This window comes from Seinonella peptonophila, assembly GCF_900129355.1.
Classification (GTDB): Bacteria; Bacillota; Bacilli; order Thermoactinomycetales; family Thermoactinomycetaceae; genus Seinonella; species Seinonella peptonophila.
This window is the reverse complement of sequence record NZ_FQVL01000002.1, coordinates 57,672-173,014: the sequence shown is the minus strand read 5'-3', so window position 1 is coordinate 173,014 and position 115,343 is coordinate 57,672. Positions and strand designations below refer to the sequence as shown.

Genomic DNA, 115,343 nt, shown 5'->3' with positions numbered 1-115,343 from the left:
ACCAGTTGGTCATCATTTGGAGCAACAAATGTATAGTTCACTCATTGTGGATGAATTACTCTATGCACAAATACAGGCATTAAGTAGTCAAGAGAACATTCGTGTAATGATCCAAAATGATCACCTGACCATTGCAAGAGAAGAATTTCAATTACGTCAACTCCAATTTCCGGCACACTTACATCTCAAAACAAATTTCCCGCAGCAACAATTAACATACCAGGAACAAGGACACACAAAAGGAGGAACGATCTATCTCTATCGTGGAAGTAACTGTATCGCTGAAATACGAATCCAAGTAGCTTCTGGAACACCAAAGGTGATAAGCAACGATTGAAAGAGGTTATTTATCCAGAATACACGAGGCTAAGGGATGATAAACCGAACCTGAACGGAACTTAGAATTGAAGCCATGCATCCAGCTATTGAAGTAGTAATTAATCAGATGTGATTTGAAAGGTGAGGGGTTCTGGTGATTCCATTAGGAAGTTATATTTAGTTTTTTTATAAAGAAAAAGGTGTTTCTTTTTGAATACAATAACGAAAAACCTACATACATCTTCATAATAGATATATACAAGAGGGGCTAAAATCAATACATGCGACCTATTCATAAAATTCTATACGTCTATTTGCGAAGATGATATTATTTTTTATAGTGCTTCACAAGATATTCCAATCGCAACAAGGCGATGGGCCCATTTTTGGGTGCGACAGAAACGAAGGGAGGATGCATGTCCATCATCAGTAATGACGAGCCAAAACAGGAGCCGCCGGAACTTCCAAATCCCAAATGGATCAGGTGCGGTGTCTGTGGCTATGTGCATAATCCGCCACCTTGCTCCTAATGCTGTGTTCTGAGTATTCGAGGGGACGCCTTTTCGGTGTCCCCTCCGCCCATTATTTAAAAAGGCATAGTATTTGGCATCTTGAAAAACCCGAAATTAGGGGATGATTAGCTCAAAGTTTATAATGATGATCGTAAGGTTACAGTGAGTTAATGTTGAATGAAAATTAAAAGTGATTAATTTAATGCAATTATGTGATTTAATGTAGATGACAACGATATGTCCATGTTAGTGAAGCCCGATAGACCTAAGTGGACACAACAAAGCCACCCGTTACCTGGAGGAAAGTGTGCGTATCACCGGATATGTTCTGATTGCTATCACCATGGGTGTCTGGATGGAAATTGTACATGTACTCATTGCGAAAAACTGTCCGACCCCAATCATCCTGATTCTGGTCGTACCCACAATCCTACTTGGGCTCGGCTGTTTCCTCGTCGGCGGGTACGATAGGAAGTAGCGCGGGATCTGCAACGCAGACAGAGAAGCCCGTGTCATACCTACTCGTACGTAAGAGTATGGGAGGCACGGTTCTTCTGCGTGTAATTAAATATGACCTCGGGAGACGTCATTCAACAGTCGTGTTTTATGTCCGATCCATTAAATTTATCCCGCAAGTGTGAATTTTGTATGAATAATCCGAGTCGATATATTTTGCTATCTGATTTTCCTCGATTTTCCTTATGTTTTTTGGTAAAATACTTCCAATTCCTCTCCTTAGCATTACGTTCTATATGATACGAAATCACCTTTTTTGGGAGTGTTTTTAGAGAATGATCTGTCTATTAATTTAATGGAATATTCTGTCACTTATATAGGCTCTCTACATTGCCACTAAATAGCACGTTCGATTATTTCTATTGGATTGCCATTAGTCTTGTAACCATAGGAATGACTCACAACTTGAGAATATTCCTCCATCCATCTCCAATTTTGATTAGTGGACATTGCGGATTGTACTTTCATCACAAGAGAATTTATATTTTCATTTTGAAGTTTGTTGGTTTGCAAAATTGGACCTCAGTGTCCAATTTTATCTCGTAAGGAGTACCAAAGGTGGTGTTTCAATGAATCAAGAAGGTTATACATTAGTCGAAGTGCTAGTTGCTTTTTTTGTATTAGGGATTCTTGTCAGCTTTTCGCTTCCGATACTGAGCCATGTCAAGCAAGTAACACATGAACAATCGCTGAATAAGGAAGCTGTTTTTTTATTACAAGAATATATTGAGCGACTTCGTTCTGCTTGCCCTCGACAAAACAAAGAACTTCAATTTGATCGTATAAAAAATCATACTCACTATCGTATTTTATGGAATTGTGTACAAAGAGAAGCACGACTATGGGAATGGAAGGTGGAAATCATCTGGAATCAGATTAATGGAGGGCAGCAAAAACAAATTTTGATCGGGAATTGGTTTCAATGATGAAAGAAGGAAATCAAGGTTTTACCTATCTTGAGTTTGTGTTATCAATCGGACTGACCACGCTGTTAATCCCTATTTTATTTATGCTATTGTTTATTTTTTGTAAGGAAGCACAACAAGAATCAATCACACAGCGGCAACAAATGCAGGGTGATCGATTTCGTATGCAAATACAACAAGAGATTCCATTTGGAAGTTTATTTTCATCCGCTAGAAATGAGTGTCAATTTATGAATGACCAAGGTATTTTCGTGCGGTATATGCTAAAAAAGGACCAATTGATTCGTCAAGTGTACCAAAACTCAAGTGGTTGGAGAGGACATATGGTAATGTTACCAACGATTCAAAAGCTATCCCTTCGATGTGATGATCAAGAATTTCGGCTAAAAGTAACGCTAGTTGGTTTGAAAGAACCGCTCTCGATCTTGTTACAGACAGATTCAAAAAGGGATGATTAGTATGCATCAAAATCAAACCGGTTATGTTTTACCATTTGTAATGATTATATGTACACTTCTTTCTTTTTGTTGTTACCTTGCACTGTCTCAAACGATTCGCTTTCGTCAATCATCAATATTACAAACTGAGTTTGCTACTGTCCGTTACGCAGCAGAGTCAGGAATCTATATCATGCAATCACAGCTTCTAAAGAATCATGCTGTGAAAAGACTTGTTATGCAACAGAATGGAAAACAAATTATCGCCCAGGTCATGAATGGTACTCATTCATTAATGATTTATTCACATGCGTTAGGAAAATGGCGAGTCCAGTATACTATACAGGGGGAGCTTGACCCCCAAACACTTCGATTAAAACGATGGATCAAACAAAAATCCCCTAGATAGGGGATGGCAAATTGTAGACAAAGTAATCAAGTTCTCTTTTTCTAGAGTCATGGTTACGCATTTCGCCTCCAGTTCAGGCTACAAAGGTGTATTCAAGGCGCCACGAATGCTCGCTCTGGGCGGTATCAACTCGGCTATGCCTCAGACAGTACTACCGCCTATTCTTCGCTACACAGTCGCGGCTTTGTAGCGCCTGAAAGTCGGCTACATTGCGAACCATTTCCTCATGGGAATGATACATCTACTTTGTCTAATTCGCTTTCTCAACTTAGGGTTTTTCGTCAGTCTGAAATCCCCAGATAGGGGATGGATAGGGAATTCGCCTAATGCTTTAATCTTTGCAGAAATGTTTTCGTTCGATCATGCTGAGGGTTACGGAATAGTTGGTCAGGGCTACCTGATTCAATAATCAATCCATCGTCCATAAAGATAACTCGATCCCCTACTTCTTGTGCAAAGCTCATCTCATGGGTGACCAGGACCATTGTCATTCCTTCTTCAGCTAGTTCACGAATAACATTGAGAACTTCACCCACTAATTCAGGATCAAGCGCGGAAGTTGCTTCGTCAAAAAGCATTGCTTCAGGCTCCATTGCCAAAGACCGAGCAATGGCAATCCGTTGCTGCTGTCCGCCCGAGAGCTGGCTTGGGTAGTGATTCATCCGATCAGCCAATCCAACTTTTTCAAGGTATCGTGTTGCGATTTGTCGGGCTTCTGTGGTTGACTTCTGCCTTACCTTGGTCAACGCTGCCATCACATTTTCAAGTGCAGTCATTGTTGGAAAGAGATTAAAACGTTGAAAGACCATGCCAATATTGGTTCGAAGTTTTGCGACATGATTTTCATTATATTTTTTGCCAGGTTCGACAAAATACTCACCGTTAATCTTTACCGTACCGGCGGTAGGTAGTTCTAAGTAGTTTAAACATCGAAGTAATGTTGATTTACCCGAACCAGAGGGGCCGATGATCACGACCTTTTCTCCTTTTTCAATCGTAAGCGTGATCCCTTTCAATATTTCATTCTGACCAAATGATTTATGTAGTTTTTCAACTTCAATCATTGGATTAGACATGGCGATTTAACCTCCTTTCAAGAATACGCACTCCTTGACCAAGCGGAATACTTAAAATGAGATAAGCGAGAGCCGCTAATGTATAAGACTCAATGGTTAAGAAAGTTTGTGAAGCATATGATTGTGTTGTTAAAATAATTTCTTGTAGCGTAATAAATGCTACTAGAGATGTATCTTTGATCATCATAATAAAGTAGTTAGCAAGAGTTGGTAAACTGATACGAAAAGACTGGGGAATGACAATATTCCACATGGCTTGGCGATTGGTATATCCTAGAGCAAGAGCTGCTTCCGTTTGGCCTTTATCGATCGCAGCAATCGAGGAACGGATCACTTCGGACATATAACAGCCATAGTTGATACCTAAACCTATTACCCCAGCGGTAAAAGCGCTGATTGTGAGTTGGTAGTCAGGAATCCAAATTCGCATGATCAATTTTATCAGCTCGGGTAAAACGTAATATACATACAACAGTTGAACAAGCAATGGTGTCCCACGGACGATTTCAAGAAATACAATGAGTATGCGATCTAAAAATCGGCTTTGAGATAATCTACCCAGTGCGATTAACATCGCAATAACCAAAGCTAGTGCAAACCCAGCTAGTGTGAGCGAGGCGACGACACCAAGAGCTTTGAGCAATTGAGGGGTCAATTCTTGAAAAGCGGTTGGAAAGTGTAAATTCAAATCAATCACCTCGAAAGAAGATCAGGAACCTAAATTAGGTTCCTGTAAGCATCTATTTTTTTCCAGCGACAAAATTCTGTTCGTTTAGACCGTATTTTTTCAATACTTTTAGGATGAAGCCTTCTTTCTTCAACTTTGCTAATTCATCGTTCACCGCATTTAATAGCTCTTTATCATCTTTACGCACGGCGGCAGCGATGTTCCCACTGAAATAAGGTGTATATGGAGAGACCAATTTTAATGTCAATGAAGGATCTTTACGAATGCTATAGACCGAAGTAGCACTATCTGTAATACATGCATCGATTTTATTTGTATTTACTGAGAGCAAAAGCTCAGCTTGTGAATTATAAATTTTAACATCTTTTACTTTTCCTTCCTTTTGTAGTTTTTGCGCGTACTCAAGGAAGGTAGTTCCTTTTTGTCCACCAACAACTTTTCCTTTTAGATCTTCAATTCCTTTGATTGGTGAATCTTTCCGAACAATGAGTGCATCGCCTTCTTTATACCAAATATCGGTAAATTGAGCGATCCGTTCCCGTTCTGGTTTTACATACATAGCATCAGCAACGATATCGACGTTTTTATTGTTTAGTTCAACTAATAGGTTTTCAAATTTAACTTCTTTCATTTCCACTCTTTTGATCCCTAAGCGTTTCGCAATTTCAGTAATGATTTCAGCATCGATTCCAGTAAATTTCTTGGTATCCTTATCGATATAAGCAAATGGTGTATCGTTTGAAGAAGCGACGACCAGTACGCCTTTCTTTTTCGCTTGTTCTAAGGTGTTCGCAGCCTTTTCTGTTCCACCAGTGCTACAACCAATGAGAATCGAGAAAGCAAGTAAAATGGTTAATAGGGCAGGGAGAATTTTTTTCATGATTACTGCTCCTTTTCATTTTTATGTTACTGATCAAGATTTCCAGTTAAACGGATGTTAGCTGAACGTAAGTGACCAATTAATCCTTCTCGCTTTGATTGGCGTACACTGTGAGGAGCCAATCTTTCGATTCCTGCTTGTTCAATCCATTGGTATGTGACTACTTTTAGGAATGTCCCCACCCAAACACCACCTGTATACTTTGCGGCTTCCTGTGTGGGGAGAATATGGTTTGTACCACATACTTTATCAGCATAAACAACTGACGCATTCTCGCCTAAAAATAATGAGCCATAGTTGGTAAATTGAGCTAGAGCTTCATAAGCATCTTTAATTTGGACATGTAAATGCTCAGGTGCTAAATCATTTGTTACTTGAATGGCTTCTTCCAAGGTCTCTGTCACAATTACCTGACCTCTTCTTTCCCAAGAAGCTCTCGCAACTTCTGCTGTAGGAAGCGTTTTCAATTGATGTTCTATCTCATTCATTACTGCATGGGCTACATCAGCACTTGTTGTAACTAGGATCGCTCGTGCATCAACATCATGTTCAGCCTGAGCTAATAAATCTGTTGCAACAAACTGAGGCTTTGCTTCTTCATCAGCAACAACCAAGACCTCACTTGGCCCAGCTAATAAATCGATTCCTACATCACCTTGCACTTGTTTTTTCGCTTCTGTTACAAATCGATTTCCTGGTCCAGCGATTTTGTTTACAGGCTGAATACTCTCTGTTCCATAGGCAAGTGCTGCGATAGCTTGCGCACCACCAACAGCAAAAATCTCATCTGCTCCGGAAAGATGTGCAGCATATAAAACAGCAGGGTGAACATGACCTTCTTTTGTTGGTGGCGTACAGACGCGAATTTGAGATACACCGGCAACTTTTGCAGGAATAATTGACATTTGTGCAGATGAGAGCAAGGGATATCGTCCACCTGGAACATATGAACCAACCGCTTCGATCGGAATCACACGTTGTCCAAGATGAACACCAGGAATCATTTCTTGTTCAAATTCGGTTAATCGTTCTTTTTGTGCAACTGCAAATGCCCGAATTCTTTCGATAGAAAACTGAATATCGTCGATCAAGGTTTGCGGTAACTGTTTACCGGCTGTTTGAATCTCGTCTTCAGTAACTTTTGTTTGTTGCAAAGTGACTCCGTCAAATTTTTGGGCAAATTGTAGGAGTGCAGCATCTCCTTTTTGACGGACTTGGTCAATAATAGAGGCGACCGTCTGTTCTAACTCCGATTTAGAGGATTTTGAGACGTTCATCTCTTTTTTTAAGTATTGAACCAATATGAATACCCCCTTTGATTCGATAGAAAGGTCGATGTGAGCGAAATACCGAAGTTGACAGTCTACCTATATCTTTAGCAAGTATCGTGCCAAAAATAATGGGGATATTCATTTATTAAATAAAACCTGCTAATCATTAGTAAAAAGAAGAAAAATAGATAGCAAATGTATAGTGATATGATTCAAAAATGACTCATTTCTCATTCATATTTGCATCGATGAGTCAAATTTGATTCGAGATACCATATTTGAGACATTTGCGGCTAATCGAACTTTGGCTTGTTTGAAGTAATGCAGCCACTTTTCTGGTGGACTTATATTTTTGGATATAGGTTTTAATAATTTTCTTTTCGACGGATTCCAATACTTCCCTTAGATTTAATCCATCTTCTTCCATCAATTGGTCAAGTTCTAGTGTCTTTTCATTTTGCTCAGGTAGGCTGATATCGGATGAATTTAGCGTAATTAAATTTCCTTCTGAAGTAACAGCTAGACGCTCAATTGTATTTTGCAGTTCGCGGACATTACCTGGCCAGTGATAGGTTAAAAGGTATTCCATTGCATTTGATGAAAGTACCTTATTCATTTCATATTGTTGATTGACTTGTGATAACAGCGTATAGATTAATTCAATCAAATCATCTCGACGATCACGAAGCGAAGGAATGCGAATAGGGACAACAGATAGACGGTAGTAGAGGTCTTGGCGAAATTGCTTTTGTTGTACCATCCTTTCAAGATCACGATTCGTTGCAGCGATAATCCTGACATCAACTGTTTTACGTTCACGACCACCAATTCTTAGAAAGGATTTATCTTGAATCACTTGTAGTATTTTGGTCTGTAATTCAAGAGGTAATTCACCAATTTCATCCAGAAAAAGCGTTCCTAAATGAGCAGATTCCAGTAAACCTTGTTGCCCAGCCCGCAGGGCACCAGTAAAAGAGCCTGGCTCATAACCAAATAGCTCTGATTCAAATAGATTAGGTGGAATAGCACCACAATTAATTTCTACAAAAGCATGTTTATGACGACGGCTATTTTGATGAATCCATCGAGCAATTTCTGTTTTTCCTACACCAGATTCACCGAGTAAGAGTACGGTGGAGTCCACTTTAGCGATTCGTTCTAACATCTGGAAAACTTTTTTCATGGCAATGCTTTTTACCACCAGTTTTCCATAAGTCTTCTTCTCATAGCGTAATTTTTCTAATTCAAAATGAGAATGATCAATCATTTCTTCTAGATTTCGGATCTGTGCCTGAAGTGAAACAATATCTGTAATGTCAAGAGAGTTAGAAATAACGCGGATCAGATTTCCTGATTCATCGAAAACCGGTGTTGAAGTAACATGCAATTTGATTCCGGTTGAGGTTGACTGAATCATTGTTACTTGTTTCTTTTCTTTTAATACTTTGAGAGTCGACGAAGGGTTAAAAAGACCTTGCTCGACTAATTCTGTGACATGTTTTCCAACCATATCTGTTTCATGAAGCCCATAATGCTTTTGGCAAACAGGATTTACTCTAACACAGTAACCTTCTCCATCTGTTACAAAAATCTCATCATGAGAAAGTTGAAAAATCATATCTAACTCTTTCATCTGCTCTTTTAGTTGCTTTAATTCATCCATCACCCCGCCTCCTTTTTTATATTATATCAAATATAAAAAAGTCAGGTGATAATAAGGGTGATTTGTCTTTGGTTTTATCCTATTTATCGGATGTATATTTAAAATATTATTTTTATATCATTGTATTTTTAAAGAATTTGAAGTGGGCCCGAGATGGCATGAGCGTTAAAGAATTTGTTGACAATTATTGAAACGATTTACTGTCTCTTTTAGAATGAACAATAAGTATGAGAGCGAATGTGTTATTTTGAACAGAAGAAACATTTTTGTAGTGTAAAATGGAAAATCGATCTGAGGTAAAATTGATGAGTGATAGGAAACACTTGATTTTGGTTGGAATGATGGGGACAGGGAAGTCTACAATTGGTCGGCAAATTGCAAAGCAATTGCATCTTCCCTTTGTAGATATGGATGAGGAATTAGAGAAAATGTTTCAACTAACGGTTGCTGAATATTTTGAACGATTTGGTGAACAAGCATTTCGAGATGCAGAAACGGATTTATTAAAGCGGCTTCTTCATGAGCCGACCAAAGTGATCTCAACAGGCGGCGGAGTTGTATTGCGACGAGAGAATCGACAATTAATGGAAAAGTACGGATTGATCATTGGGCTTTCCGCTTCTCCTGAAGTACTTTATCAGAGGTTAAAACAGGATCGTAGTCGTCCGTTGCTGCAAGGAAGCCTTAAAAAACGATTGGTTCAGCTAAATGCTGAAAGAAAGAAATACTACACATGCGCCGAGCTACAGATTGATACAGGTTTATATGATATGGCCACGATCATTCAGCAAATAACCGATCATTGGAATAAAGGTTTGTATGGAACATCAAACTCCCGGTCAAGATAGAAAAGAGGTGGGAGTTATGAATTTCAAAGATTGGATTAGCTATATCATGCATCGGTTTGCTAATTATATTGAAACACCAAGGGTTGAACGAAAGGAGCTAAAACTTCAACGAAAAGAAAAATGGTCACATCGTTGGTTTGGATTAGTTCCATTTTCTATGAAAATGTATGTGAATAAACAACGTCATCGGATTAACAAAAAGATTAGAAGATGAGTATGACTTATTTCAGGCTGATGAAAACCCAATTGATGAAAAGAAGAGGTTCATACAATTGGATAGAAGAAGAAATCGTGGAGTCAATATTTCGCTACGGGCGGAAAAATGCTCCTTCACCCGCATTTTACTAGGCGCTATAAAGCCGCGTCTGTGATGCGAATAATAGGCGGTAGTACTGTCTGAGGTAAAGTCGAGTTGATACCGCCCTGAGCGAGCAGACGAGGCGCCTAGAAGACATCAACGCATCCTGAAATGGAGGCGAAGCGTGAAATATCGACGGAACCTTTACTTTGTCTACAAGCTGAGATGAGTATGACTCATCTTTTTTCTGTTTTTTTGCTGTGGGTATTGGAGGATCGTGTTATACTTTGAGTTGATAGAGTTCATCTTGTAGATAGAGAAAAATTGAACATGATGAGCATCTGATTCTTACGAAGGGGCGAATGATTGCATGTTTCATCGTACGGAAACAAGACCCGTCAAAGTAGGCAATGTTCAGATTGGTGGAAATGACCAAATTGTCATTCAAAGTATGACAACAACCAAAACGCATGATGTGGAAGCTACAGTAGCTGAGATTAACCGATTAGCAGAGGCTGGATGCCAAATCGTTCGAGTCGCTTGTCCGGATATGCGAGCAGCTGAAGCAATTCCTAACATTAAAAAACAGATTTCGATCCCGCTCGTCGCTGACATTCATTTTGATTACAAGTTAGCATTAAAAGCGATTGAGGGTGGTATTGATAAAATACGAATCAACCCTGGTAATATAGGTAGACGTGAGAAAGTCGAGGCGGTTGTACGAGCAGCGAAAGAGCGTGAGATACCGATTCGAATTGGTGTGAATGCTGGATCACTTGAAAAAAGAATTTTAGACAAGTATGGGTATCCAACAGCGGATGGTATGGTGGAAAGTGCGCTCTATCATATTGGCATTCTAGAAGATCTTGATTTTCACGACATTATTGTTTCACTCAAAGCATCAGATGTCCGCTTAGCGATTGAAGCTTATACAAAAGCAGCAGCAGCATTTCGCTATCCACTTCATTTAGGCATTACTGAATCAGGAACCCTATTTTCAGGTACTGTTAAGAGTGCAGCAGGTTTAGGAGCGATTGTTTCACAAGGGATTGGTTCTACACTGCGTGTATCGTTGAGTGCTGATCCAGTTGAAGAAGTGAAAGTTGCTCGAGAATTGCTCAAGTCATTTGGACTAGCAGCAAACGCAGCTACATTGATTTCATGTCCAACTTGTGGACGAATTGAAATCGATTTGATTAGCATTGCGAACGAAGTAGAAGAGTATATTTCTAAGATACAAGCTCCTATTAAAGTATCTGTACTCGGTTGTGCAGTAAATGGACCTGGGGAAGCGAAGGAAGCTGATATCGGTATTGCAGGAGCAAGAGGAGAAGGACTACTCTTCCGTCACGGTAAGATCATTCGGAAAATACCAGAAAAAGAGATGGTTGCCGAACTGAAAAAAGAAATTGATAAACTTGCAGAAGAACATAAGCGTAAACAAGAATCGCAACCGGTTACAAAATAAACAAAACATAACATAACATTGTGACTACAAACTAAGACCACTCATAATCGAGTGATCTTAGGCTGAAGAAAAACCTATATTCTGGTTAAATCAAATAAAAACAAAGCTTGTTAAAAGGAGGAGATGGTTTGCAATGTAGCCAACTTTCAAGCGCTACAAAGCTGCAACTATGAAGCGAAGAATAGGCGGTAGTACTGTCTGAGGCATTGCCGAGTTGATATCGCCCTGAGCGAGTAGTTGCGGCGTCTTGAATACATCTGTGTAGCTTGAACTGGGGGCGAAATGCAAATCTTGACTCCTAGATACAAGTTGAGACCACTCACTATCGAGTGGTCTTTTTACTGGTGAGCTGCTCGACAAAACGAGGTAGCTGAAAAAGGGCATGGTATAACTTTGGATGATAGTAACGTGTGTCAGTTAAAGTAGGCAATTCGTCCGTTTGCTTCTTGAGAGGGTCATATTTTTTAGAACCAAGCGTAAACGTCCATGAACCACTCGGATAAGTTGGCACATGACCAAGATAAAGCCGTGTCACTGGAAAAAGATGATCCATACGCTGAAAGACATCATGAATTAATTGTTGATTTACCCAAGGGGATTCAGTCTGTGCAACGACTAACCCATCTTCGGTCAATGCCTCAGCGACTGATTGGTAAAACGGTGATTCAAATAGCTTCTCGCCAGGGCCGACAGGTTCTGTTGAATCAATAATAATCACATCAAATTGATCTTTATGTAGACGTACATAATCGATACCATCACCGATCTGTATCGTCACCTTGGGATCTTGAAAACCCACTGCGATTTGCGGGAAAAAACGTTTAGCTGCTTCTACTACTGCTCCATCGATCTCAGCTAATACCGCCCTTTCTACAGTAGGATAACGCAATACTTCACGAATAACTCCACCATCGCCTCCGCCAACTACCAAGACTTGCTTAGGATTGGGATGAGTACTCATAGCAATATGGGTTAATAACTCATGATAGGCAAATTCATCTTGATCAGTTGTCATGACCATACCATCGAGTACCATCATTCTGCCAAATTGTTCTGTTTCAAAGATATCTAGTTGTTGATAGGGTGTTTTTTCAGAATAAAGTGTTTTGGTTACACGACAGCTCCATTGTAATGCTGGTGTTTGACGTTCTGTAAACCATAGTTCCATACTCATTATTCTAGGCTCCTATTTTTTGATGATTTAACTAATAGATAACGCGAATTGTTGTAACTTCTGGATCTAATGTTCCTTGAACAGGAAGACCTGCTTCCAAATTTTCTTTTATATAAAGTATATGTTCTCGGGTAATTCGTTCCCCAGGAAGTAAGATTGGAATACCTGGTGGATAAATCGTGATGGATTCTGCACTCACATAATGGATTGATTGTTCAAGTGGAAGTGAGCGTACCTGAGTGTGATAAAATGCTTCACGAGGGCTCATCACCAATTCAGGTAAATCAGGAATCGTAATATGTTGGACTCTGTTTTGACTTTGTTGATAAAAGTGACTTGATAAGTCGCGTAAAGCAAATAAGAGCTGATTAATAGATTCTTGATCATCACCAATTGAAATAATACATAAAATATTATGAAGATCACTTAATTCTACTTCAATCCTATGTTTTTGACGTAACCAAATTTCAGCCTCGTGACCAGTGATCTCCATTTGCTCTAGATGAATAATCAATTTTGTAGGATCAACTTGATGAACGGAATGATATTCATATAGTTGCTCATCTGGACAATAAAGCCCAGGGATCTGATTAATCTCATCCCTCGCGTACTTTGCTAGTTGAAGTGTTTGGTCAATCGATTGTCGACCATAAAGGGCTAGATATCTTCGCTGTGTATCTAATGATGCTAATAATAAATAGGAAGTTGATGTAGTGGTCATCATGTTAAAAATCGATTGGACATGTTGAGGATTGACACGCGTTTGTTTGAGATTGAGTAATGAGCTTTGTGTTAATGATCCACCCAGTTTATGCAAACTAGTTGCTGCAAGGTCAGCGCCTGCTTCCATTGCAGATATAGGTAGATCTTTGTGAAATGAGAAAAGCGCGCCATGTGCCTCATCAACCAAGACTGGTATATGATATTGTTGCGCCATCTTTACTACTTCTACAATGTTGCAAACGACTCCATAGTAAGTGGGATGGATTAATAAGATAGCCTTTGCATCTGGGTGTTGCTTTAGCGTCTGTTCCACTTGTTCAGTTGTAATATTATGTGAAATCAATAATTCTTTATCAATTTCAGCTTGGATAAATATGGGGATGGCATCGGCTAATATCAGCGCAGAAAGCACAGATTTATGAATATTCCTTGGAACAATGATTTTATCACCAGGTTTACAAATGGATAATATCATTGTCATAATCGCTGTACTCGTTCCTTGTACAGAGAAAAAAGTGTGATCCGCATGAAATAAATGTGCTGCTAACTCTTGAGCCTCTTGTATTGTAGCTTGTGGGTGATGTAAATCATCTAGTGGTGAAATATTGATCAAATCGATTTGGAAAGCGGCGGAACCAATAAATGCTCGGAATTCGGGATCAACACCCTTCCCTTTTTTATGACCTGGAATATGAAATGGTACGGGTTGTTTTTTTGCATGATTGAGTAAGGTAGTAAAAAGAGGTGTATTTGCTTGTTGATTAGACATGAGATAGCCCCTTTATCAGTGTCTAGCTAGTACTAATCTTTACTTTAGCTCTTTGGAATATGAACGGTTTAAAAAATATAGTTAAATAATTAATCATTAGTTTAACATGATTTTTTAATAAAATTGAACAAAAAATCATATTTAATTGTAAAAGTTGGTCGATTTAATAGTCTGAACATTCGATTAAATAATGACAAGACACAATACTTAGGAAAATTCGCTTTGCATTTCAATGATCTCCAAAATAATAACATAAAATAATTCAAAATGAAGAGTCTTTTATGTGAAAAATAGAGGTCAAATATTGATATGCATATCGTTACTTTTATGAAAATTGATTATAATATTTATGTGATTAGGAATTGAAATGAAGGAGAGAACGGAATGAGTCGACCGATTATTGGTATTACAGTTTCTGTTGAGGTAAATCAGAAAGTTGGCATGACAGAGCAAAAAGTCCTTTTTGTCAGTCAGGAGCATGCAGATGGTGTGATCCAAGCGGAAGGGGTTCCACTTTATTTTCCATTTACAACTGATCCAAAATTAATTCAGGAGTATGTGGAACAAGTAGATGGCTTAATTCTGACTGGAGGATGGGATATTGATCCTCAATTATACGGCGAAGACCCCCTGCCTAATCTAGGTGATATCTCACCAGAGCGAGATCGAGCAGAAATGGCGTTGACAAAAGCATTTTTACAAGCTGGGAAACCCATTTTGGGTATTTGTCGCGGCCATCAATTATTAGGTGTTGCTTTAGGCTGCACACTCTATCAAGATATTGGTTCACAGTTACCAACAGCAAATGAACATTTCCCAAAAATTCCTCGCAATCATGAAATGCACGCCATTCAGATTGAGGAGGATTCCAAGCTATACCAAATTCTTGGACAAAAACAAATAGGTGTAAATAGTATGCATCATCAAGCGATCCGAGACTATCCATCAGATATTTCTATTGTGGCTCGAGCGCGAGATGGTGTGATCGAAGCATTTGAAAGCAAGCAATATCATAATGTACTGGGTGTACAATGGCATCCAGAGTGTATGATAGAAGAAACGATTCATGCACAAAAAATTTTCCAATGGATTGTAGAAGAATCAAAAAAAGAGTTAGTAAAGCAACTATAGTTCACAGAATTCATAAGATAATGTACCAAAATAAGTTTATCTATAAATTAGACCACTTTATCAAAAGTGGTTTTTTTGGTGTTAATAAATGTAAATTTCCTCTCTTTTGGATATTTTATAAATATATAAGTTGATACATTTTTAAAATGATGGTAATCTTTTTCTAAATGAATTAATTTGCCTTAATTGGTTTTATTAGAAGTCATTTTTTGTCATTGTTTATCTTATACAAAATAGAGGTGAGCAAGGCAGATGAAATTAAGAGAAAATAGTGATTACCTTGCAAATCAAGAAAAGAGAGAGTCAAATACTCGTTACTATCCTCGACATATGCCGATTGTGCTAAAAGAAGGAAACGGAATAAAGATAAAAGATGTTAATGGAAATGAATATTATGACTGTTTATCGGGTGCCGGCACACTCGCTTTAGGTCATAATCATCCTGTGGTAGTAGAAGCGATTCAAAAAGTACTCGATTCAAAGCTTCCGCTACATACGCTTGATTTTGCTACCCCAGTCAAAGATGACTTTATTGAGGAATTATTTGCCCATCTACCTGATAGATTCCGCTCAAGAGCAAAAATCTTGTTCTGCGGTCCTACTGGTGCGGATGCTGTTGAAGCTGCTCTCAAATTAGTAAAAACAGCAACTGGAAGACGGAGTCTCTTTTCGTTTCATGGAGGTTATCATGGAATGACACAAGGGGCACTTTCCTTGACAGGGAATTTACATGCTAAGCAACGTGTTTCTACATCAATGAACGATGTTCATTTTTTGCCTTATCCGTATTCATATCGTTGTTTTTTTGGACAAGGTGGATTAGCAGGTGCACAAACAGGCATTCATTATATTCAGCAAGTATTATCTGATCCTGAAAGCGGCATTGTCCCACCTGCTGGCATGATCCTAGAGCTAGTACAAGGCGAGGGCGGAGCGATTCCTGCGCCTGTTGAATGGATTCGATCCATTCGCTCGCTTACAAGGCAGCATAAAATTCCACTTATTGTTGATGAAATCCAAACTGGATTAGGAAGAACAGGGAAGTTCTTTGCATTTGAACATGCAGATATTGAACCAGATGTCCTCCTTCTTTCAAAAGCAGTGGGTGGTTCACTACCATTATCTGTGGTTGTCTATCATGAATCTTTAGATGTATGGACTCCTGGGGCGCATGATGGAACATTTCGTGGTAATCAATTGGCAATGGCTACAGGAGCTGCAACCATGCGCTTTATTGAAGAAAATCATATCGTGGCACATACAGAGAAAATGGGTCAGAAACTTCAAAGGCAACTTATGGATGTGCAAAAGGCAACGCGATCAATAGGTGAGGTACGTGGTAGAGGCTTAATGATTGGTGTTGAGATCGTGGATCAACAGCAGGAACCAGATCAATTGGGAACTTATCCAGCGCATCCTAGGTTAGCTAGGCAAATCCAAAAAGAGTGTTTTAAACGAGGGCTTATTTTGGAGCTTGGAGGTAGGAATGAATGTGTGGCTCGTTTCTTGCCACCATTGATTGTTACTGATGATGAGATTGACCTGATTACAGATCGTTTTGGACAAGCAGTCATTGCAGCAGAAAATAGTTATTTTTAAGGGGCTTAAAGCGAATATACAAGCAAAATAAGACTATATTACAAACCATTGGAAGCGCTTGCAAATCGAGGTCTAATATTCACTGAAACGGGTGGGAATAAAAAATATTGACCTCCTCATAGTGAAAAAAGATCTAGATGTAGTTTGTACTATTTTTGCTAGGAAGGAGATCAAGAAATGGAGCATTTAACATTTGGTAAACATGTTGCTGTGGATGTTTGGGGCGTTTCTTTTGATCTTTTAAATGATCGAGAAGGTTTGGAGCAATATCTGATCAAAGCAGTAGAATTAAGCGGAGCAACTGTACTTTCGTCACAAAGTCAACAATTTCAACCACAAGGAGTCTCTGTGTTAGTCATGTTGTCAGAAAGTCATATTTCCATTCATACCTATCCTGAAAAAGGTTTTGCTGCACTAGACTGTTATACTTGTGGGCATCTAGTAAAACCAGAAACAGCGATACAGTATCTTTTGGAGCGACTACAGCCTTCTCAAGTACATTCTAAAATGCTTCAAAGAGGTACGGGGAGTATAGAAGTAATTGGAGAGACAGTCAATCGTTGATTGTACTTTAAACACTCAAATTGAGGCCTTTTGCATTCTTTCTGAAAGATTCTCCCATATGTCCAGCTTGCTAAGTTGGGGTGAATTTCAGCTAGGTGAAAGCCTAGAGGGCCCGTTATTATAATATTTAAAGTTTTTATGTTTTATATCTCCCTGATTAACCATAAATGTTTCGTTATTGTCAATAAATTAGAATATAATGTTGAGAGAAGAGATCATTTTATCTTAGAGATAATCCCGAAGGGAGCAACATGACCTGTCGAGCAACATGCTCTGGCTGTGGAACGAGTGCTCCGGTTACAGAGCTGGAACGGGTCGGTAATAGCTATTACCACCCTTGGTGTAAGCCAACAAGAACAGGCCCATGATCGGTTTTACTAACACCCTTGCTGAGCAGTGCATGGCAAGGGTGTTAGCCGATTCTGTATAGATGAACTTTATTTACCTTCTTTGCCACCTTTCACATATTCCGCATTAAAGAGGAACAGGCGTAGCAATAAAACTATTGCGGGTACAAGTAAGAACAGACCAGCAATAAAGGCGGCAACTAATGCCCATCCCATTGAAGTGTGTGTTAATGCGTCCCGGATGTGTATATAAGGGTAGAGGAGATAGGGAAGATGTGAGATTCCATATCCAAAGAAAGCAAAAGCAAATTGAAACATCACAAGTAAAAAAGCGATACCAAATTTTTTTTGCTTCCAAATAAGATAGAGCGATCCAAGAAAACAGACCAAGGAAGCGGCAAACATCCACGCATAGTCTAGTGCTCGGGCAAAATGTGTTGGATTATGCATAGATAAGCCCCAGAAGACTAGTAAACTGGCAAGGATCGTCGGCATACTCCAAGCTAGTGCATAGGTGCGCAACTGCTGACGAGCTGGAAAATCATGAGCCCGATCTGCATAATAGGTAAGGAAACTTGCGCTGATATATAAAATACTTACAATCGCTAAAAAAACAACACTCCAGGAATACAGGCTACCAAAGAGTCGATCAGGATGAAAGAGGACTGTTCCTGCTTCTTTCGTGATAAATCCACCTTCGGATATTGTTAAACCTGTTGATAGTGATGCAGGGATAAAAAGTCCTGTCATCCCGTATAGAAACATATATATTTTATTTTTACGAACACCGTAGTTGGCAAAGGCATAAAACGACCCACGAATTGTTAAAAGAATTAACGCGATTGAGCCAGGAATTAATAACGCAGTTCCATAATAGTAAGCTGTATCGGGAAAGAAGCCGATAAAACCAACTATGAAGAAAATCAGAAAAACATTGGTTACTTCCCAAACTGGTGAAAGGTAGCGTTCAATAATTCGATTTACAACATGCTCTTTTCTAGTCAACATACTGTAATAAGAAAAGAAGCCTGCTCCAAAATCAATTGAGGCTATAATGAGATAACCATAAGCAAATAGCCATAGAACGGTAATTCCAATATAAGCCAGATTCATGAGTTTACCACCTCCACGTCCGACTCCCACTTACGCTCGATCAGCTCTTTTTCAGGACCTTTCCCTTTAAAGAGTCGATAAAGAACAGTCGTACAGATCACAGCGAGCAAACAATAGAGAATCGTAAATAGGACGAAGATGAGTCCAACTTGATTAGAAGAGGTAGCTGCATGTTGTACCCGCATAATTCCCTGGATAATCCAAGGTTGTCTTCCTACTTCCGCTGTGATCCAACCAAGCTCGATTGCCACAAAACTAAGTGGACCAGCAAGCAGAATACCACGCATTAACCAAGGATGCCACTCGTTACCTCGTTTCCACCACCAAAGCAAGAGAAAGAGCGTGGCAATTGCGGCTAAGTAGAATCCAATCGTAACCTTCATGTCAAATGTATAGTGGATAAAAAGAGGTGGCCATTGATCTTTTGGTATATCTTGAAGCCCCGTTATTTTCCCTTCTGGTGAACCTAAGCCTAAAATACTGAGTCCATATGGAATTTTGAAGCTATATTTAACCTCATGTGTATCCTTGTCTAAAATTCCACCTACGATAAGCGGTGCTTCTTTCTTTGTTTCAAAATGCCATTCCATCGCAGCTAACTTGGCTGGTTGGTATTTAGCTAGAAATTTACCAGAGAAGTCGCCAGCGAGAATGGTTAATAAAGAGAGTGCGAATCCAGCAATCATGGTTAATTTTAATGCTTTCTTAAAATATTCATGATTGCGCCCTCGTAGAATGAAGTAGGCAGCAATGCTAGCCAGTAAAAAGCCTGAAGCTAAATAGGCTGATGAGACAACATGCGCTACTTTTGTTGGAGTAGCAGGGTTAAACATAGCAGCAATTGGGTCAATCGATGTAAATTTACCTGATGGTTTATCAATCGTAAAACCCGCAGGTGTATTCATAAAGGAATTTACCATTGTGATAAAAACTGCAGAAAAGGTAGAACCAATAATGATCGGAATGGAAGTAAGCCAGTGATAGATTGGCTTTTTAAAACGATCCCATGTATAAAGATATATTCCTAAAAAGATTGCTTCAAAGAAGAATGCAAAAGTCTCCATAAAAAGAGGCAAACTGATGACGTTACCTGCAAGCTGCATAAATTGAGGCCAGAGCAATGAGAGCATCACTCCGATACATGTACCCGTTACGACACCTACTGCCACTGTGATGACAAAACCCCGCGTCCAGCGGCGAGCCATTAAGAGGTAATGAGGGTCTTTCTTTAAGAGTCCCAGCCCTTCTGCAATGGAGATAAAAACAGGTACTCCGACACCTATCGTTGCAAAAATGATATGAAATGCAAGCGTTTCCGTTGTTAATAGGCGACTCCAAATTACTGAATCCATTAAGAGTCCCTCCTCTACTAGCAGTGATTATGATTAGCGTTGCCGAAAATTGATCTGTTCTAACCACTTTTTGGTGGTTTCACCTATAGTGTACTCGGGCCTCGATACTTTGTACAATGTTTCACGTACTATTATTTTTATTTTCATGAATTGCTTTGTTTTTCGCCTTATATTTGTTACAAATTGAACAAAAGATTGTCGTAATCATTTCTGATCTTATATCATCCCCAATCTTGGACAGACTATTGTTAGGAGGGAGATAATCATGAGAAGACACCGAATTCTACTAACAATGGTGATGATGATTAGTTTTTTATTGCTAAATTGGAAAGAGGCATCTGCTAACCACCCCCCGCAGACACTTGATTTGATCTTTCAGGATCAGCATTTTATTTTGCCTTTAAATAAGATTGGATTTGATGGGATAGATCCTACGACGATTGATCGCCAACGATTTTTTGAATGGATACAAGAGAATGTAGAACCAAAAATCAATCAATCAGCTCAATCTGCCTATTTTTTAGATGGGGAACTTCAACCCCATCAACTTGGAAGGAAAGTTGATCGAAAAAGGTTGGCAAATTGGCTAGATTTACCCCATTTTTATTTAGGTTCCCCTCAGTTATTACCTGTTATTGAATGGGAGCCAAAATTAACAACCGATCAATGTTTGCGTTTAAAGGAGAAAAAGATAGGAAGTTATACAACTAATTTTAATAAAAAAAATAAAAATCGCACTCATAACATATATTTATCTACAGAAGCAATAGATCACAAAATTCTTCTTCCAGGTGAGACATTTTCTTTTAATCGAGTAGTAGGGAAGCGTTCTAGAACGAGAGGGTATCGGCAAGCACGAGTGATTGTAAAAGGAGAGTATAGTGAGGGGATCGGTGGAGGGATTTGTCAGACTTCCTCTACTCTGTTTAACAGTGTGGATCAAGCAGGACTGCAAATTATAGAACGATATAGCCATAGTAAGCGAGTTACATACGTACCTAGGAAACGTGATGCAGCAGTATCATGGTATGGGCCTGATTTTTGTTTTCGTAATCAATTAAATGAACCCATCATTATTGTGACGAATATTTCAGATGGACAGTTAACAATTGAGCTATATGGCCCAGACTCAATTCAGACTAAACCTCGTTTTGTCCCTTCGCCCCCCTCATAGGGGAAGATATAGCGGACAATAATCTTGCCTATATTAATAGTGTTTTGTATAATAAGTCTTTGCTTATAGCTACATAATTGAGGAGGACTTGGATGAAGAATTACCTTCTGAGAGGTCTGTTGTTGGTGCTCCCGCTGTTGATTGTTGTGGGATGTTCCTCAGGAACTGCTAAGGAGCAAAAGCAAGATGGAAAATTGACAATTGTACAGAGTGACCAAGAGAAACCCCTAATCATTTCTCAACCAAAGGGTACGTTGGCCCAGATTTTACAGAAAAATGGTCAAAATGTAACGGTTTTGAAGAAGAAATATAAACCGAGTATTCCTTGGGATCAGGAAGTAAAAGCAGAAACTCCTGTTAAGCTTCAATGCAATTGTCAAGTGAACTTCGTTCTTAGTGGTAAAAAAGTCGGTACTTATCAAACGACCAAACAAACAGTTGGTGGCTTTCTGCAAGAAAAGAAAGTAAAACTCACCGCCTGGCATGAGTTATTAACACCTGTCAATCAAAGAATTACGGATGGAATGACAGTTACGGTGGACCAATATGAGCAGAAGGTGAAAAAAGAGATTTCAGAGTTGCCTTTTGAGAAAAAAGAAGAAAAGGATGATAACTTAGAAAAAGGCAAGAAAAAAGTAAAAACAAAAGGAAAAAAAGGAAAGAAAGTATTTGAAGTTGTTCTCAACTTAAAAAATGGTCAGCTTGTTTCAACAGGTGAAAAACGACTTGTTAAGCAAATTGAGCCAGAGCCCGAAGTGGTCTTATTGGGAACAAAAGAGAAAGAAAATGGCCCACCAGAAGGAGGGCAAACAATGACTGTCGAAGCGACCGCTTACACGCATACAGGGAACCCGACAGCTACAGGAGTTATGCCAAAACGAGGTACAATCGCTGTGGATACCAAAGTGATTCCCTTAGGGACTCGTTTATATATCCCAGGCTATGGTTACGGAGTTGCTCAGGATACAGGTGGAGCAATCAAGGGTCATATTATCGATCTTTTTATGGACTCCGAAGAAGAATGCCAATCATGGGGTAGGCGTACGGTGAAAATTAAAATTTTAGATTAACCTTCATTTCTGTTCATGGTTCATCGTTCAATCCTGCAATGATGAAAGGCATTGCAGTTTTTTTTTGAAAAAAACGGGAATATAAGAATTAGTTGTTTCTATTTGTATTGCAGACAATTTGTTTAAGATGAATTTGGGAATAAATGTTAATTAATTGATTTTTTTTCAAATTTTTCTTTGTATTAAACGATTATTTTCGTTATACTTGAGGCAAGGAAATGAGTTGAGGTGTCAAGAATGGCTGGACGCAATGATCCTTGCCCATGTGGTAGTCATAAGAAATATAAGAAATGTTGTGAACGTGTTATTGCCTTCTCTCAAGCAGAGCAAGTAAAGGCTCGCCGTGAGAGGGAATGGTTTATGCAAGGCAAATCAGAGTTAGTACACTGGTTTAAAAAGCATTGGTCTGATGAAAAGCATTGTAAGTGGTCATCACATTTTAAGGAGTTACTCCAGCTTGAACAGGACCAACCAATTCCCCAGCATTTTTATGTATCTTTTGCGTATTGGTTATTGTTTGACGCTTGTTGTATGGAAGGTGAACGCCCAGTAGATCGTTGGATACGATCTTTTCCGGTTCCTACAGAACAAGAGCGTCTGATTCATAGTTTTAAAGATTTATCTTTATCATGCTATGAAGTGATCGACATAAGGGAAGAGAGGATGCTTTTCCATAGGTTATTCGATGGTGTTAAGATTGAGATACATACTTGTCAACATTCTACATTTGAAAAAGGGGATCTCGTCTTTACCCGTCTGATTCGCTTTGGAAATCATTATCAATTTGTTGGCCCTTATACATCTTTTGTGCATGAGATGAGAGGGGAGATACTCGTGCAACTAGAGAAATTTAATCATCCCGATGAGGAGCACAAAGATTATACGACGCGAAACCATGTTTGGAGAGTTCTCGGCTATTCCATCCAACGAGCAAAAGAACTGGAAAGAATTGAAGAGCTAGTTGCGGCTTCAGAGGATGTGTTAGGGAGTGTAGATGACTCAGTGATCCTCGATGCGATGGAGCAGAAAGAAGCAAATCAAAAACCAGGGTTACCCTTAAAAATCATGCAACAACTTGAACAGTTTTTTGTAACCTGTGTATCTCCGCTACAAAAAAAGACACAGTCACTTTATGGTGATTCATTCGAATTATTATTTCGCTTTCTGTCTGATCGTTATGGACAATCTTTCGATTGGAAGCAGTTGGATCGAGATACATTAATCCATTTCTTTACGGTTTGGTATCTGGATCATGTTTCAACGACTCCTACCTCCAGTAAGATTTTTCTAAACACCATGAAAACCTTTTTCCGATGGTTAGCAGCTGAAAAGATCAGCGATATCTATCATCAATTTTTTCAACCCGTCTATCTTGCCTTGATTCGAACGTTACCGATTACTATTGAAGCTCGCAAGTGGTTGCGGATCAATGGAGTAACTTCAACACAACGTGGGCAAGGTCCCCCTGTCTTAACTGACCTCTATCAATTGGCTATCTCTTCCTCAGGACCAGTTTTGCTTGTTGGTAATAAATGGATTTCGGTTCGTCTAAGTGGTTTCCCTCCTATGTGGGAAGAGAATCGATTTTGGATTCGTGGAAGTATCCAAAAAGTAAATGCTGAATCAGTCTTTACGCATATTGAAAATGTATATCCGGCGGTGATGGTTGAAGAATCGAATTCTCCTCAACCGTTGCGCTATATTGAAAACAGTAATTAAAACTCCCCAAGCCATTCAACTGATTTAGGCATGGGGAGTTTTGGTTCATTTTATAAATCGGAAAAGATGAATGATTGATGAATACTCCACGATTTATTTTCTAATTGATACATAAGATGAAAGCGATCAATTATGCTGAATAAATCAAAAGTTTGCATGCGTAATCGTCCATAAACATCGTGAAGTTCTTCTTCACGCATCTTTTGACCGATTGTCACATGTGGAATAAACTCATATGGATGGTCAGTGTTTGGAAATATGTCATGAATCTTTTGATGAAGGTCATGTAGAGGTTTTTGTTCATCAATAGCTAGATAGATTGTTGATGTAACAGGGTGAAAGTGGCTTACCTTATTGATTTGAATGGTGAAGGGTTGACTTTCCTTTGCGATTTTACTGAGTTTTGGTACGATATGTGATAGATCTTCTTCGTCAGCTGTGAATTTTTCTTTTAAGGTAATGTGTGGTGGAATAAATGTATAGTGTGGGTCATATCGCTTCCGAAATGAGTTAGCAGTGTCCTGAACATCTTTACGTGGAAAAGCAACGATTCCAAAGTCCATACAAAAACCTCCTTGTAAAATAAGGGAATTGAGCGTATGCTCATTATAACATATGTAAAACGTGATCCGTCATGGGAGGCATGAGAAATGAAACGAGTGCATAGCAAAGAAGTAAAACATGCTGTTATGGAACGACTAAATAAACGAGGGGTCACTGTTGAAGCGATCGCTAAGATTGTACGGGAAATGCAAGCAGTATATAATCCAAATTTAAAATTTGAGACATGTATCGAAAGTGTTCATGCTGTACTAAATAAACGCGAAATGCAACATGCTGTGTTGGTAGGAACAGAGTTAGACATATTAGCTGAACAAGGGCTCTTATCTGAACCTTTACTATCGCTTGTCAAAGAAGACGAGGGGTTATTTGGTTGCGATGAAACTTTGGCTTTGGGATCAGTCTTTGGGTATGGAAGCATTGCAGTCACCAGTTTTGGCTATTTAGATAAAAATAAAATTGGATTGATTAAGGAATTAGACACAACGAAAAATGGACCTGTCAATACATTCTTAGATGACTTAGTTGCTAGTATCGCTGCCAATGCGGCAAGTCGTGTTGCACATCGTCTTCGTGATGAAGAGGAGCGTGAGAATCAATCAGTTCCCGCAGGAAGCTAATGTCCATTAGGTTGGATAAGAACCAGTGTCAGACGAGGGAGAAGAACAATACTACTCTTTCGATCTGGCTTTTTTTGCTTCAATTCATATCCGTCCCTAAATTCAATGCAAAAACCAACTTCATACAATTTTAATCAATACTATCATTTTTAATATGATATAATTGATATTGATTCAGATTATAAAATCGGTCAATCCAAAAGGAGATGGCTCTATATGTTTAAAAAAGTAGCAGCAGATGTATTAGGAATTGGAGATGTTGGTACGGTCATCAAACCTGAAGATTATGACAAAGTGGATGCAGATGATTATATTTTACATGAAGATGATGAGAAAATTTATTTCCTTATCAAATCGAAATCAGATGAATATTGCTTTACAAATTTAGCGTTTGTACATGTTGATGGATTAAGTGCGGCAAGTAAGAAACGTACATTACGCCGCTATAATTATGCAAACAATAAAATTAAAAATGTCTTATTAGAAACAGCTGGCACGGTAGATTTGGATGTTGAAATTAAATTTTCAATTGGGCAAAATTCTTATTCAATAGACGTACATAAAAAACACTTAGACGAGGTAAAAGATTTATATAAAGCATTGATCAAAATAGCAGAAACAAACCATGACAATGATGCATTGTTTGGGTATGCAAAACAAAGTCTTGACCTTGCTTCCAATACATTGAATCGAATTGGGTCTGAAAACAACTTGGTGGATCAATTTAAAGATTTAAATCAGTTTGCATTTAATTGGTTAGTTGCAGCTCGGAAAAAGTATGTTCCAAAAGATCTAGGGCATATATTTGAGAAGTATATTAATAATTAGTAGTCGGACTGTTACCGACGCCTCCGACTGCAGGGAGGCTTTTTTTGTAGTATTTGTGACCATTTTAGGGAAGACTTTTCATAATGATTATATATGTTAATGTCAGACAAAATGGGAAGGGTTAGATACGATGAAAGTAGCAGAACTATTTGTTCGCTGTTTGGAAAACGAGGGTGTTGAATATATTTTTGGTGTTCCTGGTGAAGAGACCTTAGATTTGATGGAAGCATTAAAGGATTCTAAAATCGAGTTTATTGTGACCCGTCACGAAACAGGTGCAGCTTTTATGGCAGGAATGATGGGGCGTTTAACAGGAAAGCCAGGCGTTTGTCTTTCTACGCTAGGCCCTGGTGCGACAAATATGTTGACAGGTGTAGCTGATGCAAATATGAATCGTGCACCTATCGTGGCCATAACCGCCCAAGCGGGGATGAATCGACAACATAAAGAATCACACCAGGCGTATGATTTGGTCTCTCTGTATCGCCCTGTAACCAAATGGAGTGCATCGATTCGGACTCCTGAGACAACAGGAGAAATTATTCATAAAGCATTTCAGCTTGCAACCACTGAAAAACCAGGCGCAACACATATTGAATTACCCGAAGATATTGCACGTTTGCCTGTCGATGGTCAACCCATCCAGTCATCGCATCCAAACAAATTACAAATAGAAGCAACTGATCAATCGATTCAGCATGCAGCAGAGTTGATCAATCATGCAAAACAGCCGATCATTCTTTGTGGAAATGGAGTTGCGCGTAACAAAGCGGAACAGCAAGTTCTACAATTAGCTGAGCATATTCAAACACCCGTTACAGAGACCTTTATGGGTAAAGGTACACTCCCATCTAATCATCCGCTTGCAATGCTAACAACTGGCTTCCCTGGAAAAGACTATATTCAGGTCGCATTTGCGAAAGCCGATTTGATTATTACAATCGGGTTCGATATGTTTGAATATCGACCTGATCGTTGGAATGCGCAGCGTACCCCGATTCTTCATATCGATTCGCTTGAAGCTGAAATCGATGCTCATTACCCAGTAAGAGGAGAAGTTGTAGGAGATCTACAGGAGAATATCAAGCGACTGATTCATGCATTAACACCTAGAGAGCAGATGGATGAATGGTACCAAGAACTGCGCACTCGAATGCGTGAAGAAATTATATCTATGGGCGAAGAGGAAGGTTACCCACTCAAACCACAACGGATTATGGCAGATTTAAAGTCAGTACTAGCGCATGAAGATTTAATTCTTTCAGATGTTGGAGCACATAAAATATGGATGGGACGCATGTATCCTGCCGATTTACCCAACACATGTTTAATATCTAATGGCTTAGCATCGATGGGTTATGCTCTTCCGAGTGCAATTGCAGCAAAAATGGTTCATCCTGAAAGAAATGTAGTGGCAGTAGTTGGGGACGGATCGTTTCTAATGACAGGGATGGAGCTGGAAACAGCGGTTCGACATCAATTACCCATTATTATTTTAATCTGGCGTGATGATGGCTATGGGTTAATTCAGTGGAAGCAACTCTCTCAATTCCAACATTCGGCATATATAAAATTTGGTAACCCTGATTTTGTCTCACTTGCTGAATCATTTGGAGCCTTAGGATATCGGGTCAATCAAACAAATGAGCTAGTTCCGATTCTTCAGAAAGCATTAACTGCTAAACAACCTGTAATTATTGATTGTCCTGTGGACTATACCGAGAATATGGATTTAACGAAACGATTACAAGCAATCGCACAGGAGTTGTAAATCATGAAAACATATGATCTATTACATTTTATTGATGGACAATGGACTGGGAATCAAGATGAGACAATTGAAGTAAAAGACCCAGCTACAGGAGAATTAGTTGGCCAAGTCGCGAGCGGTGGACATAAAGAAACAGCAGCGGCAATTGATGCAGCACATGAAGCATTGGAAAAATGGTCAGGTAAGACAGCCCAAGAACGGGCAACACTAATGCGAAAGTTTATTCAAGTCGTCCAAGAAAACCGTGATGAATTAGCAGAGTTGATGACTCGTGAGATGGGACGGCCTTTAACCGAATCACAAGGTGAAGTCGATTATGCTCTATCCTTTATTGAATGGTTTGCTGAAGAAGCTAGACGAATTTACGGACGAATTGTACCAGGGAAATCAGAAACACATCGCATCCAAGTGATCAAACAACCAGTTGGTGTGGTAGCTGCTGTAACACCTTGGAATTTTCCTGCATCCATGATTACACGAAAATTAGGACCTGCACTCGCTGCTGGATGTACTTTTATCGTAAAGCCAGCTGAGCAAACCCCATTATCAGCTCTAAAATTAGCAGAATGGGCGGTCGAAGCGGGTATCCCTAAAGGTGTCTTTAATGTCGTGAATTGCCGAAAGCCACAGGAATTTACGGAAACGATTATGCAAGATATGCGTGTGCGCAAAATTTCATTCACTGGTTCGACTGAGGTAGGTCGGATCATTATGCGACAAAGTGCAGAGCAGATAAAGAGGGTTTCCTTAGAATTAGGTGGTCATGCACCTTTTATCATTTGTGAAGATGCTGATCTTGATCGAGCCGTTACAGCTGCAATGGCAAGTAAATTTCGAAATTCTGGTCAAACCTGCGTTTGCGCAAATCGCTTTTATGTTCATGAGAAGATTTATGAGCCTTTTTTAGAAGCATTTGCAAAGAAAGTCGCCCAGTTAAAGATGGGTAACGGATTAGAGCCAGATACAGATGTAGGGCCGTTAGTTGATCATGAAAGTTATAAAAAGGTAGCTCGTCAGGTAGAAGATGCAGTAGCGAAGGGAGCCACGTGCTTGGTAGGGGGAAAGGGAACAGAGGCAAATGATCGTGATGTCTATTTCTTTGAACCGACTCTTCTTGCTGATATGAATGAAGAAATGTTGTTAATGAATGAGGAAACCTTTGGTCCAGTCGCTGGAGTGCAAAAGTTTCAGGATGATGATGAAGTGATACGATGGGCAAATCATTCACCGTTTGGATTGGCTGCCTATCTCTTTACGCAGAATGTGTCACGAGGATTGCGGATGGCAGAAAAGCTTGAATATGGAATTGTGGGATGGAATGATGGAGTGCCTTCCACAGCACAGGCGCCTTTTGGTGGTGTAAAGCAAAGTGGTATAGGTAGGGAAGGAGCATTGGAAGGAATCGAAGAGTATTTGGTAACAAAATATATTTCATTAAACCTTTAAGTAGTATCATAGGAGGATCACTATGACCTATACTCTGATCCTGCTTCTAGAGTTTTATCCATCTTGGCTTTCGCTAACTCGTGCTGAGCGAAGAGAGTATGCTGATGATATTTATCGGATTATTGACGATTATGATGGTCAAGTAAAGGTTCGTTTTTTTGATGCAGAAGCATTGCCAGGTAACCATTATACTGATTTTTGCATATGTGAGACAGAGGATTTACAAGCATATCATTTTATGTGGGAGAAAATTCGAGACAGCGCCGCGTATGCACATGGTTTCTTTAAGATTAAAGATGTAATTATGGGGATTGAAAATGCGTATCAGCTTTTCGAGGAGCAAGAACGTCAAAAGAATCAGTAAAGCGAAGAATGGGCGACAAGCCCATTCTTTTTCTATATCAAAAGAAATTTTAATCAGAATGTAAGCGCTTTAATATGTCAATGGAAGAAATTATCATTAGATTATTGTATAAAATCGATTTAAAATTAAATTATTTAAGCAACTCCATACATAGACAGCGATTTCAGATCACATATGCCAATGAAAAAAGTCAAGAAAAGTATTTGATTCGGTTTCTGGTAATTTTTATGCAATGACCGAGTTTCGAATCCGCGTTAGGATAGGCAATGTCAAAAAAACAGCCTAATCTTCATTATTTGAAGAACGGAGGAACCAAATTTTGGGGGTTAACTTACAATTTTGTAAGAGGGAACCTTTCTCCCTAGCCCGTCAGCTAACTCCGTCGGCTTGGAAGGAGAGAGTTTATGTACAAGCAGTTCAAGACATTGACTGCAGCATGTATGTTCACATTAAGTTTAGCTGCAATGACCGGATTTCAAACAGCAGCAGCAGAGGAGATCCAAGGATCAATTCAGGTGAAGAAGGGAGAAACTCTAGGTTCAATTGCCGCTCAATATGGTACCACCCCTGAGGTATGGAAGAAAGCAAATCACTTGGATGATGACCAAGTAGATGTCGGCCAGAAATTAAATATTGTTTTTCCTTATAAAGTTGTTGCAGGAGATCAGATTGAATATATTGCAAAGCGGTATAAAACTTCCGTGCAAGCGATCTCCGCTTTGAATGGTCTCACCGACAAAAATCTGCAAGAGAATCAAAATATTACTATTCCTGTGAAGACTCGTTTTGTGACTACCAATTCAGAAGAGCTTCAACAAGAAGCACAGCAAGAAAGACTAGCAAAAGCGAAGGAAAAAGCGGAAAAACAAGCAAAGTTAAAAAAGGTAGCCACAGCTCAGGAAGAGGACAAACAGACATCTGAAAAGGCAGAAACGAAGTCTGAGAGTGAGCAATCGAGTTCAAGTATCGCTGGCTATCAAATCAAACAAAAGATTGATATGAAAGCTACTGCATATGGAGTTGCCGGGAATGAACAATGGGGAACATTAACTGCAAGCGGTACACATGTACGTCCAGGAGTTGTTGCAGTTGACCCAAATGTAATTCCTTTGGGCAGCAAGGTTTATGTTACTGGATATGATTCACCCTATCTTCCTAAAGGTGGATTTGTAGGAATTGCGGAAGATACAGGTGGTGCGATTAAAGGGAATCGGATTGATATCTTTGTCGATAAACCAGAGAGTAAAGTGAGCCAATTTGGTATTCAAGGGGTTAAAGTATATATTCTAGAAAAATAGTATTTAGTCTAACCTCATCTCAGGAAGATGGGGTTTTTTATATGGAAGAGAGTGCTTTACTCTGTAGGGTGGTGCTTTTTAATTTCAGAGTATATAATATTATGATGTGTAAAATGACTAGAATCTAAGGAGTAGCAATTATATGCAACGGACCAAATCATCGAAGGAACTCGACCGATTCGCTTCTATGGTTGAATTAATTGCTTCTACAGGCGAAAAAACGATGAGCAGGAAAATGAAGGCATTAATGAAAAAAGCAGATCGCGAAGAATATGCGATCGCTTTTTGCGGTCACTTTTCTGCAGGTAAGTCTTCTATGATTAATAAATTATATGGAGAGTCATTATTACCCACGAGCCCTATCCCTACTAGCACAAACCTTGTGCAAATTCGTCAGGGATCTAATTTGGTTAAATGTTGGACACATAAAGGTTCAGTGCGTGTTTACTCAAATGTAGAAGATGAAGAATTTCAAGCTCTTTGTAAAGCTGGTGAAGAGATTGCCATGATTGAACTCTCGCGTCCAGATGCCCCATTACCCAAGCGAGTGGTTATTATGGATACACCAGGAATTGACTCTGCCAATGATGCAGATCAAATCGCGACAGAATCAATGCTCCATCTTGCAGATACGATTTTTTATGTCATGGACTATAACCATGTTGAAGCAGAAGTGAATATGCATTTCATTCGAGAATTAGGAAAACGAAGAAAACGCATTTTTCTGGTTGTAAACCAAATTGATAAACATCGTGATGAAGAAGGTACAATTGATCAATATCGAGATCGCATCATATCTACTTTTAATCAATGGGAACTTACATATGAGAAGCTCTTTTTCACTTCATTCAGATTGCCAGAGCAGGCGAAACAGAATGAATGGCTTCAATTGAAACAATTGATACATGAGCTCATGCAAACAGCTGATTATCAAACTGGATTGGAAAAAGAAGTAAAATTCACCTTAGAAGAGTATCAATCACGTAAGGAGGCTGAATGGGAGAAAGAGCAGGAAGCATTATCAGGATTTGCGGGAAAAGAACTAGATGAGCGCTATCAAACTGTTAGTAAAGAATGTAAGCAAACCCAACACGCCATTGTGCAGCTGGATACAACTTTAGAAAAAGAATTACAATTACAGTTTAACCACGCATATTTATCTCCATATGAATTACGTGAACAAGCTCAAAGTTATCTTGAATCATTACATCATTCTTTTAAAGTAGGTAGTTTTTTCGGTTCGAAGAAAAAAACAGTTCAAGAGCGGGAGAAACGATTATCAAGTTTTTTTCAGCTGAGTTGCCAAATTGTGGAGACACAATTAGACCTTCATCTTAAACAGTGGTTGATTCGCTTATTAGAACAACATCAGCTGGAAGGAAAATTTGATCCAAAGCAGATTTATGAATGGAATTTGCCAGTAACCAAAGCATTATTACAAGCACAAGTAAAAGCAGGGACAGATTTAACAGGTAATTATTTATTTACTTATATTGAAGATGTGATGCAAGCAGTAAAGTTACAATATCGGCAACGAATAACGCCAATCTTGAATGAAATTAAAAAACTTGTAGAAGTGCAGTTGAAAGAGAGACTGGAGCAACTGCAACAGCAGGAGCAAAGACTAAACGGACTATTGGAACAGAAAAAACAACTAGAGCAGAAACAACAAACTGATCGTGCAGTCATACGACGGCTACGGGGTATTTGGCAAGGAGAAGTTCCTCCAATTCATAAGCATAAAGTATCTATTTACTTACAAGAAGACGAAGTTCCTACAGTTAGCTTGTCTCCTCACCCTCTCCAGAAAAATGTTCAATCCATATATGCTGCTAAGCAGATTGATCCACATAAAACAAATATCGACCTTTTTGCCCGACTACCAGAGATTGAGAGCGGATTAAGACAAGTTCACAAAGCATTGATGAATGACAATGTGATGAGTAAGTGGTTTGCAAATAGCCTTGAACGATTACAGAATCGTAATTTCACAACGGCACTATTTGGGGCATTTAGTGCTGGTAAATCTTCATTTGCAAATGCATGTTTAGGAGAAGCAATTCTTCCCGTTTCTGCAAATCCTACTACGGCTGTTGTTCATCGCATTGAGCCCTGTGATGAGGATAAAACACATGAAACTTCACTGATTTATTGGAAGTCTGAATCCATGTTGCTGAGTGAACTACAAGAGATATTTCCTCTCTTTTCTATGAACAAACCCGATCAATTCGTTACAGCGTTGAAGCAGATCAAAAAAATTCTACAGCGGAAAAGTTGGAATGAACGTCAGCGAATGGTACAGCCATTTCTAGAAGCTCTTTTAAATGGATATTCAAAATACCAACCGCTATTAGGCACCACTACAACTATCACCAATCTAACAGATCTACAAAAAAACATTGCACATGAAAGTATTTCTTGCTGGATTGATCAAGTCAGAACATTTATTGATACACCTTTGACTCGTCAAGGTTTAACTCTTGTTGATACGCCCGGTGCTGATTCGATCCATGCACGTCATACGGAAGTAGCCTTTCAATATATGAAGCAAGCAGATGCCCTCTTTTTTGTTACTTACTATAATTATGCTTTTTCCCGGGTAGATCGTGAATTTTTAATTCAACTTGGTCGTGTAAAAGAAAGTTTTTCATTGGATAAAATGTTTTTTATCATTAATGCAATTGATTTAGCTCAATCTAAAGATGAACTGGATCAAGTGATTCGCTATGTCCGGGATCAATTAAGTCGATATGGTATCCAAAACCCGCGAATTTACCCGGTATCAAGTCATCAAGCTCTAAAGCCATCACAGCGAGATGAATCAGGAATGGATGCTTTTGAAAATGCTCTGCATGATTTTCTAAGCAGGGATTATCTAGCCGTGCAATTACAACAAATTTTAAATCAATATCGACAAGCAGAGCGGTTATTACAGAAAAGAGTAGAAGTGTTATCTGCTGCTCAGGAAGAGCGCATTGCACATAAAGCACAACACCAACAAAAACATGATCAAAGAATACAAGCGATTGGAACTTGGCAACAGTCAACTGAACTTCCTGCATTTGCCCAGGAGGTACGAGAGTTACTCTACTATGTAAAACAACGTTTATTCTATCGTTTTCATGATTTATATGCTGAACAAATTAACCCATCCAATATTTATGGAGCTACTCGCCAAGCGAAAGAACAACTTCAATCTGCGACTCATGAAGTGATTCGTTTGTTTCGACATGATTTGATGCAAGAAATAAGAGCTACTTCATTGCGTTTAGAACAATGGCTGATCCAAATAGGTGGTAAAGAGATTGAAGGACGCTTGCAGCAATTAAGAGAGTGGGATGATCAAGTTCCGATCACTCATAGTTGGGAACCTGAATGGAAGTCTCCAGAATGGGAAGTACCATTTCCTACATTAGAAGAGTCAGAACTCACTTTACTGTGGAAGCTATTTCGTGGAAGCCGCACTTTTTTTGAAGAGAATGAAAAAGAGATTTTTCGTCATGAGTTGCGAAAAAGATTAGAACCTCTAGTTGATCGTTTCTTAGAACGACAAACAGAGCGCCTGATCGATTATTACCATGATGAATGGGTTGTTCAGACAAATTTATATTGGGGTGAAGTGAAAAGACAGTGTATAGAATACCATCGGGATTGGCTGCAAACATGGCAAAACCCTATTGACCCATTACAGGAACGACAGGTAATTGAGCTGATCCATGATCAGGCGCAACGCTTATCAGGGATTCTATATAAGTCTAGTTCCTAAACTGTAAAAGCGTTCAGAAAGCGAGGTAGAGAATATTGGGTAATTTAGATAAAATGCAACAATTTGAATTTATGGATGGTGGATATTGGTTTACAGAGGACGAACGAATGGATTATGAAGGTGATTTTCATTTTAGGATGGGGTACCGTGTCAAAGATTTAATATATGCGGAGCAAACCCCCATTCAACTGATTACAATTTTAGACACATACACATTTGGTCGTACTCTATTTCTAGATGGTGGCATTCAAACAACAGAAAGAGATGGTTTTATCTATAATGAAATGATGGCACATGTTCCGTTGTCGATTCATCCACATCCAAGAAAAGTATGTGTAATTGGCGGTGGTGATGGTGGAGTGGTCTCAGAGGTAACAAAATATCCAGAGGTGGAACAAATCGATCATGTTGAAATTGATCCAAATGTGATTCAAGCATGTATTAAATATCTGCCAAGTATCGCATCTCGGATGGATGATTTACGAATTCGCTCGATTTATATGGATGCAAGTAAATATGTGCAAGAGAATCAAGAAAAATATGATGTAATGATTGTAGATGCTGCTGATCCAATGGGGCCGGCGAAGATACTGTTTACAGAGGGCTTTTTCCGCGATATTAAACGATCATTGCGGAATGATGGTTTAATGATCATTCAGAGCCATCCGCTCTATTTTCAACAAGAATTAACACACGAAGTGTTTCACCGTATTAGTCATCTCTTTCCGATTACAAAACTTTGTACAGCAACAGTTCCTTCATATCCTGGAGCTTTGCAGTCGTTTGTTGTAGGCTCTAATCAGTATGCAAACGTGAAAACGGATTTTAATAAGGATACAAAATACGTGAATCGAGATGTAATAGAAGCCTCTTTTGCGATACCGCAAAATTTTTCGGAATTTAAACCGATCATTAGAGGATAAATTGGCAATAATAATTTATGATATGAAATGAAAATGTGTATATAGGGTGAAGGATCAACCATGAAAAAAGCAGCATTGTTTTTGGTAGGTATTTTGTTCGTAGCTGTCATTATTTTTTTTCTACCTAATAACAAAGCTTGGTTAGATCATTATTTTGCTGGTGAAAAAAAAGAAATAACAAAGGTTCAGCAGAAGCAATCCTTACTACTTATGTCTACGCAACAAGTGAAGGATCAACCATATGTACCATTAGAAGATATACAAGATAAGTTGGGTGTAATTGGAAAAGCGGATTTAAAAAATGGAACTTGTGAACTTAGGTTTGGTCAGTCCGTGTTTAAGTTTTTGCGCGATGTGCCAGTTGTTGATCATAATGGAATATATACTCCTTTGCCACAATCAATGATCATTCAAAGATCGAATGTCTTATTACCTGTTTCATTTATTGAAAAAGTGATGGGTCAAAGGACTAGGATGAATCAACAGCAATCATTGGAGGTTTTGTCTAATCAAGTACTTACTGAAAAGCCCCGACCAATTCCAAAAATGAATACAAAACAATTAATCAAGTATTTATCTTTTTTGCATGTTCCAATCAAAGGGGCACATGTAAGTACACAGAATTCCTCTCTACCTGGTGCACCGAGGGCTTATCGTAAAGGTATTCATGAGGGAATTGATTGGTATGGTGGTGACACAACCGGAGTCGCAGTAACGAAGAAGACACCGATTTTATCTATGGCAGATGGGGTAGTTGTCCGAGCAGATCATTCTTATCATGAATGGTCAACAGCGGAGCGGCAACAATTTTTGAGTGAAGGAAAGAAAAATAATGGTCAAACGTCAGATTATATTCTAGATAAGCTGAGAGGTCGCTCTGTTTGGGTTCAATATGCAAATGGTGTCATGGCCAGATATGTTCATTTAAGTGGAATCTCCCCTTCTATACTTGTAGGAAAAAAAATAAAACAAGGTGAAGTGATAGGCTATGTTGGTAATTCTGGTACAAGCGATGGTGTGAAGGGGAATTCAAAAGGTCTACACTTACATCTTGATCTGTTTATTTATGGTGTTTGGTTTTGGGGGAATTATACAGTTAAAGAGCGTCGGATGATTTTAGAACAAGTTTTTAATCCCAATAAGTAAATAAAAAGACCCAACACATGATGCTATGCTTGCTTTCGTTGGGTCTTTTTTATTTTCGTTTGTTAAAGTACATGATTCTTTTATTAAAAAGGTGTAGTTTCCCACCCAATTCTTTTGCAAGATACCGGGATAATTCATTTCCTTTTGCTTGATCCCCTTGAGTACTGCGTTCTGAAAGTGTGATTTGTACCTGGCAAACGCCGTTTTCTTTTTTGCTCACACCCATCAATATCCCTTGATATAGATGAGGCTCTTTTCCTTTTAGAAATAAATATGGCGATGGTTCTGTTTTTTGCTGAACTTCATAGGGAAAGGCCGCCTGTTGGTAATCCCAACCCAACTGTTTTCCTGTATTGGCTGTCATTTCTTGATATTGTAAAAGTAACGCTTCAAGTTCTTTTAGGTCAAGTTCAATTTTCTTAGCCCCATCTACCAATTGGATAAATGCACTCTGACTCATCGTTTCCTCTTCCCCTAACTGAAAGTGGTTATATGAAGCATAAAGAACATATTAATCATATCATAGTAATGATTGTTTTTTCAAATGTCCAATTTATCGGAAAAATATTGGAATATTTAAATCAATTATGATACACTTTTTGTACATTTCTCAAAGGAATTTTGTGATTGAGCTATACTATTTCGTTATAATTGCTTTTATTTCTAATGATAATGATTACATCTATGATAGAAAATAGACTCTTTGAAGTTTAATTAGTTTTGACGGAGGGGTCTAATGCATAAAGCGGAATTGCTTGATGAACTTCGTTCCAGAATTGGAGTTGCTTCTGATCGATGTACAGGAAATATCGAAGAACTGTACGGGTTTGTTTGTGATTCTTTATATGAAGAGATGCCTTGTTACCAAAGTGTGAGTATTTATCAATTGAGCAAGACACATTTTATTCGACAGGTACACGCGGGCAATGAAACATTACCAGCCAACATTCCCTTTGGAGAAGGGCTATTTAGTATTGCTGCTGTACGAGGAAGTATGGTTCATGAATATATTCGACAACAATCTCAAGTTTTTGTTCCTTTTTATTTTGGACATCATCTGATTGGTCAATTGGTTGTCGTCAGCAAGTTGCAACAAATGATTGACGAAGAAGAAGTTTCACTATTTTGCGAACTCGCTTCATTATTCGAGACAAAAGTGAATGAATTTGGGGCACCACATGGTTAACAAGGATAAATGTAAAAGATTGTAAGTGCTGATGAAGTTTAACTCGATATTGATGGGGGTAATACCTTATAACTAAATAAAAATCTTCTAGAATAAAATGATGAGGAGGTCATTTTATGTCAAATATTGAAAGATTGTATGATGAAGCTGAAAATGCACAAGTTCGTTTTGTTGGCTTCGTCTCGGGTAACCAACGCTATGACTACGGAATTGTGTACACAAATCTCTTTTTTGGAAAGCCTTTAGTTGTTTGTATGCAAACTGGACGCTCCTCGTTATTTTCCCTGGAAGATGTGGATAATCTAGAGTATATTCAACAAGTTTTTAACTTGCGATCTCTAGAAGAAGCACAGCAACTCGCGCTGTTTTTTCGGCATAACCTTCCTGCACAATCGATAGAATCAGAAACAGAGATGTAAAGCAACAGCTAATTTGACAACCTAGACCACCATAAACAAAAGGCACTTCTGAATTCTTTTCAGGAGTGCCTTTTCATCGCTCAATTAGACTGATATGTGTGCTTTTCGGGCTTGAAAATCTACATCTTGATAGTAAGTATTCGCTACAAGTAAATTTGGACCTGTACAATGTGCCTTTGGACAATAACAATGATATTTCTTAGCTAAGGGGTGATCTAACCACAGATCAAAGATGGTGGTAAGTGAATCTGTTTTAATATTTCCTAATGGGGGAACATCAGCAAAATCGGTTACAATTACATCTCCAGTGAATGCATTGATATTTAAACGATTTCGCCCATCGGGATCTTGACGAACGGTGATATTAGGTTCATGAAATAATCGTAACCATAAATCTTGATCTGATTGATGATGACTACATGGATAAATCGGCAGAGTTCCAAATAAGATCCAGATAGCTGGATCACGATCATTTAGGAGATTTTCGATAGCAGCTTTGTATTCATCGACTGAGAGCAATTTCATACCTTTTGCAAAATCACTTGGATAAAGTGGATGTACTTCATGACGCTTACAACCCATTTCAGCTATCTCCTTATGCATATGTGGAAGATGTGGGGCAGTGAATGGGCTTAGAAATGTTTCTGCTGAGATGAAGACCCCGGCTTTTGATAAAACGATGGCATTATCCTTCAGCCGCTGAAATAATCGATTGGTTAAAGTGGCGCTAGGTTGATGATTTGCATTCGCAAAAGCCATCCGCTGAAAGTCTGCTTCATCACGATAGTTATATGAAATATGTAAGACATCAATATCTTCAATCCAATCTTCATATCGTGATAAAGGTAACGTTAGATTAGAATTAAGTTGCGTATAAATCCCTCGTTGCTTTGCATATTGCAAAAGTGGACGAATGGTGTTATCAACAACATGGCGGTTTACAATTGGTTCACCGCCTGTAATGCTCAAGGTTTGTAAATCCTCTACCTTTTCTAATTGGCGAATGAGCTGTTCAACAGGAAGGGAGACTCCTTCTTTTTCAACTAAAGCCTCTCCGACGGCACAATGTTCACACCGCAGGTTACACAGATTGGTAACTGTAAACTCAACACTTGTTAAGCGGTAACGACCTTCCTTACTACGGGTATACCAAGCATCCCAAGGGTCCCATTCAGGTGAGATGGGTTTTTTTCTTTCTGCGAATGATGTCATTTGTTAGCTCCTTTATATTCCAATCCAATATACCGATGAAGAGTATACAAAATATAAATAAACAACGTCAAATATTTATTTTTGGGAATTGAAATAAATGGATTGACAATAAAAAGTATGTCACATTATAATATAAGTGACATATAAATGAGGGTTAGGGGAGACTTTAGTAGGTCATGAACGGCGAAGAAGGGAGGTTAATAAATGGAAGTATTGGTGTGTCAGAATTGCGATCAGATTATTACTTACCTAGAGCAGGGGAAATCTGGAGTTCTTTATGGAAAATGTACACATTGCATTCAACATGATCAGAAGAAGGAAAAAGGAGTTATCCAAACGATGCTTACAAGTCAAGCAAAATAAAACCGCCATCTCCCATTGAGATTGGCGATTTTTTTAGCTTTGCACTGTTAGTAAATACAAGGGTTCTAAATGATCATAGGTATCGATGATATGAGTAAGTAGATCAGTAAGACCTAATTTAGCAGCGGTTTTGCGAGGAATAATGGTCCCGCAGAGAAACTCCGCTTTTTTTATTGTTTCTAATCGCTTTAGAATCGAATGAATGGTATCCTGATTAATCGTTGTAAGTTGTTCAATTTTAGATTGTGTATGGTCACCTGATAGGTAATAATGATTTGGCAGCTTCTCAATGAATTGGGTTTGGTTGAGGAGTTTTTGGGCAAAAGCTTGTTTATCAGGGTATTCATATATGAGCGCAAACCAAATAAAAAGATGTGATTCACATATTCCAAACTGGAAATGTGGATGTGACTTATAACCACGTTTTGAAGCTGACCAGGAAACCCAAGTCTCATTGGGGGGATTTTTTGTTCTTCTCGCATGTCTCGCGATATGGGTATAAAAAGGTCGCTCAAGTTTACTTGTGAGAAATGTTTCTACTTGCTCACTTATTTCCGTAAATTTAGGCTGGATCAAGGTTCGAATCGCTGCCATTCTTTGATCTAAATCGGCAATCGTAAAAAGTGCAAAATCTTGATCTTGAAAACCAACTACTTTACTCACGAATATCCCCTCTTAATACTTTGATAATACTATTCTACCATAATTAACCAATTGCTAAACATAAAGGCGTACAAAAGCCGTGCCAATAATCTATTAATATACGTAAGATAGAGAACAATATTCTTATAATTAGCGCATCATTCTCATGTGAAGAAGAAGGTTTATTTCCGTATATTGGAGGGCAAGATGGAGCCAAGCTATCGGTTTAACCAGCATTATAGTCACCTTAGGAAACCGTGCGTAAAGAGAAAAGGGGTGATCGCGTGGTTACTATGGAGGATGTGATTCGCGCTTATAAGTGTCGAGATCCTGAAGAAAGAATTCCAGTTTTAAGACTGGAACTAGATTATGAACTAGCATTATTGTATGAAGCGATGAGGAGTCAAAATTATATTCAAAAACAAAAATGTTTGCAGAGATTATGGGAGTTGCGTAGAGAGTTATTAATGTTAGAAGAATTATAAACAAAAGATCGTAAGCGCCTTCATTTTGAAGTTGCTTAAAATGAGTCAATCTGATGACAGTTCAGCAGATATGGATGGCTTTTCATTCATTTTGGTTATGATATGATTAAATCACGAAGCGCCCATTGCGGCGCTTTTGTCTGTGTTGGTTGAAAAGGAGGAAGTTTGATGAAGTTTGGTTGCCATATTAGTGTCGCCAAAGGCTTTTATAAAGCATGTCAACAAGCACAAAACTTAGGGGCTGAATCTTTTCAGGTCTTTACAAAGAACCCTCGCTCGCTCCGTCCAAAAAAACTGAACAAAGAGGATGCAAGAAAAGGAAGGGAATTTTGTCAGGCTCAAGGATTAACATTGGTTACACATACTCCATATATTTCAAACTTATCTACACCAAAAGATGATCTTCATCAAGTAACCATTCGTTCCATTCGTGAGGATTTACAGATTGCAGAGGCGTTTGGAGCTATTGGTGCAGTGGTTCATTGTGGTAAGCATATGGGAGAAGGAGAGCAAGCAGGAATCGAGCGGATGATTGAAACATTAAATCAAATCTTGTCTGAGAGTGATGTTGAAACAAAGTTACTACTAGAAAATACGGCAGGTCAAGGAACAGAATTAGGTCTTTCCATTCAGCAGCTCGCCATGATTCGAGATGCAACTGACTATAAGGAAAAGATTGGTTTCTGTTTTGATACATGTCATGGTTTTGCTGCTGGAATATGGACAGCGGAAAGTTTCCCTGAATTTGTTAAGTCCATGAAAAAGTGTGGCTATTATGATCATCTAGTGGCAATTCACTTTAATGATAGCAAAGCACCATTTAATAGTCGCAAAGATCGGCATCAAAAGATTGGTAAAGGTGAAATTGGATCGGAAGCTCTTCAATGTTTCTTACAGGAACCTTCTTTTGAACATCTGCCTATTATCCTAGAAACGCCTGTTGATGATGAGCGTGAATATGCTGCAGAAATTGAATATCTAAAACTACTACAAACTCGAGTAAATGATCGTTAAATGAAAGGAGAGAGGGAGAAGTGGAATGGATTAGCCAGTGGCTTGATCAGATGCCAAATTGGGTTGACTACCTTGTTATCTTAGTCTTAACCGGGATTGTCTATGAGACAACCTTTGCACGTTCACTACCATTATTAAAAAATATAGTTGTCTATATTTTTTTAGCATTGGGCTGCTATTTACTGTTAATCTTTCATATTTTGCGATTTCCAATCATTCCAGCATTGTTTATCACAATTCTATTGATTATCGTTACAAAATGGAGACTTGCTTATTCAAAACGAGGGAAAACGACAGAAAATGTTGACCCGTGATGTCGATTTCTGTTTGTCTGAGGGAAGGAGAAAAAGGGTATAAGAAGAAATGGAAAAGATGGAGCATTTTTAGTAAAGAAGGTGAATGATATCCAATTAACGAACGCTTTATTTAACTGGTTACAGATTCAGGTTGTCTGGAATGCAAGACCTACTGATCGATCTGCTAAGGATACGGTCTCTTTTTTCCAAGATTTACTCAGAGAGGACCATGAAATTGATCAATTAGAGTTAGAACTGGATAAAGAGAAAAGAGTCTATATCATTTCCTACCTGCAAAAAGGGGAGGCTCATCAACAATTATTTCCACAAGAGGAAGCAGAAAAACTGCTACAGGAAATCATTCGTGAGCCTCGTTATAATCAGTCGTTTGAGTGAAGTTCCTGGCGAGCAAGCGTTTCTTCGCTGATTCGATCATGACACTCAGTACATATCTGAATCCGATGTGGATGTTTATGCAGCTTCTTGGTTTGTAAACGGTCAGGTTCGAAAAAACGATCACAAAGAATACAGACTACTTTCATTCATTTTTCTTCCTTTGCTTATTCGTTCTTTCCAATATACAAAATTTACATGCCTTAGTCTACACGGGATGGGACAGTCTTAGACGGTTGAGGTGCAATTCGCCCTGCAATATCTGCTAATTCTTCCATCATACCTTTTATCGGATGCCCCTTGGCAACATCACGGCTTAACTCCCGAATTCTTTGCACAAGGTCTGTATCTGCGGTTACTAACGCGTTTGATCCATTGGGGTCTTTTTTAAGTGCTTGTGCAACCGTATATTTTACTGTCCCAACCCTTGCTCGATCTAGATCAGCATCTACATCAAGTCCCACTAAAGTATATCGACCCAGTGAAATAGCAGTAGCATTATTTACATGAGGTTGTTTAGTCGCAATCTGAACTAAGCGATTTGCGACAACCTGAGGTGAATGTGACCGATGAGCGGATGGATGTGTTTGTTTTACTCGTTGATCATAAGAAACTCGCTGAGGGGTTGCACTTTTATGGTTTGGTGAAGGCAAGGCATTTTTTTGCTGACATCCCATTAATAATAAAAGAGAACCTAATGTTGCAATCACATATTTGAGCATGGTTATACGTCCTTTCTACTGAAATCATTATTTATTACTCTCTCCAAGATTAAAAATGTTAACAGACCAAGATTTGTAAATTTAGGTTTATATGATATAGATAGGAGTACCTTTTGTGAATATTGAAACTTTTACGCTTGGGCCTTTGGGGACTCATACATATTTGCTTACAGATGAACAGCGAAAAGAAGCTATCGTACTTGATCCAGGATATGATCCTGTTTCGTTATTACAAAAGATTGAAGAATATAGCTGTCAAGTTCAAGCTATTGTGCTTACCCATGCTCATTTTGATCATATTGGTGGTTTAAACCAACTTCGTGAATATACAAAAGCTAAGGTTTATCTTCATCAGCAAGAAGCATCATGGCTCGCTGATCCTTCAAAGAATGGTTCCGCACAATTACCTTTAGAATTTATGGTTACATGTGAATCTGCTGATATTTTGTTAAAAGGTAATGAAAAGATACGTTGGATTGGTCGGGAATTTCAAATCCTTCATACTCCTGGCCATTCTCCAGGCAGCATTAGTCTCTATCATGAACCATACCTTTTCTCAGGAGATGCGATTTTTCGACAATCAATTGGTCGTACTGACTTATATCAAGGGAATTACGATCAATTGATTACTTCTATTCATCGAAAATTGCTCACTCTTCCATCAGAGACAACCATTTTTCCTGGACATGGATCTAAAACGAATATTGATTTTGAACGGAAATATAATCCTTTTCTTAGCGATTGATGAACGCAAATGTTCACATGTTGTAAAATTTTCCTTGATTTCATCTGATATCATGGGTTAATGAGGGGGAAGGTTAAATGAATTGGCGGAATGGGATTATTTTGGCTCTACTTCTTGCCTTTGTGGGGATTACCGTTTGGTATGCTTGGCCTGGGAAAAATAACCCGACTTCAAAAACAACAGCATCTTGTATCAAAGAATCGGCTAATCAGTCTCGCCCTGAAAAAGGGTTTTGTGCGCCTAATTTTAAGTTGACCGATTTCAAAGGAGATACAATGGAGCTGTATCAAAATAAAGGAAAGCCGACATTTGTGAATTTTTGGGCTTCTTGGTGCGAGCCTTGTCAAGCAGAGTTACCCTATATGCAGTCCGCTTATGATAAATATAAAAATCGAATTAATTTTGCCATGGTGAATGCTACAATGACGGAAGCAGGGGAAGAAGAAGTATTTGATTTTGTTAAAACAAAACATTATACCTTTCCTGTTTACCTCGATAAAGAAAAGACAAATATCGCTTTAGGCAAATATCGTGTACCAGGCATACCTGTCACGATCATTGTAAATCCTGATGGCAGAATTCAGGAAAAAATAGTGGGTTCTGTTTCAAAGAAACAGCTAGATCACTTAATTGATCAGATGTTAGATCAATAAAAGGGAAAGGAGGAGGTGAATATGGAGAACGTTTCATGGTGGTTAGCCTTTGGGGCGGGAATTCTCTCTTTTATATCACCATGTAGTCTGCCGCTTTACCCATCCTATCTTTCATACATCACAGGTGTTTCTGTAGCCCAGTTACGAGATCAATCTACCCAGAGTAGTGAAATCAGGCGCCTCACAATTATGCATACTTTATTTTTCATTTTGGGATTTTCAATTATTTTTTACGCGCTTGGTTTTACAGTAAGTTGGATTGGTCAGTTTTTTAGTGATTATAAAGAGTTGCTACGTATGTTGGGTGGCATTTTGATCATTGTAATGGGACTTTTTCTTACTGGTTTATTTCAGCCTACATGGATGATGAAAGAAAAGCGATTTGCACTCCATAAAAAAAAAGTTAGCTATTTATCATCTTTCTTAGTTGGTGTGGGTTTTTCAGCGGGATGGACTCCTTGTTTAGGTCCAATTTTAGCATCTGTGCTAGGTTTGGCTCTAACACAACCATCTCTTGCCTTTTTATATATCACACTCTATACGTTGGGTTTCGCCATACCATTCTTTTTAATGGCATTATTCATTGGTCAGATGCAGTGGTTACTGAAATATACAGGATATGTAATGAAAATCGGCGGAGGTTTTTTGATTCTTTTTGGCATTCTACTCTATACAGATCAATTGACAAAAATGATTGCGTGGTTTGCTCGTTTAACAGGAGGATTTACTGGATTTTAGTAGGAGAGGATTTTGATGTCGAAACAAACACGTCGATGGGTACGTCTCATTTTATTAATCATTATGTTAGCGCTTGTTGGTTTTACCTTGTACCAGGCAATTGTACAGAAAGATCAAGGGAAACCAGAGCTTGGTCAGCAAGCCCCAGACTTTGCACTCACTTCATTAGATGGTAAGCAAGTGAAATTATCTGATCTACATGGTAAAGCAGTGATGATTAATTTTTGGGGAAGTTGGTGTGAGCCATGTAGGACTGAAATGCCCGCAATCCAATCTATGTATGAAAAATATCGTAAACTTGGATTTGTCGTAATCGGCATTAATATCGCTGAGACAGATGTTGCAGCAGCTCAATTTGTGAAACAGTACCAGTTAAATTTTCCAATCTGGATGGATCGCAATCGAGAAGTTGTAAGATTGTATAGGATTGGTCCTATACCTAGTTCCATTTTTATAGATCGAAGTGGTAAGATTATTGATTCCAAAGATGGGCCATTGGTTCCATCTGAACTTGAGAAACAGATTCGCCCATTAGTCTTTGAGAAATGAGGTTACATATGATTGATTCCCATCTTGTACAACAAATCGCATGGGAAATAAAGCGATCAAATGAACAGGTTATCTCGTTTTATCGTTTGATGGAGTTAGCGCTCTATCATCCACAATATGGATACTATCATCGTCGGCAACCCAAAGTGGGTAAAGCAGGCGATTTTTTTACCAGTGTTAGTGTAGGGGCACCTTTTGCTTATGGAGTTGCAGAACAAGTATATAGAAGATTACCAAATCAGTCTGTGGCGTTGGTTGAATGGGGTGCGGGAGATGGTACCTTGATGAAACAAGTGCTGCATTTTCTTGAAAGAAGAAAAGTTCCTATTGATCAACTTACTGTCTTTTTGCTGGAAACAAGTGATTATCATCAGGATTTAGCGAGGCAGCAACTTGTTGATACACCTTACCCTACACGATATATACGTCAATTGAATGAAATACCTGTAAGTGATTATGCGATCATCTATAGTAATGAATTGCTTGATGCTTTCCCCGTTCGCCGATATCGACTGAAAAGAGGTATTCTAGAAGAGTGTTATGTTGCTCTGAATTCCCAAGGAGAATTTGAAGAAAAATATTTACCTGTTAAGGGACATATGCGTGCTCAGATGGAAGAAAATGGATGGCTTCCGGTTGAAGAGGGTGTTTGTTTTGAGTACTCACCACAAATCAAACCTTGGCTGTTAGAAATAGAACATTGGTTACATCAAGGCTATGTAATGACCATCGATTATGGAGGTACCATTAAACAAATACAGGAAAAACAAGTAGGTACGATTCGATATTATTATCAACATAAGCAGATCAAAGAACCATATGAACATCTCGGTGAGATCGATATGACGAGTGACGTTCCGTTTGATTACTTACTTAGAGAGGGACAAAACTTGGGATGGCAAACTGACTTTTATGGTTCACAGGCTAGGTTCCTAATTGATGCAGGAATTCTAGATATGTTATCAGAGGGAGCAGTTAATGATCCGTTTTCCGTTGAAGCAAAACAAAGGAGAATGATCACACAACTTATCCATCCTGAAGCAATGGGTGAACGCTTTCAGGTGTTAATTCAAAAAAAATCAGCGAGGGATATTTAAGCCCTCGCTGATTTATTTAAAAGTGGCAAAGACGACCATGCCACAGAAAGACAGGAACATATAGCTACCAAATAAATACATATATGTTTTTTCTGTAAAACGTAGATAACCTAAAACAACAAAGATTAATGCTTGTGCCAAAAAGAGAAACATAGGTATGTACATATGTCCAGCTAAGAACATTAAAGCGATCACAAAGGCCCAGAAGCCGAGTACTCGAAACATACGATCCACGTCTGCCACTCCTTTCATCTTAAAATTTCGATCCCCTATGAACGGTCATGATTACAGACTCATTATACAGTTTGACTATTCTTGGAGCAAGATATGCATAATGGATGTCAAAATGCAGACACTTCTTATGCAGTGAAACCAAGCGCTAAGTATACTCTACCTTTCTTTTGTCAATACAGGATGGTAACTCAATAAACCAAAAACTGAGTGATTTGGCATCTTTAGATGAATGATTAATAAGAAGACTATGTTTTATATCAAGTGCATAAACATAGAAAGAATATATCGAACTTACTCATCTCATATCCGCATCAAAGTGAAAAGAAGGAGGTGAATCCCTGCACTAAAGAGACTTCTTTAGTAGCAGGAGCTAGATGACAGCAAAACGGCAAGATGCTTGGACAGAAGAAAATGATCGCATTTTAGCAGAGATCACATTGCGTCATATTCGAGAGGGAGGAACACAACTTTCAGCATTTGAAGAGGTTGCCCATCGTTTAGGGCGTACCCCAGCAGCATGTGGTTTTCGATGGAACAGTGCAGTACGCAAACAATATGGAACTCAGATTCAAGGAGCAAAACAAGAGCGGCAAAATAGAAATCGCAATCGTGTGTCTACCTCTACATATATGCCATCATCTACAAATGAATCGTTTGAAGGTACCGCTGATCCAGTTTATTCATTAGATAACATTATTCGTTATCTTCGACATTATAAGGGTGAGCTCAGTCAGTTGCGTAAAACGCAAAAACAATTGGAAAGAGAGCTAGAGCAGAGCGAGCAAACGATACAACGTCTTGAAATGGAAAATGTTGAAATGAGATCAAGGATGAACCATATGCAGACAGATTATCGACTTGTGAATGATGATTATCAAGCGTTGATGCAGATCATGGATCGTGCGCGTAAGCTAGCGCAACAAAGACCTACATTTCAAGAGAACCCTAAAAAATAGTAAAGAGCCCTGCTCATAGGGCTCTATTTTAATCCTTTAATTGAACGCCAGGCGGTAACCAAACATAAGGACTTTCGCCACGATCACGTACTGGATTGTATCGAACAGGCTGAAATCCCATTTGACGCCAAAAAGGATCAGATCGCCGCCTTGCATTGGTTTTAATCGGCAGCCCTAGTTTTTTTGCATAGCTTACCAAAGCAGAGCCGAGTCCTTGATTTCGATATTGCGGAAGTACTTCTAGTTTCCAGCATTCATAGTAATCCTGTGCTGGAGAAAAATATACATCATATTTTGCATCTACTCGATATAAACTAATTCGAGCGATCAATTGATCATCCTGATAGATTCCGTAAAAGGGAGAGTTACTATTATTTTCAATGATATTGGATTGTAAGTCTTCTAACATGGATAGTTCAGGAAGTCCATACTCGCTAAATTTTTGAAATTCCTCTAGCGTTTTATAATTGATACGGAGTGGTTCGACCTTCGGATGTGGCATAAATTGTATCCCCCAATCGTTCAACGATTCATTTTATTTATTATAACGTAGCCAAAATACTTTTGTTTAAAAAGCCCAAAAAATCCCGTTCATTACTTTCAATGGAATGTGTTTCCCTTTCTTTTTTCTTAATAATCAAGTATCATATAGAGAGTATAATGGACATAAATAGTGCTTGACAGTCAGTTGGTTTCGGTTTGATTAAGGGAGGTACAAAATAAAATGAATGCTGCGACAAATAGCTTGATTCGAGATATAAATCTAGCTCCACAAGGTCGTTTGAAAATTAATTGGGCATGGCAACATATGCCAGTTTTGAACCGACTGCGAGAAAAATTAATGGCTGAAAAACCACTCCAAGGTCAAAAAGTAGCGATTTGTCTACACTTAGAAGCCAAAACAGCTTGTTTAGCAGAATTGATTCGCGATGCGGGGGCAGAGGTTGCCGTATGTGGAAGCAATCCACTCTCTACTCAAGATGATGTATCAGCTGCTTTAGTTGCTGAAGGTGTTACTGTTTTTGCAAAGTATAATCCAACCCCTGATGAATTTAAATTTTATCAAATTCATACATTAGAGACACTGCCTGATTTAATTATTGATGACGGCGGGGATCTTGTAAGTATATTACATGCTGAACGTCCTGATCTGATGAGACAGGTCAAGGGAGGCTGTGAAGAGACAACGACAGGGATTCTTCGATTACGAGCAATGGAAAAGCAAGGAGAGCTTCAATTTCCAATGGTTGGCGTAAATGAGGCGTTTTCCAAGTTTCTCTTTGATAATCGTTACGGAACTGGTCAATCAGTTTGGGATGGGATTAATCGCACAACAAACCTTGTTGTAGCTGGTAAGACAGTTGTTGTCGTCGGATACGGTTGGTGTGGTAGAGGCGTAGCAATGCGTGCCAAAGGACTTGGGGCAAATGTGGTTGTAACGGAAATTGATGCAATCAGTGCAGCAGAAGCACATATGGATGGGTTTGCAGTTATGCCGATTCGTGAAGCTGCAAAACGAGGTGATTTCTTTATCACAGTGACCGGTAATAAAAATGTAATTAGTACTGAGCATTATCATCTGATGAAAGATGGAGCCATTTTGGCGAATGCAGGGCACTTTGATATAGAAATTGATAAACCAGCTCTAGAAAGCATTTCTACATCTGTCCAAGTTGTACGGGAAAATATCACTGAATACATATTAGAAGACGGAAGAAGAATTCATTTAATTGCTGAAGGACGCCTGGCAAACTTGGCGGCTGGTGATGGGCATCCAACCGAAATTATGGATATGACATTTGGTCTTCAAGCATTGTGCTTGCTGTATATGGATGAAAATTACCAAAAAATCGGTAATCGTGTGCTTGATGTTCCTTATCAAATCGATGAGCAAGTCGCTCGTTACTATTTAGAGGCAAATGGTATCGCAATTGATGAGTTAAATAAAGAACAGGAAGAGTATCAAGCGAGTTGGAAGTTATAACAATTGCTAGTTAAATGAGGTGAAATCCTGCATCAGTGTGCAGGATTTTTTCATATGCGTGTGGTATAATTACCAATGTGGAGGCAAGTGGAGGGAAGTGGTAACAAAGGGAGGAGCTTTAGCATGTTCATGGGAGAATATCGTCATAACGTTGACGATAAGGGAAGATTGATTATCCCGACAAAATTCCGTGAGAATTTAGGTGCTTCCTTTGTTGTTACACGTGGATTGGATCATTGCCTATTTGTATACCCACTTGAAGAATGGAAGCGATTAGAGCAAAAGTTAAAAACCCTTCCATTTACCAAAGCAGATGCACGTGCATTTACACGCTTTTTTTTCTCAGGTGCCACAGAAGCAGAACTTGATAAACAGGGTAGGGTTTTGCTACCAAGTAACCTTAGGAGTTTTGCTGATCTGCAAAAAGAGTGTGTCATTATTGGAATCTCATCGAGAATCGAAATTTGGGATGCACAGGGATGGGAGCAATATTACGCTGTATCTGAAGATTCATTCCATAAGATCGCAGAAAACATTGTAGATATTGATCTTTGAGTGAGGATGAAGTTGATTGTTTGTACATGAGACAGTTTTAAAGCAGGAAGCGGTTGAAGGATTGGCATTACGGCCTGATGGTGTTTATGTTGATTGCACATTGGGTGGAGCGGGTCATAGTTTGCATATTGCAAGCAAGCTATCATCAAAAGGGACACTAGTGGGGCTAGATCAAGATCAAACCGCACTAGATTTCGCTTCACAACGATTATTGGAAGTTGATTGTCAAATACATATTTGTAAAGCAAATTTCCGCCATCTGAAGGAAGTATTGCAAGGATTATCAATAGATCAGGTAGATGGTATTTTATTTGATCTTGGAGTTTCTTCACCGCAATTGGATCAAGGAGAACGTGGCTTTAGCTATCATACTGATGCCCCTTTAGATATGCGAATGGATCGTGAACAAAAACTGACGGCGTATGATATTGTCAATCATTCAACTGAGTCTGAATTGGCTGACTTGATCTATCGTTATGGTGAAGAGCGATTTTCTCGACGTATTTCCGCAAAGATAGTCGCTCAAAGACCCATTGAGCGTACATTGCGACTCGCTGAAGTAATCAAGCAAGCGATTCCTGCCCCAGCTAGACGTACGGGACCTCATCCAGCTCGTAAAACATTTCAAGCGATTCGGATTGCGGTCAACGATGAGCTTCAAGCGTTTCAAGAGGCGCTTTCCACTGCAACTTCCCTCCTAAGGAATCAAGGTCGAATTTGTGTCATCACCTTTCATTCGTTAGAAGATCGCATTTGTAAGCGTCATTTTCAAACATTGGCTAAAGGTTGTACTTGTCCACCTACTTTTCCTGTCTGTATGTGTGGAAAACAGCCAGAGTTACGCTTAATATCAAGGAAGCCGATTCTTCCATCGACAACAGAGATTAAACAAAATCCACGTGCACGCTCAGCAAAGCTGCGTGTTGCCGAGAAAATAGAATGATAGAGATAGATTAAGGGTAAAGATTAGGAGTTATACGAATTGTATTGAGTAGTTGTAAGGAGGTGAACATCTGTTACAAGAACGTAGATAAGTTTGTATAGCATTCATCATTGCAGACAACTTAGACTATGTTTTCGTAGCAGGATCGATATGAGGGAAAATCAAGGAAATGCAGCTCTTGCTTATTCAGTAGAGAAGCAAAATCAAAAAAAATTGAAGGCTGGTAGCAAGAAGGCACCAAGGATTGCACTACCTGTTGGAGAAAAGCTTCTATATCTGTTTAGTATCGTTGTTTGTGTGTTGTTAGCATCAGTGGTACTTGCTAAGTATGCTGAAGTAACGGCACTTAACGTATCGATTCAAGAGATAAGTACAGAGGTTGAAAAGACAAAAGAGGTCAATCTTCAATTGGAATCGGAGAAAAAACGGTTAGGTAGTATGGAACGTGTTCGGAAGTTTGCTGAAGAACAAGGTTTGCAGATGAAGGCGACACAGTCCATTCCCTCAGTTCAGCAGCATTAAAAAATAGATAGATTTGCTGGGAGTTGAGGAGGTGGACAGCTTTGGGTTCTTTAACTAGAAAAAGCAAAGAACGTACTCTGATCATAGGATTGATTGCTACGCTTATTTTAAGTGCGCTAATTTTACGGTTGTTTTGGCTACAAACAGTTAATTCAGATGAACTGAGCATACAAGCACAGAAAAATTGGATTAAAGAACAGGTATTACGACCGAAAAGGGGTTCAATATATGATCGTACACATCAGTACCATTTAGCCTGGGAGACGGACGCATTTGTATTTGGGGCTGAACTCTCCCAAGTTAAAGATCAAAAAAAAACAGCCCAACAGTTGGCCTCACTTCTTGGCGTGTCAAAACAACAAATTTTAGATAAATTAAATCAAAAGCGAAGCAAAAGTCAGAAATCGATTGAATTCCGATTCCCTGGTAAATACAAATACAATAAAGATGTTTATCAACGATTTACAAAGTTAAAAGAACAAAATGATGCATTAACAGGAATTTATGCTTTTCCAACTAAAAAAAGACAATATGGTGGTAATCAGGCTGCACATGTCCTTGGTTTTTTAAATACGGACGACCAACCGATTGGCGGAATTGAAGCGTTTTATGATAAATTGCTACGAGGAGAATCGGGAGAGGTCAAGTTTAAAAAAACAAAAGACGGCACCATGATTGAGGACGATCCACAAAAATTTCGTCCTCCGATTCAAGGCAAAGATATGGTACTCACGCTTGATACACGCATCCAAAATCAAGTGGAGTCAGAGCTATCTGAAGCGATGAAAACATACCAAGCAAAAGGTGGAACTGCGATAGTTGCTGATCCGAAAACGGGTGAAATTTTGGCAATGGCAAGTTATCCGACCTTTAACTCCAATCAGATTAGTGATACATATAATACTGCTAAAAACGGTCACAATATGGCTGTAGAAAGTCAGTTTGAACCAGGTTCTACTTTTAAAATTGTTACCCTAGCAGCAGCTATAGAAGAGAAACTATTTCATCCAAATGCTACTTTTCAATCTGGTTCCATTCAAATTGAAGATCGAATCATCCGTGATTGGAAGCCTAGCGGTTGGGGAACGATAACATTTCGTGAGGGTGTTGAGTTATCAAGTAATGTAGCCTTTATAAAACTTGGACAATTATTGGGTAGAGATCGTTTGATTCAGTATATTGATAAGTTTGGTTTTGGTGATATAACACAGCGAACAGGACGTAAGACAGGAATTGATCTACCCGCAGAGGCTTCAGGATATTACTTTAATGGACAGTTATACCCTACAGAACTGGCTTCAGTATCTTTTGGGCAAGGTCTGTCTGTAACACCCATTCAACAAGTGATGGCAGTTTGTGCGATTGCGAATGGCGGTACCCTTTACGAACCGCATCTGTTAAAAGAGGTTTGGGATCAAGAGTCAAAAAAGAAATTAAAGACCATTCAACCGAGTGGAAAACGTATTTTAAATCCTGATACAACCAAAAAAGTACGGGAATTGTTGCGGGATGTGGTAAAGCAAGGGACAGGAATTGAAGCTGATCTACCAGGATATCAAGTAGCAGGTAAAACAGGAACTGCACAAAAACCTGATCCAAATGGTCATGGATATCTAGATAATAAGTATGTTGTCTCATTTGTTGGTTTTGCTCCAGCTGATAAACCAGATGTAGTGGTCTATATTGCTTTAGATGAACCAAGCATTGTTGGTGGAGAAGCGACGGGCGGTTCAGTTGCAGCACCATTAGCGAGTAAAATTCTAAAAAAATCATTGCAAGTACATGAAGTGGATAAAAATCTACTTGAATCATTAAATGTAAAGTAAGCTCCTTGTCTTCAAGATAAGGGGTTTTTATTTGCACATTTATTATGCATCAAGTGTTCTTCTATTCTCCTTCTTTCTGCATATGCTTGTCTAAAGCATGTTGCAACGTGAGGGGGATTTGGATTGGGTGCAATAGCAGCATTGGTGAAGCAAAGGCTATTTATCGTATTTGTGGTCGCAATGCTTGTTTTCTTAGCGTTATTGGGGCGTTTAGGATATGTGCAGTTAATACAAGGAAAATGGCTCAGTGGGAAAGCCGAAGAGTTATGGGCAAGAAATATTCCCTTTGAAGCGAAGCGCGGGGAGATATTGGATCGAAATGGAAATAAGCTTGCTTATAATGTCAGTGCACCTTCAGTTATGGTAATCCCTGCACAAATTAAAGAGCCAGCAAAGGCAGCAAAACGCTTAGCTGCTATTTTACATGCGTCTGAAACCAAGATATATCGAGAAATGACTAAAAAACAATTAATTGTTCGGCTTAATCCAGAAGGTAGAAAAATTTCAGAGGCAACGGCAAGGCAAATACAAGCAATGAAAACACCAGGAATTGTCATTACGGAAGATAGTAAACGTTATCATCCAGATAAGTTATTAGCAGCTCATCTACTCGGATTCACCGGTATTGATAATCAAGGGTTGGCAGGCTTAGAACTAATTTATGATCAGCAGTTACGTGGTCAACGTGGGGCTATTAGTTTTAGTTCGAATGCACGAGGAGAACGATTGCCAGGTGGAGTTGAGCATTATATTCCGCCGCGTGATGGAGCCCATTTGCAATTAACTATCGATAGGACAGTTCAGATGATTCTAGAGCGAGAATTAGATCAAGCAATGGCTGCGCATCATCCTGAGAATGTATTAGCTATCGCGATGAAACCACAAACAGGTGAAATTTTAGGCATGGCAAGCCGCCCTGCTTTTAATCCAGACCAATATCGTCATGTCAAACCTGAAATCTATAATCGAAATTTACCCATTTGGAAAACATATGAGCCAGGTTCCACTTTTAAAATCATTACATTATCTGCTGCTTTAGAAGAAAAGAAAGTTAGTTTCAAAGAGGGTTTTTTTGACCCGGGTTTTGCAACAGTGGGAGGGGCGCACTTACGTTGTTGGAAAAAAGGAGGACATGGTTCACAAACATTTTTACAAGTAGTTGAGAACTCATGTAACCCTGGCTTTGTAGCACTTGGACAACGTTTGGGAAAACAGAAATTATTTTCATATATTTATCGATTTGGTTTTGGAGAAAAGACTTCCATTGATCTTAACGGAGAAGCAAAAGGAATTTTATTTCGACCAGACCGTGTAGGGCCGGTTGAATTAGCTACAACAGCATTTGGACAAGGGGTTTCAGTTACTCCCATTCAGCAAGTGGCCGCTGTATCAGCCGCTGTAAATGGTGGGAAACTATATCGACCTTTTGTAGCTAAAGCCTGGTTAGATCCAAAAGATAATCATATCATCAGTCAAAAGAAGCCTATTTTTGTGCGGAGAGTTATTTCAGAAGAAACCTCCAGACAAGTACGCATCGCTTTAGAGAGTGTTGTAGCACAGGGAACTGGTCGAAAAGCATTTGTTGATGGTTATCGGGTAGGTGGAAAGACAGGTACTGCTCAAAAGGTGGGACCGGATGGTCGATATATGACAGATAACCATATTGTATCATTCATTGGTATTGCACCGGCTGATCATCCTGAGGTTGTCGTTTATGTTGCAGTTGATAATCCGCAAGGGATTCAGTTTGGTGGTGTTGTTGCTGCTCCGATTGTAGGAAATATGATTGATGATATTCTTCGCTATTTAGGAGTACCAAAACGAACTCACCAAATTGAACCGAAAAAAGATCCGCTTGAGCCTGAATTGGTAAAAGTACCTAATCTCATCGGACAAACACCAGATGAAATTCAAAACAGCCTTTCATTATTTGGATTAGAGGTGAAAGGTCAAGGGAAGAAAGTGATCAATCAGGTTCCCAAAGGGGGGCAACGTTTAAAAAAAGGTTCTACTATTCGGATATATCTAGGATAAAAGTCGATCTTTGTTCTAGAATGAATCTTCACTTCTCGAATCAATCAATGATTTTTCTGCAAAGTAGGTTTTGGTTCGATATGCCAGCATTTCGGATGATTGTAGTTTTTAAGTGACAAATAAAAAAAAGCAGATTACAATAAAAGTGGTTTCGCTTGAATCATTTTCACTTTAACCATGAGCTGATCTCGTGGTCTTTTATTATGATTCTTTTAAAGAATGGGGTGAAGAAATGAAGACAAGTGAACATACATATGTAACAAAGAACAGAAATAGGCATTCGAATATCGTAATAATAGGATTATTCAGTGCCTATAGAGGCGGTGGTAGACATGATTGAACGCACTCTTCAATGGCTGAAACAGGCTACAAACGGAATTTGGAAAAGCGAGGATTCGTACGAACGTTCACATAGTTTCCGTGGCGTATCCACAGATAGCCGCACAGTCGTAGCTGGTCAACTTTATATTCCTCTTGTCGGAGAACGATTCGATGGTCACAATTATGTGCAAGAGGCAAAGAAAAAGGGTGCAGTTGCTGTATTGTGGCAAGAAGACCGTCCAATCCCCTCTATCGAGCTTCCTATTATTCAGGTTTCTGATACTTTACATGCGTTGCAACAAATGGCCCAGAAATATCGGCAGGAATTAGGAATCCCGATTGTTGCGGTAACCGGGAGTAATGGTAAAACAACAACGAAAGATTTATTGGCAGCAGCTTTCCGCTCTCGTTATCGCGTTCATCAGACCTCAGGCAACTATAACAATCATATTGGTGTACCACTTACACTTTTATCGATTCCTGAACAAACTGAGATTGCCGTTGTAGAAATGGGCATGAATCATGCAGGTGAAATTGAGCGTTTATCAAAGATAGCTAAGCCAGACCTTGCGATCATCACAAATATCGGTGAGTCACATATCGGATTCCTTGGCTCTCGTGAAGGGATTGCAAATGCCAAGTTGGAGATTCAAGCTGGATTATCACATGATGGTAAGTTGATTATGAATGGTGATGAACCTTTACTTACATCAAAGGTAGCCAATTTTCCCCAACAAGTCATCCATATAGGATGGAACGAAGGTAATGATGATCGTCCTCTTGCGGTAGAGATGGTTGGTTTTGAAGGAATTCAATTTCGCTCATCCAAGACGGGACAGTTATTTCAAATTCCATTGTTGGGCAGGCATAATGCTTATAATGCATTACTTGCAATTGAAGCAGGTCGACAATTTTCCTGTCGTGATGAAGAGATGGCAAAAAGTTTAAAAGAGGCCATGATCACCGGAGGGCGCTTGGAGTTGAAAAGAGCCGTTAATGGGATGATGGTGATCGATGATACATATAATGCAAGCCCTACCTCTATGAGAGCCGCAATTGATCTTCAACAGGAATTAGCGCCACAGTGTAAGAAATGGATATTGGTTAGCGATATGTATGAAATTGGCTCTGAAGAAGAAAAGTATCATCGGAATTTAGGTGTTTACGCAGTAGAAAAAGGTGTAGAGCGAATCTATACCTTAGGTGCAAAAGGAAGGTGGATTTCCCAAGGAGCCGAGCAAGCTGGTCATGCAAAGATCGTCCATCATTTTGAAAGTAAAGAGGAAGCGATTAAACATTTAAGTCATGAAGGAAATCAGAATGTGTTATTATTGGTTAAGGCCTCACAGGCTGCAAAATTAAAGCAAGTAGTAGATCAATTAACTTAGGGGGAGCAAAAAAAGTACGATGAGCAATATTGATATTCGTATCATCTTGATTCCTCTTGCCGTTGCATTTGGAATTGGCGTTTTATTGGGTCCTATGGTGATCCCTATGTTACGACGTTTGAAGTTTGGTCAAAGTATTCGTGAAGAGGGTCCCGAGGCCCATTTGAAGAAAGCTGGTACACCGACAATGGGCGGAGCGATTATCTTGATCGCGATTCTGTTGACGGCACTGCCATTTAGTAGTTTTGTCCTTTTGAATCTCAATCATAAGGAGTATGCGATCAATTCCGATCTATTTTTCTTGCTCTTTGCTACCATGGGCTATGGAATTATTGGCTTTCTTGATGATTACATCAAAGTAGTCATGAAGCGCAGTCTTGGATTGACAGCTAATCAAAAACTCCTAGGGCAACTGTTTATCGGTCTGGTACTTTTTTGGGTTTTGATGGAAGTCCGTGTTTATCAGCCGGATAAATACATATTTAGTGTGACCATACCTGGTACTGGATTGGCGATTGAGCTTAACTGGCTATATTTGCCTCTATTGCTGCTGATGATGATTGGTTCGTCTAATGCGGTGAATTTAACGGATGGATTAGATGGTCTCCTAGCCGGGACTGCGGCCGTTGCGTATGGTGCATATGCTGTTATTGGTATGGTACAGAGTAATTACACGGTCGCGATTTTTTCAATTTCTGTAGTAGGCGCATTACTTGGATTCCTAGTCTATAATGCACATCCAGCAAAAGTTTTTATGGGCGACACTGGATCACTAGCTTTGGGTGGTGGATTAGCTGCTCTTGCAGTGATTACTAAGACAGAATTGTTGCTACCCATTATTGGGGGTGTCTTCGTCGTAGAAACACTCTCTGTTATGATTCAAGTCATGTCATTTAAGACCAGAGGAAGAAGAATTTTTCGCATGAGTCCCTTACATCATCATTTTGAACTGGTTGGCTGGTCAGAATGGAGAGTCGTGACCACTTTCTGGTTTGTAGGACTCTTACTAGCTGGTTTTGGTGTCTATATTGAGGTGTTTATTCGGTGAATTGGAAAAATCAAAACATCTTAGTACTCGGATTAGCGAAAAGTGGTCTTGCAGTTGCTAAATGTTTACATCAACTTGGTGCGACTGTAACCGTAAATGAACGAAAAAAACGTGAGCAATGCATAAATGAAATATCACAGTTAGAGAAACTTGGAATTCAAGTGATCTGTGGAGAGCATCCATTAGACCTTTTTAATCAACCGATTGATCTGATTGTGAAAAATCCAGGTATCCCTTATCAGATACCCTTTTTACAGAAAGCTAAAGCATTAAAAATACCAATCGTAACAGAGATAGAGATTGCAAGTCGATTGATCAAGACGCCGATTATTAGTATTACAGGCTCAAATGGCAAAACGACAACTACGACACTTGTTGGCGAAATGTTACAAAAAAGTGAAATTCAAAGTCTTGTGGCTGGCAATATTGGAACAGCTTTAACTGAAGTAGTGGATCAGTTGGTAGATAAAGAGTGGCTGGTAGCAGAATTAAGCAGTTTTCAGTTACAAGGCACGCTTCAATTTCACCCGAAAATTGCTGCTCTACTCAATCTCTATCCAGCACACCTTGATTTCCATCAAGGAATGGATGAATATCTTCAAGCAAAGATGAAGATGTTTCAGAACCAAACTGCTGAAGATATTGCAGTATTAAATGCAGATGCTCAAGTGAGTAAAGAAGTAAGTCGAGCGATAAAGGCTAATATTATATGGTTTAGCCGTCAACAACAATTAGAAACTGGCGTTTTTGTTCGAAATGGTGAAGTTGTTGCTCGATTGCCTAAACAACAAGAACAAACAATCATACCTGTAGCAGATATTTGCTTACAAGGAGATGTTAATTTAGAAAATTCTCTGGCTGCAACAGCAATTGCTTTATCTGCTGGTGCTACCATACAAGGTATTTACAAAGTTTTGTCCAGATTTAAAGGGGTGGAACATCGTTTAGAGGAGTTCGCTGAACATCAAAGAATCAAGTATTATAATGATTCGAAAGCGACGAATCCTCAAGCAGCGATGAAAGCAATCGAATCATTTGATCAGCCAGTTGTTTGGCTTGGTGGTGGTTTAGATCGTGGGATTGATTTTCGCGAAATGGTACCAACACTTGCTAAGCATGTAAAAGCTGTCGTTGTTTATGGGCAAGTTGCTTCCATTCTACAAAAAAGGGCAGAAGAGGCTGGGATTAAAGAAATTTATGTGGTCGAAGATATAACAGCAGCTGCCAAGATGGCTTCAAGTTTAGCGAGAAGCGGTGATGTTGTCTTATTATCTCCTGCATGTGCAAGTTGGGATCAATTTACCTCATTTGAGGAACGGGGAAGCATGTTTAAACAAGCTGTGCATAACTTGTATAAATAGTTATGTTTTCCGTTTCGTGATTGAGGTGATATGGAAATGTCCAAGGTGCAGCGTAATCCAGATTGGATCATTATCGGAACAATCTTGATGCTATTATCCATAGGTGTTTTAATGGTTTATAGTGCAAGTGCAGCCTTTGCCGCACATAAATATGGGGACCCATTTTATTTTGCCAAGCGGCAGTTCCTTTTTGCCGCCTTGGGCGTTTTCTTTATGTTATTAGTAGCCCAGATGAACCAGACTCGATTTCAACAATTAGCGAAGCCAGGTTTGTTTATCTGTATTGCGTTGTTAATCATTGTCCTAATCCCTGGTGTTGGAATCTTACGTAATGGAGCGCGTAGTTGGCTAGGGATTGGGGCTTTTAGTATTCAGCCTTCAGAGTTTATGAAGTTAGCACTTATACTATATTTCTCTCATCTTTTTATTCAGCCCCGCTTTCAATTAACCTCTTTTCGTCAAGGATTATTGCCAAGTCTAGCAATTTTAGGTAGTGTTTTTGCTTTAATTATGATGCAACCTGATTTGGGATCAGGTACTGTGTTAGTAGGGACAGGGATGATCTTAATCCTAATCGCTGGTGCAAGAAAAAAACATTTGATTGAACTTAGCTTTGTTGGTATCGCAGGCTTTGTCGGATTAGTATTAGCAGCTCCTTATCGAATTGCTCGAATCACCGCTTTTATAGACCCTTGGAAAGACCCGCTCGGCGCTGGTTATCAATTGATCCAATCTTTATATGCGATGGGGCCAGGAGGATTGATGGGACTGGGTTATGGCATGAGTCGTCAAAAGCATTTATATTTACCCGAGCCTCATACAGACTTCATCTTTTCAATCATTGCTGAAGAGCTAGGTTTCTTAGGAGCTGGAACGGTTATTTTGCTGTTTGCAATTCTCATTTGGAGAGGCTATCGTGTAGCCATGATGACAACAAATACATATCATCGTTTTGTAGCTGCCGGAATTACCTCTATGTTAATGATTCAATCTGTAATCAATATTGGTGTTGTGTCTGGCGCTTTTCCGGTGACGGGAATTACACTTCCTTTTCTAAGCTATGGGGGCTCATCTCTAACTCTGACACTTGTAGCTGTTGGTGTTTTGCTCAATCTTTCCCGGATCAAACGGTGAGCAAATAATATGATTGAATAAGTTTATAAGAATAGGATGGAGATTCACATATGCAGCAAGTGCTAGATGAATTACTTCAATTAGGAGTTCGTGATGTACGTTTAGAAGAGCCACTTTCACGACATACAACGTGGAAAGTAGGTGGCCCTGCAGATCTTTTTGTTCATCCGCGTACAGAAGAAGAGTTACAGAATACGATTTCTGTTCTTCATCAACGAACGATTCCTTGGATTGCAATTGGTCGTGGCTCAAACTTATTGGTTCGGGATGGCGGCATTCGTGGAGCTGTCATCAAAATAAGTGATGGTTTTGATCAGCTTGCGATAGATGGAACGCGACTCACGGTAGGCGGTGGGTATTCAATGGTTCGTTTGGCTACTTATGTAGCGCGGCAAGGTTTAGCAGGCCTAGAGTTTGCAGGAGGTGTACCAGGAAATGTTGGCGGAGCCGTCTATATGAATGCTGGGGCACATGGATCAGAGATTTCAGCCATACTTGAATCGGCGGTTATTCTAGATGAAACAGGTAGAAAACATACATTAGAAAAAGATGAGATGAATTTTAGTTATCGGACATCTATCTTACAAAATGAGTTACATGGGATCGTCACGGCAGCTACGTTTCAGCTTTCTGAAGGAAACCGAACTGAGATCACAGATAGATTAAGTCGATTTAAAAATCGGCGTCGTGAAACCCAACCACTACAGCATCCTTGTGCAGGTAGTGTGTTCCGAAATCCACCGCATACGCATGCGGGAAAACTGATTGAAGAAGCAGGTCTAAAAGGGTATCAAATTGGTGGAGCGCAAATCTCCGAGCTTCATGGCAATTTTATTATCAACTGCGGAGACGCCAAAGCCGATGATATTCAAGAGATGATAAATTTTATCAAGAAAGAGATTTATAAAAGAACCCAGATTGAACTGATCCCTGAAGTAAAAATGATTGGTGAAGAAAAGAAATAAAGCGGCAGATATCCTCTGCTGCTTTTTTTGTTTAACCTATTTGTGGTAGTATATAGTGAAGAATGAGAGAAGCATGTTTAAAAATGATGAGAACGGAAATCTACATTTTTGTGAGGGAAAAGAGGTGTTTCCTCAATTCTCTTGTAGGATATTCGTGTCAACTGTATAATGAGAAAATTGAGTATGAATATACAGAAATGATTGTTACACAAAGATTGTCCCATTACGTACGATTGCAAGTGCAGCTTTAGAAGGTTTATAGCGGCTTGTAATAACATGATTGAAATGGGATACAGCTACACTTGATCATAAGGTGAGTTGTTACGTTCTCATAAATTAGGAAAAATTTGGGTTAATTGGATAATCAATTAAAAGAATCATGCGCAATTATAGTTAAGAACTCATTCATTTAGTATTTATTTTCGTTTAAAATGTATGTGAATAAAACATTTTTTGTAAATGAAAAACCACTTTGCTTATGATGAGAAATCTCCCCTCATCAGCATTTTCATCCATGATCATTGGTATGGAAAGGAGTAGCTGAATTGGTTGAACGAATTCCTTCCCTCCGCACAAAGGTTGGAAGCAATCGTTCCCCCTCTCCATTGGTTTTTTTATTCATCTTTCTGTTTTTAGCGGGGATTTTGCTAACCCTCTTTATGCGTTCTCCCTTGAGTAAAGTAAGTCAGATTCATATTCAGGGAAATCGGCTTTTAACAAAGCAACAGATCTTGCAGCAGGCAAATTTACAAAGGGATTCATTTTTTTTTGATCTAGACAGAGAATCCATTCGATCCTCTTTATTAAAGCGACCAGAAATTGCAGATGTCAAAGTAGATAGACGGTTTCCAAACCGCTTATACATATTTTTGCATGAGTATCCAGTTGTCGCCTATCTTTCGTATCAACAAAGATTTGCAATCCCAGTTTTAAGTAACGGTGTTTTGCTTGGCAATCATGCTTGTCCGATCCAAGTTGCTACACGTCCTTTGATTGAATCTGATGCTTGGGATGAACGGATTTTCCTTGCGATTAAAGGGCTTGCTTCAGTTCCGGTCACATTGCGGAAACAATTTTTAACAATAGATCAAGTGTCTGGACAACCTGATCAGGTGATGATCCGTAGTCAGTATCATCATCGAATCTATATTCGAGCAAGTGAGATTAAGCAAAAACTACCACTTTATCTCTCTTTTCGCAATCATCCACCGGGAACTCTTTATCTTTTAAGGAGTTTTTGGTTTCATTCAGATACAGGTCTTTCAGATGGTTAATTATTTTGCCTTTATGATAAAACACAAATGTTGGTATTTGAAAGAGGGATATCCATTATCCTGTTGAATAAAAGATTGTAAGTGTTTTCCTTCTTTTTCCGATGCTTAAAAGTATTGAAGTATGAATGATTTGCAAATTCCACGTCTTGTGGTAAGGAGGTGCCAAACGATTGAGCAGTGGTGAATATATAGCGAGTTTAGACCTAGGAACTTCACAAGTACGCATAATCGTAGCAGAGATAGACCCAGATGGGTGGGTGCAAATCATTGGTGTCGGTACATCAGAAGCTAAGGGAATGAAGAAGGGTGCTATCATCAATATTGACCAAGCGGTTCAATCCATTCGCGAAGCTGTCGAGCATGCAGAGCGAGTGGTTGGTATAGAGATTTCTGAAGTATATGTTGGCGTGACGGGTAATCATATTGCATTACAGACGAGTCATGGAGTTGTAGCGGTTTCGAGTGATGATCGTGAGATCGGGCAGCATGATATTGATCGAGTTCTCCAAGCTGCGCAAGTGATTCCACTTCCACCTGAACGAACGATTATTGAAGTGGTACCTAAGCAATTTATTGTTGATGGGCTCGACGATATTCGTGATCCAAATGGAATGATGGGTGTACGATTGGAAGTAGAAGCCATTATTGTGACAGGAACAAAGACAATGGTCGATAATCTCATGCGTTCTGTTGGAAAAGCGTCACTCAATATTGCTGGACAAGTCTTCTTACCGTTAGCATGTAGTGAGTTATCACTTTCTGAGGATGAAAAGAACTTAGGCGTGGTCATGGTTGATATAGGTGGTGGGACCACTTCTTTAACCGTTTATCAGCAGGGACATCTAGCTGGTACTGCGGTAATTCCCATTGGTGGTGAGTACATAACCAATGATATTGCTATCGGTTTACGTGTGAAGACGGAAGAGGCAGAAGCGATAAAATGTAAATACGGTAGTGCGAGTACAGCACATGCTTCTGATAAAGAAACATTTCCTGTGCAAATGATCGGTGCGGCTGAAGAGAATCAAGTATCACAAGCCGAGTTATCGATGATTATTGAACCCCGTGTTGCAGAGATGTTTCATTTAATTCGACAGCAAGTAAAGGAGATGGGCTTCCCAGATCAGCCACCTGGAGGATATGTTTTAGCAGGTGGCGTTATGGCTACAAAGGATATCATTCATGTAGCGAAGCAGCAATTTGGAGATGTTGTGAGGATAGCAGCACCTAATAATATTGGCGTAAAAGAGCCTTCATATGCAGGTGGTGTTGGTATGATTCATTATCTGCAAAAAAGGGGAGCTCTACGTTTTTCCGAGATGGTTGAGTCGACTTCTCGTCCAAAAAGAAAACGAGGACTTTCCCCGTTTGAACGGGTAAAAAGTTGGTTAAATGAATTCATTTAAAGAAAACGTATGGGAGGGAAAAAGATGTTGGGATTTGATATTGAAATTGAACAAATTGCACAGATAAAAGTGATTGGAGTGGGTGGTGGAGGTAGTAATGCTGTTAACCGTATGATTGAATCCGGGGTGCAAGGTGTTGAATTTATTGCCGTAAATACTGATGCACAAGCATTAAATCGTTCAAAAGCTCCCATTCGTGTGCAAATTGGTGAAAAATTAACGCGAGGTCTTGGAGCTGGAGCGAAGCCTGAAATTGGGAAAAAAGCAGCAGAAGAGAGTAGAGATCAGATTGAGAATGTATTAAAAGGTGCTGATATGGTCTTTGTCACGGCAGGTATGGGTGGCGGAACAGGTACAGGTGCTGCTCCTGAAATTGCTGCAATCGCACGCGAATTAGGAACCTTGACAGTAGGAGTTGTGACCCGTCCATTTGGTTTTGAGGGGAAAAAGCGTTCTACTCAAGCAGATCAAGGTGTGGAAGCATTGAAAGAAAATGTTGATACCCTGATTGTGATTCCAAATGATCGTCTACTTGAAATTGTAGATAAAAATACTCCTATGCTTGAAGCATTTCGCGAAGCGGATAATGTTTTACGTCAAGGCGTACAAGGTATTTCTGATCTAATCGCAGTTCCAGGTTTGATTAACCTTGATTTTGCTGATGTGAAAACGATTATGACCGAACGAGGCTCAGCATTAATGGGAATCGGGAAAGCAACTGGAGATAGTCGTGCGGCCGAAGCAGCCAAGATGGCAATCTGTAGTCCATTGTTGGAAACTTCGATTAATGGCGCACGTGGTGTATTAATGAATATAACGGGCGGTACCAACCTAAGTCTCTACGAGGTAAATGAAGCTGCTGATATTGTGCAATCTGCATCTGATGCGGAGGTAAACATGATCTTTGGTGCAGTGATTAACGAGGATTTAAAAGATGAGATATACGTTACTGTGATCGCTACAGGCTTTGATCACGCTGCTCAACAACAGGAGGCAAATACGACCCGCAGACCTCGAAAACCAGATTTTGAAGTGAAAGAAAAGCAGGATGAAAAAGATATTTTTCCATCTTTTATAAAAGGAAATCAATCCGTAGTTGATGGGAAAGATGTTAACTTTGATGTCCCTACATTTTTAAGAAATTCTTTTAATGCAAAGAAAAACAATAAATAAAGACATGCATAGAGTATAAAAGGAACAAAGGACGAGATTGTATTTTTGATAAGGTGCCAATGGGTGCCTTTTTTTTGTCCTTGAAACGAAGTGATGATAATAGCTAGACAAATGGATTTTTTTGGTAAATAATAAAGAAGGGAGATCCTAAAATATGGTATTGGAGCTGATGTAATGAAGAAGCGTGCCACTTTGTTATCTGCTTTCGTGTTATTTGGTTGTGCCTTGTTACCCTCTTCTGTATTCGCTAACAAAGGGAATACGGAAAGAAGTTCATGTGTTGAATTTTTTGAACACATTGATTATGGCGGAAAAAGTATCACCTATTGTAACGATGTGAGCAATGTTGGTAACGCTTGGAACGATACCTTTTCTTCTGCGAAAGTTTCTTCAGGAAATGGAGTCATTGTGTATGAACATAGTGACTATGCAGGGGATCGTTGGGAACTCAGACCAGGGAATTATTCCAACTTTAAAAATCAAGGTTGGAACGATAGGATTAGTTCTGTAGATATTAAGTGAAAAGAATAGCAACTTCACATGAATAAACGATCGATTTCTTTGGCTATAAGGCTGTCAAGTAGGTAGAATGAGTATATTTTATATACAAAAATTTACTTCTAAACTGAAAGAGTCTGCGAATTCTCGCATGCTCTTTTTTATGCTCATTTTCAGGTATATAAAGGATTATTTTATATAGTCTATTATGACCTAGGTTAATTAGGTTACACGTTAACCTCAGAGCAACACAGGTATTTTGGTTCGACAAAACTAGTGTTTTTCAGCTGGCAAGTTTAGACAGACTTTTTTTAAAGACCTACAGTATACTTGAGCAAGAACTCAATGCTAGGAGCTGGCGAGAAGTGGTAATATATGCCGATTTGGTTTTCCTCCTCAATAGTGTGATTGACTTTTTATTATTATGGCTTACTTCAGGTATTCGCAAACAGCGTGTACCCATTTGGCGATTAATTGTAGCCGCAATTATCGGTGGATTGTATGCAACATGTTATCTTTGGACTGCCTTTGCTCCTTTTTATACACTGTTGTTTAAATTACTTGTTTCACTGATCATGATTGTGATTGCTTTTGGTTTTTCACATCCTGCCGCATATTTGCGTAACGTCGGAGTTTTTTATTTAACCTGTATCATTTGCGGTGGTGCATTGGTTGCCCTGCATTACTTATTGACCGGAACAGCACAGATCACTGGTGGGGCATTATTATCAGAATCATCAGTTTCTTGGTTTTTAGTCCTTATTGCGTTTCCGTTCATTTGGGTCTATACACATTTTACCTTTCGATCTATTCAGCAGCGATCTGAAATTGACTCATTTCTCACATCTGTACGTATTCAAATTGCTGATCACACCATTGAATGCATAGGCTTAGTCGATACAGGTAATCAATTACGCGATCCGATTTCTCGCGCGCCTGTGATGATGGTAGAACTCGATCAACTTCGTCATCATATTCCATCAATTGTAATTGATTTTATTAAAAGTAACCAATGGCAAACGAAGCTGTCCGAGTTGCCTATTGAGTGGATGGCACGCCTGCGTATCATTCCCTATCGTGCGGCAGGTTTTGAGGGTGAGATGATGATCGCTTTTCGTCCAGATGCAGTATGCTTGTGGCGAGAAAATAATTGGCATAATGCTGGAAAAGTGATCATAGGTATAGATGTCGGTCGTCTCTCTACCGATGGAACTTATCAAGCGCTTATTCATCCATCTTGTATGAGTATGGTTGTTTAGGAATTGTATTTGAAAAGCATTTGACTGGTTATTTTTTAAATGGGGGTAAATATATGATCGTTCGTTGGAGGATCATGTTTCAGCTATTTTGGTATCGCCTACTTATCTTTTTAGGTTTCAAAGGAGAAGAAATTTACTATATTGGTGGTAATGAGGTCTTACCACCGCCTTTGGAGCGTGAAGAAGAAGAGCATTTATTACAAAGCTTACCACAGGGTGACCCAGCGGTTCGAGCAATTTTAATTGAGCGAAACTTACGTCTAGTTGTATATATTGCTCGAAAGTTTGAGAACACAGGAATTAATATTGAGGACTTGGTTTCAATCGGAACGATTGGTTTGATTAAAGCTGTGAATACATTTGATCCAAGTAAAAAGATAAAGTTAGCTACTTATGCTTCCAGATGTATTGAAAATGAAATTTTAATGTTTTTACGTCGTAATAATAAAATTCGCTCCGAGGTTTCTTTTGATGAGCCGCTTAATACTGATTTAGATGGAAATGAATTGCTACTTTCAGATGTACTTGGAACTGAAAATGATACCATCTATCGGGATATTGAAGATGAAGTTGATCGTAAAATTTTACGGGTTGCTTTATCTCATTTGAATGATCGGGAGCGCAAAATAATGGAGCTTCGTTTTGGCTTGAATGGAAACGAAGAAAAGACACAAAAAGATGTTGCAGATTTACTTGGGATTTCTCAGTCTTACATTTCAAGATTAGAAAAACGGATTATTAAGAGATTACGCAAAGAATTCAATAAAATGGTATAGTTTGCTTTTAGATTATAAAAATTCCTCTTCAGGAGATACTTGGTTTTAGTACATCCTGAGGAGGTGCGGAACTGTTACTAATTTGTAACAGTACTGTCTATGGCGCGAAACAAAGTAGAGATCTGTGGGGTAGATACCTCAAAACTTCCAGTATTAAAAAATCAAGAGATGCGGATTCTCTTTCAGCAGTATCAAGCAGGTGATATTACTGCAAGACAAAAGTTGGTTAACGGAAATCTGCGCCTGGTGCTCAGTGTAATTCAGCGATTTAATAATCGAGGCGAATGCGTAGATGATCTTTTTCAGGTGGGCTGTATTGGTCTAATGAAGGCGATAGACAATTTTGATCTCGGCCAAAATGTGAAATTTTCCACCTATGCAGTCCCTATGATCATTGGAGAAATTCGCCGATATCTGAGGGATAATAATCCAATTCGTGTTTCTCGTTCTCTGCGGGATATTGCCTACAAAGCCTTGCAAGTCCGTGATCAGTTAACAAACCAGCATTCAAGAGAACCAACGATTCATGAAATTTCTGAACGTCTGCACGTTCCAAAAGAGGATGTTGTTTTTGCCTTAGATGCAATTCAAGACCCTGTTTCTTTATTTGAGCCAGTTTATCAAGATGGTGGCGATCCCATCTTTGTAATGGACCAGTTAAGTGATGATAAAGAGAAAGATATTGAATGGGTGGAGGAGATTGCATTAAAGGAAGCGATGGGAAAATTAAATGGAAGAGAGAAAATGATACTCTCTATGCGCTTTTTTGAAGGAAAAACACAAATGGAAGTGGCGCAAGAGATCGGAATATCGCAAGCACAGGTTTCAAGACTAGAAAAAGCTGCTATTCAACAAATGCATAAATTTATTACTTGAACAAAGTGATTTTTTCCAACCACTGAAAATAAAATCAGTGGTTTTTTATTTGAATGCATCTTTTTCTGGATATATCTCATATAGATAAATAGAGAGTGAAAGGTGGGCGGAGATCGTGAAAATATCGGAACTGCAAGCAAAAGATGTAGTCAACATTGCTGATGGAAGAAAATTAGGACAGATTGTAGACCTAGAGCTAGATTTACGTTCGGGCATGATCCGTTCCATTGTAATCCCTGCTGAAAGTAAACTGTTTAGTTGGTTTAGTAGTAGTCAAGAATGGGTAATTCCTTGGAAGCAAATTGTGAAAATCGGTTCAGATGTTATTTTGGTCAGAATGGATAGTCAAATATTTGATGCAGTTCCCCCTACACGATCTGTTCCAAAGCACGATTCGCTGTAGAATTTTATCTAAAATGAAACATGTGTTAAGATGGTGTGAGGAGGAGAGCCAATGGAACCCTTTGTTTATCAGCATATGTCTAAAGTTCCTTATTTTTCCCTTGAGCATTGGAAGTGGGAATTTCCGAATGTGGTTGCTGGTTTTAGTGCTCGCTTACCTCATGAGGATCGTAACGATCGTAACTATGCTTTACATATTGGGCAAGATCAGTCTCAAGTACTACAGAATCGCAGAAAACTGGTTGAGCAATTGGGATTTTCACTTGAATCATGGACTTGTGGTACACAGATACATGAAACACAGATTGCTGTGGTAACAGCAAGTGATCGAGGGAAAGGAGCAACCGAGCAAGAAACAGCCTTTTCCAATACAGATGGATTGATCACACAGGAACGTCAGTTATTTTTAGCCTCCTTTTACGCTGATTGTGTTCCTCTTTTTGTTTATTGCCCCGATACAGGTTTTATCGGAGTTGCACACGCTGGCTGGAGGGGGACAGTTGCTCAAATGGCAAGTCGGCTTGTTGAGAAATTAACCGCTCAAGGAAGTTCAACGCATAACTTGAGAATTGCGATTGGACCATCGATTGGCGGTTGCTGTTATATAGTCGATGATCATGTAATGAAGCCCATTCGGCAACTTTTTCCAATGGCTGAATCTCAAAAAGAGTTTGTTAAACAAGTGGATGAAGGTTTATACCAATTGGATTTAAAAAAATTGAACCAACAAATTTTTTTGCGAGAAGGTATTCGACCTGAGCATCTTATCGTCTCGAAATGGTGTACAAGTTGCGATCAACAATATTTTTATTCTTATCGTCGAGATCGTGGTGATACGGGTCGTATGGTTGCCTGGATTGCCAAAAAATAGAGGTGGGATCAATGCAGCTTCAACAAAATTGGAAACTTGTACAGCAACGCATAATTGATAGTTGCCACCGAGTCGATCGAAATCCAAATGATGTACAAGTGGTTGCAGTAACAAAGTATGTCGATGTAGATACGACTCAGGCTGTCTTAGATTCGGGATTGAATCAAATTGGTGAAAGTAAAGTGCAAGATGCAGTTCCAAAGTGGAAGCAAATCGGTGATCGGGGAGTTTGGCATTTTATTGGTCATTTACAGCGAAATAAGGTAAAAGAGATTATAGGCCGTTTTCAATATCTTCACTCCCTTGATCGATGGTCTTTAGCTCAAGAATTGGACAAGCGTCTAAAGCAACGTGGAGAGAGTATGAAGTGCTTTCTCCAAGTAAATGTTGCACAAGAAAAGCAAAAAAATGGAATTTATTCTCATGAATTGAAAGATTTTGCACTGGATGTGGCGAATTTATCTTCTATTGAGATTGTGGGCTTGATGACGATGGCGCCCCTAACTCCTAATTCAGAAGAGGTAAGGCCTGTTTTTCGGGAGTTAAAACGATTGCAGCATGAATTGCAACAGTTACAACATCCACAGATAAAAGTGCCGCATTTGTCGATGGGTATGTCACAAGACTTTGAAGTAGCGATAGAAGAAGGGGCAACATGGGTACGTCTAGGCTCCGTCTTAGTGGGAAAGAGGAGTTGATCCAAATGAGTCAATCTGAGAGCACGGATCAAACATTGATGAATCGTATTATGGGTTTTTTTGGGATGAATGAAGAAGATGAACAATACGATGATGAATACGAGGAGATGGATGCTTCATCGATGAGTAAATCAAAAAACAACATCGTTTCATTACATACCCAAAAAAATATTCGTCTTGTTTTGTTTGAACCTCGGTCCTATGAAGATTCACAAGAGATTGCTGATAATCTTAAAAGTCATCGTCCAGTAGTGGTCAATCTTCAATTGGTTAGACGCGATCAGGCAATTCGGATTGTTGATTTTTTAAGTGGAACTGTATATGCTCTGGGAGGAAGCATACAGAAGTTGGGTCCACATATTTTCATTTGTGCTCCTGCCAATGTAGATGTGCAAGGAACAATCACGGAAATGCTACAAGAGAATGACCCATTGTAGTAGGATCAAGAGGTGACCGATAGTATGGACTGGATACTTTTTATCTTGAGTTGGGCGTTTAATATCTACAGTATATTGATTTTTATCTATATCTTGATGTCATGGATTCCTCAGTTACAGGAATCATCAGTCGGTAGAGTGCTAGCTATGATCGTTGAACCGTATCTTTCTGTGTTTCGTCGGATTATTCCTCCCATTGGGATGATTGATCTATCTCCGATTGTAGCGATCCTTGCACTACGTTTTATTTATCTGGGACTCGTCTATCTTATAGGGCTCATAGGAATGGTTTTTGTTTGAAGGGAACTTTTTTTGAGCATTTTTCAAAAGATGAACATCCTTTCATTGAGCGCTGTACAGATTGGTTAGAAAGAGCCCTTCATTACCAATTTATCACAACGCCTTTTCTTGACCCACGCGAGCAGTATATACTTAAAACGTTAGTAAATAGAGAAAGGGAAATTTCTCTCCAATTTGATGGAGGGTATCCAAATGCAGAGAGATGTCGCGCTATCATGGCTCAGAAAGTTCTAAGCTCAGAATTTGATGAGGAGTCGCTCGCTTATTATCGCCTGATCGCCCGTTCAGGAACGAGACTGCAACACGGGGATGTACTTGGAGCCATTTTAGGATTGGGTCTCCGTAGAGAAAAAATAGGTGATTTGATCCCCCATATGACAGGGTGCGATATCATTATTGCCAAAGAGATTAGTCAATTTATTTGTTTTTCCCTTCAGCAAGTAGGACGAGAGTCAGTATCTGTTGAAATGATTTCACGTGAGTCACTCTATCAATCAGAACCACGAAAGGTTGAACGTTCTATATTCGTCTCTTCTCTGCGTTTGGATGCTGTTTTAGCAAGTATTTTAAGACTTTCCCGCTCTAAAGTTTCTTCTTTGATTCAATCGGGTAAAGCTAAGGTGAACTGGCGTGTAGTTCAACGAGCTGATTTACTGGTTAAGAACGGAGATGTTCTCTCAATTCGCGGTTTTGGACGAGTCACCATCATCGACAGCAATAGATTGACGAAAAAAGGAAATTATAAGCTGCTAGTAGTATATTTCGACTAATTACGTAGATATCTATTTTTTGAATTTAAATATATAGCAATCAAGAGGGATATCTGGTAGTATTGTCGAATAGAGCATGCAAATAACCTAGGAGGTGCGGAGATGTCACCACTTACACCTTACGATATACACAACAAGGTCTTTAAACGATCGTTTCGTGGGTATGATGTGGATGAGGTCAATGATTTTCTTGATCAAATCATTAAGGATTTTGAGTTATTAATTAGGGAAAAGATGGAATTAGAACAACAGGTCGAAGAGTTGCAGGGTGAATTGGAGCAAATGATGGACGGAGAGCAGATGTATCCAAACCCACAAACTCACCAAACTCATCCTCATCATCAGACTCAACCTCAACCACAATTGCAACAGCAACAAACTCAGACTCATGTTCCAGCGCGTTATCCTCAACAGACCGAGCAGATGTCTCTACAACCGTCTGTAGCATCTTTATCGTCGATGGAACAAAGTATCCATAAGTCGATTCGTGTGGCACAAGAGGTTGCGGAAGAGGTACGTCTCAACGCGAAGAAAGAGGCTGAGCTGATCGTACAAGAAGCAGAGAAAAATGCAGATCGGATTATCAATGAGGCTTTACAGAAAGCGCGTGCGATACATACGGAGCTTCTGGATCTCAAACAGAAGGCAACGATTTATCGGGCTCGATTCCGTACATTGGTTCAGTCGCATCTTGATATATTGGAGAACTCCGATTGGGAGTCCCTTGAAGAATTGGAAACAAACTTGGATGAAACAGGCCGTCAGTTGGAACAATTTTCCAATCAACCACATAATCCTGAGTTACTAATGGATCAGCAAACACATGAGTTTCACCCAATGGAAGATACAAGCGTACTCGATGAAGTAGCTACTTCTTATCTAGAAGAAGAGGAAGAACCACGTCGAGAACTTCGTAGAACTTCACGCAAACTAAAGAAAAAGGCGATGTTCTAAATTTGACTCTCGTTCTTACCGGATTGAAGAATCATGGGACACTTTACAAGTCCAATATAAAATAAGGTTTACAAATAAGTGTCCTCTCATTACAATAGTAACACTGAATGGCGTAAGCCATGTGACCAGATCATATCAAATATGATATGAACCTAGAACTCATGAGATGAACTTGGCAAATCTTTCAGTAGAAGAGGTTATCCAAGATAACTCTTTATTGAAGTATAGGATTTGGTCGAGATCGATTAAAAATGAATTAGTGGATTTGATGAAGAGACCAAGTACATGAAGCAAAAAGTGTACAGAGAGTTGACCAAGAGCTGAAAGTCAACCACAATTGCTTTGTGGAATATCCTCTCAGAGAAGCGCGACTGAACATTTTAGTAAGTCAAGCCGGGTTAGCTCCGTTACAGCTTTAAAGAGCCATTGTTTGTTAGCTAGCACAATGGAAACTGGGTGGTACCGCGAGTAACTCGTCCCTTTTTGGACGGGTTTTTTTGTATTCTTAGGAAAGGATGAATGCATATGCAGCGTGTTAATGTAAAGGAAAAGGCGTATGATCGTGAACAAAGGGTACTTCAAAAATGGCGTAAAGAAAAAACATTTGAACAATCAATAAAGAAAAGAGAAGGAAGTCCATCATTTGTATTTTATGAAGGTCCTCCTACTGCGAATGGAATGCCTCATATCGGTCATGTTCTCGGTCGGGTCATCAAAGATTTTCTGTGTCGTTATCGAACCATGACTGGTTATCAAGTAGTCCGTAAAGCAGGATGGGATACTCATGGTTTGCCAGTTGAATTAGGTGTCGAAAAAGAGTTAGGTATTTCAGGTAAACAAGAGATTGAGGAGTATGGAATTGAAGCATTTGTAGAAAAGTGTAAGCAAAGTGTCTTTACTTATGAGCGAGAATGGCGAAAATTAACAGAGGCCATTGGATATTGGACAGATATGGAAAATCCATATATTACTCTTAATAATCAATATATAGAGAGCGTATGGAACATTTTAGCGACCATTCACCAGCGTGGTTTACTCCAGCGTGGGCATCGGGTTAGCCCTTATTGTCCCAGTTGTCAAACTGCGATCAGCTCACATGAAGTGGCTCAAGGGTACAAACAGGTAAAAGATATCAGTGTTACGGTTAAATTCCCTCGTGAAAGCGCAAAAGAGTCATTTCTTGCGTGGACAACAACGCCGTGGACTTTGCCTTCAAATGCTGCTCTTGCTATCAATCCATCACTTTCATATGCTCGTGTAAAGCAAGGTGATGAGATATATATTGTAGCAGAGAAACTAGTACCTTCGATTTTTAAAGAAGATTATGAGGTACTTTCAACACATCCAGGGCACGAATTTGTGGGTGAGAAATATGAACCACCTTTTGACTTTGCCAAGCCGAAATATGGTCATGTGGTCATTGCTGCTGATTATGTAAGCGATCAATCAGGGACGGGGATAGTCCATACATCTCCAGCTCATGGTGAAGATGATTATCAAGCTGCTAAGCAGAATGGGATCAGTCTGATTTTAGTAGTAGATAAAGCAGGTAAATTTACCAAAGAAGTAACGCCTCTAGCGGGTCGTTTTGTAAAAGATTGTGATGTAGAAATTGTGAAGCTACTTGCTCAACGGGATCGACTCTTCTCCAAAGAGAAAATTGAACATAAATATCCATTTTGCTGGCGATGTAAAACACCATTGCTCTATTATGCAATGGAAAGTTGGTTTATTCAGACGACGGCTGTGAAAGATCAATTAATCGAGAATAATCGGCAGATCAAATGGTATCCAGATCATTTGCAAGAAGGACGATTTGGTAAATTTTTAGAGGACTTAGTTGACTGGAACATCAGTCGTAACCGATATTGGGGAACGCCACTTAATATATGGGAATGTACTCATTGTGATCATCAATTTGCACCACATAGTCATGAGGAAATGCGAAAACATGCTCTCGGTAATGTATCAGCAGATTTAGAATTGCATCGACCCTATGTGGATGAAGTCAAGTTAAAGTGTAGTCAATGTGATTCGGAGATGGTACGGACAAAAGAGGTGATCGATGTATGGTTTGATAGCGGTTCAATGCCTTTTGCCCAATACCACTATCCATTTGAAAACCAAGAGAAATTTAAACGGCAATTTCCCGCGGATATAATTTGTGAAGGTGTAGATCAGACAAGAGGATGGTTCTTTAGTTTATTAGCGGTCTCAACGTTATTTAATGGCCAAACGCCTTATAAAGCAGTGATCTCTACTGGACATATTTTAGATGAAAATGGACAAAAAATGTCAAAAAGTAAAGGGAATGTAGTTGATCCTTGGGAGATTATCAACCGTTATGGAGCAGATGCTTTTCGATGGGCTCTTTTCTCAGATAGTGCACCTTGGAATAGTAAACGCTTTTCGGAACGTATTGTGGCTGAGGCAAAATCGAAAGTGATTGATACCTTAAATAATGTACATGCTTTCTATGCACTCTATGCTGATATCGATCATTATGAAGCTGATAAAGATCAAGCATTGGCCTCAACACACCGCTTAGATCGTTGGATTCGTTCAAGGTTAAATAGCACTTTAAAAGAAGTGCGCAAAGGGTTGGATGACAATGATTTATTAGGTCCTGCACGGTTAATTGAGGATTTAATTGATGACTTGAGTAATTGGTATATTCGTCGTTCGCGTGATCGATTCTGGGGTAGTGGATTAGGAGAGGATAAGAAAGCGGCATATCGTACTCTATATGAGGCCTTAGTTACTTTAAGTAAAATGGTCGCTCCCTATGCGCCATTTCTAGCTGAGGAGATTTATCAAAATCTATGTGCCAATCAATCAAGTGTGCATCATACTGATTTCCCTCAAGTAGATGAGCAGGCAATCGATTTACAATTAGAAGCCGAGATGAAGCAAGTGCGACAAATTGTTGAATTGGCTCGAAATGCAAGAAATGAAGCGGGTATTAAAACAAGACAGCCTTTGTCACTCTTATATGTACTGAGCGAGGAATCTGTACATTTTGCTTCTGATGAGGCCATTATTAAAGATGAGATCAATGTGAAAGAAATTCAATCTCTTTCGGATACCGGGCAATTATTTAATTATGATTTGAAATTAAATTTAAGAGTGGCTGGACCTCAATTTGGGCGCTATGTTGGGGAAATCCAAGCATACCTCAAACAGCTTTCATCAGATCAGACGCAAAAAATTGTATCGCAAAATGGGTTAGTTTATCAGGCTAAAGATGGAGCAAAAATTGAGTTAGATGTAAGGGAACACTTACTTGTATCTGAGCAGGCAAAGGACAATTGGGTTGTTGTAACAGGACAAACTTTGTCAGTCGCTTTAAAAACGACACTAACGCCAGAACTAAAGCAAGAAGGATTTGTCCGTGAAGTGATTCGTTCCATCCAGGAAGAGCGTAAAAAACTTGATTTGCCTGTTGAAAAGCGGATCAAATTGGTCCTTGATCTAGGTGAAAAAGAACAAAGTGCTGTTGAAAGCTTTGAACAGCTACTTCATGATAATGTTTTACTGGATGAACTCAAATATGAAAAGATTGATGAAATGACAGAACTTCGAATCGGAAGTACAGTGATTCACTATACTATAGTAGAATGAGAAAATGCCCCAATCGGATAGGTTGGGGCATTCACTAAGCTAAATTACAACCTGTCTTCGAACGACTCATAATCTTCGTGTTCATCTGCTTCAACAGTTAACCGTTGGTAATTGGTTCCATTGCGAAAGAAATCTGGAGGATTTGATGTGCCGTACTCCTCTACACGCTCCCACGCATCTTCTCCTCCGCTATTCTGCCAATCAATTTCAGAGAGTACTTCCTCCTCAATGGGACGAGTATGATGATCTCTACCACGTTGCTCTACATGATCAACGCAAGTTCGAGCCCAAGGGATTGCTTCTAGACGTTCGTCTGAAATGGGTTGATGGCAAACTTCGCAAATCCCATATTTTCCCTGTTCCATTTTCATGAGCGCTTCTTCGATCTCAATCTGATGATGTTCATTAGCATCTTGTAAGGCAATGTCTTTCTCGCGTTCAAACATTTCAGAGCCAATGTCGGCAGGATGATTATCATATCCAGATAATTCACCAATGGACTCATTCATTGACTGTTCTAATCCAAAGTGTTCGTTTTTATTAGATTGCGTTTCAATGTTTTTCTTTTCGATAAGTAATTTTTCATACAGAAGTTGTTTTTGCTTTTGATTCATCGCTCATCCCTCTCCTTTCCTGAATAGACTACCCTGATCTATGTTGTGACATGTTATTTGATAAACGGAAAATACTGTTATAATAAAATGAGAAGGGAGCGGAATGATGCATAAAAATTTACGTAGCTATCTAAAGCTTTTATATAAAGAGAATGAAATTGTTGAAGTAGATGCCCCAGTAGATCCCGCATTAGAAATCCCAGAGATTCATCGTCGAATCATAGAAGAGGGTGGCCCAGCTCTTTTATTTACAAATCCAAAAGGGAGTAAATTTCCAATCGTGACAAACCTTTTTGGAACACCACGTAGAATTGAACTTGCTTTTGGACCACGCCCTGAACAGTTGATCATACAGTTAACCCAAGCGGTTCACCAACTTCTTCCACCCCGTATGACTCAGTTGTGGAAAATGCGACAGCCTCTTTGGGATGTTGCTCAGACTGGTTTTAAGACTGTATCCCCAGAGCAAGCACCTGTATTAGAACGTCAGATGAAACAAGTAAATCTGAACCATTTACCGGCGCTGACAAGTTGGCCAGAAGATGGGGGCGCTTTTTTTACCCTGCCATTGGTTTATACAGAGCATCCTGATACAAAGGAGCATAATTTAGGTGTTTACCGCATGCAAATACATAATCAGCATACAACAGGGATGCATTGGCAGATTCATAAAGGTGGTGGATTTCATCATCAGGTGGCAGAGAAAAAAAGAGCATCATTACCTGTATCGGTTTTTCTTGGTGGACCTCCAGCTCTAACTTTAAGCGCAATTGCCGCTCTGCCTGAAATGATCCCTGAATACTTATTTGCATCATTTATCATGGGTGATAAATTACATCTTACGCGCATGAAAGACATAACTCACCCGCTTATTGCAGAAGCAGAATTTGCTTTTTGTGGATCTGTTCCTGCACTTGAAAGACGTGCTGAAGGACCATTTGGTGATCATTTTGGTTACTATTCCTTAACACACGATTTTCCGATATTTGAAATAGAACGCCTTTATCATCGGAAGGATGCTATTTTTCCCGCTACAGTAGTAGGGAAGCCAAGACAAGAAGATTATTATATAGGTGAATATATGCTCCGTTTATTTTCTCCTATTTTTCCAATGGTCATGCCTGGCGTGAAAAAATTATGGTCTTATGCAGAATCTGGCTTCCATGCATTAACAGGAGCGATTGTTAGAGAAAGCTATCATCGGGAGGCAGTAGGGCATGCTTTTCGGATTATGGGTGAAGGTCAACTCTCTTTGACAAAGTTTTTAATGTTGACTGATATAGATTGCGATCTTAGTCGATTCTCAGAGTTTCTAGAGTTGATCCTGGCACGTTTTCAGCCAGAACGCGATTTGATTATTATTCATGATACTTCTATCGATACACTTGATTATACAGGACGCAAATTTCATCATGGCAGTAAGGCTTTTCTATTAGGAATTGGTGATCCAGTTAGAGAGTTACCAAGTCAATATCAAGGAGATGTCTTAAAGCTTGCTCCAAAAATAAAGCCTTATTGTAAAGGTTGTTTGCTAATCTCAGGTGCATCTTTTGAGGAAGAACCGCAACTTGGACAAATGATTCTTGATCATTACCATGAGCAACTACAGGATTGGCCACTCATCTTTCTGGTTGATGATGTTGATTCGATTCAAAGTCAAACCGATTTTCTTTGGACAACTTTTACCAGATTTGATCCAGCTCATGATATTTATGCTCAAAAAGAGCTTCATCATAACAAAATCAACTTTCAACTTCCACTGGTCATCGATGCACGGATGAAACCTTTTTATCCTGCTGAGGTAGAACCTGACGAGCAGACCATACAATTAGTTGACACACGCTGGAAAGAGTACTTTACAAAGTAAATGGGAGTAGAATCAAATAAAGAGCATTATGGGTTTTCTCATCTTGTAGACGAAGTCATGTGATCGGCTCGTGATCGTGGCTTTCGGCAACACTCCGATCCGGGCTAGCAAAGATGTGGTCTATCCGTGTTCTGGCAGCCTTCGCGGCCGAGCAAAACTCGCTTCCTCCGGCATCCGCCTGCGGAGACTCGAACAGTTTGCCCAAAAGGAAAATGCCGCTTCAGCTGTCATTCCGCTAAGTTACGCCCGAAATGGAGCTTTGCCGATCACCTCTCCACTCGCTCATTCGGTTTTTATTCAGTCTGAAAGAACCTTATGGGTTCTTTTTTTCTATCGCTATGACAAAGCTAGATTGAAATCGATAAAATTCATATGCTACAATCGGAGAGTCGATCAAAGCGTATGATCCCGATAAACGAAGCTCATATTATCGGTTGTCATGTTACAGGAGGTGAATACCTGCTTTCCATATCGTTAAAGCAGGTTTACGATTGCGATACTACTTTTTTGCATTATTGGTAATAGCCCTTGATCAGTGGAGCAAGTGGTTAGTGATACAGTATATGAACATACGAGAGCAGATCCCTGTTATTGATGGCTTGTTTTATATAACTTCTCATCGTAATCAGGGAGCAGCGTTTGGGATTTTACAAAATCAACGATGGTTTTTTATTGTGGTTACTACTTGTGTCATTCTTTTTGTAATCGTCTATCTTTGGCGTATTCGTAAGAAACAGCCAATGATGAGTTTTGCCTTTTCACTTGTTTTAGGTGGAGCGATTGGTAACTTATTGGATCGAATTCGGATGGGAGAGGTTGTTGACTTTTTTCATTTTCAATATGAATCTTATCAATTCCCCATTTTCAATGTAGCTGATTCTTGTATTGTGGTAGGCGTTATTCTTCTAGCAATCCTCAATCTCCGTGAATCAAGTGATCAAGCAGAGAAAGAGACAACTGTTACCAAAGCAGGATCTCAACATGAATCATGAAATAAAGCAGTGGCAGTGGCGAGTAACTGAAGCATATCAGGACGAAAGGCTCGATAAAGTAATTGTCCAGGTTGGCGAGGATTGGTCCAGAAGTAAAGTACAAAAGTGGATACAAGAAGGGTATATCAAAGTAGATGGAAAACAGATGAAAAGTAATTACCGGTTACGCGTAGGTGAAGAGATCAACGTCACTCCTCCTGTCCAAAGGGAGGGTGATTTGCAGCCTGAAGCGATTCCACTTGATATTCAATATGAAGATGATGACTTGCTCGTCATCAATAAACCAAGAGGAATGGTCGTTCATCCAGGAGCTGGAAATCGAGCAGGGACATTAGTTCATGCATTGTTATACCATTTGCAGGAGGGTAAGCTTTCTAGTATCGGTGGGTCGGAACGACCAGGTATTGTTCATCGTATAGATAAAGATACCTCGGGTTTGTTAGTTGTTGCAAAAAATGATCACATTCATCAACTGCTTGCCGAGCAATTACAGCAGCATCAAATCAAGCGTATTTATTGGGCATTGGTACAGGGTGTTCTTCCCCATAACATTGGAACTATTGATGCACCAATCGGGAGAGACCCTATGGATCGGAAACGTATGGCTGTAATCAATCGAAACAGTAAGAAAGCAGTCACACATTTCACGGTTCGTGAGCGTTTGACCGAGCATACATTAGTAGAATGTCAACTTGAGACAGGCCGAACGCACCAAATACGTGTTCATTTTAAATATATTGGTTTCCCTCTTGTTGGTGATCCGGTCTATGGTCCTAAAAAGCGAAGTGCACTTATTGAAGGGCAAGCACTTCATGCGCGTGAGCTACACTTCGTCCATCCGCGCACATCAAAAGAAATGGATTTTCTTGTGGAACCACCTGTTGAATTTATGAATCTATTAGAGCAGCTACGCAAAAAATAAGAAAAAATGAACGATTTCTCCTTGACATTTTGCTATGATCTTGTCATACTGTTAAATAGTTGTATAGAGCCTTTAATCCAGTCCCGTGAGGCTGGCAAGGTTGCGGAATTCATCAGGTAGTAGTTTATTTGATCTGCTTCTTGTCCAGCTCTGGGGCAAGAAGCTTTTTTTATCTAAAAAGTGAAGGATGTTCAAAGACCATGGGTACTGGGAAAATCATTATGGATGAAGCTGCAATTCGACGAGCGCTAACGCGGATTGCACACGAAATACTAGAGCGGAACAAAGGCGTAACCGATTCGATTCTATTTGGTATCAAATCTCGGGGCATTTATCTGGCAGAGAGATTAGCTGAAAAAATAGCACAAATAGAAGGTTGTCCGATTCCAACTTCATCGCTTGACATTACTTTTTACCGTGATGACGTCGATAAAGAAAATTTACAACCAATCGATCGTACACAAGTTCCGGATGTGAATGGAAAAAAGGTAATTTTGGTTGATGATGTTTTATATACAGGGCGCACAGCACGAGCTGCGATGGATGCTTTGATTGATATTGGTAGACCTCAGTTGATTCAACTAGCAGTCCTCATTGATCGCGGTCATCGCGAACTGCCAATCCGCCCTGATTTTGTTGGGAAAAATGTACCGACTTCGAAACGGGAAAATGTTTCGGTATTACTACGAGAGACAGATGCCGAAACCGATGCTGTATCAATTATATCACCATAAAATATAGCCCTTTTAAGGCGATTCCGTGAGATCGGCAAGGGGACTGAGCGCTATTTGTTTAATTGCGTCTCTTTGCCATAGAGCAAAGAGACTTTTTTTGTCTGTTTTGTGAAATGCTATCACGGAAAAGGAGGCACGAGATGTCTAGAGTGCTGTTAAAAAATGGACGTATCTATGACGAAGCAGAACAACAATGGGTACAACGAGATTTACTGATTCAGGATGGATTGATACGACAGATTGGTACGAAGATCGAGCAACAGCAAGTGGATCAAATAGACCTCGCTGGTAAGCATTTGGTTCCTGGATTTATAGATATGCATATTCATTTACGCGAGCCAGGTTTTGAGGAAAAAGAGACCATTGAAACAGGTAGTCGTGCTGCTGCTAAGGGTGGATATACAACAATCGCTTGTATGCCAAATACAAGACCAGTTACAGATTCCAAAGAGATTGTGGAACAAATTGTGCATACTGCCAAAGAAGTTGGCTTAGCTCGAGTATTGCCAATTGGTGCGATTACAAAGCGAGAATTAGGTCGTGAATTAACAGATATGAATCAGTTGAAAAAGGCTGGTATCGTAGCTGTATCTGATGATGGAGTAGGTGTGCAAAGCAGCCGAATGATGAAAGAGGCGATGCGAGAAGCACATCGAGTTGGATTGCCAGTTGTTGCCCATTGTGAAGATGAATCGATTTTGGTGAAAGGTGCTTCCGTTCATGATGGTCAGTTTGCCCGGAAATACGATCTAAAAGGAATACCAAGTGAAGCAGAATCGATTCATATTGCGCGGGATATCCTGTTGGCTGAAGATATTGGGGTACATTATCATGTCTGTCATATCAGTACAGCTCAATCGGTTCGCTTGGTGCGTGAAGCTAAGTCAAGAGGGCAAAAAGTTACAGCAGAAGTGACCCCCCATCACTTACTCTTATGTGAAGATGACATTCCTCAGCCTGATCCGATGTACAAAATGAATCCGCCACTGCGTTCGAGGAAGGATCAACAAGCGTTAATCGAGGGTCTCTTAGATGGAACGATTGATTTTATAGCGACAGATCATGCTCCACATACTTTAACGGAAAAGGCTCAAGGAATGGAATTAGCTCCTTTTGGCATTGTTGGATTAGAAACAGCTTTTCCTTTACTGTATACCCACTTTGTCTGCACGGGAAAACTCTCCTTACAACAATTGATAGAGCGAATGACACAAAAACCAGCCGATTGTTTTGGGCTTCCGTGGGGGCGAATTGCTGTTGACATGTCTGCTGATCTTACACTCCTAGATTTAGAGAAGGAAGAGGCAATTGATCCTGCTACATTTGTTTCTAAAGGAAAAAATACTCCATTTAGTGGATGGCGTGTGAAAGGTTGGCCAGTTAAAACTTGGTTGGCAGGAACATTAACATGGAACCAATGATGTGAAAATTGCTGTCTACTCAGAGAAATCAATCGGAAAATTGTAGGAGGTAACATAATGAAGGCTCGTTTGGTATTAGAGGATGGGACATGTTTTGAAGGAGAATCGTTTGGTGCACAAGGGGAATCAATTGGTGAGGCCGTTTTTAATACAAGTATGACAGGATATCAAGAGATACTGACCGACCCCTCTTACTATGGACAAATCGTAACCATGACTTATCCACTTATTGGTAATTATGGTATCTCCGCAGAGGACAACGAATCTTCACGCCCTTTTGTTTATGGTTTTGTTGTTCGGGAATATGCAGAGTTTGCTAGTAATTGGCGAAATGAAATCTCCTTAGGGGATTGGTTAAAAAAACATGGCATTATCGGAATTGCAGGGATCGATACACGTATGCTAACTCGAAAAATACGTCTTCATGGGACGATGAAAGCAATTCTCACAACAAAAGATGAAAGTGTTGACGAGTTGTTGGCCAAATTAAAGGCTGCTCATCTATTACAGGATCAGGTATCACAGGTCAGTTTACCAGAGCAACTTGCATCTGAAGTGACCCCACACAAACGTGTTGTACTTGTTGATTTTGGTGCTAAAACCAATATTCAACGCGAACTGGCCCAACGAGGCTGTGAGGTACATGTCGTTTCTTATCAGACAACAGTTGAAGAAATTTTAGCGTATCAACCAGATGGTGTTGTTCTATCCAATGGGCCAGGGGACCCAAAGAATGTTCCATCAGGGATGGAAATTGTTCGTGGCTTGCTTGGTAAAGTGCCGATTTTCGGTATTTGTTTGGGGCACCAACTCTTTGCCTTAGCTTGTGGTGCCGATACCAAACGTCTAAAATTTGGTCATCGTGGCGGCAATCATCCAGTCAAGGAGCTGGTGACGGATCGAACCTATATCACAGCTCAAAATCATGGTTATGCTGTTGATCCAGATTCTATCGAGGGAACTGAACTAGAAATTACACATATTGCACTAAACGATGGAACTGTTGAAGGGTTACGTCATCTGAAAAAGCCTGCCTTCTCTGTCCAGTATCATCCCGAAGCAGCGCCAGGACCACATGATTCAGGTTATCTATTTGATCAATTTATTGAAATGATGGAGATGTTTGCGAAAGAAGGAGAGAGTGTACATGCCTAAAGATCCAACATTAAAAAAAGTAATGGTAATTGGCTCTGGACCGATCGTAATTGGACAGGCAGCAGAATTTGACTATGCAGGTACACAGGCTTGTCAAGCGTTAAAAGAGGAAGGGCTTGAAGTAGTATTGGTAAATAGCAATCCAGCTACTATCATGACCGACACCAATATGGCGGATAAAGTTTATATTGAACCATTAACCGTCGATTTTTTAACACAAATTATTCGCAAAGAACAACCAGATGGGTTACTTCCTACTCTTGGGGGTCAAACGGGTCTTAATCTTGCTGTCGAGCTTGCTGAAAAAGGAATTTTAGAGAGAGAGAATGTGCGTTTACTGGGGACAGATTTACGTGCGATTACTTGTGCAGAAGATCGGGATCAATTTCGGACATTGATGCACGAAATTCATGAACCAATTCCACATAGCGTGATTGTAAATACGGTAGAGGAAGCAGAAGTCTTTGCAAAAAAACAAGGTTTTCCTGTAATCGTTCGACCTGCTTATACATTAGGGGGAACGGGTGGCGGAATTGCAAATAACATTGAAGAATTACGTGAGATTGTCGAAAATGGACTTCATTATAGCCCGATTACTCAGTGTTTGGTTGAGCAATCGATTGCAGGCTTTAAAGAAGTTGAATATGAAGTGATGCGAGATGCAGCTGACAATTGTATCGTTGTATGTAATATGGAGAATTTTGATCCAGTAGGTGTTCATACTGGCGACAGTATTGTATTCGCGCCAAGTCAAACTTTGTCAGACCGAGAATATCATATGTTGCGCTCTTCTGCTTTAAAGATTATTCGAGCGCTCAATATACAAGGCGGTTGCAATGTGCAATTTGCCCTTGACCCAGATAGTTTTTCTTACTATGTCATTGAGGTAAATCCTCGTGTAAGTCGTTCAAGCGCGCTTGCTTCAAAAGCTACAGGTTATCCGATTGCTCGAATTGCAGCGAAAATCGCCATTGGCTATCGTTTGGATGAGCTTCAAAATCCTGTAACGAAAGAGACGTATGCCTGCTTTGAGCCAGCACTTGACTATATTGTAAGTAAGATTCCTCGCTGGCCTTTTGATAAATTTACCCAAGCAAATCGAAAATTAGGTACACAAATGAAAGCAACTGGTGAAGTAATGGCAATCGGGCGCACATTGGAAGAGTCGCTGCTAAAGGCTGTACGATCACTAGAAATTGGTTTAGATCATATCTGGCTCCCAGAAGCAGCAGCAATTTCTGAAGAGGAATTAAGAGCACGCCTTGTGACAGCGGATGACGAAAGGCTCTTTTTGGTAGCGGAGTGGTTTCGCCGTGGACATTCATTGGAAGAGGCTCATCAGCTATCAAAAATCGATCGCTTCTTCCTCTATAAGGTTGAAAAAATTGTTCATGAAGAGCAGACAATAGAATCCATTCAATTAATAGAAAAAGATCAGCTGCTCAAGTGGAAACGAATGGGATTTACCGATCAAACGATTGCACGATTAGCTAACAAAGAAGAATCAGCAATTCGATCACTGCGGAATCAGTATCAAATTCAACCTGTTTACAAGATTGTAGATACATGTGCTGCTGAGTTTGCTGCTGAGACACCTTATTACTACTCCACATTTGAACAAGAGGATGAAGTACAAAAGACAGGCAAGAAAACGGTTGTTGTACTTGGTTCAGGACCGATTCGGATCGGCCAAGGTGTTGAGTTTGACTATGCTACAGTTCATGCGATTTGGGCAATTCGTAAACAGGGATTAGAAGCCGTGATTATAAATAACAACCCAGAGACAGTCTCAACTGATTTTAATACATCAGACCGGCTTTACTTTGAACCTCTTTACCGTGAGGATGTATTAAATATTATAGAAAAAGAGAATCCAATAGGAGTTATCGTTCAGTTTGGCGGTCAGACTGCATTAAATTTAGCACGTGATCTTCGGGCTGAAGGAATTCCTATCCTGGGTACATCGATTGAAGAGATTGATCGGGCAGAGGATCGGAAGAAATTTGAACAACTGTTAAGTGAAACAAAAGTTGCTCAACCACCTGGTTCTGCGGTTACCTCGATCGATGCAGCGATTGAAGCGGCAAAACGAATTGGCTATCCCGTTCTAGTTCGGCCCTCTTATGTGTTAGGTGGGCGAGCGATGGAGATTGTGTACAATGAGCAAGAGCTAGTTGCCTATATGAAAGAGGCTGTCAAGATTAATCCTCAGCATCCAGTGCTGATCGACCGATATTTGCTAGGGAAAGAATTAGAGGTTGATGCAATCTGTGATGGCGAACAAGTGTTAATTCCTGGCGTCATGGAACACATTGAAAGGGCAGGTGTTCATTCTGGTGATTCGATCGCCGTCTATCCTCCTCAATCGATTACCGATGAGCATAAAAAACGCTTGGTTGAGATGACGACTAAGATCGCTCTTTCTTTGCAAACACGAGGTTTAATCAACATACAATTTGTGCTTCATCAAGATGAAATCTATGTTTTAGAAGTAAATCCTCGAGCTTCTAGAACGGTTCCCTTCCTAAGTAAAGTGACAGGTATACCAATGGCTCAGGTAGCTACACGTATCATGTTAGGTAAGACACTAAAAGAACAAGGATACTCACCCGGTTTGTGGCCTGAGGCAACGGAAGTGGCAGTAAAAGCGCCTGTATTCTCCTTTGCCAAACTGCGCCGAGTTGATGTCACGCTGGGGCCAGAGATGAAATCAACAGGTGAAGTGATGGGTCGTGATCGCGATTACGAACGGGCTGTTTATAAAGGCTTGTTAGCTGCGGGAATTTCAATGCCGCGTTTTGGAACGGTGATTGCTACTTTGGGCGATAAAACAAAAGAAGAGGCTTTCCCTCTCTTACAACGTTTTCATCGGTTAGGTTTTCGGATTGTAGCAACTTCTGGTACTGCGAAATACTTGGAAGAGCAAGGGTTACCTGTTCGCAAAGTAAATAAACTAAGCGAAGGATCGCCGCATATTCTTGATATGATTCGAGCTGGAGAAGTTGACTTAGTCGTAAATACTTGGACGAGAGGAAAATTGCCTGAGCGTGATGGATTCCGTATTCGTCGGGAAGCAGTTGAAAATGGGGTCGCTTGCTTAACCTCTCTTGATACAGTTGCAGCACTCCTGAGAACGCTTGAAACAATTCATATGAGTGCAGAACCCATTGGACAACCAAGTCAACCAGTTGGTAAGCAAGAGCCATTGTTAATCTGATGTGAAAGGATGAATGATTTGAACAGACCGCCCGTCATCATTGCGCTCGATTTTCCTGATGCTGCTAGTTGTGAGGCTTTGCTTGCTCAATGGAATGAGCAAGCAAAGCCTTGGATTAAAGTGGGTTATCAATTGTTTTATGCAGTAGGACCTGCATGGGTTGCGCAAAAGAAAGAAGAAGGCTATTCTATTTTTCTTGATCTAAAACTGCATGATATCCCTAATACAGTAGCACAAGGTGTTAAGTCATTAGAAAGATTAGGCGTTGATATACTTACTCTTCATGCAAGCGGTGGTAGTAAGATGTTGGAAGCAGCGCTAGAGGCACGCACTTCAGAGCGATTAAAGCTAATAGCTGTGACTCAATTAACAAGTACTGATCAGCAAATGTTAAATCATGAGTTAGGTATTAAAAGCAGCGTGGAAGATTCTGTGCTTCAACTGGCTTCGATTGCCAGATCATCCAAGATCGATGGCGTTGTCTGCTCTGGACAAGAAGTGACGCGAATTAAAAATGAAATCGAGCCGCCATTCCTTACAGTTGTACCTGGAATTCGTCCAAAAGGTCATGATACACATGACCAAAAAAGGATAGTTACACCAACAGACGCGATTCATAATGGAGCTGACTACCTGGTTGTCGGTCGTCCGATCTCGAAGGCAAGATCGCCTAGACAAGTTTATGAGCAGATTGTACAAGAGGTGCAAGAAGTAAAGGAGAGTCAGATATGACTTGGAAATTAACAGAAGCAATTAAAAGGACAGGTATTTTAAAGCAAGGACATTTTTTACTCTCGTCAGGTCGACATAGTAAGCAGTATATGCAGTGTGCCTTGCTGCTACAGTATCCACAAGAAGCAAAAGAAACAGGTAAGGCATTAGCAGGATTATTTGATGACCTTTCGATTGACACCGTTGTAGGACCTGCGCTTGGTGGTGTCATTATCGCTCATGAGGTGGCGCATGCATTACAGGTACGCTGTCTCTTTACTGAACGAAAAGAGGGCGAAATGCAATTGCGCAGAGGTTTTGAAGTGAAACCAGGTGAGCGAATTCTTGTGATCGAAGATGTTGTGACAACGGGTGGTTCTGTAAAAGAGGTGATTCGCCTTTTGGAAGAGCAAGGTGCTGAGATCGTTGCAGTGGGCTCGATTATTGATCGTAGTAATGGGAAGCACAATTTTTCAGTTCCATATCGTGCATTGACAGCAATTGAGATTGAAAGTTATGATCCGTCAGAATGCCCATTATGTAGACAGGGCACGCCTGTTGTAAAACCTGGAAGCAGAACCCAAAAGTAGTGACGCACGATCATGAGCAGGCCAAGTGACTTTGTCTATAAACTGCAAGCAGGAGTAGTCCTGCTTTTTTGTGTGTATCTATTTATTTTAGGAAAATTCAGTCGATCACCTTTTTTGCTTAAATCGCATTTACTCTTTAATTTCAGCAGTACATTGATTATGATGAGATTATCTCTTTTTGTATTAAGAGAGATTTAACTTCTAGGAGGGAATCCATTTTGAAAGTTTTGACCGTTGTGGGAGCTAGGCCACAGTTTATTAAGGCAGCTCCAGTTTCCCGTGCATTGCGTAAACAAGCTACTGAAATTCTTGTACATACTGGACAACATTACGATAAATCTATGTCAGAAGTTTTTTTTGAAGAATTACAAATTCCGATTCCAGATTATCATTTGCATGTCGGTTCTATGTCGCATGGGGCCCAGACTGGAGCAATGCTACAGAAAATCGAAGAAGTCATCCTCTCTGAAAAGCCTGATGCTGTACTCGTATATGGTGATACTAATTCTACATTAGCAGGATCACTTGCAGCATCTAAGTTACATATTCCTGTAGCACATGTCGAAGCGGGGTTACGTAGTTTTAATCGCCAGATGCCTGAAGAGATTAATCGCGTATTAACAGATCATGTATCTGAATGGCTATTTTGTCCCACAGAAGCAGCTATTTCAAACTTACGTCAGGAAGGAATTACGAAGGGCGTTTACCGCACAGGCGATGTGATGTTAGATACAGTTATCTTTAATCGGCAACTAGCTGCGGAGAAATCACAAGTTTTAGAGCAATATAATTTGGAAACAGGATCATATTTATTGATTACGGTTCATCGTGCGGAAAATACAGATCAACCTGAACGTCTGCAAGAGATCATCGCAGCTTTAAATCAAGTACAGATTCCGGCTATTTTTCCCGTTCATCCTCGCACACGAAGTAAACTAGATGCTTTAGATCTTCGTTTAACCAATCCACTCGTTCAACTGGTTGAGCCTGTAGGTTTCCTTGATATGCTGCAATTAGAAGTACATGCGAAAAAAATCGTAACCGATTCAGGTGGAGTGCAAAAAGAGGCATTTTTTGCTGAGGTTCCATGTATTACACTTCGTGATGAGACAGAGTGGGTTGAAACGGTTCAATCAGGAGCAAATCGACTCGTTGGAGCTGATCAGTCGAAAATTTTAGCAGCGATTGAGTCATTTACAGTCGATTTCAACAGTCTACCGCCGATTTATGGAAATGGACAAGCTGCTGAAGAAATAGTAGGCTATTTGCTAGATTAAGATAAGGAGTTACAAAACAGTCCCCATTTTTGTAGTAAGAAGCAGAAAGTGAACGAATAAAAGACTTGAAAATTTTTTATTTGAAAGGAGGGAACTGCTACAAAACATAGAACCTATGTCCCGTAGACAAAAACCAAGTCTACACTGAAATCATATGTACCATGGGCTACACGGGAATTTACGCCTGTGTGGACAGTCATACCCACTGTAGTAGCGAGCAAGTGGCGAGGCAGAATGGGTTGAAGCAGGAAAACTCTGGGTATAGGATTGTTTTTCTATGTTTTCAGTAGCAGTGTATGTCGATTGCGTGTATGGCTAGCCAATCACTATGCAGTACCACCTAATATTGCCGGGATCACTAGACATTTTGAGTTAGGGGCGGAATGGGCAAAAGAAGAAGAGACAGAGGTAACTCTCTTTACTTCGAGTTTTCTTCACCCACGTCGCACCTCTGTAACGGAAGAAGAAAAAAACGGTTATGACAAACCAGATCGATTAAAAGTAAAGTGGCTTTGGTCTTTTCCACATAAGAAGAATGATTTTAAACGAATTATCAATATGGGAAGTTTTGCTCTTTCGTTTCTATTCAGTGGATTATTTCAAACTCGACCAGATGTATTAGTTGCCTCCTCCCCCCACCTTTTTACAGCTTTTTCAGGCTGGATGCTCGCAAAGATCAAACGTTGCCCGTTTGTGATGGAAGTGCGAGATTTGTGGCCCGATTCTTTGATTAAAATGGGTGGATTAAATAATGGGGCGATTATCTCACTTCTGAATTGGATGGAATCTTTTCTTTATCGAAAGGCAGATCAAATTATTGTTTTAACAGCACATCAACGAAAATTTATCCGTGATAAAGGAATAGATGAATCGAAAATCGACTTAATACCAAATGGGATTGTACTTGGTTCTTGGCAACATGATCCTGAACGGAGAACAAGTTATAAACGAAAAATGGGAGTTGCTGAGAGTGAGTTTGTAGCGGTTTATACAGGTGCACATGGACCAGCGAATGCACTAGAATATGTAGTCGAAGCAGGTGAATATTTAGAGCCAGGATCATCAATTGTGCTGATTGGTGATGGTCCAGAAAAAGAGAAATTAGTACAATTGAAACAGAGCAAAGGGTTAGAGAATATTCACTTTCTAGATCCTGTTCCTAAGAGCGAGATTTTCAACTATACAGAGGCAGCTGATTGTGGGATTATTTCATTAGCTGATAATGAAGTTTTCCGAGGTGCAAGGCCCAATAAGCTTTTTGACTATACCTTTATTGGGCAGCCTATCATTACTACGGTAGATGGAGAAGTACGAGAGATTGTAGAAGAGAACCAAGTTGGATTTTTTGCTGGGGCAGAAGATCCAAAAGGTTTGGCACAAGCGATCAAACGAGCAAAAGAGCTTAGCGTAGAAGAACGTGAAGCGATCAAGCAACGAGGTTTACACTATATTGATCGTGAAGGCGATCGAGTCAAATTAGCTGCAAAGTTTTATCGGATTTTAAAGAATCTAGTAGCGAGCAGAGAAACAACACAAGAAGATGATATCGCAACTGCTTCAGAGGAATCGTTACCAGATACCACATCAAACAAGGAAAAACCAGGTGCATAACACCTGGTTTCTTACTTGTCTAATATTTGTTTGATTACATCTTGTTTGGGTGTGATATAAAGTGTCTTCTGGTGAGTATAAGTGACAAATCCGGGTCGCGAACCAACTGGCTTTTTTACATATTTGATTCTTGTATAATCGACTGGAACCTGACTCGAAGCATGTGCTTTGCTGTGGAATGCAGCTAACATGGCGGCTTCAATTAAAGTTTGCTCGGATGGTTCAGACGATTGAATTACAACATGTGAGCCAGGAATATCTTTCGTATGAAGCCAAATATAATGAGAAGATGCTAGCTTATGTGTTAAATAATCATTTTGCTTATTATTCTTCCCCAACCAGATCAAGGTGCCATCTGAGGCTTTTAAAGAGAGAGGAACTGGTTTTTCATTGCGTTGCCGCTTTTGTTTGCGTTCTTGACGTTTTAGATAACCTTCTTCTACTAATTCTTCACGTATTTGTTCTAACTCTACTAAAGATGCTTGCTCCAATTCCATCAAAACAGACTCTAGGTAATCGATTTCCTCCAGTGCCTTTTCTTTCTGCTCTTTGTTCCATTTTTGTGCATCGCGCAACTTTTGATAGCGTTTGAAAAAACGTTGTGCATTTTCATTTGGATGTAGACGCGGATCAAGAGGTAGTGTTAAGTTACTCCCATTTGGATCAAAATAGTTAACAACAGTAATCTTGTCCATCCCGCGTTTCATTTGATGTAGATTTGCAATCGTTAGTTCTCCATAAGTACGCCATTTCTCAGCTTGCTGAATCTGTTTTGCTTCCTGCTCGAATAGGCGTATTTTCTTTTTGTTCTTTTCAATTTCCTGTGTAACACGACGGAGCAGATCACCTGCCTGTTGCTTTGTACGATCCCGCTCTGCTTTTCCACTAAAATAAGCTGACAAACATTGACTCACGCTCTCAAATTTTTGGACTTCCCCTGTAAGATGTGTTAAAGGATATGATGAAAAAACTTCTTTTCCATTCCGTTGACGAACGATCATCGGCTGATATTGATGGGTTTTAATCTGCTCGATCATGTCGTGAAAAGCTGTCCATAAGTGATCTCGACTTCCGATGCCCGCACGAAAGATCACTTCCTTTGCAAATAGTGGACCAATCCCAGAAAAACGCTGAACCATTTGCTTATCTAATTGACCACCATTATAGTCGAAGCTAGCTATAAAGGATGAATGATCAATGGTTAACGGACTCAACTTACCCTGATCAGGTGGAGCGAGATACGATTCATTAGGGAGAACTTGCCGATAGGAGCTGATATGATGAGGGATTCTTTTGATTGCATCATATATCGTTTCTGTTTCGGGATTGATTAAAATTAAATTACTATGACGTCCCATCAATTCAATGATAAATCTACGTTTCGACCAATCCCCCCATTCGTTTTTATGTCGAATATCAAAATAGATGATTCGTTCCATTCCAACTTGCCTAACATCCTCAATAATCCCGCCTTCTAGATGTTTGCGCAATACTCGGCAAAACATGGGCGGTTCCGCTGGATTATCCCAGTTTTTATCGATCTGTTGCACGCGAGCGTAGACCGGATGAGCTGAAAATAATAGCAGAATATTCTTTCCCTTACTTCGAATCATCCATGTGATTTCTGTCTGTCCCGGTTGATAAATTTTTGTGATTCTGCCGCTTTTAAGAGATTGGCACTCGTGAACAACTGCCCGTGTCATCATTCCATCAAAAGACATCTTCTTCAACCTCCGTACATTACAAACTTTTTCCATTGTAGCGGAAAATGAGCATAACTGGCTAGGGGTAATTGATCATTCGATAACTATCATGTTTGTGAGCTTGTCTGAATAGATTGAAAGGAGAGTGAACATCAGAAAGGGAGGAAATGAGTTGTCACAGAAAGCACGTTGGATTGATTGGGATCAGCAACGATTAACCAGTCATTTTGGTGTAGACCCTCATCGTGGATTATCAATGTCAGATGCTGAGAAACGACTCCATCATGTTGGTAGAAATCAATTGGTAGAGGGTGAAAAAATCTCACTCTGGGCTCTGTTTTTAGATCAATTTAAAGATTTTATGGTATTAGTTTTAATGGGTGCAACTTTAATTTCTGGTTTGCTCGGAGAGTATCATGATGCAATCGCAATAATTGCGATTGTCATTTTAAATGCTGTTTTAGGATTTGTTCAGGAAATAAAGGCTGAAAAATCTTTAGCTGCCCTAAAAAAGCTATCAGCTCCTGGTGCTAAGGTGCTGAGAAATGGTGAATGGAATCGAATCGATGCAGCAGACTTAGTACCTGGAGATATCGTTGCTTTGGAGAGTGGGGATCGGGTTCCTGCTGATCTACGTCTTCTGCGGGCCGACAATCTTTATTTAGAAGAATCAACTTTGACGGGCGAGTCAGTTCCTGTTAATAAAAGCGCAGAAACATTGGCAAAAGCTGACTTACCAATTGGTGATCGGAAAAATATGGTTTATATGAGTACAATGGTGGTGCGAGGGACTGGAACAGGCGTTGTTGTTCAGACAGGAATGGAAACAGAGATGGGAAGGATTGCTCATCTCATTCAACATACAGAATCAAGTGAAACACCACTGAGTCGGAGATTAGAACAACTCGGTAAAATTTTAATCGTTATCGCGCTTATTTTGACAGCAGTTGTCGTGATCACAGGGATCATTCATGGTCATGATGCCTATAAAATGTTTTTAGCAGGTGTCAGTTTGGCTGTAGCAGCTATTCCAGAAGGATTACCGGCAATTGTTACAATCGCGTTAGCGATGGGCGTACAGCGAATGATCAAACGTCGGGCAATTGTTCGTAAGTTACCCTCCGTTGAAACGCTAGGCTGCGCAACTGTGATTTGTTCCGATAAGACAGGGACATTAACGCAAAATAAGATGACTGTTACCCATACATACTTGGATGCCCGAGTGTTTGAACTTGAATCAAGTCAACTAAATTCCGAAACCTGGAAACGAATGATTGAGATTGGTATCCTCTGCAATAATGCACTTCTTCAACGAAAACCTGCGAAGAAATTATTGAAGAGAAAACAGGACAATTGGAAAGTTGATGGAGACCCTACTGAAGCCGCTTTATTGATAATAGGGGCAAAACAGGGGATATGGCAGGATGAATTACTTCATGATTGGACAAGAGTAAAGGAGTTTCCATTTGACTCACAGCGAAAGATGATGTCTGTTGTATATCAACATCGTGATGGGCGACAAGTGATTTTTGCCAAGGGTGCTCCTGATGTATTATTAGATCGATGTTCACATCAGATGCAGCGAGGAAAAACGAGTCCATTTACTCTTGCTCATAAAAGAAGTGTATCGACAATGAATGAGCGCCTAGCTAGTATGGCTTTACGTAATTTAGCATTTGCTTATCGTGAGTTGGGAAATGCTAGTGAAAGGCAATTATCGGAGGGGCAGATCGAGCGGAATTTAACATTTGTAGGGCTTGTGGGGATGATAGATCCACCGCGAGAAGAGGTGCGGGGAGCGATACAACGATGTCGGCAGGCTGGGATTCGTACAGTGATGATTACAGGTGATCATCAAGCAACAGCACAGGCAATTGCTCATCAATTAGGGATTATTCGCCCGCAAGGTTTGACAGTAAGTGGTAGTGATTTGTACAATATGAGCGATAAAGAGTTTCAACACAAAGTAGAAGAGATAGATGTGTATGCCCGAGTATCACCTGAACATAAGATCAAAATTGTTCAGGCTTTGCAAGCAAAAGGACATGTTGTAGCAATGACAGGTGATGGAGTAAATGATGCGCCTGCTATTAAAGCCGCAGATATTGGCATTGCCATGGGTAAGTCTGGAACGGATGTTTCCAAGGAAGCATCTTCGCTCGTTTTAGCTGATGATAACTTTTCTACCATTGTGGCCGCAATCGAAGAAGGGCGCAGTATTTACGATAATATTCGTAAGTTTATTGCTTACTTACTTGCAAGTAATGTAGGGGAGATTTTGGTTATGTTTCTGGCAATGTTAGCAGGGTTACCCTTGCCTCTAGTGCCCATTCAAATTCTATGGGTAAACCTTGTAACAGATGGACTCCCCGCCATGGCTTTAGGCGTCGATCCGGCTGAGGGTGATATGATGCAACGATCACCTCGTAATAGTAGAGAAAGCGTTTTTGCTCGTGGTATAGGATGGAAAATTATAACAAGAGGCTTGTTGATTGGTTTTTGGTCGCTCGCTGCATTCCTTGTTACCTATTATGAAGCCCCACAAAACCTTAGCTTGGCACAGACCGTGGCATTTGCTACATTAGTTTTATCCCAATTAATCTACGTTTTTGATTGTCGCTCAACTGGCTCCATTTTTCAGCGTAATCCGTTGAGTAATATACCGTTGGTTCTATCCGTTATTTTATCTGTTGTCATGTTGCTTGTTGTCATCTACTATCCGCCCTTACAACCTATTTTTCATACAGTTTCATTAGGTTTACGTGAATGGATTTTAATTTGTGTCACTTCAACACTACCTGTGATTCTTGCTGGGTTAGTGGATCAAGTAAGAATTGTACAACGAAAGTTGCAGCTAGGTCGTTAACTATATTGTCGAGGAGAACTTATCATGAAATTCACAAAAATGCATGGACTTGGCAATGATTTTGTAGTGGTTCAATGGGAAGGTGAAGTATCTGCACAGATTCATGGGTTAGCTGAAGCAGTCTGTGATCGGCATTTTGGAATTGGTGCCGATGGATTGGTACTGATTCTTCCTTCAGATAAAGCAGATTTCAAAATGCGTATCTTTAATGCTGATGGGCAGGAATCTCAACAGTGTGGGAATGCCATTCGATGTGTAACAAAATATTTTTTAGAGAGGATACGTCAGTCGACATCCGAGGTTGATACATGTACAGTGGAGACATCAATAGGTGTACAACAAGTGTGGCCAAAGATAAGAAATGGGCTAGTAAAAGAAGTAACTGTCGATATGGGAGCGCCCATTTTAATACCAGCTAAAATTCCGTTGCGCAGTACATTGTCTCGTGTCATAAATCAACCAATCACAGTTGGACAACAGCAGTTTGATTTTACTGCTATATCGATGGGTAATCCTCACTTGGTGATCGAAGTAGAAGATGTGCAGCATTTTCCAGTCGATAAATGGGGTCCTCTGTTAGAAAAGCATGACTATTATCCCGAAAAAACCAATGTCGAATTTATTACGATCCAAAATCGAAACGAGCTGACGATGCGAGTTTGGGAACGTGGCGTTGGAATCACACTTGCTTGCGGTTCAGGTGCATGTGCTGCATTGGTAGCAGCTGTTCTGCTAGAAAAAGCAGATCGAAGCGCAGTGATTCATTTGCCAAAAGGGGACTTGCAGATTGAATGGCGAGAAGAGAATGATCATGTCTATATGACTGGAGCTGCTGAATCCGTCTTTGATGGTGTTTGGCAACAATAAAGGAAAGCCACTCATTAGCGAGTGGCTTTCTACTTCATTTAAACTGAAAAAACATCTGTTAAATGTTGATCAAGTTGTGCTAAAAATTGATCAATATCAGGATTTTTTACTACATCATGCAAAGAAAAGCTAGAAAGTGGCTTCATTCCTACAAACTCTTGTGTTTTATGGAAATGAAACATCGCTTCATCGACATTTTTCCCTTCGAAAAATTGATCAGGATCGGAGAATTGAGCAGTAGTAGCATTCCATGTCATAGAAAGCATATATTTTTTATCTGTAAACTGACCTCCCGTTCCGTACTTATTAGCACTTCGATAAAATGTCCCATGTTGATAAACTTCATCGATATATGTTTTAAAAATTCCTGGTATGCTAAACCAAAAAATAGGTGTTTGGAAGATGACAAAATCTGCCCAGCGAAATTTGTCAACCTCTTCTTCTATCTGATATCCTGCGGCAATAATGGATGTTTTTACCTCGAATTTACTTTGTAATCTTTTAACCATGTGATCAACAAGCGTTTGATTAAGTCGCCTATCAGTACTTGCATGTCCATTAATAATCAGGATGCGTTTCACTTGAATCGCCTCATTTTTTGTTATTTATTTTGCCTCGCGAAATTTATTGTATGCAAAACATTAGGATAGAGCAAGGACAAGTATTGATTAAGACGATCTATCGATGTTTCGGTATCATTCTGGGCGAGTGAATACTGGAGTTTATCTTCGTTGTTTTCTCCAGAACCAATATCCGATCCCACCTAATAGGCATAAAGAGAGGAATCCAGTCGAAAACCAACCAACTAAATTCGGGATATCGCCGCTTAACTGTATACGATTATGTTTTCCTAATTGCGGATTCCATTGCAATGTTTTTCCTTCATCTGATTCGACAACGGCATTATGCTTGGTTGGTCGAATGGGTAATGTAAGGAATAGCTTTATTTTCACACGATCATAAAAAAGTTTCGCAAATTCTTTTAAGGGGACTTCTTGATCTATTTTCGTTAAATTTAAATCATAATCCATTGAAATGGTCTGAAAAAAAATTCCACGTTTGATTTGAATTGATTTTTTCCATTTCTCGGTTGTATGGGTCGTTGCAACAGATTCTTCAAACGGGATCGGTTCATCACGGATATTTTTTACCTGTTTGGTGGCGATCCAACCTGCTGAAGATTTATTCTCAAAGGTTTGGATTTTAAATTGACTTGCTTGTAATCTCTCTTTTAAAAACTGAAGATTTGGTAATAACAAGGGATGGGTACGCATTGTTAATTCGTATTTTCCAGAACCATTTGCATAAATCCAGATATGTAGATCACCGTAAATTTCAGATTTTTTACTACATCCAGTTAAGATCAGAAGTAAAAATATCATAATGCATATAGTTTGTTTAAATTTCATCATTTTGCGCTCCTTTCTTTTTTTAGTGTAATCTAGTTGTGAAATTTTTACAAAAATTCAACCCCCCAGTTGGCTCTTTTATTTCTAGTGTTTCTTTTGTACTATTTACAGAGACAGAAAGGAGTAATTGAATGAGCCAAATACGTTTTGATAATCGTAATGCACTTTCTTTTATAGGAGAACATGAAATACAACAACTAGAGCCAGAAATGAAGTTGGCCCATCAACGGCTTACAAAGCAGATCGATGGTGCGGGCTCTGACTTTCTTGGCTGGATGGAGTGGCCCCATACTTATGATCGTGCAGAATTTGCTCGAATCCAAGCAGCAGCTAAGCGAATTCAGACACAATCTGATGCGCTGATTGTAATTGGGATTGGTGGTTCCTATTTAGGGGCACGAGCCGCATTGGAAATGTTAAACCATCATTTTTATAATCAATTACCCAAATCGATTCGAAAAACACCCGAAATCCACTTTATTGGTCATCATCTGAGTAGTGATTATTTAAAAGAATTATTGGAAGTCTTGGAAGGAAAAGAGATTAGTGTCAATGTGATTTCAAAATCAGGTACTACCACAGAACCGGCAATCGCTTTTCGGGTTTTTCGCGATTATTTAGAACGTCGTTATGGAAAAGACGAAGCAAGAAGAAGGATTTATGCAACAACTGATCAGCAACGTGGAGCTTTAAAACAGCTTGCAGATGAAGAGGGATATGAAACATTTGTCATTCCTGACGATATCGGAGGTCGTTATTCTGTGCTTACGGCTGTAGGGCTGTTGCCTATCGCAGCATCAGGAATTGATATTGAGGCGATGATGGCTGGAGCGCAGCAAGCGATGAAAGATTTTGGACAACCTTCTTTAGAGAACGCTTGTTATCAGTATGCAGTAACCCGACAAGTGCTTTATCGCAAAGGCTTTCACACGGAATTATTCGTTACATATGAGCCCGCACTTCAACTTTTTGCTGAATGGTGGAAGCAACTATTTGGCGAGAGTGAGGGGAAGGATCAAAAGGGGATTTTTCCTGCTGCTGTCCAGTTTACTTCTGACTTACATTCGATGGGACAGTATATACAAGATGGTTTACGTAATCTATTTGAAACTGTTTTATTAGTCGAACGGTCACAAAATCATGTAGAAATAGAAGCTGATCCCCAAGATATTGATGGTCTCAATTTTCTTGCAGGTAAGTCAATCAATGAAGTAAATCATAAGGCTGCTGAAGGGACATTGTTAGCACATACTGATGGAGGCGTCCCTAATCTAGTCATTCATATACCTGAACGATCTGCTTATCAGTTTGGACAATTGGTTTACTTTTTTGAGCGAGCATGCGGCATCAGTTGTTATTTACAAGGAGTGAATCCATTTAATCAACCTGGCGTGGAAGCATATAAGCGTAATATGTTTGCGCTCCTGGGCAAGCCTGGTTTTGAGGAGGAAGCAGCAAAGCTGCAAAAGCGTTTAAAACAATGACGATTATGAAAGCACCTCAATAAAAGGTGCTTTTTTTCACTCAGCAAATGCTTTAGGAATTGATAAAGTAAAATAATCGTCATGTATAATTACTTGTAATCTTTTATTCCCTTTCGTAAATATATGCATAGAGCCCATCTGTTCATCTGGATGTTCAGTCCAACCCGCTTTTTTAATCTGTTCAAAGTAGTTTTGTCTTTTTGTTGGATCGGTTAAACCTGTAAAATCATATCGTACGTATGAGGTTTGGGGATCATTGCTCTTCTTATCGCTTTTCTTAGCGCCTTCAGGAATTGGGAATTCTGGGTCAATCGAAGATGTGGTCGTTTGATGAAGTGGAGTACTTTTACTCTGTTGCGCTGGTGGTAAATCTTCTGATGACGGATTTGCTTTTGACAGCGTGTTAGTTTGACTACATGCCATCAGTGACAACAATATGATGGATCCTAAAATAAAATATCTGATCATCAGGTATTGCCCTCCTGTCATATTTCTTATAGTTTATCATCGGTTCTCACTATTTTGTACATATGTTATAATAGCCGCAAAAATAGCACTATTTAAGGGTGAGTGCCAAGTAGTCAATTGGCAAACAGGTTATTTGAAATGATCAATGAGTCAGGAAAGCAATTATGGTTAATTCACTCTCTCTCTATATACAGTGGGGGATGTGGAATAATCATCATATTCAAAATCATATGAAAATGATGCGTTATCATTGCTTGCTTTTTCCATTCTTAAAGGAGAAAATAGACTTATGAATACTTATTCAATCAATAGTATGACTGGCTATGGTAGAGGAGAAGTCAGCATCGAGGGTATACAATATATTGTTGAGATTCGATCGGTTAATCACCGTTATTTAGAAGTAATGGTTAGACATCCATCAAGTTGGCTTGCAATCGAGGATCCCCTACGAAAGTTAATTAAAAAGCATTTGCATCGAGGTCGAATTGATATAGTCGTAACAATTATAGGTGATGAGGAGAAAAAAAGTTTATTATTCGATCAAGAGCTGTTTCATGATTTGTTGGACTATCAGAAAGAGCTTCGGACCAAGTTTCAGATTCCAGGTGAGTTAAGCATATCAGATTTGCTCCAATGGAAGGAGCTTTGGCGTGTTGAAAAAGAAACACAACAAGTGGATACTCAGCTAGATGCGGTTAGCCAAGCTTGTTTACAAGCAATACAGGCTATTCAGCAAATGAGAAGAACAGAAGGACAATTTCTAGTAGAAGAGCTATTACGTCGAAGTAAACAGATTGAAAAATGGGTATTCGCAATTCAACAGAAAGGACCACAAGTTGTGGAACGGCAAAAAAAACGGTTGGAATTGAGGTTACAAGAATGGCTGCAAGGGAATGAAGTAGCGGGGGAGAGGATTGCAACTGAAATAGCTATCATGGCGGATCGTGCCGATGTCTCAGAAGAGATTACACGTATGCTTAGTCATCTTAACCAATTTCGCTTAGCCCTCTCAATGAAGGAGCCTGTAGGAAGGAGGCTTGACTTTATCGTTCAGGAGATGAATCGAGAAATGAATACGATAGGCTCGAAAGCTAACCATGAACAAATTAGTCAATGGGTTATAGAAAGTAAAAGTGAATTGGAGAAAGTGCGAGAACAAGTCCAAAATATTGAGTGATCTGCATTTATAACTTATGAATTGATTGTTTCGGGAAAACCATCTAAAATAGCAAAGTGGATTCTCCTCATCAGTTTGTACATTTATAAATATCTATAAAGCTATTATGAACAATTGTTATATAGAAAGTTAATTAGAGATGATCAAACAAGGAGGTACTCTCTATTGAGTATAAAGTTGGTAAATATAGGTTTTGGAAATATTGTTTCTGCAAATCGTATTGTTACGATTGTTAGCCCTGATTCTGCGCCAATCAAAAGAATCATTCAAGAGGCTCGAGAACGTGGTGTTTTAATCGATGCTACATATGGAAGAAGAACACGTGCCGTTATTATTACAGATAGTGATCATGTGATATTATCAGCAGTACAGCCAGAGACAGTGGCACATCGCTTAGCAAGTAAAGAACAAGCGGATGATTTGACCGAATAGAGAAGGGATTTAAGGGGTATGGAGGCGAAATATCAACCAGCTGGTCTTTTGATCGTAGTTTCTGGCCCATCAGGTGTGGGAAAAGGAACTGTTTGTCATTCGTTACGTCAACGTGTTCCAACACTCACTTATTCAGTTTCTGCAACTACACGGTCTCCACGGGAAGGTGAGCAGGATGGACTCAATTATTTTTTTAAATCTCATTATCAATTTAAACAAATGATTGAGCATGATGAACTGATTGAATGGGCAGAATATGTGGGAAACTATTATGGTACACCTCGTAAATTTGTTGAGAATTCACTAGCGGAAGGTCGAGATGTTCTGCTTGAAATTGATGTTCAAGGAGCACTACAAGTGAAAAAGTCGTTTCCCGAAGGAGTTTTTATCTTTTTACTGCCACCAACGTTTGATGATTTACGTAAACGGATTGAAAATCGTGGTAGCGAAACGCCGAAGACACTTGACCACCGTCTCACTGCTGCTAGTGAAGAAGTAAAACAGCTTCACTATTATGATTATGTTGTGATAAACGATGAAGTAGAACAGGCGAGCGAACGGATTCAATCGATTATTGTTGCAGAACATTGTCGTCGTGAGCGAATTTTAATCAATCATTGATAAGAAAGAAGGAATGCATATGTTGTACCCATCTGTTGATCAACTGATGGAAAAAGCAGATAGTAAATATACGTTGGTTGTATTAGCGGCAAAACGTGCTAGGCAGTTGTTGGATGGACATGAGCCACATGTTCAGACGCAATCAAGCAAATATGTTGGCGCTGCTTTAGAAGAGATTGCTGCCGATATTATTAAATTACCGGCAAAAAAATAACAACCAAATTGGGTTGTTATTTTTTTAGATTGTAAAATATGGAAGGCACTAACATCTAGGGGAGTTGAAATTGATGAGAGGGAAGCGAATTGTCCTTGCGATTACAGGTGGGATCGCTGCTTATAAATCAGCTACTATTGCAAGTCAACTGACACAAAGAGGTGCTGATGTACGGGTATTGATGACAGAAGCTGCTACTCAATTTATCACCCCATTAACATTACAAACATTGACCCGCAATCCAGTAGCGGTTGATACATTTGCTGAGGACAACCCTAATGTGGTGAATCACATTGATATAGCAGACCACGCCGATTTATTTATCATTGCTCCAATTACGGCCAATACCATTGGTCAGATGGCAAATGGGCTTGCACAGGATATGTTAACCACTACTTGGCTAGCTACCCAAGCCCCAACATTGATCGCGCCTGCCATGAATGTACATATGTATGATCATCCTTTGGTACAAGAGAATATGAAGAAGCTACAACAACTTGGTGTGCATGTGGTTGATCCAAATGAGGGACAATTGGCTTGCGGATATGTAGGTCGAGGGAGAATGGCTGAACCTGAACAAATTATCAATTGGGTGAATAGGTTTTTTCAACAGGAGGCTTCTCTAAAGGGAAAACATGTGTTGATCACCGCTGGACCCACGATTGAGCCCCTTGATCCAGTACGTTATTTTTCAAATTATTCTTCTGGAAAAATGGGCTATGCAATGGCGCAAGCAGCATATGAACTAGGAGCAAAAGTAACTTTAATCAGCGGTCCTGTTTCACTTGATCCTCCACTAGGTGTTCAAACCGTTCAGGTTAAAAGCGCGCAGGAAATGTATGAAGCAGTAATGCAGAACCTCGTACATGCTGATATTGTTGTTAAAACAGCCGCTGTGGCTGACTATCGACCAGAAACAATTGCTAAACAGAAAATCAAAAAAGAGTCTGATTCACTTACTATACAGATGGTTAAAAATCAGGACATTGCCTGGGAAATAGGAAAACAAAAGCGGGAAGATCAAATTTTGATCGGTTTTGCAGCCGAAACCGATCATCTAGCTGATCATGCAAAAGAAAAACTGGCGCGTAAGGGGCTGGATTATATTGTTGCAAATGATGTGACAGTTGCTGGAGCTGGTTTTTCTACGGATACGAATATTGTGACCCTCTATGGACGAGATGGTGAGGAATGGACGTTACCCAAATTAACAAAGATCGAAGTGGCTCGACGCCTCTTAACGTATATTGCAGAAAATAATAAAATGAGAAAACGATGAGTGATCATCATCTCAACTGAAGTTAGGCGACTCAATATATTTTTCTCTCTTTTATATGAAATTAGAACGAAGACTTATCTTCTTTATCTTGAGTAGTATATATAATCTTTCAGTATCAACTTCAATTTTTGTGTGAAACAAGTTGAAAATATGATTAGAATGAAGTCAGCTAATGGGTTATCACCTTGGAAGGTGGGTTTGATGGAAAACGAAAACAAGGTCAGCTATGCTGAAGTTGTTGTGGATGTTCCAGCTACTCCAACAGATCGTCCATTTGATTATCGAATACCAACTACATTACAAGATGCGGTTCAAGTAGGAAGCCGTGTGCAAGTACCTTTTGGTTCACAGCGTCGAATCGGTTATGTAACTCGTATAAAGTCGAACTGTGATTTTTCACGTGTTCGTTCGATTATTCAAGTGATGGATGTCATGCCTCCACTAACGGAAGAACTGGTGGAGTTAGGTGATTGGATCGCGGATGAGTATATGTGTCATCGAATATCTGCACTGCAAGCAATGGTTCCAGCGGTGCTGCGTGGGAAATATCAAAAGTTGGTTTCACTTACAGAAAATGCTCAAGCGGCGGACTTCTCAGCTAGTCCGTCTCTATATACTCGTTTGAAAAAGAGTAGCCTTGATTGGGAAGAAGTTTGTAAACTACCAGATGTTCGCTTATCCTGGTTACGGGAATGGGTACAGCAAGGAAAGATACAGATTGAAATGAAGATTCATGATCGTGTGACAGAAAAAAAAGTTCGTTATGTATCGGCTATTGAACCGTCACAACTATTACAAATCATTTCAACTTTGCCAGAACGAAACAAAAAGCAACGGCAGATTCTACAATTTTTTATTGATAAGCCTGAGCCGATCCCTTTAAAACAGCTTTTGATCGAAGTAAATACAACACGTTCCACAATTACGAAATGTGTCGAAGAGAATTGGCTTTTTTGGGAAGAACGACAAGAAAATAGAAATCCTTATGCGAATGTAGAAATATTACAAACCAAGCCTCTTCTTTTAACAAAGGAACAGCAACTTGTCTATAGTCAAATTGAAAGGAATCTGTTTACGCCTCATTCTGAAACTATTTTATTGCATGGTGTAACAGGAAGCGGTAAAACAGAGCTTTATTTACAAGCGATTGCAAAAGTGCTAGATAAGCAACAAGAGGCTATTGTTTTAGTGCCAGAAATCTCTCTTACTCCGCAGATGGTAGAGCGGTTTAAAGGTCGTTTTGGTGATCAAGTAGCGGTCTTACATAGTGGTCTCTCCCATGGTGAAAAATATGATGAATGGAGAAAGATCAGAGAGGGACATTGCAGCGTAGCGATTGGCGCACGGTCAGCAATCTTTGCTCCTTTTACGCGCTTAGGTTTGATTATTATTGATGAAGAACATGAATCTTCCTATAAACAAGAAGATCATCCAAAATACCATGCTCGTGCAGTTGCGCAGTGGCGTGCAAAGCATCATGGTGCTACCTTATTACTGGGTTCTGCTACTCCTGCAATGGAAAGTTACTATCAAGCAGAAAATGGTGAATATCGATTACTGGAACTTAGTGAACGGGTTCAAGGACGACCATTTCCTGCGATTGAATTAGTTGATATGCGAAACGAATTACGTCAAGGGAATCGCTCAATGTTTAGTAAAAGTTTACAGCGGGAATTGCAGAGATGTATTGAGCGAGGAGAACAAGCAGTTTTATTTTTGAATCGAAGGGGTTTTTCGACTTTTGTCATGTGCCGTGCATGTGGTGAGACAATCGATTGTCCTCATTGTGAGATTACACTTACCTATCATCGTACGAATGATACACTAAGATGTCATTATTGTGGTTATGCTACACAGTTACCTTCAACATGTCCCAAATGCGAAAGTCCGCATATCAGGCATTTCGGTACAGGGACACAACGTGTTGAAGAAGAGTTATTACGTCACTTTCCCCAATGGCGAATCATTCGCATGGATGTAGATACAACAACAAGAAAAGGTTCACATCAAAAATTGCTAGGTGCATTTGGAAGGCATGAGGCGGATATATTATTAGGCACACAGATGATTGCCAAAGGGCTTGATTTTCCTTTAGTGACACTTGTGGGTGTTATCACTGCTGATACAATGTTGCATCTACCTGATTTTCGATCTGCCGAAAGAACATTTCAATTGTTGACACAAGTAAGTGGACGAGCGGGTCGTCATCAACAGCCTGGTAAAGTCGTGATCCAATCTTATTCGCTCGATCACTATAGTATTCGAAGAGTTGCGGATCAAAATTGGTCAGAATTCTATAAAGAAGAATACGATACTAGGAAGAAATTGCTCTATCCACCTTTTTGTGGATTGGTTCAATTGCTCTTTACACATCCTGATCAAATTAAGCTATTACAGATAACCGGGCAAATTGCTGGCGAATTACGGAGCGCTTTGGGGCAACAAATTCAGATTTTAGGGCCTGTTCCAGCAATGATTCCAAGAATAAAGGATCGATATCGGATACAGATTCTCTTGAAGTTTCCAGAAGAAGTAGAGTTAATTGGACAAATAAAGAAAAAGCTTCGTGAAATACAAGAACGATCGAATGATAAGCACTTACGGATCATCATAGATCGGGATGGACATTTTCATATTCCAGAAAAACTTTATATATGAAGTCTTGGATCAATTAAAGATAACTATTGGGAAATGAGGTGGAATCGATGGCAATACGTCGAATTGTTCAATATCCAAATCAAGTTTTAAAGGAGAGATCACGTGAAGTAAGTAAATTTAATGACCGATTGCATAAATTGCTAGATGATATGGCAGAGACCATGTATGATGCTGAAGGAGTAGGGCTCGCAGCACCACAAGTAGGGATATTAAAACGTGTGATTGTTGTTGATATTGGTGAAGGGTTAATTGAGGTCGTAAACCCGGAGATTGTAGAACGATCAGGTGAACAAATTGATCCACCAGAAGGATGCCTTTCAATACCAGGATTATTGGCTGAAGTGCGTCGAGCACAATGGATTCGACTACGTGGAATGGACCGGCATGGAAAACCGATTGAATTAGAGGCAGAGGGTTATCTGGCACGTGCATTTCAACATGAGATTGACCATTTAAATGGCATTTTATTCTTAGATGTTGCTGATCGGATATTCCGACCAGAGGAGGAAACAGATCGTTGAAACCACGTATCTTATTTATGGGCACACCAGAATTTGCTGTTCCAGCATTAGAAATGCTGCTACAAGAAGAGTATCCCTTGCTTGGTGTAGTGACACAGCCTGATCGGAAAAAGGGCAGAAAAGCCCAATTGACACCTCCGCCAGTAAAGATTGTGGCGGAGAAGCATCATATTCCTGTTTTTCAACCTGCGCGACTTCGGGATTCAGAGGAACTTGAGCAAATTTGTCAGTTAAAGCCAGATTTAATTGTGACGGCTGCCTATGGTCAAATATTACCAACGACACTATTGGAAGTTCCGCCTTTTCGTTGTATAAATCTTCATGCATCTTTGCTGCCAAAATATCGTGGAGGTGCGCCTATTCATTGGGCAATTTATCATGGTGAAGATAAGACAGGCGTAACGATCATGTACATGGAAGAGAAGCTTGATGCGGGAGATATGTTGATGCAACAGAGTGTGCCAATTACAACAACGACTGATGTTGGAGATATGTATCAAAAGTTAAGTGTATTGGCGGCTGATATGTTACAAGAATTGCTGCCACGATTGATAAAAGGTGAGATTGAGCCAGTTGTCCAAGATCATTCTATCGCTACCTATGCTCCCAACATTAAACGCGAGGATGAAGAGATTCAATGGGAACGAACTGCCAAACAAATTGACTATCATATTCGTGCTTTTTGTCCTTGGCCTGGTACTTATACATATTGGAGAGAGAAACGTGTAAAAGTATGGCAAGCCATTTGTTTGGAGCAAATATCAACTAAAATACCTGGAACTGTATTAGGCTTTTCAGATGAAGGAATTCAGATCGCAACAGGTGAAGGTGTATTACAGCTTCAGGAATTACAGGTTGCGGGTAAGAAACGAATGGATGTAAGTCAGTTTCTACAAGGGAACCACTTAGAAATTGGAGAAAGATTTGGTCTGTGGAAGGATTAGACGACGTTTCAGACTGAAGATGTGTAGTCTGAAATGGATTAAAGCGTGAAATATTCATGGAACCATTATCTTCGACTACATGTCGGATTTACAATGAATAAATGTAGGGTTGTTTGGGAGGAGCCAAACTAAGATGTCTTCAGCACGTCAGATTGCACTTGATATACTCATTAAAATAGATGAAGAAAAAGGTTATAGTCAAATCTTAATCAATCAAGCCTTGCAGCGAAGCCAGTTGACTGACCTGGATCGACGGTTGGTAACTGAGTTGGTGTATGGAGTGATCCAGCGTGAAAATACACTTGATTACTTGATCGATCAACTTGTAAAAAAAAAAGCAACATCTTTGCAAAAATGGGTTCGAAATGTGTTGCGTTTGGGAATATATCAATTAACTTATCTTGAGCGAGTCCCTTCCTTTGCAGCAATTCATGAAACCGTTCAATTGGCAAAACATAGAGGTCATCGTGGAATTGTTGGCTTGATCAATGGTGTGCTTCGTAATTATTTAAGAAAGCGCGAAACACTTCTCCCTACTCAACCAAGTAATCATTTGGAAAAATCGATTATTTATTCTCAACCTCTATGGATGATCAAGAGATATGAGCAGCAGTGGGGAGCGGGAGAGGCAACCAAGCTATTTGCTGCGCAGCTTCGACCAGCATCGACCTCGATCCGAATTAACCGTTTAAAAATGAACCGAGAGGAATGGTTGAATCGCTGGCATGATGAAGGAACTGGTGAGGCAATTCCTTCTGCTTGGCTGGAAATGGCTGTCCGTTTGAAGCGAGCAGGTAATGTGGCTGCTCACCCTCATTATTCAAAAGGATATTATACAATACAAGATGAGAGTTCTATGTTGGTCAGTTTAGCCCTCGATCCAAAACCAAACGATTTTGTTATTGACCTTTGTGCGGCACCTGGAGGAAAGACAACGCACATAGCGGAATTAATGCATAATCAAGGAAGAATATTAGCTTGTGATCTTTACCCACATAAACTTCAACTCGTATCGAAGCAAGCAGAAAGATTGTCGCTCGATATTATTCAACCATATGTAGGTGATTCGCGTAATCTACGTGTTGATCAATTAGCTGATCGAATATTGTTAGATGCACCTTGCTCTGGATTAGGAGTGATCCAAAGAAAGCCAGAGATCAAATGGCGCAAGAATCTTAAAGATATTGATGCTTTAGCGCAAATTCAATCTTCATTATTGCATCACGCTGTTTCACTATTAAAACCTGGCGGCATACTCATATATAGTACTTGCACATATGAGAAAAAAGAGAATCAGGATCAGATAAAACAGTTTCTGATAGATCATCCGAATATGGAGAGTGATCATTCTTGGTTAGCCAAGCTACCTGCCCCCATCAGAGAACAAGCCTTCATTGGAGATGGTTGGTTACAGTTATTACCTCATCATCTTGGAAGCGATGGGTTCTTTATCGCTCGAATGAGAAAAAAATAATAGGCTTGTTCAGAAAGAAGGAAGTAGTATGATGAATTTCCTAATCTTTCTTGGTTTTCTTTGTCTAGTCATCGTAGTGGAAATATCATTAAATGGATACCAAGGACGTCCAAGATCAAGAAGGAAATGGAAACACTAACCAGCACTAGAATTTCTCATCACTAGCGCAATGTAATTGCGCTGAAGGATGAGATTTTTTTATTTTTTATTGTATCAAATCACCAAAAGTGAGAAAAAGTAAAACTGGTGATGCAAATGGGTAAACGGCTATTTCGAAAAAGTTTTAAGCGAAAACAAAAGCAGCAAGAAGTAGCAGAGCATGCTGAGAATAAAATGGAAGAGCGTTATGGAGATGAAGGAATATCTTCTAATCTTCAAGAAAATATCGACTTTCTACATGAAGCGTTTGGAAAAGCACCTGATATCATTATTCGACAATTTGTGATTAAACATCGGGAAGAGCGTAAAGCTGCGATTGTATTTATTGATGAAATGGTGGATAAAGACTTAATTAATCGAAATATCCTTCGACCATTGATGATTGATAGTGAGAAAGTTACCTCAACTGACGATCTGTGGGATTTGGTTACAGAGCGGCTAGTATCAGCAGGAGAAACAAAAAATGTTTTGAAAAAAACGGAGATTTTAACTGGGGTATTAGCGGGGGATACTGTCTTATTGATTGATCAGTATGAACAAGGATATGTTGTTGGCACAAAAGGTTGGGCGACAAAATCGATCTCAGAACCTCGTTCGGAATCAGTTGTTCGGGGATCACGAGAAGGACTGAGTGAGACGATTGTCCTAAGTTTAGCCATGATCAGACGGAGGGTCAAAGACCCTGATCTACGTGTGTGTACATATGAACTAGGAAAACGAACCAAAACATGCGTCAATCTTCTCTATATGGATGGATTGATTGATCCACAAATTGTGATGGAAGTAGAACAACGTTTAAAGCGTATTCAAATTGATGGGGTCCTAGAAAGCGGCTATGTGGAAGAATTGATTCAAGATCAAACATGGACTCCTTTTTCACAACTTCAAAATACGGAACGACCGGATACGGTAGTTGCACATTTATTAGAAGGGAAAGTTGCCATCTTGATCGATGGTTCACCCCATGCTTTAATCGCACCAGCTATTTTTACCCAGTTTTACTTTAGTGCAGAGGATTACTATGAACGTTTTTGGATTGCAACTTTTTTGCGCATAGTACGTCTGATTAGTTTCTTTATGGCTTTACTTTTACCTGCTTTTTATATTGCTTTGGTTTCATTTCATCCAGAAATGATCCCTTCTCATTTAGCAATATCAATGGCAGCAGGACGTGCTACTGTCCCATTCTCTGCTATTTTAGAAGCATTAATGATGGAATTAAGTGTTGAGATATTACGTGAAGCCAGTGTTCGGTTGCCTGGACCAATTGGACCGACAATCGGAATTGTTGGGGCATTAGTGATTGGAGATGCAGCTGTTACCGCTGGTCTTGTTTCACCAGCAATGGTGATTGTAGTAGGTTTAACGACCATTAGCTCCTATGCAAATCCCAGCTATAGTGCTGCAATATCGGTTCGTTTGTTACGATTTCCTTTTATGATTGCCGCTTCAGTGCTGGGTCTTTATGGGATTATGCTATTATTTTTCTTACTTTGTGCCCATCTTGTACAATTACGTTCGTTTGGTGTTCCCTATATGGCACCATACGCACCTTTTAATCTAACTGATCTTAAAGACTCCCTCTTTCGGGCTTCTTGGAAATATATGAATATGCGTCCAGTTACATTTAAACCACAAGATCGTCAAAGACAAACGCTGGTGCATAAGGGAAAGGATGAAAACTCCCATGAAACCAGTGGACGATAAGATCACATCATACCAAACCTATGCCTTATTTTTAATGACTATTATTGGGACGGGTGTGCTTTCTATGCCACGCCGAATGGCGACACATGTGGGAACAGATGGTATATGGGTGATCTTCTTATCTGGTGTGGTTACATGGATTATCGTTTATGTCATGACAAGGTTATGCCAACGTTTCCCCGATCAAACCCTTGTTGAGTTTACCGAAGAAATATGTTCGACTAGACGGATTCGATGGGTAGGAAAAGTAGGTAAATATGTGGTGCTACTCTTTTTTGCGATTGGGTGGTTATTTGTTCTCGCAATGGTGGTGCGAACCTTTGGAGAAGTGATCGTATCTACCATTTTACAGAGAACACCAATTGAAGTAATCATTATGTCATTTTTGCTTTTTGCAGTCAGTATTGCGGGGAGTAAGATTGAATTGATTGCGAAATTTAATGAATTACTGCTTCCTCTGCTGTTGATTCCCATATTCTTTTTTATCATCGCCTTGTTTCAGAAAGGAAAAGTAATCAATCTATTACCTCTTTTTCAAGTACATTGGTCTGCCGTTATTGCTGCTGTGTTTGATACTGTTACGGATTTTGTAGGATTTCATACCATTTTGGTTTTTATGGCCTTTTATCAAAATGTGGATAAAGCCGTTAAAAGACATACAATCAGTTTGATAATTGTTGTTTTAAACTATTGGTTAGCAATTGTGACAAGTTATAGCTTATTTGGTGTAGATGAATTAAAACATATCCTTTGGCCTACTTCAGAAACTGTCAGACCGGTGTTTGTACCCATTCAAATCTTGGAGCGTTTAGAGGCAGGAATGATCGTTGTTTGGATGGTGGCTAGTTTTACTACCATGACCAATATTCTTGCAGCATTTGTGGAGTCAGCAATGAGAACGTTTACGATTCGTGAATCAAATCGAAAGTGGACAGCGATTATCTTGATTTTACCAATCTTTTTTTTTAGTATGTTGCCTGAAAACATTCATCAATTAAATCGAATGAGTACTTGGTTAGGAAGATATACATTTTTTGTTGATTTATTAATCCCCTTTATTTTGTTGATGTTCGCCATTATGCGACGAAAGAAAGGGGAGAAGCAGCATGAACAAGCGAATTCTATGTAACCTACTCTGTCTGGTCATCATGGTAGTACCTTTGATAGGATGCTGGGATATGGAAGAAATTGAAGATCGGAACCAAGTCATCGCAATGGGGATCGATAAGAAAGGAAAGGAATTTGAATTGACGATTCAAATGCCAGTACCCATCAATATAGTTGGTGGAAAAGCAGGTGGAGGCGGAGGAAAAGCTGTTGAAACTTTTTCTGAAACAGGTAGTTCACTAACGCAAATGATAGCAAAATTACAAGAGCAAGTGAACCGTCGATTATTTTTGGGACATTTGCGAGTAGTTATTTTTGGCGAAGATGTAGCAAAAGACGGAGTATACCGTTTTCTTGATTTATTAATGAGAACTCCTGATGTCTCACGAAAAGTAAAAATGGTTACAACAAGTGGAAAGGCAAAAGATATCTTAAATCATCCGATTGAAATGGATAAAATCAATAGTACATTTATCGATAGTATGATTCAGACGGGGATCACTTTTAAAAGTATGACATCTACTATCTTGGCAGATTTGGTGAGCGATATTGAAAATAAAAAGCGTCAACCGATTTTAAATGAATTAGTGATGAATAAAAAAGGTTATAGGTGGGTTGGGATCTCATTATTTAAAAAAGACCGCAAGATAGGTCGATTAAATACAATTGAAGCTACCCCGTTATTGCAAATTCGCGAACAAAAATTTGGAGATCCAATTAAGATTAATTGTAGTACAGGGGCGGGGGAAAAGGGAACAATTGAATTTCGTCCCATTGATATAGAAAAAGATATTTCAGTAATAAAAAATCGTATGGTTCGCATTGCAATTGAGATAGAAGGAGAAATTGTTGAAAAGACATGTAACTTAAACCTCTCTAAACGCCAAACCATTCCTAGAATTGAACAGAAAATCCGCAGCAAATACCATGAATTAGCAAGAAGAGTAATCAATCGCGCTCAACGTCAATATCAGACAGACATTTTTAATCTAGGTGCTCATGTCTATGCCTTTCATCCTGGTTTTTATCGTCAGCATAATTGGAGTCACAACTTTGCTAATATCCCCATTCAGCTCGTCTATAAAATTCATATTCGCCGTTTTGGTTTAGATTCTTAGATTAGGCACACGAGCCGCGTCAGTGTAGTAAGGTCCAGACATTCACTACTGTGCACACTCTATACATGTAACATGTGTAGAAAGTCTTTCTATAGATAAAGTGAGTTGAATAACTATTTTAAAGTTAGCAGACGCGGCAACTGTGTGTATCCTTTG

The 115,343-nt window shown here is 39.6% G+C and carries 111 protein-coding genes, 1 pseudogene, 1 riboswitch and 1 other annotated feature (1 of these 114 only partly in view); of the genes and pseudogenes, 89 read left to right on the top strand and 23 right to left on the bottom strand.

Annotated features, from left to right (window positions below; all coding sequences use genetic code 11):
• A protein-coding gene (locus BUB71_RS05185) for a pilus assembly FimT family protein (protein WP_073153354.1) crosses the window boundary here: on the top strand, positions 1-337 show its 3' portion. The gene continues 98 nt to the left of window position 1, outside the view; the window shows 337 of its 435 coding nt (coding positions 99-435); its start codon lies off the left edge, out of view; its stop codon occupies positions 335-337.
• Positions 338-653: 316 nt separating this feature from the next.
• Here the strand turns inward: BUB71_RS05185 and BUB71_RS19425 are convergent, their stop codons facing one another.
• Positions 654-827, bottom strand: coding sequence for a hypothetical protein (locus BUB71_RS19425; RefSeq protein ID WP_175552288.1), 174 nt, complete (start codon positions 825-827; stop codon positions 654-656).
• A gap of 310 nt (positions 828-1,137) precedes the next feature.
• Between BUB71_RS19425 and BUB71_RS19420 the strand changes: the two genes are divergently transcribed.
• The 4 genes from BUB71_RS19420 (at position 1,138) to BUB71_RS05170 (ending at position 3,118) form a co-directional block, all read left to right on the top strand.
• A complete protein-coding gene (locus tag BUB71_RS19420) occupies positions 1,138-1,308 on the top strand; it encodes a hypothetical protein (RefSeq protein ID WP_175552287.1) in 171 nt (56 codons plus the stop codon).
• A 607-nt stretch (positions 1,309-1,915) separates the two neighbouring features.
• Positions 1,916-2,272 (top strand): type II secretion system protein, encoded by a 357-nt coding sequence (locus BUB71_RS05180; RefSeq protein WP_073153351.1) that lies wholly within the window; start codon positions 1,916-1,918, stop codon positions 2,270-2,272.
• A complete protein-coding gene (locus BUB71_RS05175) occupies positions 2,269-2,730 on the top strand; it encodes a competence type IV pilus minor pilin ComGF (RefSeq protein ID WP_139278988.1) in 462 nt (153 codons plus the stop codon). Before BUB71_RS05180 ends, BUB71_RS05175 begins: the two co-directional genes overlap by 4 nt.
• A gap of 1 nt (position 2,731) precedes the next feature.
• Entirely contained in the window at positions 2,732-3,118 is a 387-nt protein-coding gene (locus tag BUB71_RS05170) for a hypothetical protein (protein ID WP_073153345.1), read from the top strand.
• 323 nt (positions 3,119-3,441) lie between these two features.
• Here the strand turns inward: BUB71_RS05170 and BUB71_RS05165 are convergent, their stop codons facing one another.
• The 5 genes from BUB71_RS05165 to BUB71_RS05145 form a co-directional block, all read right to left on the bottom strand.
• Entirely contained in the window at positions 3,442-4,182 is a 741-nt protein-coding gene (locus tag BUB71_RS05165) for an amino acid ABC transporter ATP-binding protein (protein ID WP_073154083.1), read from the bottom strand.
• 4 nt (positions 4,183-4,186) lie between these two features.
• Complete coding sequence (locus tag BUB71_RS05160; RefSeq protein WP_422785133.1) at positions 4,187-4,882, bottom strand: amino acid ABC transporter permease; 696 nt, start codon at positions 4,880-4,882, stop codon at positions 4,187-4,189.
• A gap of 52 nt (positions 4,883-4,934) precedes the next feature.
• Positions 4,935-5,762 carry a substrate-binding periplasmic protein gene (locus tag BUB71_RS05155; RefSeq protein ID WP_084731130.1) on the bottom strand — a complete coding sequence of 276 codons (828 nt, stop codon included), beginning with the start codon at positions 5,760-5,762 and terminating at the stop codon, positions 4,935-4,937.
• A gap of 26 nt (positions 5,763-5,788) precedes the next feature.
• Complete coding sequence (gene hisD, locus BUB71_RS05150; RefSeq protein WP_084731128.1) at positions 5,789-7,063, bottom strand: histidinol dehydrogenase; 1,275 nt, start codon at positions 7,061-7,063, stop codon at positions 5,789-5,791.
• 223 nt (positions 7,064-7,286) lie between these two features.
• Positions 7,287-8,696 (bottom strand): sigma-54 interaction domain-containing protein, encoded by a 1,410-nt coding sequence (locus tag BUB71_RS05145; RefSeq protein WP_073153339.1) that lies wholly within the window; start codon positions 8,694-8,696, stop codon positions 7,287-7,289.
• Between the two features lie 305 nt (positions 8,697-9,001).
• On the opposite strand from BUB71_RS05145, the gene BUB71_RS05140 reads away from it, so the two are divergent.
• The 3 genes from BUB71_RS05140 (at position 9,002) to ispG (ending at position 11,310) form a co-directional block, all read left to right on the top strand.
• Positions 9,002-9,544 (top strand): shikimate kinase, encoded by a 543-nt coding sequence (locus BUB71_RS05140; RefSeq protein ID WP_073154080.1) that lies wholly within the window; start codon positions 9,002-9,004, stop codon positions 9,542-9,544.
• 16 nt (positions 9,545-9,560) lie between these two features.
• A complete protein-coding gene (locus BUB71_RS05135) occupies positions 9,561-9,758 on the top strand; it encodes a YqzE family protein (protein WP_073153336.1) in 198 nt (65 codons plus the stop codon).
• A 454-nt stretch (positions 9,759-10,212) separates the two neighbouring features.
• On the top strand, positions 10,213-11,310 hold the full coding sequence (gene ispG / locus BUB71_RS05130; protein WP_073153333.1) for a flavodoxin-dependent (E)-4-hydroxy-3-methylbut-2-enyl-diphosphate synthase: 1,098 nt from the start codon (positions 10,213-10,215) through the stop codon (positions 11,308-11,310).
• Positions 11,311-11,632: 322 nt separating this feature from the next.
• On the opposite strand, the gene speE (BUB71_RS05125) is transcribed toward ispG, so the two are convergent.
• The gene (gene speE, locus BUB71_RS05125) at positions 11,633-12,478 is read right to left on the bottom strand and encodes a polyamine aminopropyltransferase (protein ID WP_084731209.1); all 846 of its coding nucleotides are present in this window, start codon (positions 12,476-12,478) and stop codon (positions 11,633-11,635) included.
• Positions 12,479-12,515: 37 nt separating this feature from the next.
• The gene (locus tag BUB71_RS05120) at positions 12,516-13,976 is read right to left on the bottom strand and encodes an aminotransferase class I/II-fold pyridoxal phosphate-dependent enzyme (RefSeq protein ID WP_073153326.1); all 1,461 of its coding nucleotides are present in this window, start codon (positions 13,974-13,976) and stop codon (positions 12,516-12,518) included.
• 384 nt (positions 13,977-14,360) lie between these two features.
• Here BUB71_RS05120 and BUB71_RS05115 point away from each other — a divergent pair, with 384 nt between their 5' ends.
• The 3 genes from BUB71_RS05115 to speD all read left to right on the top strand — a co-directional run bounded on the left by BUB71_RS05115 (position 14,361) and on the right by speD (position 17,270).
• Positions 14,361-15,107: a gamma-glutamyl-gamma-aminobutyrate hydrolase family protein gene (locus BUB71_RS05115; protein WP_073153323.1), complete on the top strand. Its 747-nt coding sequence runs from the start codon at positions 14,361-14,363 to the stop codon at positions 15,105-15,107.
• 252 nt (positions 15,108-15,359) lie between these two features.
• A complete protein-coding gene (locus tag BUB71_RS05110) occupies positions 15,360-16,706 on the top strand; it encodes a diaminobutyrate--2-oxoglutarate transaminase (protein ID WP_073153320.1) in 1,347 nt (448 codons plus the stop codon).
• A gap of 177 nt (positions 16,707-16,883) precedes the next feature.
• Positions 16,884-17,270 (top strand): adenosylmethionine decarboxylase, encoded by a 387-nt coding sequence (gene speD / locus BUB71_RS05105; RefSeq protein ID WP_073153316.1) that lies wholly within the window; start codon positions 16,884-16,886, stop codon positions 17,268-17,270.
• A 437-nt stretch (positions 17,271-17,707) separates the two neighbouring features.
• Here the strand turns inward: speD and BUB71_RS05100 are convergent, their stop codons facing one another.
• The gene (locus tag BUB71_RS05100; RefSeq protein ID WP_073153313.1) at positions 17,708-18,730 is read right to left on the bottom strand and encodes a cytochrome d ubiquinol oxidase subunit II; all 1,023 of its coding nucleotides are present in this window, start codon (positions 18,728-18,730) and stop codon (positions 17,708-17,710) included.
• Positions 18,727-20,082: a cytochrome ubiquinol oxidase subunit I gene (locus tag BUB71_RS05095; RefSeq protein ID WP_073153310.1), complete on the bottom strand. Its 1,356-nt coding sequence runs from the start codon at positions 20,080-20,082 to the stop codon at positions 18,727-18,729. The genes BUB71_RS05100 and BUB71_RS05095 overlap by 4 nt, the downstream gene beginning before the upstream one ends.
• Positions 20,083-20,347: 265 nt before the next feature.
• Here BUB71_RS05095 and BUB71_RS05090 point away from each other — a divergent pair, with 265 nt between their 5' ends.
• The 3 genes from BUB71_RS05090 (at position 20,348) to BUB71_RS18820 (ending at position 24,045) form a co-directional block, all read left to right on the top strand.
• Positions 20,348-21,256: a VanW family protein gene (locus BUB71_RS05090; protein ID WP_084731122.1), complete on the top strand. Its 909-nt coding sequence runs from the start codon at positions 20,348-20,350 to the stop codon at positions 21,254-21,256.
• A gap of 92 nt (positions 21,257-21,348) precedes the next feature.
• Entirely contained in the window at positions 21,349-22,326 is a 978-nt protein-coding gene (locus tag BUB71_RS05085) for a G5 and 3D domain-containing protein (RefSeq protein WP_073153306.1), read from the top strand.
• Between the two features lie 237 nt (positions 22,327-22,563).
• Entirely contained in the window at positions 22,564-24,045 is a 1,482-nt protein-coding gene (locus BUB71_RS18820; RefSeq protein WP_139278987.1) for an SEC-C domain-containing protein, read from the top strand.
• 50 nt (positions 24,046-24,095) lie between these two features.
• Here the strand turns inward: BUB71_RS18820 and BUB71_RS05075 are convergent, their stop codons facing one another.
• A complete protein-coding gene (locus tag BUB71_RS05075) occupies positions 24,096-24,608 on the bottom strand; it encodes a 2'-5' RNA ligase family protein (protein WP_073153302.1) in 513 nt (170 codons plus the stop codon).
• A gap of 87 nt (positions 24,609-24,695) precedes the next feature.
• Here BUB71_RS05075 and BUB71_RS05070 point away from each other — a divergent pair, with 87 nt between their 5' ends.
• The 9 genes from BUB71_RS05070 (at position 24,696) to BUB71_RS05030 (ending at position 36,768) form a co-directional block, all read left to right on the top strand.
• Positions 24,696-25,226 carry a phosphatidylglycerophosphatase A family protein gene (locus tag BUB71_RS05070; RefSeq protein WP_073153297.1) on the top strand — a complete coding sequence of 177 codons (531 nt, stop codon included), beginning with the start codon at positions 24,696-24,698 and terminating at the stop codon, positions 25,224-25,226.
• A gap of 216 nt (positions 25,227-25,442) precedes the next feature.
• Positions 25,443-26,054: a PH domain-containing protein gene (locus BUB71_RS05065; protein WP_073153293.1), complete on the top strand. Its 612-nt coding sequence runs from the start codon at positions 25,443-25,445 to the stop codon at positions 26,052-26,054.
• Positions 26,055-26,184: 130 nt separating this feature from the next.
• Positions 26,185-27,825: an acetolactate synthase large subunit gene (locus BUB71_RS05060; protein ID WP_073153290.1), complete on the top strand. Its 1,641-nt coding sequence runs from the start codon at positions 26,185-26,187 to the stop codon at positions 27,823-27,825.
• Positions 27,826-27,828: 3 nt separating this feature from the next.
• Entirely contained in the window at positions 27,829-29,271 is a 1,443-nt protein-coding gene (locus BUB71_RS05055) for an NAD-dependent succinate-semialdehyde dehydrogenase (protein WP_073153286.1), read from the top strand.
• A 22-nt stretch (positions 29,272-29,293) separates the two neighbouring features.
• A complete protein-coding gene (locus BUB71_RS05050) occupies positions 29,294-29,635 on the top strand; it encodes a darcynin family protein (RefSeq protein ID WP_073153283.1) in 342 nt (113 codons plus the stop codon).
• Positions 29,636-29,904: 269 nt separating this feature from the next.
• Positions 29,905-30,039: riboswitch (cyclic di-AMP (ydaO/yuaA leader) on the top strand.
• Positions 30,040-30,933 (top strand): LysM peptidoglycan-binding domain-containing protein, encoded by an 894-nt coding sequence (locus BUB71_RS05045; protein ID WP_073153280.1) that lies wholly within the window; start codon positions 30,040-30,042, stop codon positions 30,931-30,933.
• 142 nt (positions 30,934-31,075) lie between these two features.
• Positions 31,076-34,699: a dynamin family protein gene (locus BUB71_RS05040; RefSeq protein ID WP_073153277.1), complete on the top strand. Its 3,624-nt coding sequence runs from the start codon at positions 31,076-31,078 to the stop codon at positions 34,697-34,699.
• A 35-nt stretch (positions 34,700-34,734) separates the two neighbouring features.
• Complete coding sequence (speE, locus tag BUB71_RS05035) at positions 34,735-35,622, top strand: polyamine aminopropyltransferase (RefSeq protein ID WP_084731118.1); 888 nt, start codon at positions 34,735-34,737, stop codon at positions 35,620-35,622.
• A gap of 60 nt (positions 35,623-35,682) precedes the next feature.
• On the top strand, positions 35,683-36,768 hold the full coding sequence (locus tag BUB71_RS05030) for a M23 family metallopeptidase (protein ID WP_073153274.1): 1,086 nt from the start codon (positions 35,683-35,685) through the stop codon (positions 36,766-36,768).
• Positions 36,769-36,817: 49 nt separating this feature from the next.
• On the opposite strand, the gene BUB71_RS05025 is transcribed toward BUB71_RS05030, so the two are convergent.
• On the bottom strand, positions 36,818-37,228 hold the full coding sequence (locus BUB71_RS05025; protein WP_073153271.1) for a DUF1885 family protein: 411 nt from the start codon (positions 37,226-37,228) through the stop codon (positions 36,818-36,820).
• 276 nt (positions 37,229-37,504) lie between these two features.
• Here BUB71_RS05025 and BUB71_RS05020 point away from each other — a divergent pair, with 276 nt between their 5' ends.
• Together BUB71_RS05020 and BUB71_RS05015 are read left to right on the top strand one after the other, a co-directional pair.
• The gene (locus BUB71_RS05020) at positions 37,505-37,954 is read left to right on the top strand and encodes a GAF domain-containing protein (RefSeq protein ID WP_073153268.1); all 450 of its coding nucleotides are present in this window, start codon (positions 37,505-37,507) and stop codon (positions 37,952-37,954) included.
• A 116-nt stretch (positions 37,955-38,070) separates the two neighbouring features.
• Positions 38,071-38,373, top strand: a complete 303-nt coding sequence (locus BUB71_RS05015; protein ID WP_073153265.1) for a DUF3055 domain-containing protein — start codon at positions 38,071-38,073, stop codon at positions 38,371-38,373.
• Positions 38,374-38,457: 84 nt separating this feature from the next.
• Here BUB71_RS05015 and yfkAB read toward each other — a convergent pair whose 3' ends face one another.
• Entirely contained in the window at positions 38,458-39,585 is a 1,128-nt protein-coding gene (yfkAB, locus tag BUB71_RS05010; RefSeq protein ID WP_073153261.1) for a radical SAM/CxCxxxxC motif protein YfkAB, read from the bottom strand.
• A 204-nt stretch (positions 39,586-39,789) separates the two neighbouring features.
• Between yfkAB and BUB71_RS19025 the strand changes: the two genes are divergently transcribed.
• Entirely contained in the window at positions 39,790-39,948 is a 159-nt protein-coding gene (locus BUB71_RS19025) for a GapA-binding peptide SR1P (RefSeq protein WP_139278986.1), read from the top strand.
• A 33-nt stretch (positions 39,949-39,981) separates the two neighbouring features.
• Here BUB71_RS19025 and BUB71_RS05005 read toward each other — a convergent pair whose 3' ends face one another.
• The gene (locus tag BUB71_RS05005) at positions 39,982-40,611 is read right to left on the bottom strand and encodes a DUF1054 domain-containing protein (RefSeq protein ID WP_073153258.1); all 630 of its coding nucleotides are present in this window, start codon (positions 40,609-40,611) and stop codon (positions 39,982-39,984) included.
• A 272-nt stretch (positions 40,612-40,883) separates the two neighbouring features.
• On the opposite strand from BUB71_RS05005, the gene BUB71_RS05000 reads away from it, so the two are divergent.
• The 4 genes from BUB71_RS05000 to BUB71_RS04985 all read left to right on the top strand — a co-directional run bounded on the left by BUB71_RS05000 (position 40,884) and on the right by BUB71_RS04985 (position 42,781).
• Complete coding sequence (locus BUB71_RS05000; protein WP_073154077.1) at positions 40,884-41,075, top strand: hypothetical protein; 192 nt, start codon at positions 40,884-40,886, stop codon at positions 41,073-41,075.
• 168 nt (positions 41,076-41,243) lie between these two features.
• Positions 41,244-42,089, top strand: a complete 846-nt coding sequence (locus BUB71_RS04995; RefSeq protein ID WP_073153255.1) for a deoxyribonuclease IV — start codon at positions 41,244-41,246, stop codon at positions 42,087-42,089.
• Between the two features lie 20 nt (positions 42,090-42,109).
• Positions 42,110-42,403, top strand: coding sequence for a YlaH-like family protein (locus tag BUB71_RS04990; protein WP_084731114.1), 294 nt, complete (start codon positions 42,110-42,112; stop codon positions 42,401-42,403).
• Positions 42,404-42,484: 81 nt separating this feature from the next.
• On the top strand, positions 42,485-42,781 hold the full coding sequence (locus BUB71_RS04985; protein WP_084731112.1) for a hypothetical protein: 297 nt from the start codon (positions 42,485-42,487) through the stop codon (positions 42,779-42,781).
• Here the strand turns inward: BUB71_RS04985 and BUB71_RS04980 are convergent.
• Both BUB71_RS04980 and BUB71_RS04975 read right to left on the bottom strand, forming a co-directional pair.
• A complete protein-coding gene (locus tag BUB71_RS04980; protein WP_084731110.1) occupies positions 42,766-42,927 on the bottom strand; it encodes a DUF2197 domain-containing protein in 162 nt (53 codons plus the stop codon). The two genes, BUB71_RS04985 and BUB71_RS04980, sit on opposite strands and share 16 nt — an antisense overlap.
• A 54-nt stretch (positions 42,928-42,981) precedes the next feature.
• Positions 42,982-43,500: a YhcN/YlaJ family sporulation lipoprotein gene (locus BUB71_RS04975; RefSeq protein WP_073153253.1), complete on the bottom strand. Its 519-nt coding sequence runs from the start codon at positions 43,498-43,500 to the stop codon at positions 42,982-42,984.
• Between the two features lie 115 nt (positions 43,501-43,615).
• On the opposite strand from BUB71_RS04975, the gene BUB71_RS04970 reads away from it, so the two are divergent.
• The 5 genes from BUB71_RS04970 to BUB71_RS04950 all read left to right on the top strand — a co-directional run bounded on the left by BUB71_RS04970 (position 43,616) and on the right by BUB71_RS04950 (position 47,282).
• The gene (locus BUB71_RS04970; RefSeq protein WP_073153251.1) at positions 43,616-44,245 is read left to right on the top strand and encodes an MBL fold metallo-hydrolase; all 630 of its coding nucleotides are present in this window, start codon (positions 43,616-43,618) and stop codon (positions 44,243-44,245) included.
• 77 nt (positions 44,246-44,322) lie between these two features.
• Positions 44,323-44,898 (top strand): redoxin domain-containing protein, encoded by a 576-nt coding sequence (locus BUB71_RS04965; RefSeq protein ID WP_073153248.1) that lies wholly within the window; start codon positions 44,323-44,325, stop codon positions 44,896-44,898.
• Between the two features lie 15 nt (positions 44,899-44,913).
• Complete coding sequence (locus BUB71_RS04960; RefSeq protein WP_073153246.1) at positions 44,914-45,636, top strand: cytochrome c biogenesis CcdA family protein; 723 nt, start codon at positions 44,914-44,916, stop codon at positions 45,634-45,636.
• A 15-nt stretch (positions 45,637-45,651) separates the two neighbouring features.
• Positions 45,652-46,185 (top strand): thiol-disulfide oxidoreductase ResA, encoded by a 534-nt coding sequence (gene resA, locus BUB71_RS04955; protein ID WP_073153243.1) that lies wholly within the window; start codon positions 45,652-45,654, stop codon positions 46,183-46,185.
• 8 nt (positions 46,186-46,193) lie between these two features.
• Positions 46,194-47,282: a class I SAM-dependent methyltransferase gene (locus tag BUB71_RS04950; protein WP_073153241.1), complete on the top strand. Its 1,089-nt coding sequence runs from the start codon at positions 46,194-46,196 to the stop codon at positions 47,280-47,282.
• 12 nt (positions 47,283-47,294) lie between these two features.
• Here the strand turns inward: BUB71_RS04950 and BUB71_RS04945 are convergent, their stop codons facing one another.
• On the bottom strand, positions 47,295-47,507 hold the full coding sequence (locus BUB71_RS04945; protein WP_245815541.1) for a DUF2626 family protein: 213 nt from the start codon (positions 47,505-47,507) through the stop codon (positions 47,295-47,297).
• Positions 47,508-47,890: 383 nt separating this feature from the next.
• Here BUB71_RS04945 and BUB71_RS20170 point away from each other — a divergent pair, with 383 nt between their 5' ends.
• Positions 47,891-48,472: a hypothetical protein gene (locus BUB71_RS20170; RefSeq protein ID WP_073153239.1), complete on the top strand. Its 582-nt coding sequence runs from the start codon at positions 47,891-47,893 to the stop codon at positions 48,470-48,472.
• Between the two features lie 28 nt (positions 48,473-48,500).
• On the opposite strand, the gene BUB71_RS04935 is transcribed toward BUB71_RS20170, so the two are convergent.
• Positions 48,501-48,974, bottom strand: a complete 474-nt coding sequence (locus BUB71_RS04935; RefSeq protein WP_073153234.1) for an N-acetyltransferase — start codon at positions 48,972-48,974, stop codon at positions 48,501-48,503.
• 222 nt (positions 48,975-49,196) lie between these two features.
• Between BUB71_RS04935 and BUB71_RS04930 the strand changes: the two genes are divergently transcribed.
• The 27 genes and pseudogenes from BUB71_RS04930 to ileS all read left to right on the top strand — a co-directional run bounded on the left by BUB71_RS04930 (position 49,197) and on the right by ileS (position 77,868).
• A complete protein-coding gene (locus tag BUB71_RS04930; protein WP_073153230.1) occupies positions 49,197-50,456 on the top strand; it encodes an adenosylhomocysteinase in 1,260 nt (419 codons plus the stop codon).
• A 123-nt stretch (positions 50,457-50,579) separates the two neighbouring features.
• Positions 50,580-51,011, top strand: a complete 432-nt coding sequence (mraZ, locus tag BUB71_RS04925) for a division/cell wall cluster transcriptional repressor MraZ (RefSeq protein ID WP_073153226.1) — start codon at positions 50,580-50,582, stop codon at positions 51,009-51,011.
• A gap of 16 nt (positions 51,012-51,027) precedes the next feature.
• Positions 51,028-51,954, top strand: a complete 927-nt coding sequence (gene rsmH, locus BUB71_RS04920) for a 16S rRNA (cytosine(1402)-N(4))-methyltransferase RsmH (RefSeq protein WP_073153221.1) — start codon at positions 51,028-51,030, stop codon at positions 51,952-51,954.
• 150 nt (positions 51,955-52,104) lie between these two features.
• Positions 52,105-52,476 (top strand): cell division protein FtsL, encoded by a 372-nt coding sequence (gene ftsL / locus BUB71_RS04915; protein WP_073153219.1) that lies wholly within the window; start codon positions 52,105-52,107, stop codon positions 52,474-52,476.
• Positions 52,477-52,517: 41 nt separating this feature from the next.
• A complete protein-coding gene (locus tag BUB71_RS04910) occupies positions 52,518-54,302 on the top strand; it encodes a peptidoglycan D,D-transpeptidase FtsI family protein (protein ID WP_073153216.1) in 1,785 nt (594 codons plus the stop codon).
• Between the two features lie 123 nt (positions 54,303-54,425).
• Positions 54,426-56,336, top strand: a complete 1,911-nt coding sequence (locus BUB71_RS04905) for a stage V sporulation protein D (protein ID WP_281248176.1) — start codon at positions 54,426-54,428, stop codon at positions 56,334-56,336.
• 332 nt (positions 56,337-56,668) lie between these two features.
• Entirely contained in the window at positions 56,669-58,045 is a 1,377-nt protein-coding gene (locus BUB71_RS04900; protein WP_073153213.1) for a UDP-N-acetylmuramoyl-tripeptide--D-alanyl-D-alanine ligase, read from the top strand.
• A 19-nt stretch (positions 58,046-58,064) separates the two neighbouring features.
• Entirely contained in the window at positions 58,065-59,093 is a 1,029-nt protein-coding gene (mraY, locus tag BUB71_RS04895; protein WP_073153210.1) for a phospho-N-acetylmuramoyl-pentapeptide-transferase, read from the top strand.
• Positions 59,090-60,454: a UDP-N-acetylmuramoyl-L-alanine--D-glutamate ligase gene (gene murD / locus BUB71_RS04890; protein ID WP_073153207.1), complete on the top strand. Its 1,365-nt coding sequence runs from the start codon at positions 59,090-59,092 to the stop codon at positions 60,452-60,454. Before mraY ends, murD begins: the two co-directional genes overlap by 4 nt.
• 36 nt (positions 60,455-60,490) lie before the next feature.
• Entirely contained in the window at positions 60,491-61,588 is a 1,098-nt protein-coding gene (gene spoVE / locus BUB71_RS04885) for a stage V sporulation protein E (RefSeq protein WP_073153204.1), read from the top strand.
• 50 nt (positions 61,589-61,638) lie between these two features.
• On the top strand, positions 61,639-62,553 hold the full coding sequence (gene murB, locus BUB71_RS04880) for a UDP-N-acetylmuramate dehydrogenase (protein ID WP_073153200.1): 915 nt from the start codon (positions 61,639-61,641) through the stop codon (positions 62,551-62,553).
• Positions 62,554-63,098: 545 nt separating this feature from the next.
• Positions 63,099-63,827, top strand: coding sequence for a cell division protein FtsQ/DivIB (locus tag BUB71_RS04875; protein WP_073153197.1), 729 nt, complete (start codon positions 63,099-63,101; stop codon positions 63,825-63,827).
• Between the two features lie 170 nt (positions 63,828-63,997).
• Entirely contained in the window at positions 63,998-65,233 is a 1,236-nt protein-coding gene (gene ftsA, locus BUB71_RS04870; RefSeq protein WP_073153193.1) for a cell division protein FtsA, read from the top strand.
• A 24-nt stretch (positions 65,234-65,257) separates the two neighbouring features.
• On the top strand, positions 65,258-66,406 hold the full coding sequence (ftsZ, locus tag BUB71_RS04865; protein ID WP_073153189.1) for a cell division protein FtsZ: 1,149 nt from the start codon (positions 65,258-65,260) through the stop codon (positions 66,404-66,406).
• 174 nt (positions 66,407-66,580) lie between these two features.
• Entirely contained in the window at positions 66,581-66,928 is a 348-nt protein-coding gene (locus BUB71_RS18815; protein WP_084731104.1) for a beta/gamma crystallin-related protein, read from the top strand.
• 341 nt (positions 66,929-67,269) lie between these two features.
• The gene (gene spoIIGA / locus BUB71_RS04855; RefSeq protein ID WP_073153186.1) at positions 67,270-68,163 is read left to right on the top strand and encodes a sigma-E processing peptidase SpoIIGA; all 894 of its coding nucleotides are present in this window, start codon (positions 67,270-67,272) and stop codon (positions 68,161-68,163) included.
• Between the two features lie 53 nt (positions 68,164-68,216).
• Positions 68,217-68,939, top strand: a complete 723-nt coding sequence (gene sigE / locus BUB71_RS04850; protein WP_073153182.1) for an RNA polymerase sporulation sigma factor SigE — start codon at positions 68,217-68,219, stop codon at positions 68,937-68,939.
• A gap of 99 nt (positions 68,940-69,038) precedes the next feature.
• Positions 69,039-69,815 carry an RNA polymerase sporulation sigma factor SigG gene (gene sigG / locus BUB71_RS04845; protein ID WP_073153179.1) on the top strand — a complete coding sequence of 259 codons (777 nt, stop codon included), beginning with the start codon at positions 69,039-69,041 and terminating at the stop codon, positions 69,813-69,815.
• Positions 69,816-69,927: 112 nt separating this feature from the next.
• Positions 69,928-70,218, top strand: a complete 291-nt coding sequence (locus tag BUB71_RS04840) for a YlmC/YmxH family sporulation protein (RefSeq protein ID WP_073153176.1) — start codon at positions 69,928-69,930, stop codon at positions 70,216-70,218.
• A 51-nt stretch (positions 70,219-70,269) separates the two neighbouring features.
• Positions 70,270-71,088: a peptidoglycan editing factor PgeF gene (gene pgeF, locus BUB71_RS04835; protein WP_073153173.1), complete on the top strand. Its 819-nt coding sequence runs from the start codon at positions 70,270-70,272 to the stop codon at positions 71,086-71,088.
• An 11-nt stretch (positions 71,089-71,099) separates the two neighbouring features.
• The gene (locus BUB71_RS04830; RefSeq protein WP_073153170.1) at positions 71,100-71,786 is read left to right on the top strand and encodes a YggS family pyridoxal phosphate-dependent enzyme; all 687 of its coding nucleotides are present in this window, start codon (positions 71,100-71,102) and stop codon (positions 71,784-71,786) included.
• Positions 71,787-71,791: 5 nt separating this feature from the next.
• Complete coding sequence (locus BUB71_RS04825; protein ID WP_073153167.1) at positions 71,792-72,223, top strand: cell division protein SepF; 432 nt, start codon at positions 71,792-71,794, stop codon at positions 72,221-72,223.
• A gap of 24 nt (positions 72,224-72,247) precedes the next feature.
• Entirely contained in the window at positions 72,248-72,523 is a 276-nt protein-coding gene (locus BUB71_RS04820; RefSeq protein WP_073153164.1) for a YggT family protein, read from the top strand.
• Complete coding sequence (locus BUB71_RS04815) at positions 72,520-73,293, top strand: YlmH family RNA-binding protein (protein WP_073153159.1); 774 nt, start codon at positions 72,520-72,522, stop codon at positions 73,291-73,293. The genes BUB71_RS04820 and BUB71_RS04815 overlap by 4 nt, the downstream gene beginning before the upstream one ends.
• A 102-nt stretch (positions 73,294-73,395) precedes the next feature.
• Positions 73,396-73,540, top strand: a pseudogene (locus BUB71_RS19960) (DivIVA domain-containing protein); the annotation flags it as partial.
• On the top strand, positions 73,528-74,247 hold the full coding sequence (locus BUB71_RS19955) for a DivIVA domain-containing protein (RefSeq protein WP_422785135.1): 720 nt from the start codon (positions 73,528-73,530) through the stop codon (positions 74,245-74,247). The pseudogene BUB71_RS19960 and the gene BUB71_RS19955, both read left to right, overlap by 13 nt.
• 259 nt (positions 74,248-74,506) lie before the next feature.
• Positions 74,507-74,731: a binding site (T-box leader), on the top strand.
• A gap of 41 nt (positions 74,732-74,772) precedes the next feature.
• Positions 74,773-77,868: an isoleucine--tRNA ligase gene (ileS, locus tag BUB71_RS04800; protein ID WP_073153154.1), complete on the top strand. Its 3,096-nt coding sequence runs from the start codon at positions 74,773-74,775 to the stop codon at positions 77,866-77,868.
• A gap of 44 nt (positions 77,869-77,912) precedes the next feature.
• Here ileS and BUB71_RS04795 read toward each other — a convergent pair whose 3' ends face one another.
• A complete protein-coding gene (locus BUB71_RS04795; RefSeq protein ID WP_073153151.1) occupies positions 77,913-78,482 on the bottom strand; it encodes a TraR/DksA C4-type zinc finger protein in 570 nt (189 codons plus the stop codon).
• A 103-nt stretch (positions 78,483-78,585) separates the two neighbouring features.
• Between BUB71_RS04795 and BUB71_RS04790 the strand changes: the two genes are divergently transcribed.
• From BUB71_RS04790 to BUB71_RS04740, 11 genes are all read left to right on the top strand, one after another.
• Positions 78,586-80,349, top strand: coding sequence for a UbiD family decarboxylase (locus BUB71_RS04790; RefSeq protein WP_217653532.1), 1,764 nt, complete (start codon positions 78,586-78,588; stop codon positions 80,347-80,349).
• Positions 80,350-80,840: 491 nt separating this feature from the next.
• Positions 80,841-81,341, top strand: coding sequence for a signal peptidase II (gene lspA / locus BUB71_RS04785; RefSeq protein WP_073153148.1), 501 nt, complete (start codon positions 80,841-80,843; stop codon positions 81,339-81,341).
• Complete coding sequence (locus BUB71_RS04780; protein ID WP_073153145.1) at positions 81,331-82,263, top strand: RluA family pseudouridine synthase; 933 nt, start codon at positions 81,331-81,333, stop codon at positions 82,261-82,263. The genes lspA and BUB71_RS04780 overlap by 11 nt, the downstream gene beginning before the upstream one ends.
• Before the next feature lie 200 nt (positions 82,264-82,463).
• A complete protein-coding gene (gene pyrR, locus BUB71_RS04775; protein WP_073153142.1) occupies positions 82,464-82,997 on the top strand; it encodes a bifunctional pyr operon transcriptional regulator/uracil phosphoribosyltransferase PyrR in 534 nt (177 codons plus the stop codon).
• Positions 82,998-83,137: 140 nt separating this feature from the next.
• The gene (locus BUB71_RS04770; protein ID WP_073153137.1) at positions 83,138-84,418 is read left to right on the top strand and encodes a dihydroorotase; all 1,281 of its coding nucleotides are present in this window, start codon (positions 83,138-83,140) and stop codon (positions 84,416-84,418) included.
• Positions 84,419-84,475: 57 nt separating this feature from the next.
• Positions 84,476-85,573, top strand: coding sequence for a glutamine-hydrolyzing carbamoyl-phosphate synthase small subunit (gene carA / locus BUB71_RS04765; RefSeq protein ID WP_073153133.1), 1,098 nt, complete (start codon positions 84,476-84,478; stop codon positions 85,571-85,573).
• Complete coding sequence (gene carB, locus BUB71_RS04760; RefSeq protein WP_073153129.1) at positions 85,566-88,790, top strand: carbamoyl-phosphate synthase large subunit; 3,225 nt, start codon at positions 85,566-85,568, stop codon at positions 88,788-88,790. Before carA ends, carB begins: the two co-directional genes overlap by 8 nt.
• Before the next feature lie 18 nt (positions 88,791-88,808).
• The gene (gene pyrF / locus BUB71_RS04755) at positions 88,809-89,522 is read left to right on the top strand and encodes an orotidine-5'-phosphate decarboxylase (protein WP_245815526.1); all 714 of its coding nucleotides are present in this window, start codon (positions 88,809-88,811) and stop codon (positions 89,520-89,522) included.
• Positions 89,519-90,091: an orotate phosphoribosyltransferase gene (pyrE, locus tag BUB71_RS04750; protein WP_073153123.1), complete on the top strand. Its 573-nt coding sequence runs from the start codon at positions 89,519-89,521 to the stop codon at positions 90,089-90,091. The genes pyrF and pyrE overlap by 4 nt, the downstream gene beginning before the upstream one ends.
• A 218-nt stretch (positions 90,092-90,309) precedes the next feature.
• Positions 90,310-91,368, top strand: coding sequence for a non-hydrolyzing UDP-N-acetylglucosamine 2-epimerase (gene wecB / locus BUB71_RS04745; RefSeq protein ID WP_073153120.1), 1,059 nt, complete (start codon positions 90,310-90,312; stop codon positions 91,366-91,368).
• 303 nt (positions 91,369-91,671) lie between these two features.
• Positions 91,672-92,979, top strand: coding sequence for a glycosyltransferase family 4 protein (locus BUB71_RS04740; protein WP_073153117.1), 1,308 nt, complete (start codon positions 91,672-91,674; stop codon positions 92,977-92,979).
• An 11-nt stretch (positions 92,980-92,990) separates the two neighbouring features.
• On the opposite strand, the gene BUB71_RS04735 is transcribed toward BUB71_RS04740, so the two are convergent.
• Positions 92,991-94,700 (bottom strand): Rqc2 family fibronectin-binding protein, encoded by a 1,710-nt coding sequence (locus BUB71_RS04735; protein ID WP_073153115.1) that lies wholly within the window; start codon positions 94,698-94,700, stop codon positions 92,991-92,993.
• A gap of 154 nt (positions 94,701-94,854) precedes the next feature.
• Between BUB71_RS04735 and BUB71_RS04730 the strand changes: the two genes are divergently transcribed.
• Both BUB71_RS04730 and dapF read left to right on the top strand, forming a co-directional pair.
• Entirely contained in the window at positions 94,855-97,548 is a 2,694-nt protein-coding gene (locus tag BUB71_RS04730) for a calcium-translocating P-type ATPase, SERCA-type (RefSeq protein ID WP_422785132.1), read from the top strand.
• A 24-nt stretch (positions 97,549-97,572) separates the two neighbouring features.
• Positions 97,573-98,415: a diaminopimelate epimerase gene (dapF, locus tag BUB71_RS04725; protein ID WP_073153112.1), complete on the top strand. Its 843-nt coding sequence runs from the start codon at positions 97,573-97,575 to the stop codon at positions 98,413-98,415.
• Positions 98,416-98,453: 38 nt separating this feature from the next.
• On the opposite strand, the gene BUB71_RS04720 is transcribed toward dapF, so the two are convergent.
• Both BUB71_RS04720 and BUB71_RS04715 read right to left on the bottom strand, forming a co-directional pair.
• The gene (locus BUB71_RS04720; RefSeq protein ID WP_073153110.1) at positions 98,454-98,996 is read right to left on the bottom strand and encodes an NAD(P)H-dependent oxidoreductase; all 543 of its coding nucleotides are present in this window, start codon (positions 98,994-98,996) and stop codon (positions 98,454-98,456) included.
• A gap of 141 nt (positions 98,997-99,137) precedes the next feature.
• Positions 99,138-99,827, bottom strand: coding sequence for a DUF3153 domain-containing protein (locus BUB71_RS04715; protein WP_139278985.1), 690 nt, complete (start codon positions 99,825-99,827; stop codon positions 99,138-99,140).
• Positions 99,828-99,955: 128 nt separating this feature from the next.
• Between BUB71_RS04715 and BUB71_RS04710 the strand changes: the two genes are divergently transcribed.
• Positions 99,956-101,308 carry a glucose-6-phosphate isomerase gene (locus BUB71_RS04710; protein ID WP_073153106.1) on the top strand — a complete coding sequence of 451 codons (1,353 nt, stop codon included), beginning with the start codon at positions 99,956-99,958 and terminating at the stop codon, positions 101,306-101,308.
• Between the two features lie 36 nt (positions 101,309-101,344).
• Here BUB71_RS04710 and BUB71_RS04705 read toward each other — a convergent pair whose 3' ends face one another.
• The gene (locus tag BUB71_RS04705) at positions 101,345-101,776 is read right to left on the bottom strand and encodes a hypothetical protein (protein ID WP_073153102.1); all 432 of its coding nucleotides are present in this window, start codon (positions 101,774-101,776) and stop codon (positions 101,345-101,347) included.
• Positions 101,777-102,065: 289 nt separating this feature from the next.
• Between BUB71_RS04705 and BUB71_RS04700 the strand changes: the two genes are divergently transcribed.
• The 12 genes from BUB71_RS04700 (at position 102,066) to BUB71_RS04645 (ending at position 115,187) form a co-directional block, all read left to right on the top strand.
• Positions 102,066-102,953 (top strand): YicC/YloC family endoribonuclease, encoded by an 888-nt coding sequence (locus BUB71_RS04700; RefSeq protein WP_073153099.1) that lies wholly within the window; start codon positions 102,066-102,068, stop codon positions 102,951-102,953.
• Positions 102,954-103,118: 165 nt separating this feature from the next.
• Positions 103,119-103,385, top strand: a complete 267-nt coding sequence (remA, locus tag BUB71_RS04695) for an extracellular matrix/biofilm regulator RemA (protein ID WP_073153096.1) — start codon at positions 103,119-103,121, stop codon at positions 103,383-103,385.
• Between the two features lie 18 nt (positions 103,386-103,403).
• A complete protein-coding gene (gene gmk / locus BUB71_RS04690; protein WP_073153093.1) occupies positions 103,404-104,006 on the top strand; it encodes a guanylate kinase in 603 nt (200 codons plus the stop codon).
• A 19-nt stretch (positions 104,007-104,025) separates the two neighbouring features.
• Positions 104,026-104,220, top strand: a complete 195-nt coding sequence (gene rpoZ, locus BUB71_RS04685; RefSeq protein ID WP_073153090.1) for a DNA-directed RNA polymerase subunit omega — start codon at positions 104,026-104,028, stop codon at positions 104,218-104,220.
• A 70-nt stretch (positions 104,221-104,290) separates the two neighbouring features.
• On the top strand, positions 104,291-105,499 hold the full coding sequence (gene coaBC, locus BUB71_RS04680) for a bifunctional phosphopantothenoylcysteine decarboxylase/phosphopantothenate--cysteine ligase CoaBC (RefSeq protein WP_073153087.1): 1,209 nt from the start codon (positions 104,291-104,293) through the stop codon (positions 105,497-105,499).
• A 201-nt stretch (positions 105,500-105,700) separates the two neighbouring features.
• A complete protein-coding gene (priA, locus tag BUB71_RS04675; protein WP_073153084.1) occupies positions 105,701-108,157 on the top strand; it encodes a primosomal protein N' in 2,457 nt (818 codons plus the stop codon).
• Between the two features lie 47 nt (positions 108,158-108,204).
• Positions 108,205-108,678, top strand: coding sequence for a peptide deformylase (def, locus tag BUB71_RS04670; protein ID WP_073153067.1), 474 nt, complete (start codon positions 108,205-108,207; stop codon positions 108,676-108,678).
• Positions 108,679-108,695: 17 nt separating this feature from the next.
• Positions 108,696-109,622, top strand: a complete 927-nt coding sequence (fmt, locus tag BUB71_RS04665; protein WP_073154069.1) for a methionyl-tRNA formyltransferase — start codon at positions 108,696-108,698, stop codon at positions 109,620-109,622.
• Between the two features lie 133 nt (positions 109,623-109,755).
• Positions 109,756-111,096: a 16S rRNA (cytosine(967)-C(5))-methyltransferase RsmB gene (rsmB, locus tag BUB71_RS04660; protein ID WP_084731096.1), complete on the top strand. Its 1,341-nt coding sequence runs from the start codon at positions 109,756-109,758 to the stop codon at positions 111,094-111,096.
• A gap of 255 nt (positions 111,097-111,351) precedes the next feature.
• Positions 111,352-112,962, top strand: coding sequence for a spore germination protein (locus BUB71_RS04655; protein ID WP_175552286.1), 1,611 nt, complete (start codon positions 111,352-111,354; stop codon positions 112,960-112,962).
• Positions 112,943-114,091, top strand: a complete 1,149-nt coding sequence (locus BUB71_RS04650; protein WP_073153057.1) for a GerAB/ArcD/ProY family transporter — start codon at positions 112,943-112,945, stop codon at positions 114,089-114,091. The genes BUB71_RS04655 and BUB71_RS04650 overlap by 20 nt, the downstream gene beginning before the upstream one ends.
• Positions 114,092-114,140: 49 nt before the next feature.
• Positions 114,141-115,187, top strand: a complete 1,047-nt coding sequence (locus BUB71_RS04645; RefSeq protein ID WP_245815525.1) for a Ger(x)C family spore germination protein — start codon at positions 114,141-114,143, stop codon at positions 115,185-115,187.
• Positions 115,188-115,343: the final 156 nt, after the last annotated feature.

Bases quoted from the DNA above. Each gene is read 5' to 3' on its own strand.
- BUB71_RS05040 (WP_073153277.1), top strand. From the start codon at position 31,076: ATGCAACGGACCAAATCATCGAAGGAACTCGACCGATTCGCTTCTATG.
- pyrR (WP_073153142.1), top strand. From the start codon at position 82,464: ATGGGTACTGGGAAAATCATTATGGATGAAGCTGCAATTCGACGAGCG.
- carA (WP_073153133.1), top strand. From the start codon at position 84,476: ATGAAGGCTCGTTTGGTATTAGAGGATGGGACATGTTTTGAAGGAGAA.
- BUB71_RS04790 (WP_217653532.1), top strand. From the start codon at position 78,586: ATGATGCATAAAAATTTACGTAGCTATCTAAAGCTTTTATATAAAGAG.
- BUB71_RS04650 (WP_073153057.1), top strand. From the start codon at position 112,943: ATGAAACCAGTGGACGATAAGATCACATCATACCAAACCTATGCCTTA.
- resA (WP_073153243.1), top strand. From the start codon at position 45,652: ATGTCGAAACAAACACGTCGATGGGTACGTCTCATTTTATTAATCATT.
- gmk (WP_073153093.1), top strand. From the start codon at position 103,404: ATGGAGGCGAAATATCAACCAGCTGGTCTTTTGATCGTAGTTTCTGGC.
- def (WP_073153067.1), top strand. From the start codon at position 108,205: ATGGCAATACGTCGAATTGTTCAATATCCAAATCAAGTTTTAAAGGAG.
- spoVE (WP_073153204.1), top strand. From the start codon at position 60,491: ATGTCCAAGGTGCAGCGTAATCCAGATTGGATCATTATCGGAACAATC.
- BUB71_RS04975 (WP_073153253.1), bottom strand. From the start codon at position 43,500: ATGCTCAAATATGTGATTGCAACATTAGGTTCTCTTTTATTATTAATG.
- BUB71_RS04705 (WP_073153102.1), bottom strand. From the start codon at position 101,776: ATGATCAGATATTTTATTTTAGGATCCATCATATTGTTGTCACTGATG.
- BUB71_RS18820 (WP_139278987.1), top strand. From the start codon at position 22,564: ATGGCTGGACGCAATGATCCTTGCCCATGTGGTAGTCATAAGAAATAT.
- pgeF (WP_073153173.1), top strand. From the start codon at position 70,270: ATGGAACCCTTTGTTTATCAGCATATGTCTAAAGTTCCTTATTTTTCC.
- sigE (WP_073153182.1), top strand. From the start codon at position 68,217: ATGATCGTTCGTTGGAGGATCATGTTTCAGCTATTTTGGTATCGCCTA.
- BUB71_RS05075 (WP_073153302.1), bottom strand. From the start codon at position 24,608: ATGGACTTTGGAATCGTTGCTTTTCCACGTAAAGATGTTCAGGACACT.
- BUB71_RS04820 (WP_073153164.1), top strand. From the start codon at position 72,248: ATGGACTGGATACTTTTTATCTTGAGTTGGGCGTTTAATATCTACAGT.
- BUB71_RS04795 (WP_073153151.1), bottom strand. From the start codon at position 78,482: ATGAATCAAAAGCAAAAACAACTTCTGTATGAAAAATTACTTATCGAA.
- BUB71_RS05180 (WP_073153351.1), top strand. From the start codon at position 1,916: ATGAATCAAGAAGGTTATACATTAGTCGAAGTGCTAGTTGCTTTTTTT.
- murB (WP_073153200.1), top strand. From the start codon at position 61,639: ATGCAGCAAGTGCTAGATGAATTACTTCAATTAGGAGTTCGTGATGTA.
- rsmB (WP_084731096.1), top strand. From the start codon at position 109,756: ATGTCTTCAGCACGTCAGATTGCACTTGATATACTCATTAAAATAGAT.
- BUB71_RS04780 (WP_073153145.1), top strand. From the start codon at position 81,331: ATGAATCATGAAATAAAGCAGTGGCAGTGGCGAGTAACTGAAGCATAT.
- speD (WP_073153316.1), top strand. From the start codon at position 16,884: ATGGAGCATTTAACATTTGGTAAACATGTTGCTGTGGATGTTTGGGGC.
- BUB71_RS05170 (WP_073153345.1), top strand. From the start codon at position 2,732: ATGCATCAAAATCAAACCGGTTATGTTTTACCATTTGTAATGATTATA.
- carB (WP_073153129.1), top strand. From the start codon at position 85,566: ATGCCTAAAGATCCAACATTAAAAAAAGTAATGGTAATTGGCTCTGGA.
- ftsZ (WP_073153189.1), top strand. From the start codon at position 65,258: ATGTTGGGATTTGATATTGAAATTGAACAAATTGCACAGATAAAAGTG.
- BUB71_RS05135 (WP_073153336.1), top strand. From the start codon at position 9,561: ATGAATTTCAAAGATTGGATTAGCTATATCATGCATCGGTTTGCTAAT.
- BUB71_RS04825 (WP_073153167.1), top strand. From the start codon at position 71,792: ATGAGTCAATCTGAGAGCACGGATCAAACATTGATGAATCGTATTATG.
- BUB71_RS20170 (WP_073153239.1), top strand. From the start codon at position 47,891: ATGACAGCAAAACGGCAAGATGCTTGGACAGAAGAAAATGATCGCATT.
- BUB71_RS04715 (WP_139278985.1), bottom strand. From the start codon at position 99,827: ATGATGAAATTTAAACAAACTATATGCATTATGATATTTTTACTTCTG.
- BUB71_RS05155 (WP_084731130.1), bottom strand. From the start codon at position 5,762: ATGAAAAAAATTCTCCCTGCCCTATTAACCATTTTACTTGCTTTCTCG.
- BUB71_RS05145 (WP_073153339.1), bottom strand. From the start codon at position 8,696: ATGGATGAATTAAAGCAACTAAAAGAGCAGATGAAAGAGTTAGATATG.
- BUB71_RS05000 (WP_073154077.1), top strand. From the start codon at position 40,884: ATGGAGGATGTGATTCGCGCTTATAAGTGTCGAGATCCTGAAGAAAGA.
- BUB71_RS05085 (WP_073153306.1), top strand. From the start codon at position 21,349: ATGAAGAATTACCTTCTGAGAGGTCTGTTGTTGGTGCTCCCGCTGTTG.
- BUB71_RS05020 (WP_073153268.1), top strand. From the start codon at position 37,505: ATGCATAAAGCGGAATTGCTTGATGAACTTCGTTCCAGAATTGGAGTT.
- BUB71_RS04935 (WP_073153234.1), bottom strand. From the start codon at position 48,974: ATGCCACATCCGAAGGTCGAACCACTCCGTATCAATTATAAAACGCTA.
- BUB71_RS04645 (WP_245815525.1), top strand. From the start codon at position 114,141: ATGGAAGAAATTGAAGATCGGAACCAAGTCATCGCAATGGGGATCGAT.
- BUB71_RS04655 (WP_175552286.1), top strand. From the start codon at position 111,352: ATGGGTAAACGGCTATTTCGAAAAAGTTTTAAGCGAAAACAAAAGCAG.
- BUB71_RS05090 (WP_084731122.1), top strand. From the start codon at position 20,348: ATGAGAAGACACCGAATTCTACTAACAATGGTGATGATGATTAGTTTT.
- BUB71_RS04770 (WP_073153137.1), top strand. From the start codon at position 83,138: ATGTCTAGAGTGCTGTTAAAAAATGGACGTATCTATGACGAAGCAGAA.
- BUB71_RS05015 (WP_073153265.1), top strand. From the start codon at position 38,071: ATGTCAAATATTGAAAGATTGTATGATGAAGCTGAAAATGCACAAGTT.
- fmt (WP_073154069.1), top strand. From the start codon at position 108,696: ATGGGCACACCAGAATTTGCTGTTCCAGCATTAGAAATGCTGCTACAA.
- dapF (WP_073153112.1), top strand. From the start codon at position 97,573: ATGAAATTCACAAAAATGCATGGACTTGGCAATGATTTTGTAGTGGTT.
- BUB71_RS05140 (WP_073154080.1), top strand. From the start codon at position 9,002: ATGAGTGATAGGAAACACTTGATTTTGGTTGGAATGATGGGGACAGGG.
- BUB71_RS05100 (WP_073153313.1), bottom strand. From the start codon at position 18,730: ATGAATCTGGCTTATATTGGAATTACCGTTCTATGGCTATTTGCTTAT.
- BUB71_RS05115 (WP_073153323.1), top strand. From the start codon at position 14,361: ATGAGTCGACCGATTATTGGTATTACAGTTTCTGTTGAGGTAAATCAG.
- BUB71_RS05065 (WP_073153293.1), top strand. From the start codon at position 25,443: ATGTTTAAAAAAGTAGCAGCAGATGTATTAGGAATTGGAGATGTTGGT.
- BUB71_RS04900 (WP_073153213.1), top strand. From the start codon at position 56,669: ATGATTGAACGCACTCTTCAATGGCTGAAACAGGCTACAAACGGAATT.
- BUB71_RS19955 (WP_422785135.1), top strand. From the start codon at position 73,528: ATGGAATTAGAACAACAGGTCGAAGAGTTGCAGGGTGAATTGGAGCAA.
- BUB71_RS18815 (WP_084731104.1), top strand. From the start codon at position 66,581: ATGAAGAAGCGTGCCACTTTGTTATCTGCTTTCGTGTTATTTGGTTGT.
- BUB71_RS05060 (WP_073153290.1), top strand. From the start codon at position 26,185: ATGAAAGTAGCAGAACTATTTGTTCGCTGTTTGGAAAACGAGGGTGTT.
- BUB71_RS05050 (WP_073153283.1), top strand. From the start codon at position 29,294: ATGACCTATACTCTGATCCTGCTTCTAGAGTTTTATCCATCTTGGCTT.
- BUB71_RS04930 (WP_073153230.1), top strand. From the start codon at position 49,197: ATGAATGCTGCGACAAATAGCTTGATTCGAGATATAAATCTAGCTCCA.
- BUB71_RS05045 (WP_073153280.1), top strand. From the start codon at position 30,040: ATGTACAAGCAGTTCAAGACATTGACTGCAGCATGTATGTTCACATTA.
- ftsL (WP_073153219.1), top strand. From the start codon at position 52,105: ATGAGGGAAAATCAAGGAAATGCAGCTCTTGCTTATTCAGTAGAGAAG.
- BUB71_RS04735 (WP_073153115.1), bottom strand. From the start codon at position 94,700: ATGTCTTTTGATGGAATGATGACACGGGCAGTTGTTCACGAGTGCCAA.
- BUB71_RS19425 (WP_175552288.1), bottom strand. From the start codon at position 827: ATGCACATAGCCACAGACACCGCACCTGATCCATTTGGGATTTGGAAG.
- speE (WP_084731209.1), bottom strand. From the start codon at position 12,478: ATGGAACTATGGTTTACAGAACGTCAAACACCAGCATTACAATGGAGC.
- BUB71_RS05070 (WP_073153297.1), top strand. From the start codon at position 24,696: ATGAAACGAGTGCATAGCAAAGAAGTAAAACATGCTGTTATGGAACGA.
- mraY (WP_073153210.1), top strand. From the start codon at position 58,065: ATGAGCAATATTGATATTCGTATCATCTTGATTCCTCTTGCCGTTGCA.
- ispG (WP_073153333.1), top strand. From the start codon at position 10,213: ATGTTTCATCGTACGGAAACAAGACCCGTCAAAGTAGGCAATGTTCAG.
- BUB71_RS05025 (WP_073153271.1), bottom strand. From the start codon at position 37,228: ATGAGTCAGAGTGCATTTATCCAATTGGTAGATGGGGCTAAGAAAATT.
- BUB71_RS04950 (WP_073153241.1), top strand. From the start codon at position 46,194: ATGATTGATTCCCATCTTGTACAACAAATCGCATGGGAAATAAAGCGA.
- BUB71_RS04710 (WP_073153106.1), top strand. From the start codon at position 99,956: ATGAGCCAAATACGTTTTGATAATCGTAATGCACTTTCTTTTATAGGA.
- priA (WP_073153084.1), top strand. From the start codon at position 105,701: ATGGAAAACGAAAACAAGGTCAGCTATGCTGAAGTTGTTGTGGATGTT.
- yfkAB (WP_073153261.1), bottom strand. From the start codon at position 39,585: ATGACATCATTCGCAGAAAGAAAAAAACCCATCTCACCTGAATGGGAC.
- ileS (WP_073153154.1), top strand. From the start codon at position 74,773: ATGCAGCGTGTTAATGTAAAGGAAAAGGCGTATGATCGTGAACAAAGG.
- BUB71_RS04700 (WP_073153099.1), top strand. From the start codon at position 102,066: ATGAATACTTATTCAATCAATAGTATGACTGGCTATGGTAGAGGAGAA.
- BUB71_RS05110 (WP_073153320.1), top strand. From the start codon at position 15,360: ATGAAATTAAGAGAAAATAGTGATTACCTTGCAAATCAAGAAAAGAGA.
- BUB71_RS05175 (WP_139278988.1), top strand. From the start codon at position 2,269: ATGATGAAAGAAGGAAATCAAGGTTTTACCTATCTTGAGTTTGTGTTA.
- BUB71_RS19025 (WP_139278986.1), top strand. From the start codon at position 39,790: ATGGAAGTATTGGTGTGTCAGAATTGCGATCAGATTATTACTTACCTA.
- mraZ (WP_073153226.1), top strand. From the start codon at position 50,580: ATGTTCATGGGAGAATATCGTCATAACGTTGACGATAAGGGAAGATTG.
- BUB71_RS05165 (WP_073154083.1), bottom strand. From the start codon at position 4,182: ATGATTGAAGTTGAAAAACTACATAAATCATTTGGTCAGAATGAAATA.
- BUB71_RS04945 (WP_245815541.1), bottom strand. From the start codon at position 47,507: ATGTTTCGAGTACTCGGCTTCTGGGCCTTTGTGATCGCTTTAATGTTC.
- BUB71_RS04980 (WP_084731110.1), bottom strand. From the start codon at position 42,927: ATGAAAGTAGTCTGTATTCTTTGTGATCGTTTTTTCGAACCTGACCGT.
- sigG (WP_073153179.1), top strand. From the start codon at position 69,039: ATGGCGCGAAACAAAGTAGAGATCTGTGGGGTAGATACCTCAAAACTT.
- BUB71_RS05055 (WP_073153286.1), top strand. From the start codon at position 27,829: ATGAAAACATATGATCTATTACATTTTATTGATGGACAATGGACTGGG.
- BUB71_RS05120 (WP_073153326.1), bottom strand. From the start codon at position 13,976: ATGTCTAATCAACAAGCAAATACACCTCTTTTTACTACCTTACTCAAT.
- BUB71_RS04830 (WP_073153170.1), top strand. From the start codon at position 71,100: ATGCAGCTTCAACAAAATTGGAAACTTGTACAGCAACGCATAATTGAT.
- rpoZ (WP_073153090.1), top strand. From the start codon at position 104,026: ATGTTGTACCCATCTGTTGATCAACTGATGGAAAAAGCAGATAGTAAA.
- BUB71_RS05030 (WP_073153274.1), top strand. From the start codon at position 35,683: ATGAAAAAAGCAGCATTGTTTTTGGTAGGTATTTTGTTCGTAGCTGTC.
- BUB71_RS05095 (WP_073153310.1), bottom strand. From the start codon at position 20,082: ATGGATTCAGTAATTTGGAGTCGCCTATTAACAACGGAAACGCTTGCA.
- BUB71_RS04995 (WP_073153255.1), top strand. From the start codon at position 41,244: ATGAAGTTTGGTTGCCATATTAGTGTCGCCAAAGGCTTTTATAAAGCA.
- pyrE (WP_073153123.1), top strand. From the start codon at position 89,519: ATGACTTGGAAATTAACAGAAGCAATTAAAAGGACAGGTATTTTAAAG.
- BUB71_RS04965 (WP_073153248.1), top strand. From the start codon at position 44,323: ATGAATTGGCGGAATGGGATTATTTTGGCTCTACTTCTTGCCTTTGTG.